The organism is Streptomyces sp. NPDC050988 (assembly GCF_044456225.1).
In the GTDB taxonomy this organism is placed as follows: domain Bacteria; phylum Actinomycetota; class Actinomycetes; order Streptomycetales; family Streptomycetaceae; genus Streptomyces.
The window spans coordinates 1-115343 of sequence record NZ_JBITFQ010000020.1 but is presented as its reverse complement, the minus strand read 5'-3'; the positions used below and the strand labels follow the sequence as shown (position 1 = coordinate 115343).

89 protein-coding genes and 2 pseudogenes (1 of these 91 running past the window's edge) are annotated in these 115343 nt (G+C 70.1%); 45 read left to right on the top strand and 46 right to left on the bottom strand.

What is annotated here, in order from left to right; genetic code table 11:
- A protein-coding gene (locus tag ACIBEI_RS33105; RefSeq protein ID WP_398893882.1) for an MFS transporter crosses the window boundary here: on the top strand, window positions 1–181 show its 3' end. Its footprint begins 1364 nt before the window's first position; 181 of the gene's 1545 nt are visible here — the last part of the coding sequence; its start codon lies beyond the left edge, outside the window; the stop codon is at window positions 179–181.
- Between the two features lie 93 nt (window positions 182–274).
- Here ACIBEI_RS33105 and ACIBEI_RS33100 read toward each other — a convergent pair whose 3' ends face one another.
- Window positions 275–1972: a hypothetical protein gene (locus tag ACIBEI_RS33100; protein WP_398893930.1), complete on the bottom strand. Its 1698-nt coding sequence runs from the start codon at window positions 1970–1972 to the stop codon at window positions 275–277.
- 181 nt (window positions 1973–2153) lie between these two features.
- Entirely contained in the window at window positions 2154–6314 is a 4161-nt protein-coding gene (locus ACIBEI_RS33095; RefSeq protein WP_398893928.1) for a molybdopterin-dependent oxidoreductase, read from the bottom strand.
- Between the two features lie 374 nt (window positions 6315–6688).
- Here ACIBEI_RS33095 and ACIBEI_RS33090 point away from each other — a divergent pair, with 374 nt between their 5' ends.
- From ACIBEI_RS33090 to ACIBEI_RS33075, 4 genes are all read left to right on the top strand, one after another.
- Window positions 6689–7078 (top strand): cell division protein SepF, encoded by a 390-nt coding sequence (locus ACIBEI_RS33090; RefSeq protein ID WP_398893881.1) that lies wholly within the window; start codon window positions 6689–6691, stop codon window positions 7076–7078.
- A gap of 271 nt (window positions 7079–7349) precedes the next feature.
- The gene (locus ACIBEI_RS33085; protein ID WP_398893880.1) at window positions 7350–8570 is read left to right on the top strand and encodes an ATP-binding protein; all 1221 of its coding nucleotides are present in this window, start codon (window positions 7350–7352) and stop codon (window positions 8568–8570) included.
- On the top strand, window positions 8567–8899 hold the full coding sequence (locus ACIBEI_RS33080; protein WP_398893879.1) for a nucleotide pyrophosphohydrolase: 333 nt from the start codon (window positions 8567–8569) through the stop codon (window positions 8897–8899). Before ACIBEI_RS33085 ends, ACIBEI_RS33080 begins: the two co-directional genes overlap by 4 nt.
- Before the next feature lie 226 nt (window positions 8900–9125).
- Window positions 9126–9587 (top strand): DUF6099 family protein, encoded by a 462-nt coding sequence (locus ACIBEI_RS33075; RefSeq protein WP_398893878.1) that lies wholly within the window; start codon window positions 9126–9128, stop codon window positions 9585–9587.
- A 259-nt stretch (window positions 9588–9846) separates the two neighbouring features.
- Here ACIBEI_RS33075 and ACIBEI_RS33070 read toward each other — a convergent pair whose 3' ends face one another.
- Window positions 9847–10035: a hypothetical protein gene (locus ACIBEI_RS33070; RefSeq protein WP_398893877.1), complete on the bottom strand. Its 189-nt coding sequence runs from the start codon at window positions 10033–10035 to the stop codon at window positions 9847–9849.
- A 237-nt stretch (window positions 10036–10272) separates the two neighbouring features.
- Between ACIBEI_RS33070 and ACIBEI_RS33065 the strand changes: the two genes are divergently transcribed.
- On the top strand, window positions 10273–11196 hold the full coding sequence (locus ACIBEI_RS33065) for an LLM class F420-dependent oxidoreductase (RefSeq protein ID WP_398893876.1): 924 nt from the start codon (window positions 10273–10275) through the stop codon (window positions 11194–11196).
- Between the two features lie 302 nt (window positions 11197–11498).
- On the opposite strand, the gene ACIBEI_RS33060 is transcribed toward ACIBEI_RS33065, so the two are convergent.
- The 3 genes from ACIBEI_RS33060 to ACIBEI_RS33050 all read right to left on the bottom strand — a co-directional run bounded on the left by ACIBEI_RS33060 (window position 11499) and on the right by ACIBEI_RS33050 (window position 15053).
- The gene (locus ACIBEI_RS33060) at window positions 11499–12152 is read right to left on the bottom strand and encodes a response regulator (RefSeq protein WP_398893875.1); all 654 of its coding nucleotides are present in this window, start codon (window positions 12150–12152) and stop codon (window positions 11499–11501) included.
- Between the two features lie 4 nt (window positions 12153–12156).
- The gene (locus ACIBEI_RS33055) at window positions 12157–13656 is read right to left on the bottom strand and encodes a sensor histidine kinase (RefSeq protein WP_398893874.1); all 1500 of its coding nucleotides are present in this window, start codon (window positions 13654–13656) and stop codon (window positions 12157–12159) included.
- A gap of 110 nt (window positions 13657–13766) precedes the next feature.
- On the bottom strand, window positions 13767–15053 hold the full coding sequence (locus ACIBEI_RS33050; RefSeq protein WP_398893873.1) for a Clp protease N-terminal domain-containing protein: 1287 nt from the start codon (window positions 15051–15053) through the stop codon (window positions 13767–13769).
- 282 nt (window positions 15054–15335) lie between these two features.
- On the opposite strand from ACIBEI_RS33050, the gene ACIBEI_RS33045 reads away from it, so the two are divergent.
- Window positions 15336–15677 carry a hypothetical protein gene (locus ACIBEI_RS33045; RefSeq protein ID WP_398893872.1) on the top strand — a complete coding sequence of 114 codons (342 nt, stop codon included), beginning with the start codon at window positions 15336–15338 and terminating at the stop codon, window positions 15675–15677.
- Window positions 15678–15750: 73 nt separating this feature from the next.
- Here ACIBEI_RS33045 and ACIBEI_RS33040 read toward each other — a convergent pair whose 3' ends face one another.
- Both ACIBEI_RS33040 and ACIBEI_RS33035 read right to left on the bottom strand, forming a co-directional pair.
- Window positions 15751–16188: a cytidine deaminase gene (locus ACIBEI_RS33040; protein ID WP_398893871.1), complete on the bottom strand. Its 438-nt coding sequence runs from the start codon at window positions 16186–16188 to the stop codon at window positions 15751–15753.
- A 21-nt stretch (window positions 16189–16209) separates the two neighbouring features.
- Window positions 16210–16557 carry a hypothetical protein gene (locus tag ACIBEI_RS33035; protein WP_398893870.1) on the bottom strand — a complete coding sequence of 116 codons (348 nt, stop codon included), beginning with the start codon at window positions 16555–16557 and terminating at the stop codon, window positions 16210–16212.
- A gap of 26 nt (window positions 16558–16583) precedes the next feature.
- Between ACIBEI_RS33035 and ACIBEI_RS33030 the strand changes: the two genes are divergently transcribed.
- The 3 genes from ACIBEI_RS33030 to ACIBEI_RS33020 all read left to right on the top strand — a co-directional run bounded on the left by ACIBEI_RS33030 (window position 16584) and on the right by ACIBEI_RS33020 (window position 21627).
- Window positions 16584–16976 (top strand): DUF6083 domain-containing protein, encoded by a 393-nt coding sequence (locus ACIBEI_RS33030; protein WP_398893869.1) that lies wholly within the window; start codon window positions 16584–16586, stop codon window positions 16974–16976.
- Between the two features lie 629 nt (window positions 16977–17605).
- A complete protein-coding gene (locus ACIBEI_RS33025; RefSeq protein ID WP_398893868.1) occupies window positions 17606–19087 on the top strand; it encodes a 3' terminal RNA ribose 2'-O-methyltransferase Hen1 in 1482 nt (493 codons plus the stop codon).
- Window positions 19084–21627, top strand: coding sequence for a polynucleotide kinase-phosphatase (locus tag ACIBEI_RS33020; protein ID WP_398893867.1), 2544 nt, complete (start codon window positions 19084–19086; stop codon window positions 21625–21627). The genes ACIBEI_RS33025 and ACIBEI_RS33020 overlap by 4 nt, the downstream gene beginning before the upstream one ends.
- Before the next feature lie 145 nt (window positions 21628–21772).
- On the opposite strand, the gene ACIBEI_RS33015 is transcribed toward ACIBEI_RS33020, so the two are convergent.
- Window positions 21773–22666 (bottom strand): hypothetical protein, encoded by an 894-nt coding sequence (locus tag ACIBEI_RS33015; RefSeq protein WP_398893866.1) that lies wholly within the window; start codon window positions 22664–22666, stop codon window positions 21773–21775.
- A complete protein-coding gene (locus tag ACIBEI_RS33010; RefSeq protein ID WP_398893865.1) occupies window positions 22663–23799 on the bottom strand; it encodes an SPFH domain-containing protein in 1137 nt (378 codons plus the stop codon). Before ACIBEI_RS33010 ends, ACIBEI_RS33015 begins: the two co-directional genes overlap by 4 nt.
- Before the next feature lie 140 nt (window positions 23800–23939).
- Between ACIBEI_RS33010 and ACIBEI_RS33005 the strand changes: the two genes are divergently transcribed.
- Both ACIBEI_RS33005 and argF read left to right on the top strand, forming a co-directional pair.
- Window positions 23940–25166: an arginine deiminase gene (locus tag ACIBEI_RS33005; RefSeq protein WP_189841214.1), complete on the top strand. Its 1227-nt coding sequence runs from the start codon at window positions 23940–23942 to the stop codon at window positions 25164–25166.
- A 169-nt stretch (window positions 25167–25335) separates the two neighbouring features.
- Entirely contained in the window at window positions 25336–26343 is a 1008-nt protein-coding gene (gene argF, locus ACIBEI_RS33000; RefSeq protein WP_398893864.1) for an ornithine carbamoyltransferase, read from the top strand.
- Window positions 26344–26385: 42 nt separating this feature from the next.
- On the opposite strand, the gene ACIBEI_RS32995 is transcribed toward argF, so the two are convergent.
- The 10 genes and pseudogenes from ACIBEI_RS32995 to ACIBEI_RS32950 form a co-directional block, all read right to left on the bottom strand.
- Window positions 26386–26838 carry an ATP-binding protein gene (locus ACIBEI_RS32995; protein ID WP_398893863.1) on the bottom strand — a complete coding sequence of 151 codons (453 nt, stop codon included), beginning with the start codon at window positions 26836–26838 and terminating at the stop codon, window positions 26386–26388.
- 296 nt (window positions 26839–27134) lie between these two features.
- Window positions 27135–28400 (bottom strand): sulfate adenylyltransferase subunit 1, encoded by a 1266-nt coding sequence (locus tag ACIBEI_RS32990; RefSeq protein WP_398893862.1) that lies wholly within the window; start codon window positions 28398–28400, stop codon window positions 27135–27137.
- Window positions 28401–28402: 2 nt separating this feature from the next.
- Entirely contained in the window at window positions 28403–29350 is a 948-nt protein-coding gene (gene cysD, locus ACIBEI_RS32985; protein ID WP_398893927.1) for a sulfate adenylyltransferase subunit CysD, read from the bottom strand.
- A gap of 35 nt (window positions 29351–29385) precedes the next feature.
- Window positions 29386–29958, bottom strand: coding sequence for an adenylyl-sulfate kinase (cysC, locus tag ACIBEI_RS32980; RefSeq protein ID WP_398893861.1), 573 nt, complete (start codon window positions 29956–29958; stop codon window positions 29386–29388).
- Window positions 29955–31229, bottom strand: a complete 1275-nt coding sequence (locus ACIBEI_RS32975) for a glycosyltransferase family 4 protein (protein ID WP_398893860.1) — start codon at window positions 31227–31229, stop codon at window positions 29955–29957. Before ACIBEI_RS32975 ends, cysC begins: the two co-directional genes overlap by 4 nt.
- Window positions 31226–31657, bottom strand: a complete 432-nt coding sequence (locus ACIBEI_RS32970; protein WP_398893859.1) for a hypothetical protein — start codon at window positions 31655–31657, stop codon at window positions 31226–31228. Before ACIBEI_RS32970 ends, ACIBEI_RS32975 begins: the two co-directional genes overlap by 4 nt.
- Complete coding sequence (locus tag ACIBEI_RS32965; protein WP_398893858.1) at window positions 31654–32547, bottom strand: sulfotransferase family protein; 894 nt, start codon at window positions 32545–32547, stop codon at window positions 31654–31656. The genes ACIBEI_RS32970 and ACIBEI_RS32965 overlap by 4 nt, the downstream gene beginning before the upstream one ends.
- A gap of 83 nt (window positions 32548–32630) precedes the next feature.
- Window positions 32631–33473, bottom strand: a complete 843-nt coding sequence (locus ACIBEI_RS32960; protein ID WP_398893857.1) for a PaaX family transcriptional regulator C-terminal domain-containing protein — start codon at window positions 33471–33473, stop codon at window positions 32631–32633.
- A 242-nt stretch (window positions 33474–33715) separates the two neighbouring features.
- Window positions 33716–34138: pseudogene (locus ACIBEI_RS32955) on the bottom strand (AMP-binding protein); the annotation flags it as partial.
- Window positions 34139–34263: 125 nt separating this feature from the next.
- Window positions 34264–34476 carry a DUF5999 family protein gene (locus ACIBEI_RS32950; protein ID WP_398893856.1) on the bottom strand — a complete coding sequence of 71 codons (213 nt, stop codon included), beginning with the start codon at window positions 34474–34476 and terminating at the stop codon, window positions 34264–34266.
- 236 nt (window positions 34477–34712) lie between these two features.
- Between ACIBEI_RS32950 and ACIBEI_RS32945 the strand changes: the two genes are divergently transcribed.
- On the top strand, window positions 34713–35168 hold the full coding sequence (locus ACIBEI_RS32945; RefSeq protein WP_398893855.1) for a DUF6299 family protein: 456 nt from the start codon (window positions 34713–34715) through the stop codon (window positions 35166–35168).
- A 152-nt stretch (window positions 35169–35320) separates the two neighbouring features.
- Here the strand turns inward: ACIBEI_RS32945 and ACIBEI_RS32940 are convergent, their stop codons facing one another.
- The gene (locus tag ACIBEI_RS32940) at window positions 35321–37120 is read right to left on the bottom strand and encodes a hypothetical protein (RefSeq protein WP_398893854.1); all 1800 of its coding nucleotides are present in this window, start codon (window positions 37118–37120) and stop codon (window positions 35321–35323) included.
- Between the two features lie 377 nt (window positions 37121–37497).
- On the opposite strand from ACIBEI_RS32940, the gene ACIBEI_RS32935 reads away from it, so the two are divergent.
- The 7 genes from ACIBEI_RS32935 to ACIBEI_RS32905 all read left to right on the top strand — a co-directional run bounded on the left by ACIBEI_RS32935 (window position 37498) and on the right by ACIBEI_RS32905 (window position 47115).
- Window positions 37498–38586, top strand: a complete 1089-nt coding sequence (locus ACIBEI_RS32935) for a LacI family DNA-binding transcriptional regulator (protein WP_398893925.1) — start codon at window positions 37498–37500, stop codon at window positions 38584–38586.
- A 130-nt stretch (window positions 38587–38716) separates the two neighbouring features.
- The gene (locus ACIBEI_RS32930) at window positions 38717–40054 is read left to right on the top strand and encodes an ABC transporter substrate-binding protein (protein WP_398893853.1); all 1338 of its coding nucleotides are present in this window, start codon (window positions 38717–38719) and stop codon (window positions 40052–40054) included.
- Window positions 40055–40155: 101 nt separating this feature from the next.
- Entirely contained in the window at window positions 40156–41133 is a 978-nt protein-coding gene (locus ACIBEI_RS32925) for a carbohydrate ABC transporter permease (protein ID WP_398893924.1), read from the top strand.
- Window positions 41130–42053, top strand: coding sequence for a carbohydrate ABC transporter permease (locus tag ACIBEI_RS32920; RefSeq protein WP_398893852.1), 924 nt, complete (start codon window positions 41130–41132; stop codon window positions 42051–42053). The genes ACIBEI_RS32925 and ACIBEI_RS32920 overlap by 4 nt, the downstream gene beginning before the upstream one ends.
- A gap of 133 nt (window positions 42054–42186) precedes the next feature.
- The gene (locus ACIBEI_RS32915; protein ID WP_398893851.1) at window positions 42187–43167 is read left to right on the top strand and encodes a hydroxyacid dehydrogenase; all 981 of its coding nucleotides are present in this window, start codon (window positions 42187–42189) and stop codon (window positions 43165–43167) included.
- Window positions 43168–43268: 101 nt separating this feature from the next.
- Window positions 43269–45242, top strand: a complete 1974-nt coding sequence (locus tag ACIBEI_RS32910) for a DUF2264 domain-containing protein (RefSeq protein ID WP_398893850.1) — start codon at window positions 43269–43271, stop codon at window positions 45240–45242.
- A gap of 691 nt (window positions 45243–45933) precedes the next feature.
- The gene (locus ACIBEI_RS32905; RefSeq protein WP_398893849.1) at window positions 45934–47115 is read left to right on the top strand and encodes an aminotransferase class V-fold PLP-dependent enzyme; all 1182 of its coding nucleotides are present in this window, start codon (window positions 45934–45936) and stop codon (window positions 47113–47115) included.
- Here the strand turns inward: ACIBEI_RS32905 and ACIBEI_RS32900 are convergent.
- The 5 genes from ACIBEI_RS32900 to ACIBEI_RS32880 form a co-directional block, all read right to left on the bottom strand.
- Complete coding sequence (locus ACIBEI_RS32900; RefSeq protein ID WP_398893848.1) at window positions 47046–48593, bottom strand: MFS transporter; 1548 nt, start codon at window positions 48591–48593, stop codon at window positions 47046–47048. The two genes, ACIBEI_RS32905 and ACIBEI_RS32900, sit on opposite strands and share 70 nt — an antisense overlap.
- 61 nt (window positions 48594–48654) lie before the next feature.
- Window positions 48655–49200, bottom strand: a complete 546-nt coding sequence (locus ACIBEI_RS32895) for a TetR/AcrR family transcriptional regulator (protein ID WP_398893847.1) — start codon at window positions 49198–49200, stop codon at window positions 48655–48657.
- 125 nt (window positions 49201–49325) lie between these two features.
- A complete protein-coding gene (locus tag ACIBEI_RS32890) occupies window positions 49326–50855 on the bottom strand; it encodes a helix-turn-helix domain-containing protein (RefSeq protein WP_398893846.1) in 1530 nt (509 codons plus the stop codon).
- 64 nt (window positions 50856–50919) lie between these two features.
- The gene (locus ACIBEI_RS32885) at window positions 50920–51123 is read right to left on the bottom strand and encodes a DUF4236 domain-containing protein (RefSeq protein WP_143638373.1); all 204 of its coding nucleotides are present in this window, start codon (window positions 51121–51123) and stop codon (window positions 50920–50922) included.
- A gap of 356 nt (window positions 51124–51479) precedes the next feature.
- Entirely contained in the window at window positions 51480–52241 is a 762-nt protein-coding gene (locus tag ACIBEI_RS32880; RefSeq protein ID WP_398893845.1) for an alpha/beta fold hydrolase, read from the bottom strand.
- A 132-nt stretch (window positions 52242–52373) separates the two neighbouring features.
- Between ACIBEI_RS32880 and ACIBEI_RS32875 the strand changes: the two genes are divergently transcribed.
- Entirely contained in the window at window positions 52374–52775 is a 402-nt protein-coding gene (locus ACIBEI_RS32875; protein ID WP_398893844.1) for a winged helix-turn-helix transcriptional regulator, read from the top strand.
- Between the two features lie 754 nt (window positions 52776–53529).
- Window positions 53530–56247 (top strand): aconitate hydratase AcnA, encoded by a 2718-nt coding sequence (gene acnA / locus ACIBEI_RS32870; RefSeq protein WP_398893843.1) that lies wholly within the window; start codon window positions 53530–53532, stop codon window positions 56245–56247.
- Window positions 56248–56725: 478 nt separating this feature from the next.
- On the opposite strand, the gene ACIBEI_RS32865 is transcribed toward acnA, so the two are convergent.
- The 4 genes and pseudogenes from ACIBEI_RS32865 to ACIBEI_RS32850 all read right to left on the bottom strand — a co-directional run bounded on the left by ACIBEI_RS32865 (window position 56726) and on the right by ACIBEI_RS32850 (window position 59541).
- Window positions 56726–57955, bottom strand: a complete 1230-nt coding sequence (locus ACIBEI_RS32865) for a GNAT family N-acetyltransferase (protein WP_398893842.1) — start codon at window positions 57953–57955, stop codon at window positions 56726–56728.
- A gap of 233 nt (window positions 57956–58188) precedes the next feature.
- A pseudogene (locus ACIBEI_RS32860) lies at window positions 58189–59012 on the bottom strand (helix-turn-helix domain-containing protein); the annotation flags it as partial.
- 161 nt (window positions 59013–59173) lie between these two features.
- A complete protein-coding gene (locus ACIBEI_RS32855; protein WP_398893841.1) occupies window positions 59174–59350 on the bottom strand; it encodes a hypothetical protein in 177 nt (58 codons plus the stop codon).
- Entirely contained in the window at window positions 59347–59541 is a 195-nt protein-coding gene (locus ACIBEI_RS32850) for a hypothetical protein (protein ID WP_398893840.1), read from the bottom strand. Before ACIBEI_RS32850 ends, ACIBEI_RS32855 begins: the two co-directional genes overlap by 4 nt.
- A 329-nt stretch (window positions 59542–59870) precedes the next feature.
- On the opposite strand from ACIBEI_RS32850, the gene ACIBEI_RS32845 reads away from it, so the two are divergent.
- The 5 genes from ACIBEI_RS32845 (at window position 59871) to ACIBEI_RS32825 (ending at window position 68550) form a co-directional block, all read left to right on the top strand.
- The gene (locus ACIBEI_RS32845) at window positions 59871–60320 is read left to right on the top strand and encodes a hypothetical protein (RefSeq protein WP_398893839.1); all 450 of its coding nucleotides are present in this window, start codon (window positions 59871–59873) and stop codon (window positions 60318–60320) included.
- Complete coding sequence (locus ACIBEI_RS32840) at window positions 60317–62023, top strand: sensor histidine kinase (protein WP_398893838.1); 1707 nt, start codon at window positions 60317–60319, stop codon at window positions 62021–62023. The genes ACIBEI_RS32845 and ACIBEI_RS32840 overlap by 4 nt, the downstream gene beginning before the upstream one ends.
- Before the next feature lie 290 nt (window positions 62024–62313).
- On the top strand, window positions 62314–63390 hold the full coding sequence (locus ACIBEI_RS32835) for a lytic polysaccharide monooxygenase (RefSeq protein ID WP_398893837.1): 1077 nt from the start codon (window positions 62314–62316) through the stop codon (window positions 63388–63390).
- Window positions 63391–63753: 363 nt separating this feature from the next.
- On the top strand, window positions 63754–67047 hold the full coding sequence (locus ACIBEI_RS32830; RefSeq protein WP_398893836.1) for a GH92 family glycosyl hydrolase: 3294 nt from the start codon (window positions 63754–63756) through the stop codon (window positions 67045–67047).
- A gap of 138 nt (window positions 67048–67185) precedes the next feature.
- On the top strand, window positions 67186–68550 hold the full coding sequence (locus ACIBEI_RS32825) for a hypothetical protein (protein WP_398893835.1): 1365 nt from the start codon (window positions 67186–67188) through the stop codon (window positions 68548–68550).
- Between the two features lie 46 nt (window positions 68551–68596).
- Here ACIBEI_RS32825 and ACIBEI_RS32820 read toward each other — a convergent pair whose 3' ends face one another.
- Window positions 68597–72436 carry a GH92 family glycosyl hydrolase gene (locus ACIBEI_RS32820; RefSeq protein ID WP_398893834.1) on the bottom strand — a complete coding sequence of 1280 codons (3840 nt, stop codon included), beginning with the start codon at window positions 72434–72436 and terminating at the stop codon, window positions 68597–68599.
- A gap of 515 nt (window positions 72437–72951) precedes the next feature.
- Here ACIBEI_RS32820 and ngcE point away from each other — a divergent pair.
- The 9 genes from ngcE to ACIBEI_RS32775 all read left to right on the top strand — a co-directional run bounded on the left by ngcE (window position 72952) and on the right by ACIBEI_RS32775 (window position 85167).
- Window positions 72952–74397 (top strand): N-acetylglucosamine/diacetylchitobiose ABC transporter substrate-binding protein, encoded by a 1446-nt coding sequence (gene ngcE / locus ACIBEI_RS32815; protein ID WP_398893833.1) that lies wholly within the window; start codon window positions 72952–72954, stop codon window positions 74395–74397.
- Between the two features lie 94 nt (window positions 74398–74491).
- Window positions 74492–75421 (top strand): carbohydrate ABC transporter permease, encoded by a 930-nt coding sequence (locus ACIBEI_RS32810; protein WP_398893832.1) that lies wholly within the window; start codon window positions 74492–74494, stop codon window positions 75419–75421.
- A 37-nt stretch (window positions 75422–75458) separates the two neighbouring features.
- Complete coding sequence (locus ACIBEI_RS32805; protein ID WP_398893831.1) at window positions 75459–76379, top strand: carbohydrate ABC transporter permease; 921 nt, start codon at window positions 75459–75461, stop codon at window positions 76377–76379.
- A gap of 195 nt (window positions 76380–76574) precedes the next feature.
- Window positions 76575–77774 carry an ROK family protein gene (locus ACIBEI_RS32800; RefSeq protein ID WP_398893830.1) on the top strand — a complete coding sequence of 400 codons (1200 nt, stop codon included), beginning with the start codon at window positions 76575–76577 and terminating at the stop codon, window positions 77772–77774.
- A gap of 133 nt (window positions 77775–77907) precedes the next feature.
- Entirely contained in the window at window positions 77908–79011 is a 1104-nt protein-coding gene (locus tag ACIBEI_RS32795) for a sugar ABC transporter substrate-binding protein (RefSeq protein ID WP_398893922.1), read from the top strand.
- A gap of 218 nt (window positions 79012–79229) precedes the next feature.
- Complete coding sequence (locus ACIBEI_RS32790; protein WP_200395366.1) at window positions 79230–80021, top strand: ATP-binding cassette domain-containing protein; 792 nt, start codon at window positions 79230–79232, stop codon at window positions 80019–80021.
- The gene (locus ACIBEI_RS32785) at window positions 80018–81310 is read left to right on the top strand and encodes a sugar ABC transporter permease (protein ID WP_398893829.1); all 1293 of its coding nucleotides are present in this window, start codon (window positions 80018–80020) and stop codon (window positions 81308–81310) included. The genes ACIBEI_RS32790 and ACIBEI_RS32785 overlap by 4 nt, the downstream gene beginning before the upstream one ends.
- A 276-nt stretch (window positions 81311–81586) precedes the next feature.
- Entirely contained in the window at window positions 81587–83506 is a 1920-nt protein-coding gene (gene dxs, locus ACIBEI_RS32780; protein ID WP_398893828.1) for a 1-deoxy-D-xylulose-5-phosphate synthase, read from the top strand.
- A 137-nt stretch (window positions 83507–83643) separates the two neighbouring features.
- Window positions 83644–85167, top strand: a complete 1524-nt coding sequence (locus tag ACIBEI_RS32775) for an amino acid permease (protein ID WP_398893827.1) — start codon at window positions 83644–83646, stop codon at window positions 85165–85167.
- Between the two features lie 501 nt (window positions 85168–85668).
- Here ACIBEI_RS32775 and ACIBEI_RS32770 read toward each other — a convergent pair.
- A complete protein-coding gene (locus ACIBEI_RS32770) occupies window positions 85669–86043 on the bottom strand; it encodes an NTP pyrophosphohydrolase (RefSeq protein ID WP_360764116.1) in 375 nt (124 codons plus the stop codon).
- 69 nt (window positions 86044–86112) lie between these two features.
- On the opposite strand from ACIBEI_RS32770, the gene ACIBEI_RS32765 reads away from it, so the two are divergent.
- Window positions 86113–87132: a hypothetical protein gene (locus ACIBEI_RS32765; protein WP_398893921.1), complete on the top strand. Its 1020-nt coding sequence runs from the start codon at window positions 86113–86115 to the stop codon at window positions 87130–87132.
- A gap of 277 nt (window positions 87133–87409) precedes the next feature.
- Here ACIBEI_RS32765 and ACIBEI_RS32760 read toward each other — a convergent pair whose 3' ends face one another.
- From ACIBEI_RS32760 to ACIBEI_RS32745, 4 genes are all read right to left on the bottom strand, one after another.
- The gene (locus ACIBEI_RS32760) at window positions 87410–89536 is read right to left on the bottom strand and encodes a 3-hydroxyacyl-CoA dehydrogenase NAD-binding domain-containing protein (protein ID WP_398893826.1); all 2127 of its coding nucleotides are present in this window, start codon (window positions 89534–89536) and stop codon (window positions 87410–87412) included.
- On the bottom strand, window positions 89533–90759 hold the full coding sequence (locus tag ACIBEI_RS32755; protein WP_398490706.1) for a thiolase family protein: 1227 nt from the start codon (window positions 90757–90759) through the stop codon (window positions 89533–89535). Before ACIBEI_RS32755 ends, ACIBEI_RS32760 begins: the two co-directional genes overlap by 4 nt.
- A gap of 379 nt (window positions 90760–91138) precedes the next feature.
- The gene (locus ACIBEI_RS32750) at window positions 91139–92170 is read right to left on the bottom strand and encodes a LacI family DNA-binding transcriptional regulator (RefSeq protein WP_398893825.1); all 1032 of its coding nucleotides are present in this window, start codon (window positions 92168–92170) and stop codon (window positions 91139–91141) included.
- Window positions 92167–94596, bottom strand: coding sequence for a glycoside hydrolase family 2 protein (locus ACIBEI_RS32745; RefSeq protein WP_398893824.1), 2430 nt, complete (start codon window positions 94594–94596; stop codon window positions 92167–92169). The genes ACIBEI_RS32750 and ACIBEI_RS32745 overlap by 4 nt, the downstream gene beginning before the upstream one ends.
- 160 nt (window positions 94597–94756) lie before the next feature.
- On the opposite strand from ACIBEI_RS32745, the gene ACIBEI_RS32740 reads away from it, so the two are divergent.
- From ACIBEI_RS32740 to ACIBEI_RS32730, 3 genes are read left to right on the top strand one after another with little or no spacing between them, the layout of a single operon-like run.
- On the top strand, window positions 94757–96073 hold the full coding sequence (locus ACIBEI_RS32740) for an ABC transporter substrate-binding protein (RefSeq protein ID WP_398893823.1): 1317 nt from the start codon (window positions 94757–94759) through the stop codon (window positions 96071–96073).
- Window positions 96073–97023, top strand: a complete 951-nt coding sequence (locus ACIBEI_RS32735; RefSeq protein ID WP_398893822.1) for a carbohydrate ABC transporter permease — start codon at window positions 96073–96075, stop codon at window positions 97021–97023. The genes ACIBEI_RS32740 and ACIBEI_RS32735 overlap by 1 nt, the downstream gene beginning before the upstream one ends.
- On the top strand, window positions 97020–97880 hold the full coding sequence (locus ACIBEI_RS32730; RefSeq protein WP_398893821.1) for a carbohydrate ABC transporter permease: 861 nt from the start codon (window positions 97020–97022) through the stop codon (window positions 97878–97880). The genes ACIBEI_RS32735 and ACIBEI_RS32730 overlap by 4 nt, the downstream gene beginning before the upstream one ends.
- Before the next feature lie 94 nt (window positions 97881–97974).
- Here the strand turns inward: ACIBEI_RS32730 and ACIBEI_RS32725 are convergent, their stop codons facing one another.
- Both ACIBEI_RS32725 and ACIBEI_RS32720 read right to left on the bottom strand, forming a co-directional pair.
- On the bottom strand, window positions 97975–99261 hold the full coding sequence (locus tag ACIBEI_RS32725) for an HRDC domain-containing protein (protein ID WP_398893820.1): 1287 nt from the start codon (window positions 99259–99261) through the stop codon (window positions 97975–97977).
- A 116-nt stretch (window positions 99262–99377) separates the two neighbouring features.
- Complete coding sequence (locus ACIBEI_RS32720) at window positions 99378–100040, bottom strand: response regulator transcription factor (RefSeq protein WP_055616736.1); 663 nt, start codon at window positions 100038–100040, stop codon at window positions 99378–99380.
- Between the two features lie 500 nt (window positions 100041–100540).
- Between ACIBEI_RS32720 and ACIBEI_RS32715 the strand changes: the two genes are divergently transcribed.
- Both ACIBEI_RS32715 and hemE read left to right on the top strand, forming a co-directional pair.
- Window positions 100541–101167 (top strand): DUF3000 domain-containing protein, encoded by a 627-nt coding sequence (locus ACIBEI_RS32715; RefSeq protein WP_398893919.1) that lies wholly within the window; start codon window positions 100541–100543, stop codon window positions 101165–101167.
- A 99-nt stretch (window positions 101168–101266) separates the two neighbouring features.
- Window positions 101267–102334, top strand: a complete 1068-nt coding sequence (gene hemE / locus ACIBEI_RS32710; RefSeq protein ID WP_398893819.1) for a uroporphyrinogen decarboxylase — start codon at window positions 101267–101269, stop codon at window positions 102332–102334.
- A gap of 67 nt (window positions 102335–102401) precedes the next feature.
- Here the strand turns inward: hemE and ACIBEI_RS32705 are convergent, their stop codons facing one another.
- Complete coding sequence (locus ACIBEI_RS32705; protein WP_398893818.1) at window positions 102402–103223, bottom strand: rhomboid family intramembrane serine protease; 822 nt, start codon at window positions 103221–103223, stop codon at window positions 102402–102404.
- 103 nt (window positions 103224–103326) lie between these two features.
- Here ACIBEI_RS32705 and ACIBEI_RS32700 point away from each other — a divergent pair, with 103 nt between their 5' ends.
- On the top strand, window positions 103327–103677 hold the full coding sequence (locus tag ACIBEI_RS32700; protein ID WP_398893817.1) for a hypothetical protein: 351 nt from the start codon (window positions 103327–103329) through the stop codon (window positions 103675–103677).
- Between the two features lie 89 nt (window positions 103678–103766).
- Here ACIBEI_RS32700 and ACIBEI_RS32695 read toward each other — a convergent pair whose 3' ends face one another.
- Both ACIBEI_RS32695 and ACIBEI_RS32690 read right to left on the bottom strand, forming a co-directional pair.
- The gene (locus tag ACIBEI_RS32695; protein ID WP_398893816.1) at window positions 103767–105167 is read right to left on the bottom strand and encodes an FAD-dependent oxidoreductase; all 1401 of its coding nucleotides are present in this window, start codon (window positions 105165–105167) and stop codon (window positions 103767–103769) included.
- 67 nt (window positions 105168–105234) lie between these two features.
- The gene (locus ACIBEI_RS32690; protein ID WP_398893815.1) at window positions 105235–106227 is read right to left on the bottom strand and encodes a DUF4349 domain-containing protein; all 993 of its coding nucleotides are present in this window, start codon (window positions 106225–106227) and stop codon (window positions 105235–105237) included.
- A 183-nt stretch (window positions 106228–106410) separates the two neighbouring features.
- Between ACIBEI_RS32690 and hemG the strand changes: the two genes are divergently transcribed.
- Window positions 106411–107895 (top strand): protoporphyrinogen oxidase, encoded by a 1485-nt coding sequence (gene hemG / locus ACIBEI_RS32685; protein ID WP_398893814.1) that lies wholly within the window; start codon window positions 106411–106413, stop codon window positions 107893–107895.
- Between the two features lie 4 nt (window positions 107896–107899).
- The gene (hemQ, locus tag ACIBEI_RS32680; RefSeq protein WP_398893813.1) at window positions 107900–108631 is read left to right on the top strand and encodes a hydrogen peroxide-dependent heme synthase; all 732 of its coding nucleotides are present in this window, start codon (window positions 107900–107902) and stop codon (window positions 108629–108631) included.
- 98 nt (window positions 108632–108729) lie between these two features.
- Here hemQ and ACIBEI_RS32675 read toward each other — a convergent pair whose 3' ends face one another.
- From ACIBEI_RS32675 to ACIBEI_RS32655, 5 genes are all read right to left on the bottom strand, one after another.
- Window positions 108730–110304: an alpha/beta hydrolase gene (locus ACIBEI_RS32675; RefSeq protein ID WP_398893812.1), complete on the bottom strand. Its 1575-nt coding sequence runs from the start codon at window positions 110302–110304 to the stop codon at window positions 108730–108732.
- Window positions 110305–110433: 129 nt separating this feature from the next.
- Window positions 110434–111210, bottom strand: coding sequence for a TIGR04222 domain-containing membrane protein (locus ACIBEI_RS32670; RefSeq protein ID WP_398893811.1), 777 nt, complete (start codon window positions 111208–111210; stop codon window positions 110434–110436).
- Window positions 111211–111313: 103 nt separating this feature from the next.
- The gene (locus ACIBEI_RS32665; RefSeq protein ID WP_398893810.1) at window positions 111314–112207 is read right to left on the bottom strand and encodes a DUF4142 domain-containing protein; all 894 of its coding nucleotides are present in this window, start codon (window positions 112205–112207) and stop codon (window positions 111314–111316) included.
- Window positions 112208–112651: 444 nt separating this feature from the next.
- Window positions 112652–114067 (bottom strand): DUF692 domain-containing protein, encoded by a 1416-nt coding sequence (locus tag ACIBEI_RS32660; RefSeq protein WP_398893809.1) that lies wholly within the window; start codon window positions 114065–114067, stop codon window positions 112652–112654.
- 173 nt (window positions 114068–114240) lie between these two features.
- Window positions 114241–115050 carry a DUF4142 domain-containing protein gene (locus ACIBEI_RS32655; protein WP_398893808.1) on the bottom strand — a complete coding sequence of 270 codons (810 nt, stop codon included), beginning with the start codon at window positions 115048–115050 and terminating at the stop codon, window positions 114241–114243.
- Window positions 115051–115343 lie beyond the last annotated feature (293 nt).

The following is a 115343-nucleotide window of genomic DNA, read 5'->3' as shown; positions in this document are numbered from 1 at the left end:
CTTCGGCGGGTTCGCCCTGCCGTCCGAGGACGGGTTCCGGGTCGCCATGCTGATCGGCTCCGGTGTGGCCCTCGTGGCCGCGGCCGTCGCCTTCCTCATCCCGGTCCCGAAGGCGGCCACCGAGCCGGAGCCCGGCACGGCACCGGACGCCGCCCCCGAGACGGCCGAGGCCAAGGCCTGACGACGGCCCACGGCGACCTGACGCCGGCGAGCGGATGCGGATGACTCCCGCGGCCAAGTCCTGACTCCCGCGGCCGAGCCCTGACCCCCGCGGTCAGGGCTCGACCCGTACATCCGTGCTCGACAGCGTCATCGGTGCCCCCGTGAAGGCGCGCAACCGGATCCGTACGCCGTGTCGGGGAAGCTCGAACTCGCCAGTGGTCGGCAGTAGTTGGTACGTGGCCGACGTGCGGCGGGCGAGGACGGCCGGGCCCCGTGCCACCGACCAGTAACGGGACATGCCCTGGCCCGTGGTCACGGTGAAGTGCGGCCGAAGGTCGTCGCCGCCGAGGTTGGTGACGCGCACGGTGAGGTCGGCCAGGGCCGCGCGGCCGGCGGGGCGCTCATCCAGCACGGTCATGCGGAGGGGCGGCGCGCTCGTCGCCGCGACGGTCACGCCGATCGCCGCCGGTGCCAGGAGGAGGGCGCTCAGCACGGCACGGGCGCGCCGCCCGAGCCCGAGCCGCGGCTGCCACGCCGTCGCGAACGACGCGGGCGGCGCGGTGACGGCCGCCGCCACCCACAGCGGCGTCATCAGCAGGTAGTAGCCGTCCTGGGAACGGGTCGCCAGATAGAACGCGCACCAGGGCAGGACGGCCGCCGCCGGACCGAGACGCCGTACGAACAGGGCGAACAGGACGAGCAGGGCCGCGGCCAGCAGCAGGCTCGCGTACGAGTACCAGACGAGGCGGCCGCTGCCGTCGGTGAGGTAGAGCGAGATGCCCACGAGGCCCTGGCCGTGGACGACCGCTCCCTGCGTCAGGGGCAGCGCGATGCCCGAGAGCCAGTCGTGGGGCTGCCGCACGATGAAGTACGTGTTGATCAGCAGCCAGACCGTCGCGGACGCCGCCACGAACCGGCCCACGACACGGGCCGCCTCGCGCGGCCCCAGTTCCCCACGGCGCACGGCGTAGATCCCGGCCAGCAGGAACGGCGCCAGAAACCACGGCAGTTGCTGCGCCGCGCACGCCGCCCCGAGACATGCCGCCCGCGCCAGACCGGCCGGACCGAGCCGGCCGCCCGCTCCCGTCCCCGGCCAGCGCACCACCACCGGCACGAGCAGAGCCAGCGCGACGACCGCCGGATAACCGAGCCGCGCGTAGTCGGGGAGCAGCCCGAAACCGAGGCACACCAGAGTGGCCGCGGACCGCCAGGGAACGGGCAGCAGGCACCACATGACGACCGCGCCGGCCAGCAGAGCACCCGTGCTCACCAGCGTCGCGGCCATCGCCCCGTGCCCCACCCCCACGAACGGCGCCGTGAGCAGCACGGACAGGGGCGGATAGCCGTACGTGAAGTCGTAGCCGCCGGTCGCCGTGGGCGTGAGCGCCACCCCGTGGCCGAAGAGCCGGGGCCACGGCTGCCCGTAGACCGGGAGCCCGTGGGCGAGTTGCCGCGCGGCCTGCGTGGTGAGCAGGGCCTCGTCGCTACCGCCGTGGTCCATGGCGTACGCGCAGAGGGTGAGCGTGACGGCCGTGACGAGGACGCACAGGTCGAGCCGCGCGAGCGAACGGCCGCGGCGTACCACCAGGACCAGGACACCCGTCGTGAGGATCGACGCGTAGCAGACCGAGACGACCGCTGCGACGACCGGGCGGTGGCTCGCGGCCTGCGCCCACACCGGACGCGTACCGATGAAGAGGCCGATGTCGGCGAGCAGGGTCAGGAGCCGGTGCCACTGCGCGGGTGCCTCGTCCGCCGACGGCTCCTTCGACTCCTTCGACTCCTTCGGCCCCTTCGGGGGTGTCCGCAGACCGGCTGCCGCGGGCCTTGTCTCTGTCACGTACACGGCATCGGAAGCTAATGCGCGGTGGTGAGCACCGCGGTGCCGGAGGTGAAGAGCCCGGTGTGAGGCCGGTAAGAGCGACCCGAGGCCGCTCGGCGGGGAGCACCCCCCGCAACAAGCCGTTCCCGAGGTCGCCCCTGACGATCCGTCAGTACACATCCCGGACGTACCGCTTGTCCGCCGCGAGTTGCTTCACGTACGCGGCGGCCTCGGTCTCGCTCAGGCCGCCGTGTGTGACGGCGATGTCGCGCAGGGCCCGGTCGACGTCCTTGGCCATCCGGGAGGCGTCACCGCAGACGTAGAAGCGGGCGCCGCCCTGGAGCCAGGACCACAGTTCCGGCCCGTGCTCGCGCATCCGGTCCTGGACGTAGACCTTGGCGCGCTGGTCGCGGGAGAACGCCGTGTCGAGACGGGTGAGGGTGCCGTCGTCGACGAAGCCCGTCAGCTCGTCCTCGTAGTAGAAGTCGGTGGCCCGGTGCTGCTCGCCGAAGAACAGCCAGTTGGGCGCCCGGTGGCCGAGGGCCCGCCGCTCCTGGAGGAAGCCGACGAACGGCGCGACTCCGGTGCCGGGCCCGACCATCACCATCGGGGTCGCCGGGTCGGCAGGGGGCCTGAAATTCGGGGAGCGCTGTACGAACACCGGTACCGGCGTGTCCGGTTCGGCGTCGGCGAGGAAGGGCGAGCAGACACCGCCCCGGACCTGTCCACCGAGGTTCTCGTACCGCACGACGGACACCGTCAGCGACACGAGGTGCGGGTCGACGAGCGGGCTGGACGATATGGAGTACAGGCGTGGCTGGAGCCGCTTCAGGACCCCGGCCCACTCCTGGGCGCTCGCCCGTACGGGATGCTCGGCGATGACGTCGACGGCCTGCCGCCCCCAACTCCACTTGGCCAGCCCGTCCTTGTTGTCCGGACGCAACAGCCTCTTCAACTCCCGGTTGTCACCGGTCCGTTCGGCCACGAAGCGGAGCAGGTCGGGGGTGATCCTGGTGATGTCGAGATGCCGTTCCAGCGCGTCGGCCAGGGAGGTGCGGCCAACTCCGTTCACATCCACGGAGGTTGAGGCATCCAGCCCGGCCACCTCCAGCCATTCCTCCACCAGGGCGGAGGAGTTGACCGGCCGTACACCGAGCGCGTCCCCGGCCTCGTACGTCAGTGGAGTCTCGCTGTCCCGTGTGTCGAAGGTGAACCCGCGGACCTCCTTGCCCGCGCCGGGCAGGCTGAGCAGCCGGTTGCCGGTGAGCCGGGCGGTGACGGGGGCGGGCTTCCGCGACACCGAGGGCGCACTCGAACCCGTGCTCGGAACTGGTGCAACCGGTGCGGGAGCTGCCTGCTGACCGGGCACGAGCGCGGTGAGCACCTGGTCGAGCCAGGCCTGCGCGGAGGGCTCGTAGTCCGGCTCGCAGTCCGTACGAGGAGCGAGCCGCACCCCTCCCAACTCGTCCAGCCGCCGGTCGAGTCGGCGGCCGTGCCCGCAGAAGTCGTCGTACGAGGAGTCGCCGAGAGCCAGTACGGCATAGCGCACGCCGTCCATGCGCGGTGACTCCGGGGTAGCCAGCGCCGACCAGAAACCGGAGCCGTTGTCGGGCGCGTCGCCGTCGCCGAACGTGCTGGTGATCAGCAGCAGATCCGCCCCGGGCGGCAGCGCACGAGGGTCGGCGTCGTCCATCCCGAGGAGCGTCGCCCGGTGCCCGGTCGCGGTGATCCGGTCGGCCGCCGCGACCGCGAACTCCTCCGCGTTACCGGTCTGCGAGGCCCAGAGCACGACGACTTCGCGCAGAGGGGTGTCCGGGGCCCGCGGGGTCTGAGCCGCTCGCGAGTACATCCCGGCCAGGACGCCGTTCACCCACAGGGCATGGTCGGGACTGAAGGGCGCGTCCGGCGGCAGCACCGGCACACCGGGGGCTCCCGCGGGAAGCCCGGCGAGGAATCCGGTGAGGTACTGGCGTTCCTGGGCGGTGAGGACGGGGGGAGGAGCGGGAGCGAGGCCGAGGGCGCCCGCAAGTCCGGCTCCGGCGCCGGCATCAGCTCCGACCGGGGAATTCCCGACCCCTCCGGAGCCACCGGAAATTTCAGCCCCTCCGGCGCCACCGGTAATCCCAGCCCCTCCGGCGCCACCGGTAGTCCCAGCCCCTCCGGCGTTTGAGGAGCGGGGGTCTGGGGGCAGCGCCCCCAGCGGGGTACGGGGCAGCGCCCCGCTTTCGGGAAGGGGTGGGGCGGGGGAAGAAACCCTCACCACCGAAACCGCACACACCTTCAACTCCGGCTGAAACGACAAAGGATCAACGGCGTCACTGGTGACGGCATTGACGCTCAGATACTCCCCGAACAGGTCGTTCCAGTGGAACGGCGCGAACAGACACCCCACCTGCACCCGGTCCGTCACCACCGCGGGCAGCACGGCCCGTCCCCGCCGCGACGCGACCTCGACCCGGTCACCCCCGGCCACGCCGAGCGCCGCGGCGTCCTCCGGGTGCACCTCCACGAACGGTCCGGGATCGAGCTTGTTGAGCTTGGCCACCCGCCCCGTCTTGGTCAGCGTGTGCCACTGATGCTGAAGCCGCCCGGTGTTCAGCACGAAGGGGAAGTCGTCGTCCGGCATCTCGGCGGCGGGCAGATGCGGCCGGGCATGGAACACGGCCCGCCCACTGGCCGTAGGGAAGACAGGCCCTCCGCCCGCGGACTCCACATACCGGATCGGATTCCGGTCGCCGCCGTCCTCCCGCCCCGCCGGCCACTGCACCGACGTCTCCCGCAGCCGCTCGTACGTCACACCCCGCAGATCCCACCCGGTCTTCGGGTTCCACGCGCGCTTGATCTCCTCGAAGATCTCCTCCGCGCTCTCGTACGAGAACCCCTTCTCGTACCCCATCGCGCAGGCGACCCGCGCGATGAGCTGCCAGTCCGCGAGCGCCTCGCCCGGCGGCTCGACGGCGGCCCGGGCGAGCGTGAGGTTGCGCTCGCTGTTGATGAGGACGCCCTCGGTCTCGGTCCACATCGCGCCGGGGAGCACGACATCGGCGTACGCGTTGGTCTCGGTCTCGGCGAAGACGTCCTGTGTGACGACGAACTCGGCGGCCTCAAGACCCTCGATGACGGTCCGGCGGTTGGCGACCGAGGCGACGGGGTTGGTGCAGATGATCCAGCAGGCCTTGATCTCGCCGTCCGCCATCTTCTGGAACATCTCGACCGTGCCCTTGCCGACCCCGTCCTTGCGGAGGGTGTCGGGCGGCAGCTCCCACAGTTCCTCGACGAAGGCACGCTCGTCGTCGACGAGCACGGACCGCTGCCCCGGCAGACCGGGCCCCATGTACCCCATCTCGCGGCCGCCCATGGCATTGGGCTGCCCGGTGAGCGAGAAGGGCCCGGACCCCGGGCGGCAGATCGCACCGGTGGCGAGATGCAGGTTGACCAGCGCGTTCGTGTTCCAGGTGCCGTGTGTGGACTGGTTGAGCCCCATGGTCCACAGGCTCATCCACTCGCCCGCTTCGCCGATCAGCCGCGCGGCCTCGCGGATGTCGGCCTCCGGGATGCCGGTGGTCTCGGCGACGGCCGCGGGCGGGTAGTCGGCGAGGAAGCCGGGCATGTCCTCCCAGCCCTCGGTGTGGGCCGCGATGAAGTCGGGGTCGGTGTGCCCGTTCTCGTGGAGGAGATACAGCAGCCCGTTCAGGAAGGCCAGATCCGTCCCCGGCCTGATCCGCAGGAACAGATCGGCCTTGTCGGCGGTGGCGGTGCGCCGCGGATCGACGACGATCACCTTCGCGCCCGCCGACTTCACCCGGTCCATCATCCGCAGGAACAGAATCGGGTGGCAGTCCGCCATGTTCGACCCGATGACGAGGAAGACGTCCGCCTTCTCGAAGTCCTGGTACGAGCCGGGCGGCCCGTCGGCCCCGAGCGACAGCTTGTAGCCGGTGCCCGCGCTCGCCATGCACAGCCGTGAGTTCGACTCGATCTGGTTCGTCCGTACGAAGCCCTTGGCCAGCTTGTTCGCCAGGTACTGGGCCTCCAGGCTCATCTGCCCCGAGACGTAGAAGGCGAAGGCGTCGGGACCGTGCTCGTCGATGATCGCGCGCAGCCGCCGCGCGGTCTCGGCGATCGCCGCGTCCACGGGCGCCAGCACCGGCTCCGCCCCGCGGTCGTCCCGTACGAGGGCGGTGGCCAGCCGTCCCGGCGCGGCGAGCATGTCGGCCGTGGTCGCGCCCTTGGTGCAGAGCCGGCCGAAATTCGCGGGGTGCGCCTTGTCCCCGGACGCCTTCAGGACCGTACGCCGTCCGTCGGGGCCCATCCCGATGTCGAGGACCATGCCGCAGCCCACACCGCAGTACGAGCAGACCGTGCGCACCTGCGACGTGGGGGTGGTGGTGCTCACACGCTGCCTTTCTCCGGCCTTTCCGAGCCTCTCCGAGGGGAACCTCGGTCCATCAGCGTACGAATTGCCCGTTACGCCTGTGTCACGTGGCGCGATCATGAGGAGTTACACGCGCCACACAGCCGCCGTCGGCGAGGTGTGAGGGGACCCGGCGGGGCGGCCGGGTGTGAGGGGACGCACAGCCGGGTGTGAGGGGACGCATAGGGGTGCGGTCCGCTGCGGACCGTGTCGCATTGGGCCGAACGGGTGATCATGCGCAAGAATTGCCCGGTGCAGGCAATCAGTGCGAGTCAGGTCGGGGGGAACCGGTGAACAGCCACGACGTCACCGATGAACAGTGGGAAGGACTCGCCCAGGTCGTACCGCTGCGTGGTCGCGACGCCTGGCCCTCGGCGGTCGGCCACCGGGCGATTCCGGAGGCGGAGACCGAGCCGCGACGCCGTTTCGTGGTGCTCCGGGTCAATGTCTTCGGGGACGCCCGCGAGGTCGCCGAGACCCTGATGGCCGGCATCCCGGTCCTCCTGGACCTCACCAGCGCCGAGACGGACGTCGCCAAGCGCGTACTCGACTTCAGTACGGGTGTCGTCTTCGGCCTCGCGAGCGGGATGCACCGGGTCGACCGGAACGTCTTCCTGCTCACGCCGCCGGGAACCGAGGTGCGGGGGCTGATGGAGGGGGCGGGGATTCCCGGGGTGTGACAGGCGGGGTCTGACTTCCGGAGCGCGGCTCCTGGGTGTGAGACTCCTGGGGTGTGACGCGCGGGGTGTTGCGCGCGGGGCGTGATTCGGGGGTGTGCCTCGCGGGGTGTTGCGCGCGGGGCGTGATTCGGGGGTGTGCCTCGCGGGTGTGATTCCGACGGATCGATTCCTGACGGTCGGGGGGTGTCAACCCTCGATCCGGTCCCCCGTTCGTAGGAAGGTTTCGCGGGCGAAACGGTTCCGCCTGGTCGCGGAGCCCTACCGTCCGGATATGACCGTGTCATCTCTCGGATCCCGCGCGGAGGCCGAGGCACGTCCGGACCGGCCGAGCGTCACCGAACTGCGGCTCGCCGCGTTCGCCGCGCACCGCCGCGCCGGATTCCCGCTCGGACCGCTCAGCCTCTTCGCCGGCCCCAGTGGCAGCGGAAAATCCAGTGCCCTGCGGGCGTACGAGGCACTCGCCCGGCTCGGCGGCGGTGCCGAACTGGACGAGGTGTTCCCGGACCCGGTCGCGTGCGTGCCCGAGCGGGCCCGCCCCGACGCCCAGCGGCGGCGGGGCTTCCGGATCGGCTGCACGGCGGACGGTCCCGAGGGTCCCGTACGGCTCGATGTCGCCGTGCAGGCCGAGCCCGAACTGCGCATCGTGGGCGAGCGGTTGACGGCGGGCGGGCTGACCCTGCTGGAGACCGCGCTGCGCGATCCGAGTCGGCGATCCGTGCAGGCGGCCTGGCACACGGCCGGCTCGTCCCCGGTGACCCGGGCGCCACTGCCCGACGACCGTCTCGGCACACCGCTCCTGCCGCTCCGAGTCGCCGGAAAGACGGACGGCCAGCGCCAAGTCCTCGCGGCCGCCGAGCAGATGGTGGTCGCCCTGCGATCGGTCTTCCCCTGCGATCCGCTGCCCCGCTCGATGCGCACGCCGGTGCCGCTCGGCGAGGGACGGCTGCTGCGCGGCTGCGGCAACCTCGCCGAAGTGCTGTGGCGTACGCGGTCGGAGTGTGGGCGTCGGCACGGGCTGCTGGTCGACGCGGTGCGTGCGGGATGCGCGGGGCCGGTCCTCGATCTGTTGGCCGAGCGGCGGCCCGGCGGGATCGGCAGGATCGGGGAGAACGGAGAGATCGGCAGGATCGGCGGGATCGGCGGGACTGGTGGGACGGTCCAGGCGCTGCTGGACCGCGGCGACGGGCTGCGCACACCGCTCGGGCGGCTGGGGGACGGGGAGTTGAGGTACCTCGCGCTGTCCCTGGTGCTGCTCACCGGGCCGGGGGTGCTGGAGGTCGACACGGCGGGCGAGGTGCCCGCGGCGCTGCAGACGCTCACCGTCCTCGCCGACGGCTTCGACCGCGATCTGGACGTACGGCAGCGCGAGGGGCTCGTACGGCTGGCGGCGCGGATGTGCGAGCGCGGGCACATCCGGCTGGTGGGGGCCGTGAGCGACGCGTCCTGGGCGGCGGGGGTGGGCGGGGTGACGGTGGTAGACCTTGAACCGTGACCGAACTTGATGTGGCGATGTTGCAGCGCAGGCTGACCGAGTTCGCGGCGGCGCGGGACTGGCAGCGGTACCACACGCCCAAGAACCTCGTCGCCGCGCTCAGTGTGGAGGCGTCCGAACTCGTCGAGATCTTCCAGTGGTTGACGCCCGAGGAGTCGGCCCGGGTGATGGACGACCCGGAGCGGGCCTCGCGTGTGACGGACGAAGTCGCCGATGTGCTCGCGTACTTGCTGCAGGTGTGCGAGGTGCTCGGTATCGATGTCCTTGAGGCGCTCGATGCGAAGATCGACCGGAATGAACGGAGGTTTCCGGTGGGGGAGGGGTCGTGACCGTCCGTTTCGTATCCGCTTGATGCCCATGAGGCGCCCCCGGAAAGGGACTTGAAGACCCCGCTTGTCACTCTCCGGAGTTATTGATCTGTCCACAATCAATTCCGTGTCCACAGATTTCAGGCTTCCTCTGGCTTTTCGTCCCGAAGCACTTCACTCTGGGTAGTGGACAGGCGGAGTTCGGGCAGGCGTGTGAAGAGCGCGTCGGGACAGACGGGGTCAGCGCATGGACGCGGTGCGGCTCATCGACGCGAGCAGGTGTGCCCTGATGGGGAGCGCGGACGCTCCCGGGATCATGGCGGAGGCCTGGCAGGCGCAGGCCCTCGCCCAGGCGATAGGCAGTCGGCTGGCGGTGTCCGGGCCGCCCGAATTACGGGGCGAGGCGCTGGGGTTGACCGAGTTGGCGGGGCGGGGGTGTGGCGTGCTGGGTGCGCCGGTGCTCGACGTGGGGAGGCTGCGGGCCGCCCAGCTCACCGAGCTCGGCGATGCGCGCGTCGCTCTTCTCGACCTCGGCGGGCTGCTCGGCGAGGTCGGGATAGCCCTCGTGGGGATAGCCTGCGCGGCCAGCGACGAGGGGACGTACTGGCAGTGCATGGAAGCGATCGACGCCGCGGACGAGTCCCGGGACCGGGTGCTGGAGATGCTGCGAAGACTCGCGGTGCGGGATCAGGGGGCGGCGGCGGGGTAGGGGGGTTTCCTCGCCCCCGCCGCCCCTACCCATTCCCGTCACTACTCGGGGGCCAGCCCCCGAACCCCCGCTCCTCAAACGCCGGAGGGGCTGAATACCTCAGGGGCGCCCGGAGGGGCTGAATACCTCAGGGGCGCGGGGAACTGCGCAATCTTTTTGGGGGTTCGGGGGCGGAGCCCCTGAGTCAGGGACGATGGGGGTCCCCCCGCTCGAGCGAAGCCGAGAGTGGGGGAGGGTAGGGGCGGCGGGGGCGAAAAGATCAGGCGTGGTCGGATCCGTCGGCCGGGGCCGGGGCCGGGACCGGGGCCGGGACCGGGGCCGGGCGCTCGGCCGACTGCTGGAAATCCGCGTCGAGTTGCGACAGATCCGCGTTGAGCGCCGCCATCAGCTCCTCCATCTGCTGCAGCAAACCCTTGGGCTGCGACGACGGAACGGCTTCCTGGGACATGACGGCCTCCTCGGCCTTCGCCCTCCCCCACGGGGAGAACCAGCAACGCACCGGCCGACCGCCGGCGACGGGTGCCGGGCGGTCCGGCTCCGCCCGAGCCAACGATCACCGCCCAGACGGGTCACTGGCCCGGTCTTTCCCCAGGCCCACGGTTGACGGATTTTCACCCGACCGGGGACGCGAAGCACCGGCGGGACCGATGAGGTTGACCGACGTTCGACCGTGCAGGATGGAGGCATGGATCTTCGAATCTTCACCGAGCCCCAGCAGGGCGCCACCTACGACACCCTTCTCGCTGTCGCCAAGGCCACCGAAGACCTCGGCTTCGACGCCTTTTTCCGCTCAGATCACTACCTCCGCATGGGTTCCGCGGACGGCCTCCCCGGCCCCACGGACGCCTGGATCACCCTCGCCGGACTCGCCCGCGAGACCAAGCGCATCCGCCTCGGCACGTTGATGACCGCCGGTACGTTCCGTCTGCCCGGCGTCCTGGCGATCCAGGTCGCCCAGGTCGACCAGATGTCCGGCGGCCGCGTCGAACTGGGCCTGGGCGCGGGCTGGTTCGAGGAGGAGCACAAGGCGTACGGCATCCCCTTCCCGAAGGAGAAGTTCGCCCGTCTCGAGGAACAGCTGGCGATCGTCACCGGGCTGTGGGAGACGAAGATCGGCGAGACCTTCAGCTTCGACGGCACGTACTACCAGCTCACCGACTCGCCCGCGCTGCCCAAGCCGGCTCAGCTCAAGGTGCCGGTGCTCATCGGCGGCCACGGTGCCAGCCGTACCCCGCGTCTCGCGGGCCGTTACGCCGACGAGTTCAACATGCCGTTCGCGTCGATCGAGGACAGTGAGCGTCAGTTCAAGCGGGTGCGGGCGGCGGCGGAGGAGACGGGCCGCAAGGGCACCGATCTCGTCTACTCCAACGCGCTCGTCGCCTGCGTCGGCAAGGACGACGCGGAGGTCGCCCGCCGGGCCGCCGCGATCGGCCGCGAGGTGGACGAGCTGAAGGCGAACGGTTTGGCCGGTACCCCGGACGAGGTCGTCGAGAGGATCGGCCGGTACGCGGAGGCCGGTTCCCAGCGGGTCTACCTCCAGATCCTCGACCTCGACGATCTGGACCACCTGGACCTGATCTCCTCCCAGGTGCAGTCCCAGTTGCGGTAACCGGGCGGTCGCCGCGCCGCGGCGATCCGCCGACGGCCACCGTCGCGGACTCGTCGCGGTTCCCGGGCCGGCGGCCGCGGACTCGTCCCGGTCCCGGGCCGACGGGTACTCCTCGGACCGGGACCGGGGTTGGGGCCGGGACGGGGGCCGAAATCCGGAGCCGGGATGCGGGATCGGGGCCGCAAACCGGACCCGTGATGCAGGATCAGGGGCCGAAAACCCGACCCGGGATGCGGGATCGGGGGCTGCACCCACGAGCGTCCGCCACACTCAGGCTCCGCCCGCCCCGCCCCTGCCTCGCCTCAGCAGTCGGCAAGCAACCCCGCATCGTGGGCCAGGACCGCCGCCTGGACGCGGTTGGCGCAGCCGGTGCGGGTCAGGATCCGGCTGATGTGGGCCTTGACCGTGCCGGCGCTCATGTACAGCTGGTCGGCGATCTCCGCGTTGGACAGGCCCGTGCCGAGCAGCCGCAGGACATCCCGTTCGGCCGGGGTCAGCTCCTCGGTCCTGCGCAGGGCGGCCTCGGTGTCACGGCCCGACCGCACGTGCCGTTCGAGCAGTTGGCGCGTGATCCGGGGTGCGAGGACCGGTTCACCCTTCGCCGCGAGCCGCACGGCGCGGATCAGTTCGGCGGGACCGGTGTCCTTGAGGAGGAACCCGCTCGCCCCGGCCCGCAGGGCCCGCGTCACGCTCGCCTCCTCGCCGAACGCCGTCAGCATCACCACACATGTACGGGGCGAGAGCCGGGCGATGTCCTCGGCCGCCGCGATGCCGTCCCGGGTCGGCATCTGGATGTCGAGCAGGGCGACGTCGATGTCGTGGGTGCGACAGGCCGCCGCGGCCTCCAGGCCGTCACCTGCCTCGGCCACGACCTCGATGTCGTCGGCGTTCTCCAGGATCAGCCGGATCCCGACGCGCATCAGCGCTTCGTCGTCGGCGACCAGCACTCGGATCATCAGCTCATCCTAGGGCCGCCATCACCAGCAGGACGATCAGGAAGCCCGCCGTGGGCAGGACCACGAGCACCGCCGTGCAGCCGGCGCCGAGGACGCGCGGCCAGGTCAGGGTCTGCGCCGACAGCGGGGGGTTGACCCCCGGCCGCCAGGTGTCGCCGTCGCCGTCGCCGGCGCCGGAAGGGGGGCGGGGCGCAGGCCGAAGAGCTTCGGCGCCGGCTTTCGAGGGCGCGGGCACCGGCCCGTTCGTCGCGTGGGACCGCTGGGACGGCAGCCACGCCGTCACACGGAAGCCGCCGTCCGGCAGGGCGCCCGCCCCGAAGGTGCCGCCGAGCAAGGAGATCCGCTCCTGAAGTCCGGCCAGCCCGCTGCTCGTTCCCCCCTGGGAGTCGCCCGGCACGCGCGGCGGCCCGTTGGTGACGTACACCTCGATGCCCGCGTCCGTGGCTCTGACCTCCACCAGAGTGGGCGCGCCCGACGCGTGTTTCAGCACGTTCGTCAGCCCTTCACGGACCACCCGGTGGATCGCCTGCCGGACACGGGCGCCCACCTCGACCGTGTCGGGAACCGACCAGACCAGCTCGACCGAGCCGCCACCCGTCTGCCGGGACTGGGTCACCAGAGCGGTGATGTCCTCGTACGTTCCCCGGTCGCCGCCCCCGGTCTCGTCCGACAGGTCCGCGTGCCGCAGGACGCCGAGGATCTCGCGCAGTTCCTCCATGGCCGTCCCCGCGGTCGTACGCAGCAGCTCCACCTGTCCGGCCAGGGGAGGGGCCTGGCGAGCGGCGGCGAGTTCCAGGGCCCCGGCATGCACCGAGATCAGGCTCAGCCGGTGGCCCAGGAGGTCGTGCATCTCCCGTGCGATCCGGGTCCGTTCCTCCATCCGGGCCGCCGCGGCGGTCAGCGTACGGGTCTGTTCCAGATAGGCGTTGCGCTCCCGCAGCAGGTCGACCAGGGGCCGTCGCCGACCCAGCATGGTGCCGGCCAGGGTGGGGAGCAGCAGGAGGAGTACGGCGGAGACGGCGTTCTCCGCCAGCTTCATCGGCAGGGTCTCCCACCGGAACAGGCCCTCGGCGACGGTCAGTCCGCCGAGCGCGGCGCAGGCCACCCCGACGACCCGCCACGCGCGCCGCGGCGGCGCGATACGGCGGGTGGCGGACAGCACGATCAGCGGCACCACCGCCAGCACCCATACGTTGGCACCCATCAGCAGCGGAAAGGCGCCCAGGACCGCAGCGACCGGCCGGCCGCGCCGCGCGGGGACGAGCAGCGTCGCCCACAACGCCTCCAGTACCGCGAGAACCGGCCGGTCCGGCGGGATCAGCAGCAGCGGGATCAGCCCGAAGGCCGCCGCCAGGGCACACAGCAGTGACTCGGCGACGACCGTACGGCGCGGAGCGGCCCGTACCGCGGCCCGGATCTCGGCCGCCTCGCGGCGCAGTCGGCGTGCCGCACCGGTCGGCCCACACCCCGGCCGTCCGGGCAACCACCGTTGTTCTTCCGTCACTTGACTCATGCTCGCCTCTGCCCCCGGCATCGCGGATCCGCGCATCACGGATCCGCCGGAAGGAACGGTATCCACGGCCGGCTGGGGCGCTGCCGGGCGGTCCCCCGATGTCACGCTTCCGACCGCGGGTCCAGCTCCGACCGCGGGCCCAGCTCCGCCCGCAACGCCGCGGTGTCCACCCGCTCGGCGGCCAGCAGCCGTCCGACCGTCCGGCCCTCGTCCCCCGCCTCGGCGTCGACCGCGGGCGCTTCGAGCAGCGCGGCCAGCAGGTGGACCGTACCGACCGTGGGCGAACCCTGCTCGGCGGCGATGAGCTGCGCGGTCGCCCTGGCCTGTTGGGCGGAGTCGGAGAGCTGTGTCTGGTCGAGGCCGCCGACCGGCGCGTCGATGGTCGCCGAACGCGCCAGGGAACCGTGCCGTACGCCGTGCCGGCGCAGGAGTCCGGCGGCCGTGCTGACGGATGCCAGATCCTCGGGCAACGACCGTCCGGCAACGGCCAGGGCCCGGTCCAGGGCCAGGATCCCCAGCAGGAGGTCCACTGGCTCCGTCCTGCCGCGCCCGTACCGCGCCACCTGCCGTGCGGCCTCGACGCTGACCGCGAACATCACCGGTGAGCCGTAGATGGACGACCCGGCGGTCCACGACGTGATCGCTCGGGACAGGCGGTTGCCGCTCCTGCCCAGCGTGCCGGCCCGGCGGAGCAACAGGACGCCACGGGATTCCGGTCCCGCGGTCTCCGCCGAGGCCTTCGCGTCCAGTGTGTCGAGTGCCGTGGCCGCGGCGGCCAGGTCCACCCTCTCCACCAGCAGTGCTTCCCGGGCACGGCTCGTCGGCAGGTTCAGCAGGGCCCGCGCCACGTGCCGGCAGCGCACCGCCACCGTCCCTTCGGCGCGGGCCGACCCCAACGCGAGCAGCAGGCACATCCGCGTCGCGTCGGTCATCCCGGGCAGCGACCGGCCACTCTCGTCGACCGGTTCCTTCGCTTTGCGCGAGCCACGCGATTCGCCGGCCTTGAGCCCGAGCCGCCACTGTGCCTCGCGCCACGCGGCCGTGATCTCGGCGTCGTCCTCGTCGGTGGCGTCCAACGGAGTGCTGCCGTATCCGTCGTCGTTCGCCCAAGCCGCCCCACCGCTCCCGGCCCGTCCCGCGACCAGACCGCTGAGCGAGCCGGCCTTCCGCATCCCGGGCGCTATCGCCGAACCGGCGTCCGTCTCACCCATCACGAGCGCGGACAGCACGTTCTCCGTGCCCACGGCCCGCGACTCGAACCTGACCGCTTCGCGCAGTGCCTCCACGAGCAGTTCCACGACGTCGAGTTCGAACTCCGTGGGCGCTCCGGCCAACGCGGCCGTGGTGGTGGCGTCGGTGTGTGTTCCGGTCGTCGGTCGCTGGTCCATCGAACGTTCCCCTCGGGCTGCTGTTGCCGGACGAGACCGACGCTAGACGGCCACCACACACCACGGCGTCGGCCGACCGGCCAAGCTCGCGGTCCGACCGGCCAGGCTCGCGGTCCGACCGGCCAGGCGTACGGTCCGATCGGCTCGGGCGTGATCCGCGTACGGCTGGGCGTCATTCGCGTACGGGCGGGGCGTCATCCGCCGCGTACGGCCAGGGTGTCGCCCTCGTGCAGTTCGGGAGCCGTTCGCCTGCGATCCGGACGAAGGTGCGAGGATGCGTTCGTGGTGACAGACGCCGAATGGACTCGGATTCGGAGGGGACTGCGCTTCGGTCAGGTTTTCGAGGGCACCGTGGTGAAGGTTCCTCGGCCCGGCGCGATCGGGATCTTCGTGGACATCGGTCTGAGCGTCGGAGGCTTCGTCGACGTCCTGTTGCTTCCGGAACAGAGCGATGACTGGCCGACGGAAGGCACGGTTGCCGATTTCGAGATCTGGTGGGCCGACAGCCGCCGGCAGATCCGGCTGAAGCCGTCCGACATCCGGTATCTGCGGAACGACTTCACAGAATTCGTAAGACGCTTCCGCCCCAATTGGTCGTCCCAGGTCGGTCGGCCCGTTTCGTGATCCGGGGCCTCGACCTCGTGGCGGGAGCCGGTGCCGCATCAGACGCCGTTCGCCCTGTCCGTGTCTGGTGGTGTCAGCTCGTGTGGGGCGGTTCGGTCTGCTCGGTGTCGAGCTGGTGGTCGGCCCAGATGTAGCTTTCGGGAAGCAGGTCGGTGATGGAGACGGTCCGGAGGCGGTCGCCTGCCCCGACGATGACCTTCAGGGCCGGGAAGTAGTCGACCAGGACCTGACGACACCGGCCGCACGGTGGAACGACGCCTCGGTCGCGGTCGCCGACGGCGACGATCGTGTCCAGCTCGTAGGCGCCCTGGGCGGCTGCCGCGCCGAGGAGAACCAGTTCGGCGCAGGGGCCGCCGGTGAAGTGGTAGGCGTTCACCGCGGTGACGATCCGGCCGTCCTGGGCACGGGCTGCGGCCGCCATGGTGTGGTTGTCGCCCCGGCAGCGAGTGCGAGCGACGTGGGCCGCGGCCTGGATGAGTTCATGGTCGACGTGGTGGGCCTGCGTGGTCATCTTCTCCGCCTTCGTGAGGTGTCAGGCGACGTTGATCCGCGTGCCGATGGTGCGCAAGCGAATATCGGCGGTGTGCGCGCTCCGCCGGATGACGCAGCGACGACGCAGCGACGACGCAGCGATGATGCGGCGACGACGCAGCGACGACGCAGCGATGACGCGGCGGCGGATCGTGCCGCCCTGCTCCGTTTCAGGTCGATGCGGGCCTCCCTGTGCCGGGTGCCGTTGCCATGGTGGGTCGTCGTCAACAGCGCCTGTCCGGCCGCCGCTGCTGGTGCGCGCCGGGCATGGGCGGGCCCCGCGAACCTCGTCTGCCGTGGCCTGCCCGCCGGGCCGCAGGATTCCCGTCCGGTAGGCACCCTGCGGCATGAGCGCATGGCGCCCACGCTCCACCTATGGGGGCTGACGAGGTGCCGCGGTTGGGCGGCAGGCAGACGTTCACGTGCCCGTTCTGCGGCCTGCCGCAGGATCGGGTGCCGACACTGGAGCAGGACTGGGTGCTGTTGGAGCCGGGCGTGGATATTCTGGCGCATCTGGTGCCGGCCGAGTACCGGTGGATCGGGCTGTCGGACGGGCGGGTGACGGTGTACGCGGTGTGCCCTCCGGACAGCTCCCAACGGTGCCGGATCGAGCATCGGCTGGCGTGTTCGGAGCAACAACTGCCGGACCTGTGGCCCTGGTTGACGGCGCTGCGCGGGGAGAACGCGCGCCGGGCCGCACGCGAGGCGAACGCCGAGCCGCCTGTGCCGGCGGAGGTGGAGTTGCCGGAGTTGCCGGACGTGGGGTAGCGGCGGTGCTCTGACCGGCTTGCGCGGGGCCGCTCCAGCGACCATCGGGACGCCCTCGCACCGGGCTCCGGTGCGAGGGCGTTTTCGCACATCAGGGCCGACTGCTCCCGGGCGTTGTTGCGCTGCTGTGCGCAGGAGATTCGCCGGAGGAGCATGTGGGGGAGCACGTTCGCATCTGTCTCGCTACTTGGACGCGGCCGTGCTCCGCGAAGCAGCCCGTGCAGGCCATCAAGTGCGGAGAGGCCAAGCGCAGATCCCGTCGATCGCCTGTCGGTGGTCCAGCCAACGGCCACAACACCATTGCATGGCCCAGGACTTGCGGCCGGGCGGAGGCTGCGCTGTGAAACGGCGGAGGCTGCGCCGTGAAAATACATGACTTTGTCCTCGTCCTCCGCTGTACGTTGTGCTGGCGCATCGAAGAAGGGGCGTTGCGCGGGCGGTCCACCCCACCCCGGCGCGGCGTACTCACCGCCACGAGGTCGAGGAAGGGCCAGGAGCAGTGATCGCCGAGGTGCGCTCTCCCACCACTGAGGTTCACGGGTGTCCGGCACGTGTGCACGCGCCGCGCACGCGGGCCCTACCCGCCGATGTGTTTCCGCAGTCAGAAGATTTCTCGAGGTATTCCCACCATGTTCCTGACGATCAGTACCACCGGCACCCCAGAACGCCCCGCGACCGACCTCGGATTCCTGCTGCACAAGCATCCCGACAAGGCGCAGGCGTTCTCCACCTCCTACGGCAAGGCGCATGTCGTCTACCCCGAGGCGAGCGTGGAGCGCTGTACGGCGGCGCTGTTGCTGGAGGTCGACGCGGTGGCGCTGGTCCGGCGCGGCAAGGGCAAGGGCCGTGGCGGAGCCCCGGACGCGGCCCTCGCGCAGTACGTCAACGACCGTCCGTACGCCGCCTCGTCCCTGCTCGCCGTGGCACTGAGCAGCGTGTTCTCCAGCGCGATGAAGGGCGCCTGTCAGGCCAAGCCCGACCTGCCCGCACGCCCGCTGCCCCTGCGCGTCGAGGTGCCCGCACTGCCGGCGCGCGGCGGCCCCGACCTCGTACGGGCGCTGTTCGAGCCGCTCGGCTGGACGGTGAGTGCCGAACCCGTGGCGCTGGACACCGAGTTCCCCGAGTGGGGCGACTCGCGGTACGTGAGCCTCGTACTGGAAGGTGAGCAGCGGCTGGCCGACGCGCTGCGGCATCTGTACGTCCTGCTGCCGGTGCTCGACGACGCCAAGCACTACTGGGTGTCGTCCGACGAGGTCGACAAGCTGCTGCGGGCCGGGGAGGGCTGGCTGCCGGACCACCCGGAGCAGAAGCTGATCACCAGCCGCTATCTGTCCCGCCGTTGGTCGCTGACCCGGGAGGCCATGGAGCGCCTCGAACTCGTACGGCTCGCCGAGACGGACGACAGCGCCGTCGAGGAGATCGACAACGCCGTCGACGAGCAGACGGACACCGAGGAAAAGCCGGTACCGCTCGCCGTCCAGCGACGGGACGCGATCGTCGGCGCGCTGAAGGCCACCGATGCCGCGCGGGTCCTCGATCTGGGCTGTGGGCAGGGTCAGTTGGTGCAGGAGCTGCTCAAGGACACGCGGTTCACCGAGATCGTCGGGGTCGACGTGTCGATGCGGGCGCTCACCATCGCCTCCCGGCGGCTCAAGCTGGACCGGATGGGCGAGCGGAAGGCCGAGCGCGTCAAGCTCGTCCAGGGCTCGCTCGCCTACACCGACAAGCGGCTCAAGGGGTACGACGCCGCCGTGCTGAGCGAGGTCATCGAGCACCTCGACCTGCCGCGGCTGCCCGCCCTGGAGTACGCGGTGTTCGGTTCGGCGCGCCCCACGACCGTGATCGTGACGACGCCGAACGTCGAGTACAACGTCCGCTGGGAGACCCTCCCCGCCGGCCATGTCCGGCACGGCGACCACCGCTTCGAGTGGACGCGCGAGGAGTTCCGCGGCTGGGCGGGGACGGTGGCCGAACGGCACGGATACGGCGTGGAGTTCGTGCCGGTCGGACCGGACGACCCCGAGGTCGGACCGCCCACACAGATGGCCGTGTTCTCCATGGGCGCGGCCACCGTCGACAACCCGAACACGAAGGAGGAGAAGGCCGCATGACCAGCACCGACAACAAGGTTCGTTCCCTGCCCGTCACCGACCTGTCCCTCGTCGTGCTGATCGGCGCGTCCGGATCGGGCAAGTCCACCTTCGCCCGCAAGCACTTCAAGCCGACCGAGGTGATCTCGTCGGACTTCTGCCGCGGCCTCGTCGCCGACGACGAGAACGACCAGAGCGCCAGCGGCGACGCCTTCGACGTCCTGCACTACATCGCGGGCAAGCGGCTCGCGGCGGGCCGGCGCACGGTCGTCGACGCGACCAACGTGCAGCAGGAGAGCCGTAAGCAGCTCATCGAGCTCGCCAGGAAGCACGACGTGCTGCCCATCGCCATCGTGCTCGACGTGCCCGAGGAGGTGTGCGCCGAGCGCAACGCCTCGCGCACCGACCGCGCCGACATGCCGCGCCGCGTCATCCAGCGCCACATCCGTGAACTCCGGCGCTCCCTGCGGCAGTTGGAGCGTGAGGGGTTCCGGAAGGTGCACATCCTGCGGGGTGTGGCGGAGGCCGAGAGCGCCGAGGTCCGCACCGAGAAGCGGTACAACGACCTGACCCACCTCACCGGTCCGTTCGACATCATCGGCGACATCCACGGCTGCGCCTCCGAACTGGAGTCGCTGCTCGGCAAGTTGGGCTATGCGGACGGCGCGCACCCCGAGGGCCGTACGGCCGTCTTCGTCGGCGACCTCGTCGACCGCGGCCCGGACACCCCGGGCGTGCTGCGCCGGGTGATGTCCATGGTCGGCTCGGGCGCCGCGCTGTGCGTGCCGGGCAACCACGAGAACAAGTACGGCCGTTACCTCAAGGGCCGCAAGGTCCAGCACACCCACGGCCTCGCCGAGACCATCGAGCAGATGGAGGGTGAGAGCGACGAATTCAAGCAGCGGGTACGGGAGTTCGTGGACGGGCTCATCAGTCACTACGTCCTTGACGGCGGCCGACTCGTCGTCTGCCACGCCGGACTGCCCGAGAAGTACCACGGGCGTACGTCGGGCCGGGTGCGCTCGCACGCGCTGTACGGCGAAACCACCGGCGAGACAGACGAGTTCGGTCTGCCGGTGCGCTACCCGTGGGCCGAGGACTACCGGGGCCGGGCGGCCGTCGTCTACGGCCACACTCCGGTCCCGGAGGCCACCTGGCTGAACAACACCATCTGCCTGGACACCGGTGCCGTGTTCGGCGGCAAGCTCACCGCGCTGCGCTGGCCGGAACGCGAACTCGTCGACGTACCGGCCGAGCGCGTCTGGTACGAGCCGGTCAAGCCGCTGGCCTCCGAGGCGCCCGGCGGACACGAGGGGCGTCCGCTGGACCTCGCGGACGTGCACGGCCGCCGGGTCGTCGAGACCCGGCACGCCGGACGTGTCTCCGTACGCGAGGAGAACGCGGCCGCGGCGCTTGAGGTCATGAGCCGCTTCGCCGTGGACCCGCGGCTGATGCCGTATCTGCCGCCGACGATGGCGCCCACGGCGACCTCGAAGGTGGAGGGCTATCTGGAGCACCCGGTCGAGGCCTTCGCGCAGTACGAGGCCGACGGCGTCGCGCGGGTCGTGTGCGAGGAGAAGCACATGGGGTCGCGGGCGGTCGCGCTGGTGTGCCGGGACGAGGAGACCGCGCGCGAGCGGTTCGGCGCGACCGGGGTGTCGGGCGCGCTCTACACCCGCACGGGACGCCCCTTCTTCAACGACGACGCCGTCACCGAGGAGATCCTCGGGCGGGTACGGGCCGCCATCACCGAGGCGGGTCTGTGGAAGGAGCTGGAGACGGACTGGGTGCTGCTCGACGCCGAGCTGCTGCCCTGGTCGCTCAAGGCCTCCGGGCTGCTGCGCTCGCAGTACGCCGCGGTGGGCGCGGCGGCCGGAGCCGTCTTCCCGGGAGCGGTCGCGGCGCTCGAAGGGGCGGCGGCGCGTGGCGTCGATGTCCAGGACCTGCTGGCCAAGCAGCGCGAACGGGCCGCCGACGCCGCCTCGTTCACCGACGCGTACCGCCGCTACTGCTGGACCACGTCCGGCCTGGACGGCGTACGCCTCGCTCCCTTCCAGATCCTCGCCGTACGGGGCCGGAGCCTCGCGGCCGTGCCGCACGAGGAGCAGCTCGCCCTGATCGACCGGCTGGTGGCGGACGACCCGTCCGGGCTCCTGCAGACCACCCGGCGCCTCTTCGTCGACACGGGCGACCCCGAGTCGGTGCGGGCCGGCGTCGACTGGTGGCTGGAGATGACCGGCCGCGGCGGCGAGGGCATGGTCGTCAAGCCGGACCGGGCCGTGGTGCGCGGCGGCAACGGCCGACTGGTCCAGCCCGGTATCAAGTGCCGGGGCCGGGAGTACCTGCGGATCATCTACGGCCCGGAGTACACCCGCCCCGAGAACCTCGACCGCCTCCGCGGCCGCTTCCTCAACCACAAGCGCTCGCTTGCCCTGCGTGAGTACGCCCTTGGCCTGGAGGCCCTGGACCGGCTCGCGGAGGGGGAGCCGTTGTGGCGGGTGCATGAGGCGGTGTTCGGGGTGCTGGCGCTTGAGTCGGAGCCGGTGGACCCGCGGTTGTAGGTATCCGGAGACGGTGGGGAGGCGGCGTGGCGGCCTCCCCACCGGAAGTACCGGTTGGCCGTCTCGAAGTCCCCTGGCTGAACGTCAGTTGTCCAGCCGAACGCTCCAGCCGCCGCGCGGCGGGTGAATGTCACGGGTGAGCGTCTCAGCCCACCAACCGCAACCGCTCCCCGCACACCCCCACCCGCACGGTCTGCCCCCAGGTCAACTCCACCGCGTCCCCCTCCATCCCGTCCCCGAACGCGATCAGCCGTTCGGACTCGACGGTGAGGCTGAGGTGGGACGAGGCCGAGAGCTGCCCGGCGACCTGGGACGTGCCGGTCGCCGGGGACGGCCATGCCTCGCGGACGAACCACACCAGACGGTCCTCCGTGGGACGTGGCAGGGGCAGGGAGCTGCCCCGCTCCTGCCACACCGACCGGATCCATCCGGTCGCCCCGGTGCCGGTTCCCACCAGTACCCCGGAGGATGCCTGGGCCTCGACAACACCCCCGTCGCCCGCCAGGTCCAGGCGGTATCTGGCCGTCTGATGTCCGACGGCGCCGAGATAGATCTCGTTGAGCGCGACCAGCCGCTGTGTGTCGTCGGCTACGGCCTCGACCATGGTGAGTTCGTCGACGGTGCTGGTGAGGGCCGCCGGGAGCAGCGTCGGCGCGTCCGCCGGCCGGTGCCGGACCAGGACGCCCGGGTTGCGGCCGGGGTCGGCGTCGATGCCCAACACCGGCTGGCCGGCGAGGTACTTGGCGACGTTCGCCACCAGACCGTCCTGGCCGACCACGACCACCACGTCCTCCGGCGCGAACAGGAAACGGTCCAAGTCCCGCCGTTCGACCAGCGTCTGACGCCAGGTCAGCGGAATCGCCGAGGTCACGTCGGTCAGCGCGCGCCGGGTGCGGCGATGGCGTTCGGCGACCTCCTCGATGTCCCGGCCCCGGGAGGAGAGGAAGAAGGCGGCCTGTCCGTGCGTGCCGTGGTGGGCCACCAACTCGGCGTACTCCGTGGTCCGATGGACCACCACGACCCGGGGTGCGAGACTCACGCTCGCTCTCCGGTCCCGAACCTGGCGAGCAGCCCGGTGAGCACGTCCGGCGACACCGTCACGCTCTCGATGTTCGGCAGGTTCTCCGCGAGCCGCGTCCCGGTGAGGGCGTGCAGGGTCGCCACGTCCACCTCGCCGTGCACCCGAAGCCACGCCGCCTGGGCCTGCGCCCGCGCCTCGCCCACCTCGCGCGCACCCTCGGCCTCCGCACGAGCGAGCCGTACGGACCGGGCGGCCTCGGCGTCGGCCAGTTTCACGGTGCGGGCCGCCTCGGCGTCGGTGAGCTTGACCGACCGCTCCGCTTCCGCCTCCGCCAGCTTGACCGACCGCTCGGCCTCCGCCTGAGCCAGCCGTACCGTCCGGGCGGCCTCCGCGCCCGCCCGTACCGCGTCCGCCGCCGCGTGCTCCTCCGCCTCGCGGCGGGCGTTCGTACCGCGCTGGTCGACCAACTGCTCCTCGCGGCGGGCGAGTTCGATCTGGCTGGCCAGTTCGTTCTCGGCGATGGCCCGCTCCCGCTCGACGGCCACCGCCCGGCGCTCGTACGTGGCCCGGTCGGCCTCCTGCTGGATCAGCTCCCGGGCCGGCGTGCGCAGGGCGCGCTCCACCTCGGGCTCCGGGCGCAGCGCCACCACGCGCACCGCGACCACCTCGATACCGGTGGCCGGCAGGCGGGGCTCCGCGCCCAGGCCGGCGGCGACGCGCTCGCGGACCGCCGCCACCCCGTCGACCAGGGCCGCCGACAGCGTCGTACGGGCGAGCACGTCGAGTGCGTGCTGCTGGGCCGTCTCCGTGAGCAGCGTGCCCAGCTGTTCCAGTGGCGCGCCCCGCCACACTCCGGTGTCCGGGTCGATGGAGAAGTCCAGCCGGGCGGCGGCGAGTGCCGGGTCGATGACCCGGTAGGTGACCGTCGCCTGCACCGCCACGTCCTGGAAGTCGGACGTACGGGCGTGGAAGGTCATCGCCAACTCCCGGTCGTCGACCGGCACTTCGGAGACCGCCGCGGTGAGCGCGCGGAACCAGAAACTGAGTCCCGGCCCGTCGTGCAGCAGCTTGCCGCCCCGGTGGTGCCGGACGTGTGCCGTCGGCGCACCGCGCAGATGGCGCCAGCCCAGGCGCCGGGTGATGTCGGCCATGTGTGTGCGTCCCCCTCATTTATTTTCGTCAATGCGACGATAATCGTCGCCGCCCCTAATCGTCAAGGGGACGAGAACGAGAAATCGCGGAAACGGTCGACCGGGGGGTGAAGACGGTCACCGGTGGTCAGGATGGAGTCATGGGATTCCACGTCGACTCCGAAGCCGGGCGGCTGCGCCGCGTCATCCTGCACCGGCCGGATCTTGAGCTCAAGAGGCTCACCCCCAGCAACAAGGACGCCCTGCTCTTCGACGACGTGCTGTGGGTGCGCAGGGCCCGCGCGGAGCACGACGGTTTCGCCGATGTGCTCCGCGATCGCGGAGTCACCGTCCACCTCTTCGGCGACCTGCTGACCGAGGCCCTGGCGATCCCGGCGGCCAGATCGCTCGTCCTGGACAGGGTGTTCGACGAGAAGGAGTACGGGCCGCTGGCCACCGACCATCTGAGAGCCTCGTTCGAGGCGCTGCCCGCCGGCGAGCTGGCGGAGGCCCTGGTCGGCGGGATGACCAAGCGGGAGTTCCTGGAGGCGCACCCGGAGCCGACCTCCGTGCGCTTCCACGTCATGGAGCTCGACGACTTCCTCCTCGGCCCCCTCCCCAACCACCTCTTCACCCGCGACACCTCCGCCTGGATCTACGACGGCGTCTCCATCAACGCCATGCGCTGGCCCGCCAGGCAGCGCGAGACCGTGCACTTCGAGGCGATCTACCGGCACCATCCGCTGTTCCAGGACGAGGCGTTCCACGTGTGGTCCGAGGGCCAGGCCGACTACCCGTCCACCATCGAGGGCGGGGACGTGCTCGTGATCGGCAACGGCGCCGTGCTGATCGGGATGAGCGAGCGGACCACACCCCAGGCCGTGGAGATGCTCGCCCACAAGCTGTTCGCCACCGGCTCGGCGCAGACGATCGTGGCGCTCGACATGCCCAAGAAGCGCGCCCTCATGCACCTCGACACGGTGATGACGATGGTCGACGGCGACACCTTCACCCAGTACGCGGGGCTCGGCATGCTCCGCTCGTACACCATCGAACCGGGCGTCGGCGACAAGGAGCTGAAGGTCACCGACCATCCGCCGGAGCACATGCACCGCGCGATCGCCGCCGCGCTGGGGCTCGACCGGATCCGGGTACTGACCGCCACCCAGGACGTGCACGCCGCCGAGCGCGAGCAGTGGGACGACGGCTGCAACGTCCTCGCGGTCGAACCGGGCGTCGTCGTCGCGTACGAGCGCAACCAGACCACCAACACGCATCTGCGCAAGCAGGGCATCGAGGTGATCGAGATCCCGGGGAGCGAGCTGGGGCGGGGGAGGGGCGGTCCGCGGTGCATGAGCTGTCCGGTGGTACGGGATCCGGTCGGTTAGCGACAGGACCGGTAGTGGCCGGACTGGTCGCGGTCGGACTGGTAGCGGTCGGGACGGAGGTCGAGGCTTCGAAAGTGAGGCCTACGTCTCGAAAATGAGTCCGTATAGAAATGTGGAGCATCGTATAGAATTCCAAGAGTCCCTGTTTACGTAACCCTGGAGCGCCCCCATGGCGACAGTCCCGTACGCCCTCGCCGGCCGCCACTTCCTGAAGGAGCTGGACTTCACGGAGGAGGAGTTCCGCGGCCTGATCGGGCTCGCCGCAGAGCTGAAGGCGGCGAAGAAGGCCGGGACGGAGACCCAGCACCTGCGGGGCCGGAACATCGCGCTGATCTTCGAGAAGACCTCGACGCGTACCCGCTGCGCGTTCGAGGTCGCGGCCGCGGACCAGGGGGCTTCCACCACCTATCTCGACCCGTCGGGCTCACAGATAGGGCACAAGGAGTCCGTGAAGGACACCGCACGGGTGCTCGGCCGGATGTTCCACGCGATCCAGTACCGCGGGGACAGTCAGGAGGGTGTCGAGGAACTGGCCGCCCACGCGGGCGTGCCTGTCTACAACGGTCTGACGAACGCGTGGCACCCGACCCAGATGCTCGCCGACGTCCTCACGATGACCGAGCACACCACCAAGCCGCTGAACCGGGTCGCCTTCGCCTACCTCGGCGACGCGCGCTTCAACATGGGCAACTCCTACCTGGTCACCGGCGCGCTGCTCGGCATGGACGTACGGATCGTCGCGCCGAAGGCCTACTGGCCCGCCGAGGAGATCGTCGACCGGGCGCGCGAGCTCGCCGTGCGCAGCGGGGCGCGGATCACGCTCACCGAGGACGTCGCGGAGGGGGTCGCGGGCGCCGATTTCGTCGCCACCGACGTCTGGGTGTCCATGGGTGAGCCCAAGGAGGTCTGGGACGAGCGCATCGTCGCCCTCGGCCCGTACGCGGTGACGATGGACGTCCTGCGGGCCACCGGCAACGCGGACGTCAAGTTCCTGCACTGTCTGCCGGCCTTCCACGACCTGGGCACCAAGGTCGGCCGCGACATCCATGAGCGGCACGGCCTGGACTCGCTGGAGGTCACCGACGAGGTCTTCGAGTCGGCCCACTCGGTCGTCTTCGACGAGGCGGAGAACCGGTTGCACACGATCAAGGCGATGCTGGTCGCGACCCTCGCGTGAGGGGCGTCAGGAGCGTGAGGGGCTCGGCGGGTGGCGCCGTCGCTACAGCGGGTTCCGTTGGTGCGGCACCGCCGGCAGCCTGAACCAGACCGCCTTCCCGGAGTCCGTGGGCCGGTGCCCGCACGACGAGCTGAGGGCGCGGATCAGCAGCAGCCCCCGGCCGTGCTCCTGCCAGGGGTCGGGCTCGCCCGACGGGTCGGGGATCGTGAGATCGCCCGGCGGGTGCGGGTCGGGATCGTGCACCTCGACCTGGCATCCGGTCGGCAGCAGCTCCACGACCAGCTCTATGGGCCGGTCGCCCTTGGTGTGCTCCACGGCGTTCGCCACCAGCTCCGCGGTGAGCAGTTCGGCGGTGTCGCTGTCGGCGGCGTGTTCCAGTTCGGCGAGCGCGGTACGGACCAGGGCACGGGCGACGGGCACGGCCGCGGCGGTGTGCGGCAGAGCGATGCGCCAGGAGGCTGGGGCTTGGGGATCGTGCAAGGCGGGTCCGTTCATGGAGCAGGATGTCCTGCTTTCAACTTTAGGAATGGTACGACGCAACCGGACAGAGGCGCTCGGCGGGCTCTATTCGGGACGTTCGGCCCGGTATCGGGCTGCTTACCCAGGTGAACGGTCCGCATCCCGCGTTCTGCGCCTGTCGTTACCGGCCTATCGACGAGTCGTGACTCCGTGACCGTGTTGTCGCGTATCCATGACGGCAGTCATAAACACGAAACAGGGCCGTGGGGGCCAGGCACCGATGTGCCTGGCCCCCACGGCCCTGTTCTCTCCGGGCCCTGTTTTCTCTCGGCTTACGCGCGCGAGCTGGCCTCCTCCAGATCGACCATCCCCGCCGTCAGCGTCGCCCCGTCCGCCGGGTCGACCAGGATGAACGCCCCGGTGCGGCGCGAGTCCGCGTAGTTGTCGAGCGCCAGCGGCTCGGCGGTGCGCAGGGTGATCCGGCCAAGGTCGTTCGCGGTCAGCTCGGCGGCCCCGGCCAGATCCCGCACGATCGCCTTGACCGTACGGGTCGTGTGCCTGACCAGAACCCGGTCGCCGACCCGCAGCGGACGGTCGGCCAGATGGCAGACGGCGGCCCGGACGTCCCGCGTGAGCACCGGCACGTCCGCGCCGGTCGTGATCATGTCGCCGCGCGAGACATCGCGCTGGTCGGCCAGGCGCAGGGTCAGCGACTGAGGGGCGTACGCCTCCCGCGTGTCCTCGCCGAGTACGTCGATGGCGGTGATCGCGGAGGTCTCGCCGGAGGGGTGGACCGTCACCCGGTCCCCGACGCGCAGCGAGCCGGAGACCAACTGGCCCGCGTAGTAACGGATCTCGGCATGCCGGATCACGTACTGCACGGGGAAGCGCGCGGGTTCGCCCGAGCGGTCGCCGCCGACCGGCACGGACTCCAGATGCCGGAGCAGCGCCGGACCCTCGTACCAGTCCATGCGCGTCGAGCGGTCCACCACGTTGTCGCCCGCCAGGGCCGACACGGGGATCGGTGTGAAACCGGGCAGGTCCAACTCGGCCGCGTGGCCCGCGAAGTCCTCGACGATCCGGTCGAACTCCTTCTCCTCGTATCCGACGAGGTCCATCTTGTTCACGGCCAGCACGATGTGCGGGACGCGCAGCAGTGCGGCGATCGCGGCGTGGCGGCGGGTCTGCTCGACGACGCCGTTGCGGGCGTCGACGAGGATGATCGCCAGTTCGGCCGTGGAGGCGCCGGTGACCATGTTGCGGGTGTACTGCACGTGGCCGGGTGTGTCGGCGAGGATGAACCGGCGCCGGGCCGTGGCGAAGTAGCGGTACGCCACGTCGATGGTGATGCCCTGCTCCCGCTCGGCCCGCAGACCGTCCGTGAGCAGTGCCAGGTCCGGCGCGTCCTGGCCACGGCTCTGGGAGACGCGCTCCACGGCCTCCAACTGGTCGGTGAGGACCGACTTGGAGTCGTGCAGCAGCCGGCCGACGAGGGTGGACTTGCCGTCGTCGACGGACCCGGCGGTCGCGAACCGCAGCGTGTCCACGGTGGTGCGGGACATGGCGACGGCAGCGGTGGTGGAGGTGTTGCCGGTCATCTCTAGAAGTACCCCTCGCGCTTGCGGTCTTCCATCGCGGCCTCGGACATCTTGTCGTCGGCGCGGGTGGCGCCCCGCTCGGTGAGCCGGGAGGCGGCGATCTCGGCGATGACCTGCTCGAGGGTCACCGCGTCCGAGTCGACGGCGCCGGTGCAGGACATGTCGCCCACGGTCCGGTAGCGGACTTGCCGCTTCTCGACGGTCTCGCCGTCCTTCGGGCCGCCCCACTCGCCGGCGGTCAGCCACATGCCGGCCCGCTGGAAGACCTCCCGCTCGTGCGCGAAGTAGATCTCGGGGAGTTCGATGCCCTCGCGGGCGATGTACTGCCACACATCCAGCTCGGTCCAGTTGGACAGCGGGAAGACGCGGACATGCTCGCCGGGCGCGTGCCGACCGTTGTAGAGGTTCCACAGTTCCGGCCGCTGGCGGCGCGGGTCCCACTGCGAGAACTCGTCCCGCAGCGAGAACACCCGCTCCTTGGCGCGGGCCTTCTCCTCGTCCCGGCGTCCGCCGCCGAACACCGCGTCGAACCGCTCCGCCTGGATCTTCTCCGTCAGCGGCACCGTCTGCAGCGGGTTACGCGTCCCGTCGGAACGTTCCCTCAGCACACCCCGGTCGATGTAGTCCTGTACGGAGGCCACATGGAGGCGCAGCCCATGTGCGGCCACCACATGGTCCCTGTACTCAAGGACTTCCGGAAAGTTGTGTCCTGTGTCCACATGCAGCAGTGAGAACGGCACCGGAGCGGGCGCGAACGCCTTCAGCGCCAGGTGCAGCATGACGATGGAGTCCTTGCCGCCGGAGAACAGGATCACCGGCCGCTCGAACTCACCCGCCACCTCGCGGAAGATGTGCACCGCCTCGGACTCCAGAGCGTCCAGATGCGACAGCGCGTGCCGGGGGAGCGCGCGCTGCGGAAGCGCCTGCTGTGGAAGCGCCTGCTCCGGCAACGCGTGGGTACGGTCGGCGGTCGTCGGGCCCGGTGTCACACGAGCCCCCTGGCCGCCAGCACCGCGTGCACCGAGTCCGCCGACTCCTCGGGCGTCTGCGACTGCGTCGCCAGGGACAGGGCGGGGTCCAGCGGCGGCTCGTACGGGTCGTCGACCCCCGTGAGGCCGGTCAGCTGTCCCGCCGCCTGCCGCGCGTACAGGCCCTTCACGTCCCGCTCGCTGCACACCTCGACCGGAGTGGCGACATGCACCTCGATGTACGGCGTGCCGCTGGCCTCGTGCCGTTTGCGCACCGCCTCGCGGCTGTCGGCGTACGGGGCGATGACCGGTACCACCGCCAGCACCCCGTTGCGTGCGAGGACTTCGGCGACCAGGCCGATGCGCTGCACGTTGGTGTTGCGGTCCTCGCGGGAGAAGCCGAGGCCGGCGGAGAGGAAGCGCCGGATCTCGTCGCCGTCGAGGACCTCCACACGGTGTCCCTCGGACCGCAGCCGGCCGGCGAGGAAGCGGGCGACGGTCGTCTTGCCCGCGCTCGGCAGCCCGGTGAGCCAGATGGTGGCTCCCTGAGCGGTGGGGGGCTTCTGACGGCCCCTGGCCGTGGTGGTCATGCGCGCTGTCCCTTCGAGGCGCCCGCGACGCGGTGCCGTTGATCGGTGAGGTCATGGAGTTCGTGGAGTTCGCGAACCTCGTGGAGTTCGCGGAAGAGGGCCTCCCAGCGGGGGTGCACGGCGTCCGGCCCGTACGAGGCCGCCGTCAGTACGGCGGCGACGCCCATGTCCGCCCGCAGCGCCCGGTCGCCCATCAGCTTGGCCATGGCGTCGGCGAGCGCGTCGGGGTCCTCCGGCGCGACCAGCAGACCGTCGACCCCGTGGGTGAGCACGTCCGAGGGGCCGGTCGGGCAGTCGAAGCTCACCACCGGGAGCGAGTGGCTCATCGCCTCGATCATCACCATGGGCAGCCCCTCGAAGCGCGAACTGAGCACGTAGAAGGAGGCCTTGGCGAGTTCGTCGTCGAGCCGGTCCGTGTGGCCCATCAGGAACACGTGGTTGTAGAGGTGGTGCTCCTCGATCAGCTCCCGCAGCTCGGCCTTCTTCTCGCCGCTGCCGTAGATCCTCAACTGCCAGTCGGGGTACGTCTCGACGAGCTTCGCCCACGCCGGGATCAGCAGGTCGAAGCCCTTCTGCGGGAAGAGCCGGCCGGCCGCCACCGCGATCTTCGAGCGGTGGTCGGAGGGCACCTGGTCGAGGGAGTGCACGGCGTTGGGGATGCGTACGACCCGGGTGCCGGGCAGCAGTTGCTCGTACTCCTCGCGGTCCCGTTCGGTCAGGACGGCGACCGCGTCGAAGCGCGCGTAGGTCTCCCGGATGCGCTGCCGCACGTCCTGCTTGTGCGTGCCGTGGTTCATGTGCTCCTGCGCGACGCGCACCACACCACCCGTCGCGTGTTCCGCGGCAAGGAAGTTGAGTGCGGGCCTCGTGGTCACCAGGACCCCGTCGCGCAGCGAGGAGAGGTAGGCGATCAGCCGCTGCTCCACGTACCGGTTGAAGTAGCGGTAGCCGAACTCGCCGCACGGGATGTGCCGCGCGGGCTGCTCGGTGAGTCGGCCGCGGCGCCAGTCCTGCCAGCGGCCGAGCATGCCCGTCGGCGGGGTGTGGGCCTCCTCGCGCTGGTCGACGACCGTCGTGACCTCCACGCGCGGGTCGAGCGGGAACTGGAGGTCGTCGCGGCGGCGCAGCGCGCTCACCAGCTCGACCTGCCAGCCCGCCTGTACCAGGGAGTTGGCCTGGTTCATCACCGTGCGGATGGTGCCGCCGCGCCCGTACGCGTGCAGGAGCAGATAGCGGACCTTCGGCCGCCCTCCGATCTGATGGATCGTCATGTTGCGGCTCCCGTACGGCACTCCAGCGAAAGGTTGTCCTTCACCGTGTAGTACGGACGCACACCGATGCCGCGTACCCGTTGCTCGGGAAAGACCATGATCTTCTTCTTGCCGTGGATGTCGTCGAGCCGCCGTCCGGCCCGCAACTCCACCTCGCCGTCGGTGAGATGGATGTCCCACTCCTCGACCCCGGCCTCGATCTCGGCCTCGGCGGTGTCGGTCGCCGCCGCCACGTCCGCGACGGGCAGCTCACTCTCGAAACGGTCGCCCTTCACCTGCGCGGGGTAGTCGAGTCGCTGCTCCGCGTGGCTCCGGCGGGTGAGCAGCAGTCGCCACTCGCCCTCGGCGGGGTGTCCGTGGATGTGTCCGACGAGTCTGACGCGTCCGTCGCGCGGCCAGACCTCGGCTATCTCGGCATGGGGTTTCACGAGGTGTAGCCCCAGGCCTCGCACATCGGTCGCAGGATCTCCGGTATCTCGTCCTCGGCGGGCAGCGCCCGGCCGCTCTGCACCTGGCCGGTGCGGATCTTGTCCCGCCAGTCGCCGAGGCCCTTCACGACCTGTGTGTCGTCCTTTCTGCCGTAGTCGAGCATCGACGGTTCGAAGTCCACGTCCAGGAAGGCGCAGAGCCGGCGCATCTCCTTCTCGGGGCCGGCGGTGATGTCCTCGTAGCGCAGGGTGTGGCCGCCGGTGATCCCCTTGCGGGCGTTGTCGACGGCCTTCATGTAGCGCAGAGCGTCGGCGGCGGCCTCGTCGAAGGTCCGCTTGTCGGGGTCGCCCTCGTGCCAGGACCGGGCGATGGACACCGGGTGGCGGAGCAGGAAGACGAAGCGGGCGTCCGGCCAGCAGTCCCGGATGCGCCGGTAGACGAACGCGTTGCTCGGTGTCTTCTCGACGATGAAGTCCTTGCCGGACCTGACCAGTTCGCGGTGCATGACCCGGTCCCAGAGCAGATGCTCCAGGTCGCCGCGCTCCAGATCGAGGGCGCTCATCGCGCGCTGCGACAGCTTGCTGCCGAAGTCGACCTCGAGGCGGCGGATGTGCAGCTCGTGCGGGGAGTGGAACCGTGAGTGCGCGTTCAGGAGCATCCGCAGCAGGGTCGAGCCGGAGCGCACCGGCGACATGATGAAGACCGGCTCCCGCAGCAGCCGGTCCGTCGCGAGGTCCACGGGCGCGGGACATCGGTACACCGGTGTGGGCCGCTTCCCGGGTTTCGCCGCCGCCTTCTTCGGCCCGGGCGGTGCGACGGCGGCGGCCTTACGCACCTGGAGGCCGGTGGTGGCGGAGAGTGCCCGGTTCAGACTGCGCATCAGACTCATGCGTCACGACGCTAGGTAAGGATTATGAGAAGAGGGACTGAGTAGCCTGAGCGTTGCCTTAGCGGTCCGAAGTGTGTCCGGCGTCACACGCTTTCGGGTTTGGGGCGGTTTTCCGGTACGCCCGCGAAGGCCGCCCCCGTGTCCCGCAGTCGCTCGTGCAGTGCCTGGAAGACGGCCGCCGAGCGGGCGCCCGGCCAGTCCTCGGGCAGCAGCGCGGGAGGCAGTCCGGGATCGGCGTACGGGAGATGGCGCCAGGTGTCCAGGGCGAGCAGGTAGTCGCGGTACGCCTCCTCCTCGGGGGTGTCGTCCCGCGCCTCCCAGTCGTGCAGCACGCGCGCGTGGTGGTCGAGAAACGCCTCGTGCTGCTTGGCGATCGAGGCCAGGTCCCACCAGCGGGCGACCGCGTCGGCCGTCGCCGCGAAGCCCAGGTGCTCGCCGCGGAACAGTTCCACGTACGCGTCGAGACGCAGCCGTTCCAGCGTGTGGCGGGTCTCTTCGTAGAGGCGGGCGGGCGCGAGCCACACCCCGGGTGCGGCCGTCCCGAAACCGAGGCCGGACAGACGGGAGCGCAGTACGTGACGTTTCTGCCGCTCGGACTCCGGCACGGAGAACACGGCGAGCACCCAGCTGTCGTCCTCGGGGGGTGAGGCCGCGTAGACCCGCCGGTCGCCGTCGTCGAGGAGCTGTCGCGCGTCCGGCGACAGTACGTACCCGGCCGCGCCCGACGCCGTACGCGCCGGCACCAGCAGCCCGCGGCGTTTGAGCCGGGACACCGACGAACGCACGGAGGGCGCGTCCACGCCGACCGCGGCGAGAAGCCGGATCAGTTCGGCCACGGGTACCGGACCAGGGGCGAACCGGCCGTACGCGCCGTAGAAGGTGACGATGAGGGACCGGGGAGTGTGCTGCTCGGACACGTTGATCACTCTAGATCGTCACCATCACGCTTGATCGCCTTCCGGGGGCATGGGATGACTTTCCGTTCGTACGGAACCGCCTTCCGTGCGTGCCGGGTTGACGTCCGCGCGCACCCGGAACCACTGCAGCGTGCCCGTCGCCGTCCGCGGCGGCGCGTCAAGGAGGACGATCTCGCGCGGACTACGACCTGGCCGCGCGACGCGTCGGGGCGCCCCACGACGGCCGTCTCGACCACGTCCGGGTGACGCAGCAGCGCATGCCCGGCCGGGGCGATCTCGCGCATCGTGGTCAGCTCGTGGGGGCGCTGCTGGGCGAGAACGGTGACGGCGACCGCGCCCGCCTTCAGGACCGCCGGCCGGCATGCCGCCGGCCAGGGTGTCGTGGGCCCCCGCAGCAGGACGCGGTTGCCGGGCATCACACCGAGTTCGCCGGTCAGGACGTGCGCGACGCGGTCGACGCGGGTGCGGAGTTCGCCGTACGTCCAGGTGTCACCGGAGGCGGTACGGAAGACCGGGCGGTCCGGGGTGGTGTGGGCGAGGAGCTCCGCGGCGCAGTTGAGGCGCTCGGGGAAGCGCGGTTCCGGGAGGTCGAAGCGGAGCTGGGGCCACTGGTCCGGCGGCGGCAGACGGTCGCGCGGGAAGGTGTCGACGTCCCGGGGGTTCCTGGGCTCCATGGCGGTCCGCCCCCTTGTCGTGGTGGGGTCGCACCAGGAGCGTATCGTCTTCATGACGGCAGTCAATGGACCGCGATAGCCGGTCCTTGCCGCCCTGCTGCCAGGGGAGTGTCGGGCCGGGAGTGTCAGGCCGCGATGGTCAGTTGCCCGGCCGGGACGCGGTGCGGGGCCACGACACTGCCGTCGGGCAGCAGCGCGCCGGTGTCGTCGAAGACGATCGCGCCGTCGCACAGCAGGTACCAGCCCTGCTCGGGGTGCGCGGAGACGATGTGCGCGTCGTCGCGGTGGGAGCGCTCGGTGCGGTCGGCGGACGGGCACGAAGACTGGTGGGAACACATGGCGTACCTCCACGTGCGAAGGGTTCGGCGGCGTTGTCGTCGCCTCGTTGTGAATAGACCATCCTCCTGCCGCGAACTCATCGGAACAGCCGGAAGGGAAGCGTGACAACACGCGGACAACACTCGGACGTGCCCAGGACGGATGGTGCGGACTCGCCACCAAAGGGGTGATGATCACGCGCGCGAGCACACCGGGCCGGTACCTGTGGAGACCCCCCACTCCAGGAGGTACTCCAATGCCATTGCGCCAGGTCATGGGCACAGCCACCGGTGCCGCACTGCTGCTGCTCGCCGCCCCGTCGTCCGCGCACGCCGTCGCCGACTCGCTCGAACTGTCCGAACGTTCGGGGCCGTTCGAGACGGTGACGGTCGACCCGACGGGCCGTGTCGCCGCGGACGGCACGGTCACCCTCTCCGGCACCTACCGCTGCACGGGCGGCACCGGACCGGTCTTCGTCAGCTCCTCGCTCGGCCAGGGCGAGGGCAGGTCGCGGAAGGGAGTCGGTGGCACCAGGGCGGTCTGCGACGGCGCCGAGCACCGCTGGACGAACACCGACCGCACCGAGCCGGGACGGTTCAAGCCGGGCGCGGCCCGGGTCGAGGCCACGGTGATGGAACTGCGTTCCGGCGGCGGGCTCCCACTGCCGTACTTCCACGCGCGCCAGCAGCAGGACATCACGCTCGTCGACTGACCGCAGACGAGCACGTACAGGGCCGGGCCCGCCCGCCGAGTCCCAGGAGACCCGGCGGGCGGGCCCGGTCCGGTGTCACCGTCCGCCGTGCCTGACGCGCCTGACGCACCTGCCGTTGCCGCTCCTGCCGGGCGGCGGTCGCCCCTGTCGGGTCACTGCGGTCCCTGCTCGGCGCCGCTCTCGGCCGGCAGGCAACCGTCCTCGTCCGAGGGCCCGTTCACATAGCTGGAGTCCAGCCGGTACAGGCCCGCCCGCCGCACGGTCAGCCGTGTCCAGGGCCCGTCCGGCCGTACGCAGGCCCCGGCGGCCCGCAGCCACGGCGAGTACCGGACCCGGACGGTCACGGCCCCGGGCCTCGGCACCCTCAGCACCACGGCCGCCTCGCCCGCCCGCACCACTCGCGCGGGCGCCGAGACGAGCGGCTCCGCGTCCTGGACGCGGTAGATCCTCCAGTACGCGTCGTGCCACACGGGCTCCAGCCAGTCCTGCCCGGAGGTGACGAGGGCGGCCTCGTGCTCGGCGGGGCCGTCGGGTGTCCCGTCGGGCACGACGACGTATCCCACGGCCCAGTGGCGCAGCCAGGCGTGGTAGCGCGGGGCGTCGAGCGCGCCCTTGTAGAACAGCCGTCCCCGCTCGACGTCCAACTGGCGGTTCCAGCCCCGCATCAGCTGTGCGTGCGGTGCGAAGAGAGCGGCCTCGCGGTGGTTGCGGGCGGGCACCACCTCGACCCGGTCGCGATCGGCGCCGAGCCGGTCCAGCTCGGCGAGCACCCCGGCGGTGTGCGTGGCCCAGGCCGGCACCGACGTGGTGACCCGCAGGTCGTTGGCGGTCGTCGTGGTGGTCCAGGCGACCGACGCGGCGAGGGCGAGAGCGACCGGGGCGACCCAGCGTGGGGAGGTCCGCCACAAGGAGGTCCGGCACAAAGAGGCCCGCCGCCCGGAGGCCCGCCACAAGGAGGCCCGCCGTACGAAGGCCCTCCGCAGGGCGGGCAGGACGTCACCGGACCCGGTCGCGCCCCGCAGGCAGAGGAGCAGCACCGCGGGGGCGAAGAGCGCCGCGAGCCGTTCCACGTTGGTGCCGATCGGCGAGGGGACGAGACAGGTGAGTACGACGCCGACGGCGTACACCGCCGCCCCGCCCCGCAGCACCCGCCACGTGCGGGGAGCCGCCCACACCACGGCGCCGGCCAGCAGCAGGGGCAGCAGTACGCGGACCGCGGGCATGGGCTGCTCGCCCTGGAAGGGAAACAGAAGCGCTGTCGACGCGCAGACGGCGACGGGCGGCACGGAGAGGGCGAGGCACTTGGCGTACCGCCGGTCGAGCAGATACCCGGCACCGGCCACCAGCAGGAAGAGCCCGGCCACCGGACTGGCCAGGGTGGCCAGCAGCGCTCCCAGGGCGCCCGCGGTCAGCCGGCCCCGCCGCGCCGGACGGCCCGCCACGGCCAGGAGCCCGGCGAGTCCGAAGGCCAGCCCGATGGCGAACGTGGTGCGCCCCGAGGCGACGTTGGCCCACAGCCCGAGAGCGCCGAGCAGTGCGGGCCACAGCGGCACCCTGGCGACGGTCCGCTCCAGCAGCGAGCCCAGCAGCCAGGTGGCAGCCACCCCGGCCAGGACAGAGGTGGTCCGTACGCCCAGCATCGCCATCAACGGAGGGGAGAGCACGCTGTAGTTGGCGGCGTGCGTGCCGCCGTACCAGAACAGCCCGTACGCCGAGTCCGGGTTCCGGGCGAAGAAGCCCGCCCAGGCGTACTGGGCCGCGAGATCGCCGCCGCCCGTCGCGAGCAGCGTCGCCCACACCCCGTACAGCGGGAGGACGGCGAGGACCGCGAGCACGGGGACGCGGCCCGCCCACAGCCGGATCGGCCGGTACCCGGACTTCCGGGGGACGTCGAGGACGCCGTCGGGTCCGGAGGGTGCCGGGGCGACCACGGAGAACGGCTGTACGCGCATGAAGGCTGTTCCTGGGGCAGAGCGGGCGGGGCAAGCGGGCGGGGCAGAACGGGTGGGGTGGAAGGGACTGCTGCGAAAGTAGATGCGATTCTCGCCGTTGACGTTCACTGCTCGACGCCCACGGAGGGTGAGAGGGAACAGCCCTACCAGGCCACATCCGGTGATCCGTCCAACGAACCGCGGCAGTGGCCGTCACGTGGCGCGCGGCCGTCCGGCCCATCCGGGCAGACGCTGCCGAAGCGGCGGATGTCGCCGAAGCCACCGCCGTTTTGATCGATTGATCGCTACGATGAGGCCATCGCGCGAAACTCGATCGTGCGAGCCGCCGTGCTGTGGTGGCCGACGGCGCGGCCGACGTGGGCGAGAGCGGTGGGGACATGCGGGAGTCGGCGCGGACGCGGCAGGACCGGATCGCGGAGACGGTGCGGGACAGGGGTGTCGCGCGCATCACCGATCTCGCCGACGAACTCGGCGTCTCCGTGGTGACAGTGCGCCGGGACGTGGAGGACCTGGCCCGGCGTGGGGAGGTGCGCAGGGGGCACGGGGTGGCGCGTTCCCTGCGGCCGGTGCCCGAGGAGGCCCCTGTCGGCGGTGACGCCGTCGCCATGGTCGTACCGGAGAGGAACACCTATCTCACCGAGGCCGTGCAGGGCGCGCGGGAGGCCGCGGCCAAGGCCGGTCTGCGGCTGGCGCTCCACATCACCGCGGGTGACGGCGGGTCGGAGCGCGAGGCCGTGCGTCAGGCCGTGGACGCGGGCGCGCGCGGCCTGCTGCTGTCGCCGCACTGGCGCACACGGGCGGAGGCGGAGGCGGACCACTCGTGGCTGGCCGCCCTGGACGTCCCAGTGGTGCTGGTGGAGCGGCGCCCCGCCCGGGCCGGCGGGATCTACTCGATGGACTGTGTGCGTACGGACCACGCGTACGGCGTGCATCTGGCGCTCGGGCACCTGGTCGGTCTCGGGCACCGGCGGATCGTGCTGGCGGCCCGCGACGACAGCCCCACCGCGCGGGTCATCCGCGCCGAGTTCGCCGAGCAGACCGCCGCCTTGGGGCTCGCGGAGGGATGCCCCACGATTCTCAGTTCGAGCAGCGCCGGTCCCGATCCGCGCGTCGCCGATCCGCGGGCGGCCGACCTGATCGCGGCGGTCGGGGAGAGCGGCGCGACGGCCGTGCTCATCCACAGCGACATGGACGCGCTGATGCTGGTGCAACGCCTGCTGGCGGCGGGGATCGACGTGCCGGGACGCTGCTCGGTGGTCGCGTACAACGACGTGGTCGCCGACATGGGGCCGGTCCCGCTGACGGCCGTTGCCCCACCCAAGGCGGAACTCGGCCGGACCGGGGTCGAGTTGCTGCTGCGACGGCTCGACATGGCGGGCGGCGGGCTGCGGCCCGGGGCCACCCGGCATGTGGAACTGCTGCCGGGGCTCGTGATCCGGGAGTCCACGGCCGCGCCGGCGGTCTGACCTCGTGCGAAGTCGCCAGGCGTTCGGACTTGTTCGTTTGACCGCTTTGGTTTCTTCTGTTCGATGTATTGACGCCTTTTTCGTCTGCCGCTGAGGATGCCCATGACCCAGCAACGACGCGGGAGGGCCCATGCCTGGTCAATGCCCAGCAGTCAGACGCTCAGGTGCGGCCGTGACGGCACTGCTCACGATCTTCGCCATGCTGCTGGTGGCGGGTTGTTCCGGCGCTGGGAAGGCGGACAGTGCCGGAGACGGGCCGGTGCACGTCACCTTCTGGTCGGCGCTGCGCGGCAGCCAGGAGGTCGTGGACGAGTACAACCGCACCCACACCAGGATCAAGGTCGACTTCGAGCAGGTGCCTTCGGGCGACCAGGGCGGCTGGGCCAAACTCAGCAACGCCGCACGGGCGGGCAACGCCCCCGACGTCGCCACCATCGAGTATCCCCAGCTGCCCAGCTACGCCATCGACGGCGTGCCCCGCGACATCACGGACATGCTGCCCGACCCGGTGCGCCGCAAGATCATCCCGCAGGCGATGGACCTGACCACGTTCGAGGGGCGCACCTACGCCCTCCCGGTCGACATCGAACCGATGGTCTTCCTCTACCGCAAGGACCTGTTCACCAAGTACGACATCCCCGTGCCCAAGACCTGGGCGGAGTTCGAGACTTCGGCCCGCGAGCTGAAGAAGGCCAGGCCCGATTCCCGTATCGCCAGTTTCTTCACCACCGGTGGCACGCTCGCCATGGCCGGCCTCGCCTGGCAGGCAGGCGCGCAGTGGTACGACACCTCTGACACGTCCTGGAACGTCTCCATGGACGACGCCCCCACCCGCAGGGTCGCCGCGTACTGGCAGCGCCTGGTCGACGACGACCTGGTGCGGGTCGAGCCCTCGTCCAGCCAGCAGTGGCGGGCACACCTGCAGAGCGGTGAGACGGCCGGCTGGCTCGCGGGCGCCTGGGCGGCGGGCTCGATGATGGCCTCCACTCCGGGCGGCAAGGGCAAATGGGCCATCGCCGCCTCCCCGCAGTGGAACCCGGATAAGCCGTCCCTGGGCACCCAGGGCGGCTCGACCTTCATGGTCACCAAGGACAGCACGCACCCCGAGGAAGCCCTGGAGTTCATCACCTGGATGGTCACCAGCCCGGACGCGCTGCGCGCCAAGCTCTCCAGCGGGGTCAGCAGCGCCTATCCGACCGTGACCGACCTGGTTCCGGTCGCCCGGAAGGAGATGGACACCAGCTACTACTCGGGCCAGGACATCTTCGGTCTCTTCCAGAGGGAGGCCGAGCTGATCTCCACCCGATGGAAGTGGGGGCCGCGCATGGTCTCGACGATCAGCTCCGGCGACGACGGGCTCGCGCGGGCCGGTGTCGGCAGCGGAACCATCCTGGAGGCCCTCCGGGAGGCACAGAGCAAGACCCTGCCCGACCTGAAGAGCCTCGGCCTGTCCGTCACCACCCGCTGACCGGCAGCCGTGCCACACCCCGCCGCGTCACACCACGCCCCCGCACACCACCCCTCCAGAGCCGCACATCAGGTTGGATCCGAGGTGCATCCGTGAGCACAGTGACGACTCCCAGAAAACGGACGACTACCAGAAAACGGAGGGGGACCACACCGCCACCCGCGGACCCCGCCCGCACCCGCAGAGCCGGACGCCGACAGCAGAGGTTCGCCTACGTCACGCTCCTCGCCCCGTTCACGGCACTGCTCGTCGCCGTGTTCCTCGTCCCTGTCGGCTACGCGATCTACCTCAGCTTCTTCTCCGAGGACCACGACGGCCTCGGCTTCGGCGGCGGCCGCACCATCTTCACCGGACTGCGCAGCTACCTCGCCGTGCTGCAGGACCCGAGCTTCGTCTCCGGCTTCGGATCCATCGCCCTGTACTGCGTGATCTTCGTCCCGCTCGTCGTCACCGGCGCCCTGGGCCTCGCCCTGCTGCTCGACTCCGGACTGATCCGGCTGCGGCGCACCGCGCAGATGCTGCTCTACCTGCCGCACGCCGTGCCCGGCATCATCGCGGCGGTCATCTGGCTCTACCTCTACACACCGGGGCTCAGCCCGGTCATCAAGCTCTTCGCCGAGGCCGACATCACCATCGACTTCCTGGGCCTGCACACAGTGCTCCCGTCGATCGTCAACATCGCCCTGTGGAGCGGCCTCGGCTACAACATGGTGATCTTCTACGCCGCCCTCCAGGCGCTGCCGCGCGAGGTGCTGGAAGCGGCCAGGATCGACGGGGCGGGAGGTGTGCGCACCGCGTTCCAGGTCAAGGTCCCCATCATCAGGGGATCCGTCCTCATGGTGTGCATGTTCTCCCTCATCGCCGCGCTGCAGCTGTTCACCGAGCCGATGCTGATGAACCAGGCGACGCCGATGGTCAACTCCCGCTTCACACCGAACATGTACATCTACGACGCGGCCTTCCGCCGCAACAACTACGGACTCGCCTCCGCGGCCTCCGTCATCCTCCTCGTCGTCACCTGCGCCCTGTCGTTCGCGGTGACGCGCTGGGCAGGCCGCCGCGAACGGAGCGCGAAATGACCACGACGACTCCCATCACCACGACAACCCCCACGACCCCGCCCGGAGGGTCACCCACCAGGCCACTCGGCCGACCCTTCGGGAAGTCCGGACTCACCAGCCGCGGCGTCGCCAACGCCGTCGTCCTGATAGCCGCCCTCTACACGATGCTGCCCGCCCTGTGGCTGCTGTTCGCGTCCACCAAGAACGCCGACGCCCTCTTCGGCAGCGACATCTTCTCCCTCGGCGACTTCTCCCTCTCCCGCAACCTCTCCGACCTCTTCGCCATGGACGGCGGCCTCTACGGCGAGTGGTACCTCAACAGCCTGCTGTACGCGGTCGGCGGCGCCCTGATCGGCTCCCTCATCAGCGTCTCGGCTGGGTACGCCTTCGACAAGTACGAGTTCCGGCACAAGGAGAAGCTGTTCGGTCTCGTCCTCACCGGCGTCATGGTCCCGCAGACCGTCCTCGCCCTCCCGCTCTATCTGGTGGCCTCCGAGATCGGCCTGGTCAACACCTTCTGGGCGGTCTTCGTCCCCGTCCTGTTCAACCCCTTCGGCGTCTACCTCGCCCGGCTGCTCAGCAGCGGCTACGTACCCAACGAGGTGCTGGAGGCGTCCCGCGTGGACGGCGCCGGCGAACTGCAGACGTACGTACGCGTCAGTCTGCGCATGCTCGGCCCCGGATTCGTCACCGTCTTCCTCTTCCAGCTCACCGCCATCTGGAACAACTTCTTCCTGCCGATGGTGATGCTCTCCGACCAGCACCTGTATCCGCTGAGCCTCGGGCTCTACACCTGGAACAGCTCCGCCACCGTCTCGCCCGAGTACTACCCGCTCGTCGTCATCGGCTCGCTGCTCGCCGTCGTACCGCTGATCGTCGCGTTCGTCACGCTGCAGCGCTACTGGAAGTCCGGCCTGACCGCCGGAAGCGTCAAGTGATTCGCCGACAAGTGATGTGCCGGCACGTGATGTTCCGTCAAGTGTTGTGCAAGGAGCCCCAGTTGACCCGTAGGAGCGTCAAGTGACCCACCCCGGCCTCCGGCCCCGTCCCCGCCCGCGTGCCGTGCTCGCCATGGCGCGGAGGACCGCGGAGCAGGTCCTCGACCCGGATGTACGGGCCCGGCTGGCCGCACTCACCGACATCGACCCGCACCTCGTACTGGACGATTTCACCACCCCCGCCGCCCACCACGCGCTCGCCGAGGCCGAGTTGCTCGTCACCGGCTGGGGCTGCCCGCCCATCGACGCGGCGGTACTCGACGCCGCGCCCCGGCTGCGCGCCGTCGTGCACACCGCCGGGACCGTACGCCACCACATCACCGCCGCCTGCTGGGAGCGCGGCCTCACCGTGTCCTCCGCCGCCGCGGCCAACGCCGTACCGGTTGCCGAGTACACCCTCGCCATGATCCTGCTCGCCAACAAGCGCGTCCTCGACACCGCCCGGACCTACCGCACCGAGCGCCGGCGCATCGACTGGAACGCACGCCACCCCGAGGCGGGCAACTACCGCAGGACCGTGGGCATCCTGAGCGCCTCGGCCATCGGACGCCGAGTCATCGACCTGCTCCGCCCGCACGATCTGGAGGTGCTGCTCCACGACCCCTTCGTCACGGACACCGAGGCACGCGATCTCGGGGCGGAGCCGGTCTCCCTGCCCGATCTGTTCTCGGTCAGCGACGTCCTCAGCGTGCACACACCGCTGCTGCCCGAGACCCGCGGCCTGGTCGGCCGCGAACTGCTGGGCCGGCTCCGCACGGGCGCCACCCTGATCAACACCGCGCGCGGCGCGGTCATCGACCAGACCGCTCTCACCGGTGAGGTGGTGTCCGGGCGGATCAACGCGATCCTGGACGTCACCGAGCCGGAGGTACTGCCCGCCGACTCACCACTGTGGGACTGCCCGAACGTCCTCGTCACCCCGCACATCGCAGGCTCGAAGGGCGGCGAACTGCGCCGCCTCGCCGACCTGGCACTGTCCGAGATCGAGTCGTACGCCCTCGGCCGCCCCTTCGCCCACCCCGTCCGGCCCGAACATCTGGCCCGCCTCGCCTGACCTGAGCCGACCTGACGACCACCGCAGCCGCTTTCGGAAGCCACCGAAACGGAACGGACCTTCGGAAACCGACGCAACGAACAGGAGACGTGGCCCCTCCCATGCCTGAACACCCGCTGCCCCCGGCCCCCGAGGAAGACCGCACCCTCAGCCCGTACACCGGCTACACCCGTGCCCACTGGGAAGCCACCGGCGACCGGCTGCTGGCCGCCGCCCTCCGCTACGCCACCCCCGGCCACGCCCTGCTCGACCTGCCCGGCCCGCCCTCGCAGTCGGGGGTGCGCTCCGACGGTCTCGAAGGGTTCGCCCGTACGTTCCTGCTCGCCGCGTTCCGCACCGCCGGGGCGTCCGGCAAGGACCCGCACGGATTCCTGGAGCGCTACACCGCCGGTCTCGCGCGCGGCACCCGCATGCCCGGCCGCGACGACGCCGAGTCCTGGCCGGAGATCGGCCACCACGGCATCCAGGGCCAGCCCATGGTGGAGTCGGCCTCCGTGGCACTGGCCCTGCGGCTCACCGCGCCCTGGACCTGGGACACCCTCCCGGCCGCCGACCAGGACCGCGTCGAGCAGTGGCTGCGTGGCGCGCTGCGGCACACGCCCGCTCCCAACAACTGGTACCTCTTCCCGCTGACCGTGGCCGGATTCCTGGAGTCCGTGGGACGGGGCGACGCCGAGACACGCGGGGCGATCGACCGCGCGCTCGGCCTGCTCGACGGCTGGTACCAGGGCCAGGGCTGGTACTCCGACGGCGACGGCCGCTCCTTCGACCACTACAACGGCTGGGCCCTCCACTTCTATCCGCTGCTGCACGCCCACCTCGCCGGGGACCGGGCGCTGCTCGACCGGCTCGGCCCGCGACTGCGGGAGTTCCTGGACGGGTTCGCGCTGCTCTTCGACGCGAACGGTGCGCCCATTCACCACGGGCGCTCGCTGACGTACCGCTTCGCGGCCGTCACCGCCGTGGCGCTCGGCGCCCTCACCGGTGAGACTCCGCTCGACCCGGGCGTCACACGCCGCATCCTCAGCGGGGGGCTGCGCCACTTTGTCGACCGGGGTGCGCCGACCGCGGACGGGCTCCTCGGGCTCGGGTGGTACGGGCCGCACGAGGCGACTCTCCAGCGGTACTCCGGGCCCGGGTCCCCGTACTGGGCCTCCAAGGGGTTCCTCTCGCTGCTGATCCCGGCCGGGGATCCGGTGTGGACGGCCACGGAGGAGCGGGCGCCGGTCGAGGGAGCCGACCGTGTGCTCGCCCTTCCCGCGCCCGGGCTGCTCGTCCAGACCACGGGCGGGGACGGGCTCGCGCGCCTGCACAACCACGGCAGTTACAAACTCGACTCGCGGGCGCCGGAGCCGGAGCCGGAGCCGGAGCCGGAGCGGGCGCCGGGCAACCCGTTGTACGCGCGGCTCGCGTACTCCACCCGTACCGGGCCGACCAGTGCGGCCAACGCCGCCGACAACCATGTCGCGTTGTCGGCCCGTGGCTTGCGGAGTGCGCGTGTACGCATTCATCCGCTGGGTGCCGGGCGGGACTGGCTCGCCTCGTGGCATCGGCCGGTCTTCCCCGCGGGCGGGCCCGTGCTTCCGTCTGCGCGGATCGAGAGCCTGACGCTGGCCCGCGGGCGGCTCGAACTGCGTGTGCACCGCACGGTGGGTGTGCCGGTGGGGACGCCGGTTCATCAGAGCGGTTGGGCTGTTGCGGTGCCTCCGGGGACCGTTCCCGAGGGCGACCAGGGTGCGGAGGTGCGGCTCGACGGGCCGGAGGTGACGAGTCAACTGGTCGGGCTGTACGGGTGGGAGACGTCGTGTGTGGTGAGGACGCCGCAGGGGACGGCGTTCGGGCCTTGGGCCCTGGTTCCCGAACTCACCGGAGTTGTTGGTGCGGGGGAGGAGGGGGCGGTGTTCGTGGGGTTGGCGTCCCTCACGGGGGAAGGCGGTGCGGCGGCGCCGCTTGCCGGGCAGGTCGTCGGTGTCGAGGTGAGTGGGCTTGTTGTTGCTGTTCGTTGGGGTGGTGGGGCGTGTACGGTCGTGGATTTCGGTGGCGAAGGTCTGTCGGTCACCGGGGAGACGGGGTGAAGGGGTGAAGGGGTGAAGGGGGGGCGCGGCGGCGGGGCTTTCGTCTGCGGGTTGGGTGTGGCTGGTCGCGCAGTTCCCCGCGCCCCTGGGGTGTGTGGGGGGTTCGGCTCGTGGGCCAGGTGCGGGGCCGCGTCGGGATGTCCGTCCGCAGCGGAGGACGCACGGCCCGCTGCCACACGGTGACCGCAACCCGCCGTCACCGTAAGCTGCGGCCACACATCCCGCCACGTCCCCTCCGGCCCGTACCCCGCCGGGGGCGCAGACAACAGCGCAAGCCACGAGGACGGACCGCCCCGCGGTATTCCGACCCCGGCACCGGCGTCTTTCAGGGGCGCGGGGAACGGCGCGAGCAACGAAGGTGGACCTTCAGGTGGTGATCCGGCCGGGGCACAGGTGTCTTTTTTTGGGGGCGCGGGGAACGGCGCGAGCGACGAAGGTGGACCTTCAGGTGGTGATCTGGCCTGGGCACACGTGTCTTTCTTGGGGGCGCGGGGAACGGCGCGAGTAACCGAGGACGGCCCGCACGGGATGAACCGGCCTCGGGCATGGGCTTTTAGGGGCGCGGGGAACTGCGCGACCAGCCACGACGCAGCCGCAGCGGAATGAAAAGCCCCGGGCGGAGCCCTGCGTGTCGGGCGGGGGGTCGGGGAAGGGAAGGCAGAGGCGTCCGACCGTAGAGATGGGGCAGGGAATGGACATCGAAGCGATCCGCCGGGACACCCCGGGCACCGCGAACCGGATCCATCTGAACAACGCAGGCGCAGGCCTGCTGTCGCGGCGGACCCTTCGGGACATCACGGCCCATCTGGAGTTGGAGGCCGCCATCGGTGGGTACGAGGCGGCGCACCAGGAACGGGACCGGATCGACGCCACGTATGCCAACATCGCCCGGCTGATCGGCGGCCGGCCGGACGAGGTGGCGCTGTTCGACAACTCCACGCACGCCTGGAACGCCGCCTTCTACTCGATGACGTTCGCACCCGGCGACCGCATCCTCACCGGCCGGGCCGAGTACGGAAGCAACGTCCTCGCCTATCTGCAGATCGCCCGGCGCACCGGCGCCGAGGTCGTCGTCGTCCCCAACGATGAGTCCGGGCAGCTCGACACCGCGGCCCTGGCGGAGCTGATCGACGACCGGACAAGGCTGGTCGGTGTGACCCATGTCCCCACCAGCGGAGGCCTGGTCAACCCCGCGGCAGAGATCGGTCGTATCAGCCGGGCCGCGGGTGTGCCCTTCCTGCTCGACGCCACCCAGTCCGTCGGCCAGTTCCCGGTCGATGTCGCCGAGCTCGGGTGCGACATGCTCACCGCCACGGGCAGGAAGTTCCTGCGCGGCCCGCGCGGTACGGGATTTCTGTGGGTGCGCCGGGAAGCACTGGACCACCTGGATCCGTACGTGAGCGAGATCGCCTCCGCCACCTGGGACGGCAAGCGGGGCTTCACCTGGCGCGACGGTGCCCGGCGTTTCGAGACCTGGGAGGTGAGCTACGCCAACGTGCTCGGTCTGAGCGCCGCCGTCGAGCAGGCTCTGGAGATCGGTATGGAGGGCATCGGCCGGCGTGCCGTCGGGCTCGGGGAGCTGTTGCGCGAGCGGCTTGACGCCGTGCCCGGTGTCACGACGTACGACCTCGGCCGGCAGCGGTGCGCGATCGTGACCGCGAAGGTCGATGGCGTGTCCACCGCGGACGTCGCCGCCGCTCTTGGTGGGCGCGGCGTCAATGTCACCACCACCGTGGCGGCGCACACCCAGTTCGACACCGAGGACCGGGACGTCCATCCGCTGGTGCGGCTGTCGCCGCACTACTACAACACCGAGGCCGAACTCGACCGCGCCGTAGAGGTGTTCGCCGAGTCTGCAGCACGCCCCAGGTAGCGGTGGGCGAAGAGGGAGCCGGCGGCCAGCAGGGCCGTGGCTATGACCAGGGTCGCGTTGTAGCCGTTGTCGAAGGCGGAGGTGGCGGTGTCCAGCAGGGGGCGGCCCTGATCCGCGGGCAGGTGGTCGGCGGTGGCGCGGGCCTCGTCCAGGCTGTCGGCCGCGGTGTCGGGGGAGCCCGCGGGCAGGGTGACCGTGCCGGTGTAGACCGCGGTCAGCACGCTGCCGAGGACGGCGACACCGGTGAGGCTGCCCAGTTCGTACGAGACCTCCTCCACCGAGGAGGCCATACCGGCGCGGTGGGGCGGGGCCCCGCCGATGATCGCGGCGGAGGCGGCGGTCATCGTGGTGCCCAGACCCGCGCCGGCCAGGATCAGACCGGGGACTACCCAGCCGGAGCTGTGCGCGGAGTCCAGGAGGGGGACCGCGCCCGGGGTGAGCAGGAGCGTGAGCAGGATGCCCAGTGCGCTTGTGGCGAGGCCGCCGCCTATCAGCGTGCGCACGCTGACCCGGTGGACCAGACCGCCGACGACGACCCCGGCCACCAGGGCGCCCAGCGCGCACGCGGCCACGAGCAGGCCCGCGCTGAGCGGGGTGTGGCCGACGACCAGCTGGAGGCGCTGGGCCAGCACGAGCTGGATGCCCGCGGTGGCGAACATCGCGAGGCCGGCGCCGAGCACGCCGACGAGCAGGGCCCGATCGCGGAAGAGCGCGAAGTCGATCAGGGGGTAGGGCTGGGTGCGCTGGCGGCGCAGGAAGGCCCGGAAGCCGAGGAAGGACACCAGCAGTGCCCCGACTATGTGCAGGGGTGCGGGATCCGGCCTGGTGGTCTCCTTGATCGCGTAGACCAGGCCGACGAGGCCGGCCATGACGTACACGGAGGCGACCGGGTCCCAGGGCCGGTCGGCGCGGCCGGATCCGCCCGGCGCGAGGAACACCGCCGCGACCAGGGCGAGCAGGACGACGGGCACGTTGACCAGGAACACCGAACCCCACCAGAAGTGCTCCAGCAGGAAGCCGCCGAGGACCGGTCCGAGCGCGGTGCCGACCACCGACGTCGTGCCCCAGATCCCGATCGCCACTCCGCGTTCCCGCTCGTCCTCGAAGGTGAGCCGGATCAGTGCCAGCGTCGAGGGCATCATCGTCGCCGCACCCACCGCGAGGAAGGCGCGAGCGGTGATCAGCATTCCGGGGGAGGGGGCGAAGGCGGCCATCGTCGACGCCGCCCCGAAGATGACAAGGCCGGCAAGGAAGAGCCGCTTGTGCCCCACCCGGTCGCCCAGCGTGCCGGTGCCCAGCAGCAGGCCGGCCGACACCAGCGGATAGGCGTTGATGATCCAGAGCTTCTGCGAGGCGTCGGCGTGCAGGTCGCCGGTCAGGGTGGGCAGGGCGGTGTAGAGCACCGTCATGTCCACCGATATCAGCAACAGCCCCGCCGAGACGGTCAGCAGGACCCACCAGCGTCGTGCCTTGCTCATGCCGTACCTCGGATCTTCTGGATGCGACGGTGCGCCGGAAGGGCGTCGAGCCTGAGGGGCATCACGGTGTGGAGGCCGATTCGGTGAGCGCGGCGATCCGCTGCCGCAGGGCATCCTTCACCGCGGGCGTGAGTTTCGTCCCGGTGGTCGCCTCGAAAAGCCACAGACCGTCAGCGGCCATCCGGGCCAGGAACAGCTCCAGTTGCGCCGGATCGGGCTCGGACGGGACCGGCACCCATCGGTCCACCAGGGCGTTCCACACCTGCGCAAGCTCCGGGTCGGAGGCCGACTCGACCATGAACGCCAGGTCCGCCTTGCGCGGCTCGCTCTCCATGTCCATGAGCGTGTAGGCGATCGCCCGCTCGGCCGTCGTCGCCTCCGCGAAGGCCTTCCCGAGCCGCGCCTCCAACTGCTTCTCCCATCCCTCGGTCAGATACCGCTGGATCGCCAGCAGCAGCTCCTCCCGGGTGCGGAAGTGATACAGCAGTCCCCCCTTGGTCAGTCCGGCCTCCACGGCCACCGACTCCAGGGTCAGGCTCGTGATCCCCTCCTTCTCGGTGACACGGATCGCGGCTTCCAGGATCTGGGTTCTCGAACTCGGTCGCATAGCCGTAACTGTACCATCCGGAAGGTACAGTTACGCAGGTGGGGGAGTTGACGTATTGCTGAGGGCCCTTGCCGACCAGCATTCGTGCTGGTCGGCAAGGGCCCTCAGGTTGGCCGGCCGTCCGGTCAGATGTCCCGGAAGATCTCGATCTGCGCCCCCACCGAGTTGAGCCGCTCGGCCAGGTCCTCGTAGCCGCGGTTGATGACGTACACGTTCCGCAGGACGGACGTGCCCTCGGCCGCCATCATCGCCAGCAGGACGACGACGGCGGGGCGCAGGGCGGGCGGGCACATCATCTCGGCGGCGCGCCAGCGGGTCGGGCCCTCGACCAGGACCCGGTGCGGGTCGAGGAGCTGGAGGCGGCCGCCGAGGCGGTTCAGGTCCGTGAGGTAGATCGCGCGGTTGTCGTAGACCCAGTCGTGGATGAGGGTCTTGCCCTGCGCGGAGGCCGCGATGGCCGCGAAGAACGGGACGTTGTCGATGTTCAGGCCCGGGAACGGCATCGGGTGGATCTTGTCGATCGGCGCCTCCAGCTTGGAGGGCCGGACGGTCAGGTCCACCAGGCGCGTACGGCCGTTGTCCGCGAAGTACTCCGGCGTACGGTCGTGGTCGAGGCCCATCTCCTCCAGGACCGCCAGCTCGATCTCCAGGAACTCGATCGGCACCCGGCGCACGGTCAGCTCGGACTCCGTGACGACCGCCGCGGCCAGCAGGCTCATCGCCTCGACCGGGTCCTCGGAGGGGGAGTAGTCGACGTCCACGTCGATGTTCGGCACGCCGTGCACGGTGAGCGTGGTGGTGCCGATGCCCTCGACGCGTACGCCCAGTGCCTCCAGGAAGAAGCAGAGGTCCTGGACCATGTAGTTGGACGAGGCGTTGCGGATGACGGTCGTGCCGTCGTGGCGCGCGGCCGCGAGGAGGGCGTTCTCGGTCACCGTGTCGCCGCGCTCGGTCAGCACGATGGGGCGGCCCGGGGTCACCTTGCGGTCCACCTGCGCGTGGTAGAGACCCTCGGTGGCCGCGATGTCCAGGCCGAACCGGCGCAGCGCGATCATGTGCGGCTCGATCGTCCGCGTGCCCAGGTCGCAGCCGCCCGCGTACGGCAGCGTGAAGCTGTCCATCCGGTGCAGCAGCGGGCCGAGGAACATGATGATCGAGCGGGTGCGGCGGGCCGCCGCCGCGTCCATCGCCCCCATGTCCAGCTCGGCCGGCGGCACGATCTCCAGGTCGACGCCACCGTTGATCCACCGGGTGCGTACGCCGATGGAGCCGAGCACCTCCAGAAGGCGGTACACCTCCTCGATGCGCGCGACACGGCGCAGCACCGTGCGGCCCCGGTTCAGGAGCGTCGCGCAGAGCAGCGCCACGCACGCGTTCTTGCTGGTCTTCACGTCGATCGAGCCGGAGAGCCGACGGCCACCGACCACGCGCAGATGCATCGGACCCGCGTAGCCGAGCGAGACGATCTCGCTGTCCAGCGCTTCACCGATTCGGGCGATCATCTCAAGGCTGATGTTTTGGTTGCCGCGTTCGATGCGGTTCACCGCACTCTGACTGGTGCCGAGCGCCTCGGCCAGCTGCGCCTGTGTCCAGCCTCGGTGCTGACGGGCGTCACGGATGAGCTTGCCGATGCGTACGAGGTAGTCGTCTGCCATGGCGGCAGGCTATCTCACATATGAGATGGGGCATCTCGGGGGGGTCTGAGAGGGTGACGGACCCTCAGCGACGCTTGGGGCGCTTGGTCGTGGTGCGTCGCCAGCCGAAGGGGCCCGGCAGATCCATCGAGGTGGTCCGGCGGCCCGTGCTGCTGTGTGTGCGCCGCGGCCCGTTCTTGCCGCCGCTGGTGATGGACCACGAGCGACGGTTGATGTTCAGCCGTACCCCCGGCAGGATCCGGAAGCTCTTACGGAATGTGAGGGGCATGTGTGCCTCCTTGTCGTCCGTCGCCGGGTACCCCGGATGCCGGTCGATACGCCGAACGCGCTTGCTCCCGGGCCTGGTTCGGGTCCGGGGCCGTATCCGGGGATCGCCCTGCGGCATGGTTTCGGCCGCTTTGGGGTGTCTCTCGGAGTGGGTCGGCGGGTGCGTCCGTGCAACAGGACACACTGTTCTGTCCTGTCCTGTCCTGTCCTGTCTCTGGGACTGGGGCCATCGGCCAGACGCTCACCTGGGGTTGGACAGATGTGGTGAGACTCCGGTCTTCGGGTTGTCTCACCACTGGTGACCACTGCGGGGCGGCGATGGAAAATCTCACGTATGTGGCCGACCGGACGAACGGTTCACCTTCTGTCAGCGGCCAGGAACGGCAGAACTCGGGGCAGGATCTCGGCGGAGCGAACCCAGCCGCCGTGGTGGTCGGCACCCGGCACGGAGAAGAAGTCGCTGGTGGTGCGTTCGGCGACTTTGCGCATCGGTTCGTGCCAGGGGTCGGCTGTGCCGCAATACATCAGCATGGGGACATCGACGGACACCAGACCGGCGTCGAGGGCGCGGTCACGGGAGAACGCCTCGTAGTTGGCGCGCAGGGCGGAGGGATCGGCTGCGTCGATGACAGCGGCCTGCGAGGGATCGGCATAGGCACCCTGCCGCAGGACGTCGAAGGCGTCAGTCTCGGCGGGCAGGCCGAGCTGTCGAAACGCGTGATCGCGTGCGGAGGCGAAACCGTCCACGGGATCCCAGGAACCGGCGACGACTCGCGCGCATCGTTCCGGCGCGTGCAGGGCCATGCCGAGTGCGGTCAACGCACCCATGGAGTAGCCCCACACGCCGGCCCGGTCGGCACCGATGTCGTCAAGGACGGCGGTGACGCACTCGACACGGCGTTCCAGGGCGTATGCGGCCGGGTCGGTCGGGGCGTCGCTGGCTCCCAGCCCCAGCGGATCGATGGCCACCACTGTGTGGTCGGTGCGCAGCCTCTGGGCGTAGCCGACGGCATTCCAGCTCGCACCGGTCTGGAACATTCCCGGATGCAGGACCAGAACCGGCCCGTCTCCGGACACCTCGTAGAAGATCTTTAATCCGTTGCTGTGCGCCGTCGGCACCTGTTCCTCCTTGTCCGCTGCCTGCGGGGCGCCCTCGTATCACGCCGATTAGCGCCTGCCACCAGGAAAGTTACGACTTGTAACAGGCGTCATCCTGGAGCATGCTCAGGCTCTGCGGAAGGAGGCACTTTCATGTCGCAACGGAACACCGGGGTAACGAACCAGCTCACACCGCCGCCGGACGGCGTCCCGGAGATCCCCGACTGTCCCTTGAGGGAAGTGCTCGCCTTGATCGGCGACAAGTGGAGTGCCCAAGTGCTGGTCGTTCTCGGCGACGGTCCACACCGGTTCACCGAGTTGGAGCGCGCCATCGAAGGCATCAGCCGACGCATGCTGACTTTGAGCCTGCGCAACCTGGAGCGAAACGGGCTGATCACCCGAACCGTCCATCCCGATGCACCACCACGCGTGGAATACGCCACTACTGCCTTGGTCGATGAAATCCGTGAACCACTGGAGGCCCTGGCGGCGTGGGCTGACCGGAACCGACCACTCATCGCAGCCGCACGGCACTCATACGACAGCCGCACCTGAGCCCACAAGGAGACAGCGCACCCTGGTAAGGCGGGAGACGCCCGCGACGGCATCGCCACCGCGCCGTCCCCATATTGCGCGGCCAGGATCCGCTCCGTGCGCCAGCGGAAGTACTCCACCCTCCGCGAGGACCCCTCGATCACTTCCGCCATCGCCTGACGCAACGCGGCCACCACCCGCTGATCGGCCCGCTCCAGCCACGACTCGTAGCCCACATGCGTGCCCGTCGTCGCGGTCCACCACCAACCGGTGAAGTTCTTCTGACCCCGGTAGATCGGAAACGCCCGGGACGGACGGCAGTCCTCGAACCGGACATGCCGGCACTGCGTCAGAGCCGAACGGACGACCCGGCCCACACCGTCGACGTACTCCACCTCAAACGGATCGACCCCGCCAAGCGGGACCGCCACAACCGCCGGATCCGCCATGCCCACCCCCGGCACCGCAACGTACGGACACTCGTGAACGTACGGCGGACAGCGGGGCCTGTGGCCACACAGCCGAGATTTTCACCCGAAGGAGGCCAGGCCAAGTGGGACCTGGCCACCTTCACGGGGACAGGACAACACCCTCCGGGCATGACCGCCCAGCGGTCATGTACTAGAGTTATCTCGACATCGAGATATCTGCCGAGGCGTGCCGCAGCCGCCCGGACCGGTAAGGGTTACCTAACTTAGCCTTACCTTAGCGGATCGGCCAAGAGGGCGTGGCGGCAGGATGCGGTGGTACGCGCACATGAATGAAGGAGACTGTCGTGTCGGCGAACAGCTTCGACGCCCGTAGCACGCTCAGCGTGGGCGACGAGTCGTACGAGATCTTCCGGCTGGACAAGGTGGAAGGCTCGGCCCGCCTTCCGTACAGCCTCAAGGTCCTGCTGGAGAACCTGCTCCGTACCGAGGACGGCGCGAACATCACCGCCGACCACATCCGTGCTCTTGGCGACTGGGACTCGCAGGCCCAGCCCAGCCAGGAGATCCAGTTCACGCCGGCCCGCGTGATCATGCAGGACTTCACCGGTGTGCCCTGTGTCGTGGACCTGGCCACCATGCGTGAGGCCGTGAAGGAGCTGGGCGGCGACGCGGCGAAGATCAACCCGCTGGCCCCCGCCGAGCTGGTCATCGACCACTCCGTCATCGCCGACAAGTTCGGCACCAACGAGGCGTTCGCCCAGAACGTCGAGCTGGAGTACGGCCGCAACCGCGAGCGCTACCAGTTCCTGCGCTGGGGCCAGACCGCGTTCGACGAGTTCAAGGTCGTCCCGCCGGGCACCGGCATCGTCCACCAGGTGAACATCGAGCACCTGGCCCGTACGGTGATGGTGCGCAACGGGCAGGCCTACCCCGACACCCTCGTCGGTACGGACTCGCACACCACCATGGTCAACGGTCTGGGTGTACTGGGCTGGGGCGTCGGCGGTATCGAGGCCGAGGCCGCGATGCTCGGCCAGCCGGTCTCGATGCTCATCCCGCGCGTCGTCGGCTTCAAGCTCACCGGTGAGCTCAAGCCGGGCACCACCGCCACGGACCTCGTGCTCACGATCACCGAGATGCTCCGCAAGCACGGTGTCGTCGGCAAGTTCGTCGAGTTCTACGGCGAGGGTGTGGCGGCCACGAGCCTCGCCAACCGCGCCACCATCGGCAACATGTCGCCGGAGTTCGGCTCCACCGCCGCGATCTTCCCGATCGACGACGAGACCCTGAAGTACCTGCGCCTGACCGGCCGTGACGCCCAGCAGGTCGCGCTCGTCGAGGCGTACGCCAAGGAGCAGGGCCTCTGGCTCGACCCGGCCGCCGAGCCCGACTTCTCCGAGAAGCTGGAGCTGGACCTCTCCACGGTCGTCCCGTCGATCGCCGGCCCGAAGCGCCCGCAGGACCGCATCGTCCTCGCGAACGCCGCCGAGCAGTTCAAGAGCGACGTCCTCAACTACGTCGACACCGCCGACGAGGCCGGCAAGGAGTCCTTCCCGGCCTCCGACGCCCCGGCCAACCACCCCAACGGCGCCCCGTCCAACCCGGTCACCGTGACCGCCGCCGACGGCTCCACGTACGAGATCGACCACGGTGCGGTGACGGTCGCGGCCATCACCTCCTGCACCAACACCTCGAACCCGTACGTCATGGTCGCCGCCGCGCTCGTCGCGAAGAAGGCCGTGGAGAAGGGGCTCACGCGCAAGCCCTGGGTGAAGACCACCCTCGCGCCCGGCTCCAAGGTCGTCACCGACTACTTCGACAAGGCGGGGCTCACCCCCTACCTCGACAAGGTCGGCTTCAACCTTGTCGGCTACGGCTGCACCACCTGCATCGGCAACTCCGGCCCGCTGCCGGAGGAGGTCTCCAAGGCCGTCAACGACCACGATCTGGCCGTGACCTCGGTGCTCTCCGGCAACCGTAACTTCGAGGGCCGGATCAACCCCGACGTCAAGATGAACTACCTGGCCTCCCCGCCGCTGGTCGTCGCGTACGCCCTCGCGGGGTCCATGAAGGTGGACATCACCAAGGACGCGCTGGGCGTCGACCAGGACGGCAAGCCCGTCCACCTGGAAGACATCTGGCCGACCGAGGCCGAGGTCAACGACGTCGTGGCGAACGCCATCGGCGAGGACATGTTCAACAAGTCCTACCAGGACGTCTTCGCGGGCGACGCCCAGTGGCAGGCGCTGCCGATCCCGACCGGCAACACCTTCGAGTGGGACCCGCAGTCCACCTACGTGCGCAAGCCCCCGTACTTCGAGGGCATGACGATGGAGACCACCCCGGTCTCCGACATCACCGGCGCGCGCGTCCTCGCCAAGCTCGGCGACTCGGTGACGACGGACCACATCTCGCCCGCCGGCGCGATCAAGGCCGACACCCCGGCCGGCAAGTACCTCACCGAGCACGGCATCGAGCGGCGTGACTTCAACTCCTACGGCTCGCGCCGGGGCAACCACGAGGTCATGATCCGCGGCACCTTCGCCAACATCCGCCTGCGCAACCAGATCGCGCCGGGCACCGAGGGCGGCTACACCCGCGACTTCACCGTCGACGGCGGTCCGGTCTCCTTCATCTACGACGCCTCGCGCAACTACATCGAGCAGGGCACCCCGCTGGTCATCCTGGCCGGCAAGGAGTACGGCTCCGGCTCGTCCCGCGACTGGGCGGCCAAGGGCACCGCGCTCCTGGGCGTCAAGGCCGTCGTCGCCGAGTCCTACGAGCGCATCCACCGCTCGAACCTCATCGGCATGGGCGTCATCCCGCTGCAGTACCCGGAGGGCCAGTCCGCCGAGAGCCTCGGCCTGACCGGCGAGGAGGCCTTCTCCATCGCCGGCATCACCGAACTGAACGACGGCACCACCCCCCGTACGGTCAAGGTCACCACCGACACCGGTGTGGAGTTCGACGCGGTCGTCCGCATCGACACCCCCGGTGAGGCCGACTACTACCGCAACGGCGGCATCCTGCAGTACGTGCTGCGCAGCCTGATCCGCAAGTAGGCGGGCCACCGCGAGTACGCGGTCCGGTACGGCAGTTGAGGGCCGCACTCCCGGAGACGGGGGTGCGGCCCTTCGCCGTGGTCCACCAGCTCGTCGAAGGCGGAGACCCCCACCGCGGCCCAGGGACTCGTGGCTGGGGTCTGTCGTGCCGTGTCGTACGCCGTGTTCACCATGGCCCGGCACGCTAGTGCTGTGACCACATGGGTTCACCGGCATGGCGTGGCAGCGTGCCCAGTAGGCGATCCGTTCCCGGGCCGCCCGCCCGTGGACGAGGCAGCGGTGGTGGGTCGGTTCCTCGCCGAGCCGACGCAGGGGAGGCGAGGTTGTCCGGCCGTTCGTGACGGTGTGCCCGCTCCAGCCTGGCCGCCCTCGCCCCCGCTCCTGGCTGGACCCACTCGCCACTTCGCCTGTCGGCAGCATCCGCCCCGACGGGTGACTATGGGCCGACGAGACTTGTGCGGGGTCGGCGAGCGCGCGGTCAGAACCAGTGCAGGCAGTGCGGGGGACGGTCGGCGCGGAAGAGGGAGTCAGCGAGGGTGGCCGCGCCTTGGCGGTGGGCTTGGATGTGTCCGGCACGTACGAGCGTGCTCGGGGCGGTGCCGCCGAGGTAGACGGAGCCCAGGTCGCGCACGTCCATGGAGAGGTCGGGCTTCCGGTCCGTGGGGACGCAGTCAGCCTTGCCGTCCCGGACGGTCAGCAGGTAGCGGCCGTGCTCGCCGAAGAACGGGTCGTCGATGTCGAGGACGAGTTCGCCGTCCGTGAACCAGCCGCGCGCGGTCAGAGCACGCGGGACGTCCAGTAGCCGCACCCAGAGCCAGTCCATGTCGCCGCTCACCTCGCCGGCGCGGAAATCCGCGAACTGCCAGCGCAGCGGGTGCCCGGGCGGGACGTGCTTGAACACGACCTGAGAGACCAGATCGTGTCCGAGTACGAACCGGGCCAGGGCCGTGAAGACGGCGTCGTCGGTGGCGATGGTCTCGTCGACCGTCAGGGTGCCGGACTCGACCGAGTAGCCGGCGTACCCGTCCGGGACGCCGTCGGCGTTCCGGTGGACGGCGACGTAGCGCGGCGCCGGCGAGATCGGGGGCTGCCCCGCGCGCAAGGCCCACCAGCGGTGCGGACGGGACAGCGCGCCGGGCTGGGCGCGGCGGTACCGGTCGTAGACCTCTTCCAGAATCTCGCCGCACTCGGCCCGACGCAGCACCTCGACCGAGCCGTTGTCCGAGCCGGTCGCTGGTGCGTCGGCCACTCCGCGTGCCCGGGGAATGGCGAGGGCGGCCTTGTGGCGCGGCACCGTCAGCTGCGCCGTGTAGGTCGCCGGTCCGTAGCCGAATCTGCCGTAGATCGGAGCCTCAGAGGCCAGCAGCACGGAAAGGAACTCCCCGCCGGCCCGCAACTCGGCGAGCTGATGCCGCATCATCGCGCTGAGCACGCCCTGGCGCCGGTGCGAGGGCAGGACGCCGACGGCGGTCACCCCGGCGGCCGAGACGAGGGTCTCACCGGGCAGGGTGAGCTCGAAGGAGTGCGCGGCGGCGGTGCCGACAGGCCGCCCGTCCGCCGTCAGAGCGAGCAGACAGCGGTCCATTTCGAGCGCCGACCACCAGAGCCCGCCGCCCTCGACCGGGGGTTCCGGGAAGAGCCCGAACGCGGCATGGACTGTGTCGACGAAGACGTCGAGGTCCTTGTCGGTCGTGGGACGGATCTCCATTGTTGCCGCTGCCTCCTCGGGATGCCGGCACCACGACTCATGGTGTCTGGCCACAGTGCAGCGTCAACCCGTAGCCAGGGCAAGCGAATTACGGCCGGGCCCGCAGCCGGACACGGCACAGCCCGGTCCAAGCCCGGCCCCGAGGTGCGTCGCGGTGATAGGGCTCGGCGGCGGTCGTGAGCCAGGCGTCAGGCCGTGACGGGCAGTGGGCGTCCGCCCCAGCGGATGCCCTAAGGGTTGGCCCAGGAGGCGTTGGTCGGGTGAAGCACAGCTCGACCTTGTTCTTCTGCGCCCACCGGCGGATCTTCGTGCCCTTGTGTGCGGAGAGGTTGTCCAGGATCACGTAGATCGGGGCGCCGTCCGGGCGGGAGGCCCGGACGGACTTGAGCGCGGCCAGGCTGTTGGCCGCTCCCTTGCGACTGGCCGCTCCCTTGCGACGGCGGTTGACGCCCCACAAGGTGTCGTCGCCGATCGAGTAGCAGCCGTGGAAGTAGATGACGCCGTGGGTGCGGTGGCAGGTGGTCGGGGAAGTTCTCCAGCAGGTACTCGATCCGGTCGAGCTTGGCGTCGCGCTCGGGATCGGTGGACTCCTTCCAGGTCTTGGTCCGCTGGAAGGTCACGCCGCGGCGGGCGAGCAGGCGCCGCAGGGCCTCGCGGCCGATCCGGATCACCCGGCCGAGGACTTTGCGCAGGTAGGCGACGAGCTTGCGTAACGACCAGCGGGTGAAGGGCTGGCCGAGCCTGGCCGGACGGATGGTGGCCGTCGCCACGACGAATTCTTCGTCGTCAGGGCTGAGCAGGCGGGGGCGGCCTCCCGCCCACTGAGGGTCCAGGCAGGCCAGCCCGCTCTCGTTGAACCGCTGGATCACATCGCGCACCGTGTCCTCGTCGGCCTGGACCAGCTGGGCGATCACCGGCACGCGGTGCCCGCCGGCCGAGGCCAGCGGCATCATCGCGCGCCGGTAGCGCACCGATTGGTGTTGCCCCGCCGCATGATCTGCTGCAGACGCTGCCCCTCCTGGTCGGTCAGTCTGCGCACACGGACAGGCTCAGCCACCGCGCCTCCAGCGACCGGATCGGATGTCACCGCACATCCAATCGCCACGACCACCAGACGGCGAACCTATGCGGTCACAGCGCTAGAGGATCTCTGTTGAGGCTGACACACCTTGCCGGGCGGGCGCCTGCTCCGGACCGACGCCATGGGCCAGCGGGCGGCTACTTCAGGCCGAAGGCCCGCACCACGGTCTGGTCGATCCCGTGGCCGTCGTGGTCGGCGGCCCGTACGCGCAGCGACACCGACTCGGCGCCCTTCGCCGACTTGAACCGCGCCGCGCCGTTCTTGGCGATGAGCGGGGTGGTGCCGGTGGTGGCGTCGGCGCACCCCTGCTTCACCAGCTGGGTGATGTTGAACAGGGGCGGGGGGCGAGGTGGCCCGCCTGGAGCAGCGGTACGGCGTCCGCGGGGATGATGCTGATCTCGCCCTCGCCCTCGCCCTCGCTGGACAGGAAGGTGGCGTCCTCACGGCCCTTGCCGCGTCGGACGCCGCCGGCGTTCGTGCCGTCCGCTCCCGCGGTGAGCGACACGGTGCCGCCGTGAGAAGGGTGACGGTCCGAGTGGTTCCGGCGCCGGTCGTGGCGTCGGTCCTCGTGGTCGTGGCGTCGCTTGTGGCGGCGCTCGCTGACAACGCTTCCTGCCTGGTGGGCGGAAGCCAGGGATCAGAGTGGGCGCCGCGCGGCAGAGGGCTCAAGGGATTCGTGTGGCTGAGGAATGCCAATGTCCCTTTTGGCCAAGGGAGTTGACGGGTGCGCTACGCCCGGGTGCGGGCCGCCGTCTGCCCGGGCCCACCGGGTCGCACGGCTGCGGCTCAGGCGGAACACAGGGTTCTGCCAGCCAACCGGGACAGGATCGAGACATGTCTGGCATCCGAAGGGAGCACGTCCGAGTGCTGAACGTCGACGACGAAACCGGCCACATGGAACCGCGCTCCGCGGTCGGCACGGGGTCCGTCACCGCGACCGGTGGGCGGTCGTGCCGGGTGGCGGACGGTGCGTCCGTGCCGCGTGTTGCGCGCAGCGGCCGCGCGCACCGCCGCAGCGCGCACAGCCGCAGCGCGCGCGGCGGCATCGCGTACATCGGCGGCGCGCACATCGGTATCGCCCGCAACAGCGGCGCGTACAGCCGCATCGCCCGCGGCGGCGTCCCGCATGCCGACGTCCTCGACGGATCGCGACACGACACAGCTGGGCCGGAGCACCGCACGGCTGGGCCGGAACCCCGCACGGACGGACTCACCTCGGCGCCGACGACCCGCTCCGGGCGAGCTGCCGCCCATGACGGCAGACCGACGGAGGCCGGGAGATGAGTTCGCGGCAGCGGCAGCGGCAGCGGCCGTGGCTGCGGCTCCGGCCTCATGGGCGGTCGCAGCAGGACCGGACCCCGCGCGGGCGCTCCCTGCGGTCCCGCCTCCCGCTGTTCGTCGGAGTCACCCTCGTCGCCGTGTGCGCGGTGACGGCGCTCACCGTCTTCTTCGTCCAACGCGCCTATCTGCTCGGCGATTTGGACCAGCGCGTCACCAACACCGCCGAGCGCGTCCAAGGCGGGACCCGGGGCGCGACCGAGGCCGGGCCGACCGCCGACCCGGACCTGACGTTCCCCGACCAGCGGGGTCAGGCCGTCGGCACGATCGCGGGCACGCTCGACGTCGACGGGTACGTATCGGCCGCCCGGGTCGTCCCCCAGGACGGTGACCCGCGAAATCTCAGCGCCGCCCAACGCGCCGCACTCGACGGCATCGAGGCCGACGGCTCCCTGCACACCCGGACCGTGCCCGGCCTCGGCACCTACCGGGTCACCGCCCTCGCCGACAGCGGGCACGCCGTCCTCACCGGCCTGCCGATGGACGGCGTACGGGACATGATCCGGAGCCTGGTCGTGACCGAGGCCGTGGTCGCCGTCGTCGCACTCGCCGCCGCGGGCTGCGTCTGCGCCGTCGTCATCCGGCGTCAGTTGCGGCCGCTGGGACGGGTCGCCGCCACCGCTGTCGAGGTCTCCCGCTCGCCGCTGGACCGGGGCGAGGTCACCGGCCCGGCCCCCGCATCCGGCCTCACCCGCGTGTCCGAACGGGACACCGACCCCGGCAGCGAGGCGGGCCAGGTCGGCGCCGCGCTCAACCGCATGATCGACCACGTGGAGTCCTCGTTCGCGGAGCGGCAACGCGGCGAGGAGGAGGCCCGTCGCAGCGAGGAACGCGTACGCCGCCTCCTCGCCGACGCCAGCCATGAACTCCGTACGCCACTCGCGGCCATCGCCGGATACGCGGAACTGATGAACCGCGGCGCGGGCATGATCGAGCCCACGCTGGCCTGGCGGAGGGTCTCCGCCGAGTCGGCCCGCATGACCGGCCTCGTCGAGGACCTGCTGCTGCTCGCCCGGCTCGACGAGGGACGCCCGCCGTACGCGGCCGAGGCGGACCTCGCGGCCCTGGTCGCCGAGGCGGTGTGGGACGCGCGGGCCGCCGGGGGCGACCACGACTGGCAGCTCGGGTTGGTCCTCGACACCCCGGCGCTCGTCGTCGGCGACGAGGCCCGACTGCACCAGGTGGTGGCCAATCTGTTGGCCAACGCGCGTATGCACACACCTGTGGGCACGACCGTCGTCACGTCGGTCGAGGCCACGGACGAGCGCCGCGTCATCCGGGTACGCGACAACGGCCCCGGCATCCCGCCCAACCTGCTCCCCAGGGTCTTCGAACGCTTCACCCGCGCCGATGCCTCGCGCTCCCGCCCGGACGCCAGGTCCGGCGGCTCCGGTCTCGGCCTCGCCATCGCGGCGGCGATCACCCAGGCACACGGAGGCCGGATCGGAGTGGAGAGCGAACCGGGGCGCACGGAGTTCACCATCGAGTTGCCCGCCATCGGGATGCCCCGGCTGCTCCCCGTGGACACGGTCTCGGCTCCCTCGACGCCGACGCCCACACAAGCACAGGCACAGGCACCGACGCCCACACCGCCCCCCACCCCGGCCCCGACGCGAGCCCCCGACACCGCCTCCTCGTCCATGAGCTGACAGCGACCTGTTTCCCAACCGTCGCGAGGGCCGCACACACCCGGGTGCAGCCCCCTTGCGCCAGGCGTTTACAGGTGCAGAGGTCCGCGCTAGCGTCAAAACCACGTGGGGTGGGAGCGCTCCCACATCGGTGGACCGGAACCCGCCCAGGGTTCGCTCCCATCCCGCGCATCCGCACACGGACGCACGGACGCATGGACACCATCCGCACACGGACGCCCATGTACACCCCACGGCCCATGAACGAAGGGACGGACAGATCTGTCATGATCCTGACAACTCCATCGCCCATGTCCACCCCACGCCCCCCACGGCGATTACCGCTCCCCGCCCGCGGCAGAGCCCTCCTGCTCATCCTGCTGGCCCTGGTCGTCACCATCCCGGCGCTCGGTCTGGTCGTCTCGGCCGGCGGCGAGGCGAAGGCCCACGGCACCCCCATGAAGCCCGGCAGCCGCACCTTCCTGTGCTGGCAGGACGGGCTCACCTCCACCGGTGAGATCAAGCCGATCAATCCGGCCTGCAAGAAGGCACAGCAGGTCAGCGGCACGACCCCGTTCTACAACTGGTTCTCGGTGCTCCGCTCCGACGGCGCGGGCCGCACCCGCGGCTTCGTGCCGGACGGCGAGCTGTGCAGCGGCGGCAACACCAACTTCACGGGCTTCAACTCGCCCAGCGCCGACTGGCCGTTGACCCATCTGACCTCGGGCGCGACCGTCGACTTCTCCTACAACGCCTGGGCCGCGCACCCGGGTTGGTTCTACGTCTACATCTCCAAGGACGGCTTCGACCCGACCAGGTCGCTCACCTGGAACGACATGGAGGCACAGCCGTTCCTGAGCGTCGACCACCCGCAGCTCAACGGCTCCCCGGGCACGGTCGAGGCGAACTACTCCTGGTCCGGCCGGCTCCCCTTGGGCAAGTCGGGCCGCCATCTGATCTACATGGTCTGGCAGCGCTCGGACAGCGCGGAGACCTTCTACTCCTGTTCCGACGTCGTCTTCGACGGCGGCAACGGAGAGGTGACGGGCATCCACGACCCGGGTGACCCGACCGAGCCCCCGCCCGGCGCCTGCTCCGCCACCCGCCGTACGACGGGCAGTTGGTCCGGCGGCTACCAGTCCCAGGTCACCGTCACCAACACCGGTGAGGTGCCGATGCTCGGCTGGATGGTCGACTGGACACTGCCCGGCGGCCAGTCCGTCGCCAGCCTCTGGAGCGGCAACGCCACGTACAGCGGCCAGAACGTGATGGTCCACAACGCCGACTGGAACGGGTCGCTCGATCCCGGCGAGAGCGCCTCGTTCGGGTACGTCGTCCAGGGGTCCGGGGGTGATGCGGCGACCGCCCTCGCCTGCCGACCGGGCTGAGCCGGGTCGGGTCGGCGAACCTGTGACTCCGCCCGCCCGGGCACCAGCTGCTCGGGGCGGACCCGGTGGCCGTAATCCACCGGGTCCGCGAGCCGGGCAGGCTCGGGGGAAGGTCTGCCCGGATGGAAAATGGCTTGTGCGGACCAGAGGACGCGACAACGTTGTCGAATGGTCTGGCCGAGACTCTACTCCTCCAACGGACAACGCTGTCAAACCTGTTGGGCCTTGAGCCGTCCGAGTGTCGGCCGCGCGCGTCCCTGGGAGGACGGGCGCTCTTCCGTGGTACAGGTGCGGCACGCTACTGTCCCTGCGGCTTGTGCGACCCGTGGTGCGCGACCCGTCCGAAGGAGGAGGGGCCGCGTCATGCGTTTCCGTCCGTCATCCGTGCTTCTCGCCGTTGCTCTTGCCGCCGCCATGGCCGTCGGCGCCGGAGCCACGCCCGCCCTGGCCGCACCCCCACCGGGAGCGGCACTCGTCCAGGACCCCACCCAGTACGTCGACCCGCTCATCGGCACCAGGAACGGCGGCAATGTCTTCCCGGGCGCCGTCGTGCCCTTCGGCATGCTCTCCTGGAGCCCCGAGAACACCCGGGGCGACGCCACCCGCACGGCCGCGCCCGGCGGCTACCAGTACGACGCGACCCGTATCCGCGGCTTCAGCCTCACGCACATGTCCGGCACGGGCTGCGCGGGCGGCAGCGGCGACATCCCGTTCTTCCCGTACGCGGGCGAGGTGACCTCGTCCCCGGCGAGCGACACCAAGGACGAGGTGTACGCGGCGGACTTCAAGCACGCCGACGAGACCGCCGAACCCGGCCACTACAAGGTCGGTCTCTCCTCCGGTGTCACCGCGGACCTCACGGCGACCGCACGCACGGGCTCGGGCCGCTTCACCTACCCCGCCGACAAGCCGGCCTCGCTGCTGATCCGTACCGCCAACTCCGAGGTGGGCTCGACGACTTCGGACGTCCGCATCGACCCCGAGACGCGCACAGTCTCCGGTTCCGTCACGTCCGGCAACTTCTGCGGCTACCTCGACCCCGAGGGCCAACGCAGCTACTACACCCTCCACTTCACCGCCCGCTTCGACCGCGCCTTCAAGGCCACCGGCACCTGGCAGGACGACAAGCTGAACCCCGGCGCCACCGAAGTGAGCGGCGGCACCGGCGGGTTCGGTGCGAGCGGCCGGCCGGTCGCGGGCAAGGGCGCGGGCGGATACGTGGAGTTCGAGCCCGGCACCGGCCCGGTGAACGTCAAGGTCGGCATCTCGTACGTCAGCCGGGCCGGCGCCGAGGCCAACCTCGCCGCCGAGAACCCGCCCCGCCGCTCCTTCGACGACGTCCAGGACGCCGCGCGCAAGGCCTGGCGCGACCGCCTGTCCACCGTCAAGGTCGGCGGCGGCACGGACGACGGGCGCACCACCTTCTACACCGCGCTCTACCACTCCCTCCTCCACCCGAACGTCATCAGTGACGCCGACCGCAGATACAGAGGCGCCGACGGAAAGGTGCACCGGGTGGGCACGGGCCACCGGGCCCAGTACGGCACCTACTCCGGCTGGGACGTCTACCGTTCCCAGGTCCAGCTGCTCACCCTGCTCGACCCGCGCACCGGTTCCGACATCGCGCAGTCGCTGCTCGAACTGGCCCGCCAGAACGGCGGCGTGTGGGACCGCTGGCTGCACGGCGCGAGCGGCACCCACGTCATGAACGGGGACCCGGCACCGGCGACCCTGGCGGGCATCAGGGCCTTCGGCGGCCGGGACTTCGACCTGCGCGGCGCGCTCGACTCGCTCGTGAAGGCCGCCACCGTACCGACCGATCTCGACCTGAGCCCGGCCGGGAAACCCATCATGTCCGTCGGCCAACGCCCCTCCCTGGACAAGTACTTGGCGAAGCACTACATGCCGTCCGTGTCCAACGCCTGGGGCGGTGCCGCCGAGACCCTGGAGATGTCCGGCGCCGACTTCGCCCTCGCCCAACTCGCCACCGCGGCAGGGGAGAAGAAGACCGCCGAGACCTTCACCCGTCGCTCCCAGTGGTGGCAGAACAACTTCAACATCGCGGCCGACCCCACCGGCGGCTACATCGCCAACCGCAAGGCGGACGGCAGCTGGGTCACGGGCTTCACCCCGGCCACCGGCAACGGGTTCGTCGAGGGCACGGCCGCCCAGTACACCTGGATGGTCCAGCACAACCCGGCGGGCCTCTTCGCCGCAATGGGCGGGCAGGACAAGGCGGTTGAGCGTCTGGACTCGTTCTTCCACAACGCCGACGGCAGCTGGGCCTTCACCGGCAGCGGCGGCGACAAGTCCGAGTTGGACAACGAGCCGTCCATCAACGTCCCCTACCTGTACGCGTACGCGGGCGCGCCCTACAAGACCCAGGAGACCGTACGGGCCGCGATGGACAAGCTCTGGTCCACCCAGCCCGGCGGCATCCCCGGCAACGACGACCTCGGCGCGATGTCGTCCTGGTACGTCTTCTCCGCGCTCGGCATGTATCCGCAGGTGCCGTCGCGGGCCGAACTCGTCCTGGGCTCACCGGTGTTCCCGAGGGCCCACATCTCCCGCCCGAACGGCAACGACATCGACATCAAGGCGGCGGGCGCGGCGGCTGACTCGCCGTACGTCCAGTCGCTGAAGGTCAACGGCCGTACCAGTGACCGGCCTTGGCTGCCCGCCTCCTTCGTTCGTGACGGCGGCACGCTCGACTACACCCTCGCCGGAACCCCGAACCGCGCTTGGGGGAGCGGCGCCGAGGACGCCCCGCCGTCCTTCCGCGACGGCGAGCAGCCGTACCAGATCGGTGTCGGCCCGACCACGGCGACGGTCGCTCCCGGTGGCAGCACGAAGCTCGACATCCGCGCGCTCGCGCTGAGCGGCGGTACGGGGCCCGAGGTGCGCTTCCGTGTCGAGACCCCCGAGGGCGTCGTGGCGACCCCCGCCGAGGGCACGGTCACGGACGGGGCCCAGGAGATCACGCTGGCCGCGGACGAGGGCGCCGAGCAGGGCTTCTACGACGTCGAGGTCAGCGTGACGTCTGGCGACAGCGACACCTCGTACGACCAGCCCGTCGCCCTCACCGTCGCGGCGCCCGGCTCCCTGCTCGCCGCGTACAACAACACCGGGACCACGGACGACACCGGTGATCACGCCGAGGGCGACTACGACGGTGGCGGTTGGAGCTACTCCCGTCAGGCCCTCGCCGCCGCCGGTCTCACCCCGGGCGGGCAGGGTTCGGTGAACGGTCTCGCGTACACCTGGCCGAACTCCCCGTCGGGCCGCCCGGACAACGCCTCGGCGACCGGCCAGAGCATCGAACTCCCCACACCCGCAGCCAAGTTGAGCTTCCTCGGCAGCGCGGTCAACGGCAACCAGCAGACGCGGGCCACCGTCACGTACGACGACGGCACCACCGACTCCATCGACCTCTCCTTCACCGACTGGACCGTCGGCGGCGGAGGCGGCACCGTCCAGTACGGCAACGAGGTCGTCGCCCGGACCGCGTACCGGAACGTCGCCGGCGCCGACAAGGACCCGGTCGCCACATACGTCTTCGCCACGAAGCCGTACGAGGCGCCGGCGGGCAGAACGATCAAGAGCGTGAAGCTGCCCGACAACGCCGACCTGCACGTGTTCACCGTCGCGGTGAACTGAACTCCCTTTCCCAGCAAGGCAATTCGCTTCCCGGCAAGGCAAGGCCGTTTCCCTGCCGGGCAATCCGCCTCCGTCGGTGATCCAACCGGCGGAGGCGGTAGCGTGTGCGATTCCGACGAACGCCCCGGGGGACGAGCCATGCGCACGCGAGAGACAGTGCTGCGGCCCGCGGCCGTCTGCCTGGCACTGGTGCTGCCGCTGGGCGGACTCGCCGGGTGCGGCTCAGGCGTCGGCGGTGCCAAGAAGTCGTGGATCGCGGTGCCGGAGCAGTTCTATCTCCGGCCGCCCGGGGACAAGGCCGGTCCGACGAAGAAGGTGCCCTTCCACGTCCAGGCCGAGGACGTGAAGGCCAGGAGCCGCGTCGGAGCGCAGGACCACCGGCTCACGGTGGACGTCACCGGGTCCGAGCGGGCCGTACGGCTCAAGATCTCGGACATCCGCAAGAAGAACCCCAGGTGCGCCGGGACCGAGACGCGGGTCGTCTGCCGGGTGGGCGGCTCCTACGACAGCTGGTCCGACATCGACCGCGTCTATCCGTACGCCGCCCCGGGCAGCAGGCCGGGCGACAGCGGAACGGCCCGCTTCAGCTTCACCACCAAGGAGGGGAAGAAGCTCAGCGCCCGCACCCGGGTCGTCGTCGGCGAGCCCGTGGTGAAGGTGCGGACGACGAAGGTGTTCAAGGACGTCGGGCCCGGCTCCGTCCTCAGTACGCCCGTGGTGGTCCGCAACACCGGGGAGGTGCCCGTGCGCGGAGTCGGCCTGCAACTCTCCGTCGGCACGGGCCTGCGCTTCAAGCAGCGGTACGGCAACTGCCGTTACCCGGAACCGCAGAAGGGCTCCCTCGCGATGTGCGAGTTCCCCGACGTGCGCATACCGCCCGGGCAGGCGGTCGTCCTCCGCCCGGCCCTGGCACTGGACGTCGCCACGACGGAGATGTACTCCTCGTTCCGCCAGCAAGCGTGGGCCCTCGACATGGGCCCCGCCAAGTACAGCGTGGTGCCCGAGGGCGGCGACCGTGGCGACGGCCCCCGGCTCACGACTGTGACCGCGCAGGGCTCCGACCTGAAGGGGACGTTCGCCGGCGGCGACGTGTGGAGTGACGTGCAGGTGGACACGTACGCCGACTTCGAGGTGTTCGCCGTCGAGGTGAGCGGCGAGCGCGGCAGCGAGCACACCGTGCGCCTGAAGGTCCGCAACAACGGGCCCGCCAACCCCGGGAGCACGACACTGCTGTTCACCCCGCCGGAGAGCGCCACCGTGGTGAAGCAGCCCATGGAGGCCATCGACGAGGGCGTGTACGAGCCCTACTGCGACCTCGACAAGGGCACGTACTCATGCTTCGTGGGAAGCGGGCTCGAAGCGGGCAGGACGCGCACCTTCGACTTCAGGCTCCGCCTCGGCGGACCGGGCGAGGGCAGCGTGCGGGTGACGGACGCCCGCGATTCCGACCGCCGGGACCCTGACCCCGCCAACGACACGGCACCGGTTACCGTTCTGCCGTAACCGGTGCCGTGTACGCCGTGCGTGTGCTGTCGAGCCGTGCCGTGCGTCAGCTCAGCAGTTCCACCTCCGACAGTGTCGCCTCACCGTCGAGGACCAGTCGGTACTTGGTGTACGACCCGGGCGCCGAGACCGAGAACGCCCGTGTCTGCCGGTCCCAGGTGAAGGACTGACCGGACCGCTTGTCGAGGTCCTTCCACGTGGTCCCGTCGGACGAGCCCTGGAGGACCCAGCCCTGCGGAGCCTTGGAGCGCTCGGCCGAAGTCAGCGTGTACTGAACGGCCTTGGCCCGGTCGGCGGTCGGCAGATCGACGGACTCGACGGTCGCGTTCGTCGCCGAGGTGTTGTCGAACAACTTGCCCTCGCCCTTGATGACATCGCTGCGGGGCGACGGCACCTTGTCGTCCTGGGTGATCGAGACGGGCGCCGCGTTCTTCCCGGTGCCCCACGAGGACGGCTTCGACCCCATGTCGAACTCCAGCACGCCACCACGGGAGATGATCGAGTGGGGGAGCGAAGTCTTCGTCCAGGCCTTGCCGTTGACCTTCAGGCCCTGCACGTAGACGTTCTTCGCGCTGTTCTTCGGGGCCTTCACGACCAGCTCCCGGCCGTTCTCGAGGTGCACGGTCGCCTTGGTGAACAGCGGTGAGCCGACGGCGTATTCGCCGCTTCCCATCACCAGCGGGTAGAAGCCGAGCGAGGAGAAGAGGAACCAGGCCGACTGCTCGCCGTTGTCCTCGTCGCCGTGGTAGCCCTGCCCGATCTCGCTGCCGGTGTAGAGCCGGGACAGCACCTCACGGACGTTCTTCTGCGTCTTCCAGGGCTGACTCGCCGCGTTGTACATGTAGTTGACATGGTGGGCGACCTGGTTGGAGTGCCCGTACATGCCCATCCGTACATCACGCGCCTCGGTCATCTCGTGGATGACGCCCCCGTACGAGCCGACGAACTCGGGAGAGGCGGTCTCGGGGGTCGCGAAGTACGTGTCGAGCTTCTCCGCGAGCCCGGAACGGCCGCCGTAGAGGTTGGCGAGGCCGCGGGAGTCCTGGGGTGCGGTGAAGGCGTAGCCCCAGCCGTTCGTCTCGGTGTAGTCGTAACCCCACACCCTCGGGTCGTACTTGGACGACTCGACCCGCCAGTCGCCCTTCTCGTCACGGCCCTGGAAGAAGCCCGCCTTGTCGTCGAACAACTTCACATATTCCTGGGCGCGGTTGAGGAAGTACTCGGCCTCCTCCTTGTAGCGCTTCTCGCCCGTCTTCTTGTAGAGGGTCTGGCCCATCTTCGCGATGCCGTAGTCGTTGAGGTAGCCCTCAAGTGCCCACGAGAGGCCCTCGTGCGTGTCGGTGCTCGTGTAGCCGAGGAACGGCGAGGTCGCCATGCCCTTGCGGCCCACGCCCGAGGAGGGCGGCACGACGGTGGCGTTCTTGACCGCCGCGTCATACGCCGACTTCGCGTCGAAGTCGACCCCCTTCACGTACGCGTCCGCGAACGCCACGTCCGAGGAGGTGCCGGTCATCAGGTCCGCGTAACCGGGCGAGGACCAGCGCGAGGTCCAGCCGCCGTCCTTGTACTGCTGCACGAACCCGTCGACCATCTCACCCGCCTGACCGGGCGTCAGAAGCGAGTAGGCCGGCCAGGTCGTCCGATACGTGTCCCAGAAGCCGTTGTTGACGTACACCTTGCCGTCGACGATCTTCGCGCCGGTGTGCGTCGGGGTGTCCGGTCCTGGCATCGGCGAGAACGGCGAGGCGTACTGGTACTTCCCACCGACCTTCTCGAAGCCGGAGTTGGGGTACAGGTACAGCCGGTAGAGGCTGGAGTACAGGGTCGTCAGCTGGTCCGGTGTCGCGCCCTCGACCTCGACCTTGCCGAGGATCTTGTCCCACTGCTTCTGGGCGCGCGACTTGACCGCGTCGAAGGACGTGCCGTCCGGGATCTCCTGACGAAGGTTGTCCTTGGCCTGGTCGATGCTGATCAGGGACGTGGCCAGGCGGAGCGTGACCGTGCGGTCCTCGCCCGCCTTGAACTTCAGATAGCCCTTCACACCGGAGGAGTCGCCCTCGGCGACCTCCGCGTCGAAGACCCCGTACACGAAGAGGCGGGTGGCGCCCGTCGACAGGCCGGACTTCACGTCCGAGTAGCCCGTGAAGGTCCCGTTCTCCTTGTTGAGCGTCAGGCCCGCCTGGTCCGTGACGTTGTCGAAGATGACGCTCGCGTCGTCGCCGGGGTAGGTGAAGCGCATCGCCGCCGCGTGGTCCGTCGGCGCCATCTCCGTCTTCAGGCCGTTCTCGAACCGCACCCCGTAGTAGTACGGGCGTGCCGTCTCGTTCTCGTGCTTGAAGGGCAGCGCGCGGGCGGTGCGGCCCGTCTCCGGGGTGCCGGACGCGGCCGACGGCATCACCTGGAAGGTCTGCCGGTCACCCATCCACGGGCTCGGCTCATGACTCGCGCTGAACGCCTGTATGGTCGGCAGGTTGTCCGCGTTGTTCGCGCGGGCGTAGTCGTAGAGCCAGCTGAGCGACCCCGCGTTCGTCACCGGCGTCCAGAAGTTGAAGCCGTGCGGCACGGCCGTCGCCGGGAAGTTGTTGCCGCGCGAGAAGCCGCCGCTGGAGTTGGTGCCGCGCGTGGTGGACGCGTAGTCCGAGAGATGCGCCTTCGGCTTCTCGGGCTTCTGCACGCTCAGCTTCACGTCGTCCAGCCAGCCGCGGAACTTCGCGGGCCCCTTCGGGGAGTCGTACGCGACCAGGATCCGGTCGACCGTCCGGCCGGCCGCGACCGAGCCGATCCGCGAGACGACGTTGTTCCACTGGTTGACGTACAGCACCTTCGACGCGCCCTGCCCCTGCGGAGTCAGCGCGAACCCATGCTGGTCCTGGGCCCGCAGGTCGCTCAGATAGGTGCCGTCCGTGAACGCCAGGTCCACCGACACGTTCGTGGCGTCGTAGTCCCGGTCGCCGTCCGCCATCGACGGGAATACCCGGTACGCCAGCTCGGTGTCGCGGCCCACGGCCACGTTCACGTCGAAGATTTTGTTGTACGAGTAGGCGCGGCCGTCCGCCTTGTGCGTGCCCGCGTACCGGAGGGCCTTCTTGCCCGTGAAGCCCGCGCCGGACTTCGCGGTCGGGGAGCCGCTCGGGCCGCGGTCCACCAGCGAGAGCATGTCCTTGGGCGTCGGCTCCGCGCCGCCGCCCGTGGAGAACTGCACGTCGGCGAGTTGCAGGGCGTCCGAAGCACCGTTGTTCTTGGTGACGTCGAGCCGGAAGTGCTGGTACTCCGCGGGCTCGGCGAGGTCGTACGACTTCGTCTGGAAGCGCTCGCCGAAGGACTCGCCCGTGCGGGTGTCGAGGGTCTTCCAGTCCTTGCCGTCCGTGGAGCCCTGGAGGGTCCAGTCGACCGGGTCGCGCTCGTCGTGGTCGTTGGCCGACGTGAGCGCGTACGTCACCAGCTTGACCGGGGCGTCCAGCTCGAACTCCACCCAGCCGGTGGGCGCGAAGGTCAGCCATTTGGTGCCGGGCTCGACATCGACGAGGTTCTCCTTCACCTCGCCCGAGCCCGAGTTCTCGCCGCTCGCGCGGACGTCCGTGACACGTTCGGTCACATTGCCGGGAATGCCGGTGCTGAAGCCGCCGTCGACACCCGACGAACGCTTCGAACCATCGGCCGCGGTGTCGACCGTATTCAGCCAGTCGGGTGCTGGTTCACCCGCCTCGAAGGAGGAGCCGAACTCCCGGTCCGCGGCGGCGGCTTCGGCCGGACGGGCGATCGCGGCGCCCTGCGAGGCCACCACCAGCGCGAGGGCGGTCGCTCCGAGGACCGCCGTGGAACCCCATCCGTGCCGTGCCCTGATCCGAGATCTGTGCGGAGATCCTTGCCGAGATCTGTGGTGCATGCGCCAGCACCCTCCCTGTCACGTGCGCCTGGACAACGTTGTCATATTTGCTGCGCAGGTCCAGTAGGGAGTCAAGTGGTCAGGGATGTCAAGGGTGTTGGACGTGGCGTATGGGGGTATTGGTCATGCCTGCCCCAATGGTCCGCCGGCGGGCCCACCTGTCGGCTTCCTGTTCGGCGGCTGATCGTCACCTGATCGCTCGCTGTAGCGGCGGACCTGCGGGCAGCTGATATTTCCGCGAGGTCTCACTTCGGGAAAGAGTGTCGGCCAACCGTGCATTCGATCTTGCTCAGCTGGCGGGAAGTGGACTATACCTGTCGGCGTCCGCCCAGTCGTTCGACGGGCCGCGGACAGATGAATGGCCACGGGGAAGAGGGGGCGCGGCGCATGCCGGGCGTCGTGTATTCCCGCTGATCCCGGTGCTTGACAAGTGCACGACCCCAGCTTCAACAACCCGCGGTGCCGGGGAGGGTCCGGTTCACCGCCTGAGTCCTGATGAAGGCGAGGACTTGAGCATGGGATCCACTTCCGCCAACAACCGTGAGGGTATCGGCCGCCGCGATCTGATCAAGCGGTCCGCTGCGCTCGGCCTGATTTCCGTACCCACGATGAGTTTCCTGTCGGCGTGTGCCAGCAGTGACAGTGGTAGCGACGAAAAGGTCGACAAGGGCAAGAAGACCAAGGAGAATCCGCTCGCCGTCAATGAGACCGCCCCGTTGGAGATCGTCATCTTCGACGGCGGTTTCGGCACGAAATACGCCGAGGACGCCAAGGCGGTCTACGAGAAGAACTTCCCGAAGGCGAAGGTGAAGTTCTCCTCGACCCAGAAGATCCAGTCGGTCCTGCAGCCGCGCTTCAACCAGGGAACCCCGCCGGACCTGATCGACAACTCGGGCGCCGAGCAGATGGACATGGGCGTCCTCGTGGGCAAGAAGCAGCTCGCGGACCTCACGCCCCTGCTGGACGCGGCCTCCGTCGACGACCCGAGCAAGAAGGTCCGCGACACGCTGCGCCCCGGCATCGTCGAGATGGGCCAGTTCGACGGCGATCCGGTCTGGATCATGTACTACGCGTACACCGTCTACGGCGTGTGGTACTCCCAGAAGGCGCTGGACTCCCTCGACGCCACGTACCCGGAGACCTGGGACGAGATGCTCGCGGTCTGCGAGAAGGCGAAGAAGAAGGGCATGGCGGGCTGGACGTACGCGGGCAAGCACCCGTACTACCTCCCCTTCTCGCTCTACCCGATGATCGCCAAGGTCGGCGGCACCGAGGTCCTCGACGCCATCGACAACCTCGAGCCGAACGCCTGGAAGAACCCCGCGGTCAAGACGTGCTTCGAGGCGTACTACGAGCTCTTCAAGAAGGGCTACATCCTCAAGGGCACGCCGGGCCTGGACCACATCCAGTCCCAGACCGCCTGGACCGAGGGCAAGGCGCTCTTCATCCCGAACGGTTCCTGGGTGGAGAACGAGGCGGCGAAGACCATGCCGAAGGACTTCAACCTCGCGGTGTCCGCGCCCACCGGCATCGACAGCTCGGACAAGATGCCCTTCGGCACCATCTGGGCGTCCGGCGGTGAGCCCTTCATCGTCCCCGCCAAGGCCAAGAACACCGACGGCGGTATGGAGCAGCTGCGCATCATGCTCAGCGAAGCCTCGTCGAAGAACTTCACCGAGTCCGTCAAGTCGCTGACCGCGTTCAACGGCGGCACCGACGGCATCGACCTGACCCCGGGCCTCAAGTCCGGTGTCGCGGCCCTGGAGAAGGCCGGCGACAACGTGGTCAACCCGCGCATCCAGGACTGGTACGTGGCGCTGCAGAAGGAGAAGATCGGCGTCGGCGGCCTCGGCGAGATGATGGCGGGGCGGCTCACCCCGGCCGAGGCCATCAAGAAGATCCAGGGCTACGCCGATGAAGCGGCCAAGGACGACTCCATCCAGCACTACAAGCACCAGTGAGCTCGGCCGGGGACCCCGGGTGGTGACCGGGGTCCCCGGCTCTCGATGCGCGGCATCGGCGGCGGTTCCCGCGGGAAGATCGGGTCGGTAGGAAATGCAACACGGTAAATACCGTTTCATCGTGGGGTTCTTGGCGGCCCCCCTGGGCATCTACGCCCTGTTCGTGATCTGGCCCTTCATCCAGTCCATCTACTATTCGTTCACGGACTGGAGCGGTCTGAGTCCTGACTTCAAGATGGTGGGCTTCAAGAACTACACCAGAATCCTCGACGACGAGGTTTTCTGGAAGTCGTTCCAGCACAGCGTGACGTTCGTCCTGCTGCTGCCGTTGGTGACGCTCACCCTGGCGCTGTTCTTCGCCTTCATGCTCAATGTCGGCGGACGGCGCCGGAAGAACGCGGCGATCGCGGGCGTCCGTGGTTCCTCGTTCTACAAGGTCGTCTATTTCTTTCCGCAGGTGCTGTCGATCGCGATCGTCGCCCTGCTGTTCCAGTTCGCCTACAACCCCAACAGCGGCGCACTCAACTCCGCTTTGAAGGCGGTGGGTCTGGACAACGTCCAGCCCGACTGGCTCGGCGATCCCGACCTCGCCCTGTGGTGCGTTTTCGCAGTTCTCGTCTGGTCCACCGTCGGCTTCTTCGTGGTGCTGTTCTCCGCCGGAATGGCCTCCATTCCCAAGGACTACTACGAGGCCGCACTGCTGGACGGCGCCAACCGCATCACGACGTTCTTCAGGATCACCCTGCCGCTGCTCTGGGACACCGTGCAGTCCGGCTGGGCCTATATGGGCATTCTGGCGCTCGGCGCCGAGTCCTTCGCGGTCGTGCAGATCATGACTGTGGGGCCGAACGGCGGAGGCCCCGACTATTCGACGACCGTCCTGCCGCTGTACGTCTACCAGAAGGCGTTCCGTGACGGCCAGGCGGCCTACGCGACGACGATCGGTGTCGCCCTGCTCCTCCTGACGCTGCTCTTCGTGGCCGTCGTGATGAGGCTCGGCCGACGTGAGCGGCTGGAGTACTGATGCGGACCGAGCTGACCGAGCCGCGAGGAGGACACGAGTGAAGACGACCGAGACGCCTCCCGTCGACACCGCCGGGGAGCGACCGCCCGTCACCAAGGTGACGGTCGCACCCGCGCCGCCGGCGAAGGCCACCGAGGGCAGGGTCCTCAACTTCTTCTCGCACGGCATGCTCATCCTCTGGGCGTTCATGGTCGTCATGCCGCTGCTGTGGGCGGTGATGACCTCGTTCAAGACGGACCGGGACATCTTCAGCTCGCCCTGGGCGCTGCCCGACCGGCTGCACTTCGAGAACTGGTCGCGCGCCTGGACGTCGGCGAACATGAGCGACTACTTCCTCAACACCGTGATCGTGGTGGGCTTCTCGCTCCTCGGCACCATGCTGCTGGGCTCCATGGCGGCATACGTCCTCGCGCGCTTCGACTTCCCCGGGAACCGCTTCATCTACTTCCTCTTCATCGGAGGAATGAGCTTCCCGATCATCCTGGCGCTGGTCCCGCTGTTCTACGTCATGCAGAACCTCTCGCTGCTGAACACGCTGCCCGGACTGATCCTGGTCTACATCGCGTACTCGCTGCCGTTCACCGTGTTCTTCATGACGGCCTTCTTCCGAACGCTGCCGAGTTCGGTGGCCGAGGCGGCCTTCGTGGACGGCGCCTCGCACACCAGGACGTTCTTCCAGGTGATGCTGCCGATGGCCAAGCCCGGTCTGATCAGCATCAGCATCTTCAACTTCCTGGGGCAGTGGAACCAGTACATGCTGCCGACGGTGCTCAACACCGAACCGGACCGGAAGGTGCTCACCCAGGGCCTCGTCCAGCTGGCCGTCAGCCAGGGCTACAAGGGCGACTGGTCCGGCCTCTTCGCCGGCCTCGTGATGGCGATGCTGCCGGTGCTCGCCGCGTACATCGTCTTCCAGCGCCAGGTCGTCCAGGGACTCACCGCGGGCGCGCTCAAGTAACGGTTCGGCCGTCGGTTCGGTTTGCGAGGGTGGTCCCGGATTGGAGCCGGGGCCACCCTGGTGTGTGCGGGCGCGTGCGCGCCCCTCTCTTGCTCAACCTCTTGACGGGAGGCAACCCCAACGGCTCAGCTTAGAGTTCACTAGTTGGACATAGACGGGGTCTCACTGAGGCGACCCCGTACGCAGGAGGTCGTCGTGGAGACTCCGGGGTCGCAGTCGTCGCTGCACCGAGCCAATCTCGAACGGGTCGTACGTGCGGTGCGCCTGGCCGGGTCGCTCACGCAGGCCGAGATCGCGAGGACGACGGGCCTGTCCGCGGCCACGGTCTCCAATATCGTTCGAGAGCTGAAGGACGGCGGAACGGTCGAGGTCACCCCCACCTCGGCGGGCGGCCGAAGGGCTCGCAGCGTCAGTCTCAGCGGTGATGCCGGCATCGTGATCGGGGTCGACTTCGGGCACACCCATCTGCGCGTCGCGGTCGGCAACCTCGCCCATCAGGTGCTCGCCGAGGAGTCCGAGCCGCTCGATGTGGACGCCTCCGCCGCGCAGGGCTTCGACCGGGCGGAACAGCTGGTCAACCGCCTGATCGCGGCCACCGGCGTGGACCGTACGAAGATCGCGGGCGTCGGGCTCGGCGTGCCGGGACCGATCGACGTGGAGTCCGGGTCGCTCGGCTCCACCGCGATCCTGCCGGGCTGGACCGGCACCAAACCCGCCGAGGAGCTGGGCGGACGGCTCGGCGTGCCCGTGCACGTCGACAACGACGCCAACCTGGGAGCCCTCGGCGAACTCGTCTGGGGCAGCGGGCGGGGCGTCCGGGACCTGGCCTACATCAAGGTCGCGAGCGGTGTGGGCGCCGGACTCGTGATCAGCGGCAAGATCTACCGTGGCCCGGGTGGCACAGCGGGAGAAATCGGGCATATTACTCTTGACGAGTCCGGCCCGGTCTGTCGCTGCGGCAACCGGGGCTGCCTGGAGACCTTCGCGGCGGCGCGCTATGTGCTGCCGCTCCTGCAGTCCAGCCACGGCACGGACCTGACCATGGAAGGTGTCGTACGGCTGGCGAGGGACGGAGACCCTGGCTGTCGTCGGGTGATCGCCGACGTCGGCCGACACATCGGCAGTGGAGTCGCCAATCTCTGCAACTTGCTCAACCCGAGCCGGGTGGTTCTCGGTGGTGATCTCGCCGAGGCCGGAGAACTCGTGCTCGGGCCCATAAGGGAGTCCGTCGGCCGCTATGCGATCCCCAGTGCGGCACGTCAACTATCCGTTCTGCCAGGGGCACTTGGCGGCCGGGCGGAGGTCCTCGGGGCACTCGCTCTCGCGCTCAGCGAGATGGGCGATTCGACCCTTTTGGACGGCTCGCTCACCACGGCCACGCCTGCCTTCACTTAGAGAACGGATGGCACCGTTGCCATCTCGTTAAGGATTTACTTCTTGACGTCGCACTTGTGGCCGAGTTGACTTCCAGCCACCTCGGCCGCAACGTCGCGGCCTCGTCAGGGAGGTTTCTGAAGTGAATACGCGTATGCGTCGCGCCGCCTTTGCCGTTGCCGCAGGTGCGATGGCTGTCTCGCTGGCTGCCTGTGGCAGTGCCGACGAGGCCGGCGACAGTGACAGCACGAAGTCCGCGGCCAAGGGCGACGCCATCAAGGTCGGCCTCCTCCTTCCGGAGAACCAGACCGCGCGGTACGAGAAGTTCGACAAGCCCTTGATCGAGAAGAAGGTCAAGGAGCTCACGAACAACAAGGGCGAGATCGTCTACGCCAACGCCAAGCAGGACGCCACCACGCAGTCCCAGCAGGTCGACACGATGATCACCAACAAGGTGGACGTGCTGATCGTGGACGCCGTGGACTCCAAGGCCATCGCCAACGGCGTGAAGAAGGCCAAGGAAGCCGGCATCCCCGTCGTCGCGTACGACCGCCTGGCCGAGGGCCCGATCGACGCCTACACCTCCTTCGACAACGAAGAGGTCGGCCGCGTCCAGGGCAAGGCGCTTCTGACGGCTCTGGGCGACAAGGCGAAGCCCACCGCGAAGATCGTCATGATGAACGGCGCGGTCACCGACCCGAACGCCGCCCTCTTCAAGAAGGGCGCGCTGTCCGAGCTCGACGGCAAGGTCGACATCGCGAAGTCGTACGACACCAAGGAGTGGAAGCCGGAGAACGCCAACGCCAACATGGAAGGCGCGATCTCCGCGATCGGCAAGAACAACATCGTCGGCGTCTACTCCGCCAACGACGGCATGGCGGGCGGCATCATCACCGCCCTGAAGGCCGCGGGCGTCACCCCGCTCCCGCCGGTCACCGGCCAGGACGCCGAGCTGGCGGGTGTGCAGCGCATCGTCTCCGGTGAGCAGTACATGAGCGTCTACAAGCCCTACCCGCAGGAGGCGGACGTCGCCGCGGAGATGGCCGTCGCCCTCGCCAAGGGCGAGAAGCTCGACTCCATCGCCAAGGACTCGGTCGACAGCCCGACCACCAAGGGCGTCCCGTCGGTGCTCGTCCCCGTCGTGTCGCTGACCAAGGACAACATCAACGACACCGTCATCAAGGACGGCATCTACACCCTCGACGAGATCTGCACGGCGAAGTTCAAGTCCGCCTGCACCAAGATCGGTCTCGAGTAGTCACACGCAAGTCCCTCACCCCGTACGGGAATTCGCCAACGGATTCCCGTACGAGGCTTGATTCCCGCAAGGAATCGATTCCGGGACTCGCGCACCAGAAGCTCCTCCGGCGCCCCGCAACCACCAGCCCCGCAAGCTAGGGCGGGGCGCCGGACGGAATCCTTCCTCCCTCCCCAATTCTTCTGCACAACCTCCCGCCGGGTCAGGCGGCGAAGGAGATGGTTAACGTGTCCGCTACGCCTGTCCTGGCGTTGCGCGGGGTCTCGAAGCGGTTCGGTGCCGTCCAGGCGCTCACCGACGTAGAGCTCGAGGTCCACGCCGGCGAGGTGGTCGCCCTGGTCGGCGACAACGGCGCCGGAAAATCCACGCTGGTGAAGACGATCGCCGGCGTGCACCCCATCGATGAGGGCGTCATCGAATGGGACGGCAAGACCGTCCAGATCAACAAGCCGCACGACGCCCAGCACCTGGGCATCGCGACCGTCTACCAGGACCTCGCGCTGTGCGACAACATCGACGTCGTCGGCAACCTCTACCTGGGCCGTGAGCTGAAGAAGCGCGGCATCCTGGACGAGGTCGAGATGGAGCGCCGCTCCCGCGAACTGCTCCAGACGCTGTCGATCCGCATCCCCAGCGTGCGCATCCCGATCGCCTCGCTCTCCGGCGGTCAGCGCCAGACGGTGGCCATCGCCCGCTCCATGCTCGGCGCGCCCAAGCTGGTCATCCTCGACGAGCCCACCGCGGCCCTCGGTGTCGAGCAGACCGCCCAGGTCCTCGACCTGGTCGAGAGGCTGCGCGAGCGCGGCCACGCGGTCCTGCTCATCAGCCACAACATGGCCGACGTCAAGGCCGTCGCCGACAAGGTGGCCGTGCTCCGGCTCGGCCGCAACAACGGCGTGTTCGAGGTCAAGACCACCTCGCAGGAAGAGATCATCTCCGCCATCACCGGTGCCACGGACAACGCCGTGACCCGTCGTGCGGCGCGCAGCAACGGGGAGGCTCAGAAGTGAGCATCGACAAGACCTCCGCCACTCCCGAGGACCACGTCGTCGAGAACCCCGAGGCCGCCGCGGGCGCCGATGTCGCCGTCGACCCCCGGCTGCTGGTGCGCGAGCGGGGCTTCGCGGGCTACCTCGACGAGTTCAAGCGCAAGATGCGCGCCGGTGACCTGGGCTCGATCCCGGTCGTCGTCGGTCTGATCGTCATCTGCGTCATCTTCCAGAGCCTCAACTCGGCCTTCCTCTCGGCCGAGAACCTCAACAACATCGCCGTCGCGATGGTCGCCACCGGCATGATGTCCGTCGGCATCATCTTCGTGCTGCTGCTCGGCGAGATCGACCTGTCGGTCGGCTCGGTCAGCGGTGTGGCGGGCGCCATCACCGCCGTGCTCAGTGTCACGAACGGCGTGAACGAGTGGCTGTCGGTCCTCATCGCCCTCGCGAGCGGTGCGGCCATCGGCGCGATCCACGGCTTCTTCTTCGCCAGGATCGGCGCGCCCGCCTTCGCGGTCACACTGGCCGGTCTGCTGTTCTGGCTCGGCTTCATGCTCCAGATCCTGGGCGAGAACGGCACGATCAACCTCGACGGCGACGGCGTGGTCGGCAAGCTGACCACGTACTACTTCTCGGATGTCGCGGCCGCCTACGGGCTCGCGGTGGTCGCGGTGGCGCTCTTCTTCGTCACCTCGTTCCTGGACAGCCGCCGTCGTGAGGCGGCGGGCATCCCGGCCCGGCCGCTCGTCGACATCGTGGTGCGCACCGCGATCCTCGCGGTCGTCGCCTTCGCCGCGGCGATCATGTTCAACCAGTACAAGGGTCTGCCCCTGGCGCTGCTGCTCTTCGTCCTGGTCCTGGTGATCACGGACTTCGTACTGCGCCGCACGACCTACGGCCGCAAGATCTTCGCGCTCGGCGGCAGCGTCGAGGCGTCCCGCCGTGCCGGTATCAACGTCACGGCGGTACGGATCTCGGTCTTCGCCATCGCGGGTTTCTTCGCCGCGGTGGGCGGTCTGTTCTGGGCCTCGAAGATCGCGGCGGCCAACCAGAGCGCCGGTGCGGGTGACCTTCTGATGAACGTCATCGCGGCGGCGGTCATCGGTGGCACCAGCCTCTTCGGTGGGCGGGGGCGCACGTGGAACGCGCTGCTCGGTGTCATGGTGATCACGTCGATCCAGTACGGGCTGGCCCTTGAGGGCATCGCCACGCCGGTTCAGTACATGATCACTGGTGGTGTGCTTCTTGCCACGGTCGTCATCGACTCGATCACGCGCAAGACCCAGAAGACCGCGGGCCGCGCGTAGCGGTTCATGGCCTGACGTTTGTGGAGAACTGCGGGCCGGCTGTGGCTGGTCGCGCAGTTCCCCGCGCCCCTCAGGGGGCACAAGTGCCCGACACCAATGGCGGTGTCGGGCACTTTCGTTTGTCCTTGTGCGTTTGGTGGCGGGGGCCGTGGGCGAGATGTTTTACGGCCGAACGCGTGACGTACGACGCACAGCCCGGCCGCCGCCGTGAAAGGCGGAACATTAGACTCGACAGACCCGGCATAGCTCGATCAGCTCTACTGCAAGGAGGCACGGGTGCCGCTGCTGACCCGCATCAGGGGACCGCGCGATCTGGACCGGCTCAGCCTGGAGCAGCTGGACCAGCTGGCAGGCGAGATCCGGACCTTCCTCGTCGAAGAGGTCTCCAAGACCGGCGGCCACCTCGGCCCGAACCTCGGTGTCGTGGAGCTCACCATCGCGCTGCACCGCGTCTTCGAGTCCCCGAAGGACAGAATCCTCTGGGACACGGGGCACCAGTCCTATGTGCACAAACTGCTCACGGGCCGCCAGGACTTCTCGAAGCTGAAGATGAAGGGCGGCCTGTCCGGCTACCCCTCGCAGGCGGAGTCCGAGCACGACGTCATCGAGAACTCGCACGCCTCCACCGTCCTCGGCTGGGCCGACGGCCTCGCGAAAGCCAACGAGGTCCTCCGGAAAGAGGACCACGTCGTCGCCGTCATCGGCGACGGAGCCCTCACCGGCGGCATGGCCTGGGAGGCGCTCAACAACATCGCCGACGCCAAGGACCGCCCCCTCGTCATCGTCGTCAACGACAACGAGCGGTCGTACGCCCCCACCATCGGCGGCCTCGCCAACCATCTGGCGACCCTGCGCACCACCGACGGCTACGAGCGGTTCCTGGCCCGGGGCAAGGACATCCTGGAGCGCACGCCCGTCGTCGGCAGGCCGCTCTACGAGACCCTGCACGGCGCCAAGAAGGGCCTCAAGGACTTCATCGCCCCCCAGGGCATGTTCGAGGACCTGGGCCTGAAGTACGTCGGCCCCATCGACGGCCACGACATCGAGGCCCTGGAGTCCGCGCTCGTCCGCGCCAAGCGCTTCGGCGGCCCCGTCATCGTGCACTGCCTCACCGAGAAGGGCCGCGGCTACCAGCCCGCCCTCCAGGACGAGGCGGACCGCTTCCACGCCGTCGGCAAGATCCACCCCGACACGGGCCTGCCGATCGCCTCCTCCGGCGCCGACTGGACGTCCGTCTTCGGCGAGGAGATGGTCAAGCTCGGCAAGGAGCGCGAGGACGTCGTCGCCATCACCGCCGCCATGCTCCAGCCGGTCGGCCTCGACAAGTTCGCCAAGGCATTCCCGGACCGGGTGTACGACGTCGGCATCGCCGAGCAGCACGCGGCTGTCTCGGCGGCAGGACTCGCCACCGGCGGGCTGCACCCCGTCTTCGCCGTGTACGCGACCTTCCTCAACCGTGCCTTCGACCAGGTCCTGATGGACGTGGCGCTGCACAAGTGCGGTGTCACCTTCGTCCTCGACCGGGCCGGCATCACCGGCACCGACGGCGCCTCCCACAACGGCATGTGGGACATGTCGATCCTCCAGGTCGTCCCCGGGCTGCGGCTGGCCGCCCCGCGCGACGCCGACCAGGTCCGCGCCCAGCTCCGCGAGGCCGTCGAGGTCACCGACGCGCCGACCGTGGTCCGCTTCTCCAAGGGCGCGGTCGGTCCCGCCGTGCCCGCCGTGGGCCGGATCGGCGGCATGGACGTCCTGCGCGCGCCGGGCACCGACGTCCCGGACGTGCTGCTCGTCTCCGTCGGCGCCCTCGCTCCGATGTGCCTGGAGATCGCCGGTCTCCTCGACAAGCAGGGCATCTCCACCACCGTCGTCGACCCGCGCTGGGTCAAGCCCGTCGACGAGGCCATGGCCCCGCTCGCCGAGCAGCACCGCGTGGTCGTCACCGTCGAGGACAACTCCCGCGTCGGCGGTGTCGGTTCGGCCGTCGCCCAGGCCCTGCGCGACGCGGGCGTGGACGTACCGCTGCGCGACTTCGGCATTCCGCCCCGCTTCCTCGACCACGCCTCCCGCAAGGAGGTGCTGGCCGAGATCGGACTGACCGCACCGGACATCGCCCGGCAGGTCACCGGCCTCGTCTCCAAGCTCGACGGCCGGTTCGACCAGGCCCACGCCACGGTGGAGTCTGCCCGCGACTGAACAGGGCTCAATGGGCCGGTTTCCACACCCTTTACGGTGGTGAAACCGGCCCATTAGCGTGAAACCTGCCGCGCCGGGGCATACGGACCACGCCCCCTCTCGATCATGTCGAGGACGACAAGCGTGGGAGGTACGCCGTGAGCAGCACCCTCTTCAGGACGAAGAAGGTCGAACAGTCCATCCTCGATACCGAGGAGCCAGAGCACGCGCTCAAGAAATCCCTGTCCGCGCTGGATCTGACCGTCTTCGGCGTCGGTGTCATCATCGGCACCGGCATCTTCGTCCTGACCGGCACGGTCGCCAAGAACAACGCCGGTCCCGCCGTAGCCCTGGCCTTCGTCGTCGCCGGGGTCGTCTGCGCGCTCGCCGCGCTCTGCTACGCCGAGTTCGCCTCCACCGTCCCGGTGGCAGGCTCGGCGTACACGTTCTCGTACGCCTCGCTCGGGGAGCTGCCCGCCTGGATCATCGGCTGGGACCTCGTGCTGGAGTTCGCGCTCGGCACGGCGGTGGTCGCCGTCGGCTGGTCGGGCTACATCGCCTCGCTGCTGGACAACGCGGGCTGGCAGCTGCCGGCGGCGCTCAGCGGGAGAGAGGGGGCCGACGGCTTCGGCTTCGACATCCTCGCCGCCGCCCTCGTGCTCGTGCTCACCGGCATCCTCGTGATCGGCATGAAGCTCTCCGCCCGGATCACCGCGCTCGTCGTCGCCATCAAGGTCACCGTCGTCCTGGTCGTCATCATCGCCGGCGCCTTCTTCATCAACGGCGACAACTACGACCCGTTCATCCCGAAGGCGCAGGAGGTGCCGGCGGGCGGCGACCTCCAATCCCCGCTCATCCAGCTGATGTTCGGCTGGGCGCCCTCCAACTTCGGCGTGATGGGCATCTTCACCGCCGCCTCCGTCGTCTTCTTCGCCTTCATCGGCTTCGACGTCGTGGCCACGGCCGCCGAGGAGACCCGCAACCCGCAGCGGGACATGCCGCGCGGCATCCTCGGCTCCCTGATCATCTGCACCACGCTGTACGTCGCGGTGGCGATCGTCGTGACCGGTATGCAGCACTACACCGAGCTGTCCGTGGACGCCCCGCTCGCCGACGCGTTCAAGGCCACCGGGCACCCCTGGTTCGCGGGCTTCATCAGCTTCGGCGCCGCCGTCGGCCTCACGACGGTCTGCATGATCCTGCTCCTCGGCCAGACCCGGGTCTTCTTCGCGATGAGCCGCGACGGACTGCTGCCGCGCTTCTTCTCGCGCGTCCACCCGCGCTTCAAGACCCCGCACCGGCCGACGATTCTGCTCGGCGTGATCATCGCGATCCTCGCGGGCTTCACCAGCCTCAGTGAGCTGGCCGAACTGGTCAACATCGGCACGCTGTTCGCGTTCGTCGTCGTCGCGATCGGCGTGATCATCCTCCGCCGCACCCGCCCCGAACTGCACCGCTCCTTCCGTACCCCGCTGGTGCCGTTCCTGCCGATCGTCTCCGTCCTGGCCTCGCTGTGGCTGATGCTCAACCTGCCCGCCGAGACCTGGCTGCGGTTCGGCATCTGGATGGCGCTCGGCTTCCTCGTGTACTTCCTGTACGGCCGCTCCCACAGCCGTCTCGGACGCGGCGAGGAGGCCACGGTCGGCGACGTCATCAAGCCGCAGCGCGGAGACACCCAGTAACACCGGCCCCAGCCACCGACTCTCGCGATGAACCGGCCCCGTACGTCCCGCTTCACGCGGAGACCGCGGGGCCGGTCCGCGTCAGCCGGCGCCCGACCGCCGTCCCCACGGCGGCTCCTGACGGCCCGGTACGAGTCTGTGGGCACGGTTGGGCAGGACGGTGCCGTACGCGCGTGTGAGGCGGCTCCCAGGGGCTGGGACGAGGGTGCGGGCGCGGCGGGTGAGAGCGAGCGGGTGCGGTTGTACGTGTCCGCGAGGTGTGGTGCTAGGGGGCTTCTGATGGATCTCCGTGGGAGAAGGAGCGGCGTCGTGGGGGCACCTCCCGGTCGAGCGGAGCCGAGACTGGGGGAGCGTGCTCTCGGCGTGCCGGGCGGAAGCCCTCGTACTGGATGTACTTGGGCTTTCGCCCGGTGCGGCGAGTGGGGGCACCTCCCACGCCCTTGAGGCAGTGGGGGAGGCGTGCCGGGCGTCGCGACGCCGCGGAGATCCATCAGAAGCCCCCTAGGGGCGGACCGTGCGTGGGCCCGTGACCTCCGCGCCCAACTCGGTCACCCGGCGGCGCAGTTCACGGTCGGCCGTGACCACCAGGCGTGGGCGGTCCGCGGCCTCGGCGGTCACTTCCACGATGCGGTCGTCGCCGCTGCCGGGCGCCTCGTCGACCCGTACGCCCGGGACGGAGGCGATGCCGCGAGCGCCTCCCTCGACCACGAGGACCAGCTCCAGGGGGCCCGGGTGCCCCGGCAGCCCGTCGGTGGCGTACGGGACGAGCAGGTCCCGCAGGCGTTCCGCGGCGCCCCGCCGGTCGCGCCACCAGCCGTCGGGCACGGACCCGACCACATTGGCGGCGTCGACGATCACGAGCAGCGGGGCGTCCATGTGGCCAGGGTCCCACGGAGGGGGATCACACGACCCGATTAGAGTGGGGGAGTGTCAATGGTCCGTACAGTGAACGGTGACTGGCTCATACGCGGCCGGGACGGCAGACTCGGCGCCTACGCTCCGCGTGAGGAAGCGGTGTGGTGCTGGGCCGAGCAGCACCCGGGCGGCGCCTGGTCGGCGCCCCGTACGGTCGGCGGCGACCAGCGTGTCCACCCCGCGCTCGCCGTGGGGCAGGGAACCGACGGTTACGCCCATCTGGTGTCCTGGCGTCCCACCGGCGGGCAGGAGTCGGGGCTCGTCCACGCCACGCACTTCCGGCCCCATCTCGCGGCCCTCGACTGGAATCCCCTCGGGCATCCCAACAAGAAGGGCGAGGCGACCGGCGTACCGGCCGTCACGGTCGACGCGCAGGGCCGCGCCCATGTCTTCGTACCCAACAGGGGCGGCGGCGTCAGTATGCGCGGCCAGAAGGAACGCGGCGGGTGGGGTCCGTGGCGCGACCTCAAGGGCCGTGAGGTCGAGGGCGAACTGGCCGCCGTGACCCGGGCGTCCGGGCTCGTCGAGCTGTACGCGGCCTCGCCCGCGGGCATCCTGCGCTGGACCCAGCTGGGCCCCGGCCACATCCCCGCGCTCGACGAGGAGCCGCTCAAGGTGGCGGCGCGGCCCGGCACGTTGCGGGCGCTCACCACCTCCGAAGAGCACGTGACCCTCTTCTTCACGGACGAGACGGACACGGTGTGCGCGTGGCGGGCCGGCAGTGAGCCCGTGGCGCTCCTCACCTGTGCCGGGCCGGGGCCGGTGTCCGCGATCCGCTGCACGCTCGACGGGGTCGACTGCACGTTGCTCGCCCAGCGGTCGCTGAGCGGTCGGATCGCCTTCGCCGCCTATCCGACCGAGCAGGAGTCGGCGGGGGCCTGGTGGACCGAGTCGGGGCCTCAGCTGCCCGCGGACGTCCAGCTGTCGCTGGCCCATGACCACGAGGGTCGCGTCACGGCCGCCACCCTCCAGCCGTCCACCGGCCGGCTCCTGCTGACCCGCCGCAAGGAGGAGCCGGGTTTGGCCCTGGAGGCCTGGCACACCATTTGATCGCCCCCGCCGCCCCTACCCATTCCCGTCCCCTGGGGCTCTGCCCCAGACCCCGTGGGGTTTGTTGTCGGGTGCGGGCCGGTGGGGGCTTGTCGCGCAGTTCCCCGCGCCCCTAAAGACCCTAGGGGCGCGGGGAACTGCGCAATCTTTTACGGGGGTTCGGGGGCGGGGCCCCTGAGTCAGTGACGGGAATGGGTAGGGGCGGCGGGGGCGAAGAACGTCAGGTGCCCCGCACGCCGGGCAGGCGTACGGGGCACCGACAAGCGCAGCGCAGCGGCTACGCAGGGACGCTCGCCACACCCCGCGCCAGGAACGGCTTGCCGTTGACCCGCTCGGAGACACCCTCACGGTCCAGGTAGGGCGTGATCCCACCCAGGTGGAAGGGCCAGCCGGCGCCCGTGATGAGGCACAGGTCGACATCCTGGGCCTCGGCCACGACACCCTCGTCGAGCATGAGCCCGATCTCCTGGGCAACGGCGTCGAGGACGCGCTCGCGCACCTGCTCCTCGGTCAGCACCACATCGCCCTGCTTCAGCAGAGCGGCGACCTCCGGGTCCAGCTCCGGCTTTCCGGAGTCGTACACGTAGAAGCCACGCTTGCCCGCCTTGACGACGGCCGCGAGGTTCGAGGAGACGGTGAACCGCTCGGGGAAGGCCCGGTTCAGCGTCTCCGAGACGTGCAGACCGATCGCCGGACCGACCAGCTCCAGGAGTACGAGCGGAGACATCGGCAGACCCAGCGGCTCCACCGCCTTCTCCGCGACCGCGACCGGCGTGCCCTCGTCAATGACGTTCTGGATCTCGCCCATGAAGCGCGTGAGGATGCGGTTCACGACGAACGCCGGGGCGTCCTTCACCAGAACCGCGGTCTTCTTCAGCTTCTTGGCGACGGCGAAGGCCGTGGCCAGGGAGGCGTCGTCCGTCGCCTCGCCCCGCACGATCTCCAGGAGCGGCAGGATCGCGACCGGGTTGAAGAAGTGGAAGCCGACGACCCGCTCGGGGTTCTTCAGCTTCGACGCCATCTCGGAGACGGACAGCGAGGACGTGTTGGTGGCGAGGATCGCGTGCGCCGGGGCGACCGCCTCGACCTCCGCGAACACCTGCTGCTTGACGCCGATCTCCTCGAAGACGGCCTCGATGATGAAGTCGGCGTCGGAGAAGCCCTCCGCCTTGTCCAGCACACCGGTGACCAGGGCCTTGAGGCGGTTGGCCTTGTCCTGGTTGATACGGGACTTCAGCAGCAGCTTGTCGATCTCGGCGTGGACGTAGCCCACACCCTTGTCTACGCGCTCCTGGTCGATGTCGGTCAGCACGACCGGCACCTCCAGGCGCCGCAGGAAGAGCAGGGCGAGCTGCGAGGCCATCAGACCGGCGCCCACGACGCCCACCTTGGTGACCGGACGGGCGAGGTTCTTGTCCGGGGCACCCGCGGGACGCTTGCCGCGCTTCTGCACGAGGTTGAACGCGTAGATGCCGGCGCGCAGTTCGCCACCCATGATCAGGTCGGCGAGGGCCACGTCCTCGGCGTCATAACCCTGCTGCAGGTCACCGTTCTTTGCCGCGGCGATGATGTCCAGCGCGCGGTACGCGGCCGGGGCAGCCCCGTGCACCTTGCTGTCCGCGACGAAGCGGCCCTTGGCGACGGCCTGGTCCCAGGCCTCGCCGCGGTCGACGGCCGGACGCTCGACCTTGACGTCACCCTTGAGGACCTGAGCCGTCCAGATCAGCGACTGCTCCAGGAAGTCCGCACCCTCGAAGAGGGCATCGGCGATTCCGAGGTCGAAGACCTGCTGGCCCTTGAGCTGCTTGTTCTGGTTGAGCGAGTTCTCGATGATCACGCTCACCGCACGCTCGGCGCCGATGAGGTTCGGGAGCAGCGTGCAGCCGCCCCAGCCCGGGACCAGGCCCAGGAACACCTCGGGGAGCGAGAAGGCCGGCAGGGCCTTCGAGACGGTCCGGTAGGTGCAGTGCAGACCGACCTCGACACCGCCGCCCATGGCCGCGCCGTTGTAGTACGCGAAGGTCGGGACCGAGAGGGCCGCGAGACGCTTGAAGACCTCGTGGCCGCCCTTGCCGATGGCCAGCGCGTCCTTGTGGTCCTTCAGGAGCTCGACGCCCTTGAGGTCCGCGCCGACCGCGAAGATGAACGGCTTGCCGGTGACACCGACGCCGATGATCTCGCCGGCCGCTGCCTCCTTCTCGACCTGGTCGATCGCGGCGTCGAGGTTCGCCAGCGAGGCCGGGCCGAAAGTGGTCGGCTTGGTGTGGTCGAGGCCGTTGTCGAGCGTGATGAGCGCGAAGCGCCCGGCGCCGAACGGCAGGTCGAGGTGGCGTACGTGCGCCGACGTCACGACCTCGTCGGGGAACAGCTCGGCCGCGCCCTTCAGGAGTTCAGTGGTGCTCACTTGTCGCCTCCGGCGTCCTTGTGGTGCGGGTTCTCCCAGATCACCGTGGCGCCCATGCCGAAGCCGACGCACATGGTGGTGAGGCCGTAACGGACCTCCGGCTGCTCCTCGAACTGGCGGGCCAGCTGCGTCATCAGCCGGACGCCGGAGGAGGCCAGCGGGTGGCCGTACGCGATGGCGCCGCCGTACTGGTTGACGCGCGCGTCGTCGTCGGCGATGCCGTAGTGGTCGAGGAACGCGAGGACCTGGATGGCGAAGGCCTCGTTGATCTCGAAGAGGTTGATGTCCTCGATGGAGAGACCGGCCTTGGCGAGGGCCTTCTCCGTGGCCGGGATCGGGCCGTAGCCCATCACCTCGGGCTCGACGCCCACGAAGGCGTACGAGACCAGGCGCATCTTGACCGGCAGGTCGTGCTCGCGGGCGAAGTCCTCGGACGCGATGATCGACGCGGTGGCGCCGTCGTTCAGACCGGCCGCGTTACCGGCGGTGACCCGCCCGTGCACACGGAACGGCGTCTTCAGACCGGCCAGGTTCTCCAGCGTCGTGCCCGGACGCATCGGCTCGTCGGCGGTGACCAGGCCCCAGCCCGTCTCACCGGCCTCCGCGTTCGTACGGCGTACGGAGATCGGGACCAGGTCGGCCTGGATCTTGCCGTTCGCGTAGGCCTTGGCCGCCTTCTCCTGCGAGCGCACGGCGTACTCGTCGGTGCGCTGCTTGGTGATGTGCGGGTAGCGGTCGTGCAGGTTCTCGGCGGTCATGCCCATGAACAGGGCGGACTCGTCCACCAGCTTCTCGCTGACGAACCGCGGGTTCGGGTCCACGCCCTCGCCCATGGGGTGGCGGCCCATGTGCTCGACACCACCGGCGATGACGGCGTCGTACGCGCCGAACGCGATGGAGCCGGCGGTCGAGGTGACCGCCGTCAGCGCACCGGCACACATGCGGTCGATCGAGTAGCCGGGCACGGACTGCGGCAGCCCGGCCAGGATTCCGGCCGTGCGGCCCAGCGTCAGGCCCTGGTCGCCGATCTGCGTGGTCGCGGCGATGGCGACCTCGTCGATCTTCTTCGGGTCGAGACCGGGGTTGCGGCGCAGCAGCTCCCGGATCGCCTTCACGACGAGGTCGTCGGCACGGGTCTCGTGGTAGATGCCCTTCGGGCCCGCCTTGCCGAACGGGGTGCGGACGCCGTCGACGAAGACGACGTCCCTGACGGTACGAGGCACGATGGCTCTCCTCCAGATGCGGGATTGCACTACTGCGCGACACACACGCCCTGAGCGCGCGCTCACCTCCCATGCTACTTGCGGGTAACCACCCTGCCCAGCCCCACGGCGGGGAGCGGCGAAGGTCACATGTCTTTCCGTGTCCTCGGGGGCTGGTTGCGTGACATCTGCGGGTGCGTCGTGGCTTGTCGCGCAGTTCCCCGCGCCCCTAAAAGCGGGGCTGCGCCCCTGCTTTTGTCTTTGGGGGCGCGAGGAACTGCGCGCTCGACCACAGGCGACCCGCACCCGACCGATCACGCCGACCCTCACCCACCCAGGGGCGCGGGGAACTGCGCGACCAGCCACGACGCACCCGCACTCGCCCCGCGTACGGGGACCGCTACCGCGGCGGCGCCGTGGACCCCCGAGGGGTCAGCACGGGTGTAGGCACCGGATGCGACCCCCCACCCTCCGCCCCCGTGACGACGTCGAACAACGTCCGAGCCACCTCCGCCCCGAATCCATGCACGTCATGGCTCATGGCAGACAACGTGGGATGCGTCAGCCGGCACAGCTGGGAGTCGTCCCAGGCGAGCAGCGAGACATCACCAGGCACGCTCAGCCCCATCTCCGCAGCCACCGACAACCCCGCCACCGCCATGATGTCGTTGTCGTACACGATCGCCGTAGGCCGGTCGCCAACCGCGGCGGTCAGCAGCGACCGGGTCGCCCTCGCCCCCGCGTCCCCCGAGAAATCCGTGGCCACCTGCTGGGCCCCGGCCAGCTCAAGGACCCGCGCCGCCTCGTCGAACGCCGCCGTACGGATCGCGGTGTGCCCGAGCGCGGCCGCGCCGCCGACCCGGGCGACCCGCCGATGCCCGAGCGCCGCGAGATACCGCACGGCCTCGGTGACGGCGGTCGCGTCGTCGGTCCACACGGAGGTGAGGCCGCCGGTGAGCGAGGGATGACCGACGGCCACGACGGGCATGCCGAGCCGCTCGACGGCGGGCACACGCGGATCGTCGGCCCGGAAGTCGACCAGGATCGACCCGCTGATCTGCTTGCCCCGCCACCAGGAGTCTTGAAGCCCGACCTCCTCCTCCACCGTGCGCACGAGCCGCAGCAGCAGGGAGCAGGAGTGCTCGGTCAGCACGCTCTCCACGCCCGAGATGAACTCCATGTAGAACGGTTCGAGCCCGAGCAGCTTCGCCGGCCGGCAGATGGCGAGGCCGATCACGTCGACCCGCCGCTTGGAGAGCGACCGGGCGGCGAGGTTCGGCGCCCAGCCCAGTTCGCGCGCCGCCTCGAAGATCCGGTCCCGGGTCGCGTCGGACAGCCCCGGCTTCTGGTTGAAGGCGAGCGACACGGCCCCCTTGGACACGCCGGCACGGGCCGCGACGTCCTTGATCGTGACGCGGGGTGGTGTCGTCATCGTGCGGGCTCCACGCAGTACAGGGCGGATCGTGCGGTCTCCGCGTCCAGATCGTCCAGAGTCTCCCAGCCGCGCACACCGATGGTCACCCGTTCCCCGGGGAGCAGGGTCACCAGTCCCCGGTCGGCCAATGCGCGTGGGTCCAGCCGGTCGGCCTGCAGCAGCAGATCCCGTACGAGCGTATGGGCCGTGACGGTCACCTGGCCGCTGCCCGGAGAGACCGAGACGTCGAACCGCGGCCGGGGGTACGGGATTTCACGGTCCGGCACCGGAAAGTACAGCGCCCGCAGCGCGCCCCCGCCTTCATCTCCATCCGGGCCCAGGTCCGCGTCCGCCACCAGGAACTCCTTGGGCCCGGCGGGCTCCAGCTCCCTCGGTACACGCACATCGATGACGGCGCGCGCCCCGGCGCCGAACCCCACACTCACCTCGGCCACGACACCGCCCTCCACCGACATCCGACGCAACGTCAGACGGCCCTTCCAGGGCTCGGCGGCCTGGTTGATCACCGCCAACACCAGCCGCTCACCCCGTGGTTGGAGTGTGAGCAGCCGATCCGCGTACAGCCTCTTGAGCTCGTGGTAGAGCGGTTTCTCGCGGCCGTCGCCGTCGATCGCCGCCCAGGAGGTCACCGGCCAGCAGTCGTTGAGCTGCCAGACGATCGTGCCCGCGCACACCGGCCAGTGGGAGCGCCAGTGCTCGATCCCGGCGGCGACGGCACGTGCCTGGTTGACCTGGGTGAGGTAGTGCCACCGGTCGAATTCGCCCTCGGAGAAGCCCTGTTCGGGCACGGGGAAGTGCCGGGCGAGCCCGCGCAACAGCTTTCCGTTGCCGTCGTCGGCCTTCTGGTGGTGCAGCATGCCGGGGGAGTCGGGCGCGAGTTCCTCGTCGGGCAGGGCGCGCCGAAGCGTGGCGTACGCGGGCGGTGCCTGCCAGCCGAACTCGGCCACGAAACGCGGGACATGGAGCCGGTAGTCCGCGTAGTCCTCCCGGTTCCACACCTCCCACGAGTGGTGCGTGCCGTGCGCCGGGTCGTTCGGGTGGCGGTCCCAGGAACCGGACCAGGGGCTGCCCGGCGTGTACGGCCGCGTCGGGTCCAACTCGGCGACGACACGCGGCAGTAGACCGAGGTAGTAGCCCTCGCCCCACGAGTCCCCGGCCAGCCGCCGCTCCCAGCCCCAGTCCTTGAAGCCCCACAGGTTCTCGTTGTTGCCGTTCCACAGCACGAGCGAGGGGTGCGGCATCAGCCGTACGACGTTCTCGCGCGCCTCGGCCTCCACCTCGCCCCGCAGCGGCTGTTCCTCGGGATAGGCGGCGCAGGCGAACGGGAAGTCCTGCCAGACCAGCAGGCCCAACTCGTCGCAGGCGTCGTAGAAGTCCTCGCTCTCGTAGATGCCGCCGCCCCAGACGCGTACGAGATCCACGCCCGCGTCGGCCGCCTGGGTCAGCCGGGTGCGGTACCGCTCGCGGGTGATCCGGGACGGGAGGACGTCGTCCGGGATCCAGTTGACGCCCCGGGCGAAGAGCCGCTCGCCGTTCACGACGAGGGTGAAGCCCGACCCGTGCTCGTCGGCCCCACGGTCCAGCTCGACACTCCTGAAGCCGATCCGGCGCCGCCAGATGTCCAGCAGCCCCTCGTGGCTGAGCCACAACTCGACGTCGTACAGGGGCTGTTCGCCGTATCCGCGCGGCCACCACAGGTCGACGTCCGGCACTTCGAGGCGTACGACCCCGCTGGTGCCGTCGATCGTCGCCTCCGCCCGGACGCCGCCGATCCTCGCGCCCAGGGTGAGCCCCGCCTCGACCCTGGTCCGTTCGACATCGACGTACAACTCGACGCGCCCCACGCCCTGTTCGACCGTCACGACCGGGCGCACCCGGGCGATCCGTGCCGTCGACCAGTGCTCCAGACGGACCCGCTTCCAGATGCCGGCCGTCACCAGTGTCGGCCCCCAGTCCCAGCCGAAGGAGCAGGCCATCTTGCGGATGTACTGGAACGGCTCGGGATAGGCGTTCGGCCGCTCGCCGAGCCGTCCGCGCACCGCCTCCGCCTCGCCGTAGGCCGAGCGGAAGTTCACCGAGAGCCGGCCGCCGAGCCCCGTGATGTCGAAGCGGTGCGAGCGGTGCATGTTCCGTACGGAGCCCAGGAGTCGGCCGTCGAGCCGGATCTCCGCCGCGGTGTCGAGGCCGTCGAAGACGAGGTCCGTCTGCTCGTGCCCGCCCGGGATCGGGGTGAGCGTCGTCTCGTACGTCCAGTCGCGCCGCCCCACCCACGCCACGTCGGTCTCGTTCCGCCCCAGGAACGGGTCCGGGATGATCCCCGCCGCCAGCAGATCCGTGTGCACACAGCCCGGCACCGTGGCGGGGAGCGCGGCCCCGTCGTGCCGCAGGATCCATCCCTCGTCGATCGGTGTGACGTCCAGCATGCGCACTCCTAAACCGGTATAGGCCATTGCTGACCAGGTCTGGTACACACTCGTGAATCGTTGGCCGAAATAGGGACTTTACCGGTTTAGTGACGGCTGCCAGAGTGCGGAACCAGCCATCCCACTCGTGCTCATCCGTCCCTGAACGGAGCTGGTGCAAATGAACCGCCGCACGAAACTCGCCGGAAGTGTCCTCGCCGCCGCACTGCTGGCCGCGGGCTGTACCGGAAGCGGAGGCACGTCGAAGGGCGCGGACGCCAAGGCCCCCGTCGACCCGGACAAGGTGACCGGAACGATCACGGTCCTCACGCACCGGACCGACCTGGTGCAGGACGGCACGATGAAGAAGTACGCCGCCGAGTTCAACAAGACCTATCCGAAGGTCGAGGTCGAGTTCGACGCCCTCACGGACTACGAGGGCGAGGTCAAGATCCGGATGAACACCGAGAACTACGGCGATGTGCTGATGATCCCCGCCGTGATCAAGAAGAACGACTACCCCAGGTTCTTCGCCTCCCTCGGCACCGAGACCGAGCGCGCGAAGAAGTACCTGTTCACCGACTTCACCACGGTCGACGGCAAGGTCTACGGGCAGAGCCCGATGGGAGCGCTCCCCGGCTTCCTCTACAACAAGCGGGTCTGGAAGGAGGCCGGGATCACCGACTGGCCCACCACACCGGCCCAGTTCGTCGACGGACTTAAGGCGGTCAAGGCCAAGACCGACGCGATCCCGTACTACACGAACTTCAAGGACATGTGGCCGCTGACGCAGTGGACGTACGTCGACGGCGCGGTCAGCTGTGACCCGCAGGCGACGTCCAGGCTCGCCGCGGGCGACCCGTGGGCCGAGGGCGAGGACCTGCGTATCGGCGACACCATGCTGTACGACATCGTGCGCGGCGGACTGATCGAGAAGGACCCGACGACCACCAACTGGGAAGCGTCCAAGCCCAAGTTGGCCAAGGGCGACATCGCCACGATGTGGCTCGGCTCCTGGGCGATCACCCAGTTCCAGGCGGCCGCGAAGCAGGCCGGCGCGAACCCGGACGACATCGGCTTCATGCCCTTCCCCGCCCAGAAGGACGGGAAGTACTGCGCCACCATGTCGCCGGACTACAACCAGGCCGTCAACGTCAACTCGGACCACAAGGAGGCGGCCCGCGCCTGGATCGACTGGTTCACCGACAGGTCCGGCTACGCGGCCGACAACCTGACCCTCTCCCCGGTCAAGGGCGCCCCGCTGCCCGAGGTGCTGCAGCCGTACGAGGACGCGGGCGTGAAGCTCATCGAGCTGGACGACGCCAAGGGCGCGGCGGTCAAGGAGATCGACAACCAGTCCGAGGTCGGCATCTACAAGCCCGACTACCGCCAGGACCTCGTCGACCTGGCCCGCGGCGCCAGGAAGGGGAGCCTCGGCGACTTCCTGGGCGACCTGGGCAGGCGCTGGGAAGAGGCTCGGAAGTCCTCGGGGTCCTGATGACGGACACCACCGAGAAGGCGGCGCGGCCGAAGGAGGCCGCGTCCGCAGCCCGCACGGCACCCGCCCAGGCCCCACGCCGTCTGCGCCTGAGGCGCGGTCTCACCCCGTGGCTCTTCCTCGCCGCCCCGCTGGTCCTGCTGATCACGTTCACGTACGCGCCGGTCGCCAACATGGTCGCGTACAGCTTCACCGACTGGGACGGAGTCAGCCCCGAACTCAGCTACACGGGCGCCGACAACTACGTCGAACTCTTCACCCGTCCCGAGCTGTTCGAGGTCTTCTTCGTCAGCGGCTACTACCTGGCCGCGTCCGTGATCCAGATAGTGGCCGCGCTCTACTTCGCGACGGTCCTCAGCTTCAACGTGCGCTTCCGGAACTTCTTCAAGGGCATCCTCTTCTTCCCGTACCTGATCAACGGGGTCGCGATCGGGTTCGTCTTCCTCTACTTCTTCCAGGACGGCGGCACGCTCGACTCGGTGCTGAGCCTCTTCGGTGTCCACTCCGACCGCGCCTGGCTGGGCACCCCGGTCTCCGCGAACGTCTCGCTGGCAGGCGTCTCCGTCTGGCGCTACATGGGCCTGAACTTCGTCCTGTTCCTCGGCGCCATCCAGTCCATCCCGGGAGAGCTGTACGAGGCCGCCGAACTGGACGGGGCGAACCGCTGGCACCAGTTCCGGTACATCATCGCGCCCGGCATCAGGCCCGTACTCAGCCTGACCGTCATCCTCTCCATCTCCGGCTCGCTGTCGGCCTTCGAGGTGCCGTTCATCATGACCGGCGGCGCGACCGGCACCGAGACCTTCGTGATCCAGACGGTGAAGCTGGCCTTCCAGTTCAACAAGACGGGGCTCGCCTCGGCGGCCGCGGTCGTGCTGCTGCTGATCATCCTGGCGGTGACCTGGGTGCAGCGACGCCTGGTCCCGGACGACAAGGTGGACCTCGTATGAGCCGCGGAGGAATGACCCGCAGAGGCGTGACCCGCGGGGGTGTGGCCCGGACTCTCACCTACCTGTCACTGGCCGTCGCGAGCGTGGTCGTCCTGCTCCCGCTCCTCGTCGTCCTCCTCACCTCCCTCAAGTCCGAGAAGGAGATGGCGAACGACAGCGGGGCGCTCCAACTCCCGGACGACCTGCTGAACTTCGACAACTACGTGACGGCGTTCCAGGACGGCCGGATGCTCTCCGCGTTCGGGAACACCGCGTTCATCCTGCTGTTCTCCGTCACCGGCACGGTGATCATCGGGTCGATGGCGGCGTACGCGATCGACCGCTACACCTTCCGCTTCAGAAAGCTGGTCGTCGCGCTCTTCCTGGTCGCCACGCTCGTACCCGGCGTGACCACCCAGGTGGCGACCTTCCAGATCGTCGACAGCTTCGGGATGTTCGACAGCCGCTGGGCACCGATCGTGCTCTACATGGGCACGGACATCGTCTCGATCTACATCTTCCTGCAGTTCGTCCGGTCGATCCCGGTCTCCCTCGACGAGTCCGCCCGGCTCGACGGCGCGAGCGCCTTCACGATCTACCGGAAGATCATCCTGCCGCTGCTGAAGCCCGCGATCGCGACGGTGGTCATCGTCAAGGGGATCACCGTCTACAACGACTTCTACATCCCGTTCCTCTACATGCCGTCCGAGGATCTTGGCGTGATCTCAACGTCCCTGTTCCGCTTCAAGGGCCCCTTTGGAGCCCACTGGGAGACGATCGCGGCAGGAGCGATCCTCGTGATCCTGCCGACCCTGATCGTCTTCCTGTTCCTGCAGCGCTACATCTACAACGGCTTCACGAGGGGTGCGACGAAGTAGCCCCGAAAGGGGCGCGGGGAACTGCGCGACCAGCCACAACGGGCCCGCAGCCGCCATGAGTCCGAACCACTCACGGCGACCGGGCGACCCTCGTTCATTCCTGGGACTTGGCCTTGGCAGCCAGCGCGGCAACCAACACCGGCGTGACCTGCTCCACCTGCCAGGGCCGAGCCCCATACCCGGCAAGCGCGGCCGCAACCGACTCCGCGTCCGCGGAAGCCGGCGGCTCCCAGCAGACCCGCCGAACCGTGTCCGGAGTGATCAGGTTCTCCTGAGGCATGTTCAGCGTCTCCGCCAGCGCGGAGACGGCGGCCCGCGCCGCGGACAGCCGGGCCGCGGCCACCGGGTCCTTCTCCGCCCAGGCCCGCGGCGGCGGAGGCCCGGTCACCGGCTGCCCGGGCTGCGGCAGCTCGGCATCCGGCAGTTCCTTCGCGCGGTCGACGGCGGCCTGCCACTGCTCCAGCTGACGCCGTCCCATCCGGTGCCCGAAACCGTTCAGCGCGGCCAGCGCGTGCACGTTGGCCGGAAGTGAGAGGGCGGCTTCCACGATGGCCGCGTCCCCGAGCACCTTGCCGGGCGAGATGTCCCGGCGCTGAGCGACCCGGTCCCGGGTCTCCCACAGCTCCCGTACGACCGCCATCTGCCGACGGCGGCGCACCTTGTGCATGCCGGACGTACGGCGCCACGGGTCCTTGCGGGGCTCCGGCGGGGGCGCCGAGGCGATCGCGTCGAACTCCTGGCGGGCCCACTCCAGCTTGCCCTGCCGGTCGAGTTCCTTCTCCAGCGCGTCCCGCAGGTCCACGAGCAGCTCCACGTCGAGCGCGGCATAGCGCAGCCACGGCTCGGGCAGCGGACGCGTCGACCAGTCGACCGCGGAGTGCCCCTTCTCCAGTACGAAGCCCAGGACGCCCTCGACCATCGCGCCGAGGCCGACCCGCGGGAACCCGGCGAGCCGTCCGGCCAGCTCGGTGTCGAACAGGAGGCTGGGGACCATGCCTATCTCGCGCAGACACGGCAGATCCTGGGTGGCCGCGTGCAGCACCCACTCCACACCGGAGAGCGCCTCGCCGAGGCCCGACAGGTCGGGGCAGGCGACGGGATCGATCAGTGCGGTGCCCGCGCCCTCGCGGCGCAGCTGCACCAGATACGCGCGCTGGCCGTAGCGATAGCCGGACGCCCGCTCGGCGTCCACGGCCACGGGGCCGCTGCCGGCCTCGAACGCGGCGATCACCTCGGCGAGCGAGGCCTCGTCGGCGATGACGGGCGGAATTCCGTCGCGGGGCTCCAGCAAGGGGATCGGCGCCGGTTCGACGTCGTCCGGAGGAGCGCCTCCGGTGGTTCGCAGTGAACTGTCTGCTGCGGTCTCTTGGGCGTCGGTCACCTGTCAAGGGTATCCGTGTATGGACGACGCCCGTCGACGGAACGTTCCGTCGACGGGCGTCTGAGGGTCGTAAACCAGTCAGGTCAGTGAATCCTGAATCATCAGGGAATCCGGAATCAGTGGATGATCCCCGTCCGCAGCGCCACCGCGACCATTCCGGCACGGTCGCCCGTGCCGAGCTTGCGGGCGATACGGGCGAGGTGGCTCTTCACGGTCAGCGCGGACAGACCCATCGAGACGCCGATGGCCTTGTTCGACTGGCCCTCCGCCACCAGCCGGAGCACCTCGACCTCACGGCCGGACAGCTCGCGGTAACCGCCCGGGTGGCTCGGGGAGCCCGGGGGACGGCGGTGCATACGGGCGGCGGCCGAGCCGATCGGGGCGGCGCCCGGCCGGGTGGGAAGCCCGAGGTTCGTACGGGTGCCGGTGACCACGTAGCCCTTGACGCCGCCCGCGAGGGCGTTGCGTACGGCGCCGATGTCGTCGGCGGCGGACAGGGCCAGGCCGTTCGGCCAGCCGGCGGCCCGGGTTTCGGACAGGAGGGTGAGGCCGGAGCCGTCGGGGAGATGGACGTCTGCGACACAGATGTCGCGGGGGTTGCCGATGCGGGGACGAGCCTCCGCGACGGACGAGGCCTCGATCACGTCGCGAACACCGAGCGCCCACAGGTGGCGGGTGACGGTGGAGCGCACACGGGGATCGGCCACGACCACCATCGCGGTCGGCTTGTTCGGGCGGTAGGCGACCAGGCTTGCGGGCTGCTCGAGGAGAACGGACACCAGGCCTCCTGGGGTGCGGGACGGGGGACCGGCTGTGGGGATGAAGCCGGGACGAACCGTGCTTTCAAGGTCACAGAGGTCTTCGGCACCAAACCCGTCCGCCTTTAGAGAATGATCACGATTTGGTGAGTAACAATGCGTGCAATTCGGACGGGCGATCGATCATCCGAAGATCGAAACGAGTTCGCTCCGCTTCGTTACGCGGCTGAAAGTGGCCGTATCGACAAAAGGTCAGAAGCGTTCGCGCACCGGTCCGGAGGCTTTCGCGTACCGGTCCGGGGGCTTTCGCGTACCGGCTCGGAGGCTCCGGAGACGGCCCGAGCCCGCAAAACCCCAAGAAGCCAGAGCCCCAAACCCCAGGAAAAAGTGCCGTGTTCGCGCGATGTGATCCGGACAGTGGTCCCACGCACGGGTGTCTCTCCCTGCGCGAAGGCTCTGTTCCCCTTAATCTTCCCCGCATGGCTGCGGCTCAGGGACGACTGTCGGACGGCGCTGGCGGAATGGACGACCCGAAGGAGGGGGAGCGGGATGCGATGGAGGCGGCTCCGCTGCCTTTCCGGGCCGCTGTCGACGCGTTGAGGTCCGCGCGGCTGCGGCCGCAGATCGAGATCGACCCGACGAAACCGCCGCAGCGGCTCGCCCCCTTCACCTACGCGCTGGAGGCCACGGTCGTCGACGGCGACGAGGATCTGGCGGACGGCCGGCTCGTCCTGCTCCACGACCCGGCGGGACACGACGCCTGGCAGGGCTCGTTCCGCCTGGTGACCCTGGTCCGCGCGGAGCTGGAGGCCGAGATGGCCGGCGACCCGCTGCTCCCCGAGGTCTGCTGGTCCTGGCTGACCGGCGCGCTCCAGGCCCGCGGCCTCTCCTACGGCGAACCCAGCGGCACGGTCACCCGGGCCGGCTCCCACTACTTCGGCGGGCTCGCGGACCGGCCGGCCAACTCCCAGATCGAGATCCGCGCCTCCTGGACACCCCGCGAAGGCCTCGGCGGTGTGCCCGACACGGCCTCCCATCTGGCGTCCTGGTGCGACCTCCTCGCCCAGATCGCCGGCCTCCCCCCGGCCGCCCCGGGCGACGCCTCCATCGTCAGCCTCCCGCAGCGCCGGGGCCCCCAGTCCCGCTGACCCGGACCGCCGCGCCCCGCTCGCCCCTCCCACGTGCGGGTCCCGGGCGAGGCCGTACCCGGGACCGGGGGCCGCGCCGACCGTGGGAGACTTTTCGGCGTGAGCGCCATTGACCGCCCCAAGGGCCAGCAGCCGACAGCGACGTACGACTCCACCTTCCTCAAGGCGTGCCGACGCGAGCCCGTGCCGCACACGCCCGTGTGGTTCATGCGGCAGGCGGGGCGGTCACTGCCCGAGTACCTGAAGGTGCGCGAGGGCATCCCCATGCTGGAGTCCTGCATGCGGCCCGAGCTGGTCACCGAGATCACGCTCCAGCCGGTACGGCGGCACAACGTGGACGCGGCGATCTACTTCAGCGACATCGTCGTACCCCTGAAGGCCATCGGTATCGACCTCGACATCAAGCCCGGTGTGGGTCCGGTCGTCGAGAAGCCGATCCGCTCCCGCGCCGACCTCGCCCAGCTGCGCGACCTGACGCCCGACGACGTCTCGTACGTCACCGAGGCGATCGGCATGCTCACGAGCGAACTCGGCCCGAAGCCTCTCATCGGTTTCGCCGGTGCGCCCTTCACGCTCGCCAGCTACCTCGTGGAGGGCGGGCCGTCCCGCAACCACGAGCACACCAAGGCGCTCATGTACGGCGACCCGCAGCTCTGGGCCGACCTGCTCGACCGGCTCGCGGACATCACGGCGGCCTTCCTCCGGGTGCAGATCGAGGCGGGGGCCAGCGCCGTCCAGCTCTTCGACTCCTGGGTCGGCGCGCTCGCACCCGCCGACTACCGGCGCTCCGTGATGCCCGCTTCGACGAAGGTGTTCAAGGCCGTCGAGGAGTACGGCGTCCCGCGCATCCACTTCGGTGTCGGTACGGGTGAGCTGCTCGGGCTCATGGGGGAGGCGGGCGCTGACGTCGTCGGCGTCGACTGGCGTGTGCCGCTCGACGAGGCCGCCCGGCGCGTCGGCCCAGGCAAGGCGCTCCAGGGCAACCTCGACCCCGCGGTCCTCTTCGCCCCGACCGAGGCCGTGGAGGAGAAGACCCAGGAGGTTCTCGACGCGGCGGCCGGTCTGGAGGGGCACGTGTTCAACCTCGGGCACGGTGTGCTGCCGTCGATGGATCCGGATGCGTTGACTCGGCTTGTGGAGTACGTGCACACGCGCACCGCGCGATGACGCTCCGCTGGTAGCGGGTGGTTCGTCTGCGGGTCGGTGGGGGCTGGTCGCGCAGTTCCCCGCGCCCCTATGGGGCGCGGGGGTGTGCTCGTCTTCCCCACAGCAGGCCTCGGGGCTCGGGTGGGGGTGTCGTTCCGGGGCGCAGGGGCCAGGCCAGGAGCATGCCTGCCAGGAAGCCGACCACGTGGGCCACGTACGCCACGGTGCCTGCCTCCGAGACGCCGGTGCCGGACGAGTACACCGCCTGGAGGACGAACCAGGAGCCCAGCACGATCCACGCGGGCAGGCGCAGCGGCAGGAAGATCAGGAACGGGACGAGGACCCAGACCCTGGCCTTCGGGTAGAGCACCAGATACGCGCCCAGGACGCCGGCGATCGCACCCGACGCGCCGATCAGCGGGTCGGCGGAGTCGGCGTTGACGAGGGCGAAGCCGTACGCCGCCGCGTAGCCGCAGACCACGTAGAACAGCACGTAGCGGATGTGGCCGAGGCGGTCCTCTATGTTGTTGCCGAAGATCATCAGGAACAGCATGTTGCCGAGCAGGTGCAGCCAGCTGCTGTGCAGGAACATCGCCGTCAGGACCGACACCGCGGGCGACTTGTCGTAGCCGGGCGGGCCGACGAGGCAGCCCGCGCCCTGCGGTCCCACGCCCACGTCACCCGTGGGCACGGTCGTCGGCGTCTGGCCGTGGATCAGCTCCCGGGGCACCGCCGCCCACTGGTCCAGGAACGCCTGGAGGTGGCACAGCTGGGCCAGACCGCTCTCGCCGGTGATCGAGCTCGCCACACCCGGAGTGGCCAGGAACACCACGAAGTTGGCGGCGATCAGCGCGTACGTCACATACGGCGTGCGACGGACCGGGTTCACGTCATGGACGGGGATGACCACGGGGAAATCCTGCCCGCGTTCGGGGGACTCTGAACGGGACCGCGGGCGTGTGCGTATGTCTCGGCAACCGTCGTGATCCAAGCAACACGTGAGGAACAGGTCAATGAACGACCGAGTCACTCAGCCCCTGATCGCCACGCCGGACGGAGAGGCGGAGCTTGCCCTCGTGGTCAGGCTGTCGTGGGAGGACGTGGCCGCGCTCGGCCAGGAGGCCGGTCGGTTGTCCGCCAGTATGCAGCGGCCCGTGACGTTGGACGAGGCGGTGAGCCATCGGCTGCGGAGCCGGCAGGCGGGGTCGCATGCGCGGCCTCAGCAGGCGCCGCCGATGCCGCCTTCGGCGGTGGCTTCTGCGCCCGCGGTGTCGACGGTGTCGTCGTTGCCCCGGTCGCCCGGTGAGCAGGCTCGGCAGGCCATAGAGAAGATCAACGGGAACGGGTCGGCTCAAGGGGCTTGAGCGGGGTTTTTTGCTGCGGGTTCGTCGTGGCTGGTCGCGCAGTTCCCCGCGCCCCTGAAGGGGCGCCCCCCGGCAGCCAAGACGTGCGGCTAAGCCGTCCTTCCTCGTACCGCGATTGTCGCCTTGCGGGCCGCTACCAGGATGGGGTCCCAGACCGGGGAGAACGGTGGGGCGTAGCCGAGGTCCAGGGCTGTCATCTGTTCGACCGTCATGCAGGCGGTGAGGGCGACCGCGGCGATGTCGACGCGTTTGGCGGCGCCTTCCTGGCCGACGATCTGGACGCCGAGGAGGCGGCCGGTGCGGCGTTCGGCGAGCATCTTGACCGTCATGGGGTCGGCGCCCGGGTAGTAGCCCGCACGGCTCGTCGACTCGATGGTGACCGTCTCGAACCGGAGGCCCGCCCGGCGGGCGTCCTTCTCGCGCAGGCCGGTCCGGGCGATCTCCAGATCGCAGACCTTGCTGACCGCCGTGCCGACGACGCCGGGGAACGTGGCGTAGCCGCCGCCGACGTTCGCGCCGATCACCTGGCCGTGCTTGTTGGCGTGTGTCCCGAGCGCGATGTGGCGTTCGCGGCCCGAGACCAGGTCCAGGACCTCGACGCAGTCGCCGCCCGCCCAGATGTTCTCGTGCCCGCGCACCCGCATCGCCAGATCGGTCAGCAGCCCCTTGTGGTCGCCGAGCGGCAGCCCCGCGGCCTCGGCGAGCGCGGTCTCGGGACGTACGCCGATGCCGAGGACCACCACGTCCGCCGGGTACTCGGCGTCCTCCGTGGCCACCGCGCGGACTCGGCCGTCCTCACCGGTGAGGATCTTGGTGACCTCGGCCTCGTTCACCATCGTGATGCCCAGGCCCTCCATGGCCTCGTGCACCAGACGGCCCATGTCCGGGTCGAGCGTCGACATGGGCTCCTGGCCGCGGTTGACGACCGTCACCTCGTAGCCTCGGTTGATCAGCGCCTCGGCCATCTCCACGCCGATGTAGCCCGCGCCGATCACCACCGCGCGGCGGCCCACCGTTCGGGCCAGTGTGTCGAGGAGGGCCTGCCCGTCGTCGAGTGTCTGCACGCCGTGCACGCCCGGCGCGTCGATGCCGGGCAGTGACGGCCGCATCGGATGGGCGCCCGTCGCGAGCACGAGCTTGTCGTACGACGTCCACGCCTCGGCCCCGGACTCCAGGTCCCGGGAGCGTACGCGGCCGCCCGCGACGTCGAGTTCCGTGACCTCCGTACGCATCCGAAGGTCGATCCCGCGCGCCCGGTGCTCCTCCGGGGAGCGCGCGATCAACTCGTCCCGGTCCTCGACGTCACCGCCCACCCAGTAGGGGATGCCGCACGCCGAGTAGGAGGTGAAGTGGCCCCGCTCGAACGCCACGATCTCCAGCTCGTCGGGGCCCTTCAGACGGCGTGCCTGGGACGCGGCGGACATGCCCGCCGCGTCCCCTCCGACGACCACCAGGCGCTCTTGGGAACGGCTCGCACGGCTCATGCTCATACGAACACGCTACGGGGGTCCCGCATTTCGGTCCTGCTCAGGATCGCGCCGAATCGGTCGGATCCGCTCAGTCCTTGTCGTCGCCCTCTCCCCGGACCGGCGGCGCGACCGGCAGCGAACCCGTGCCCGCGCCGCCCGGCGCCGCCGCGACCGGCCGGGCAGGCGTCCGGCCACGCAGGAAACGCACCCACAGGAACAGCAGCAGAGCCGCACCCACCAGGAAGGGCAGGACCGCCCCGAGCGCCAGCGCGATCCAGCGGAACATCGTGACGAACGCGTCCCAGCCGCCCCCGAGCGCGTCCGCGAACCCCGGGTCGTCGTCCTCGGCGACCTTCTTCACCGGCGTCTCGGACAGCGACAGCGTGATCGTCGCCAGGCTCGTACGGTCCTTCAGGGACGCCTGCTGGGCCAGCAGCGATTCAAGGTCGGCCTGACGAGTGCTCAACTCGCCCTCAAGGGTGACCACATCGCTCAGCTTGGTCGCCTGGTCCATCAGCTCGCGGATCCGCACCACGCTGGCGCGCTGCGACTTGATACGGCTCTCCACGTCGACGACCTGCTCCGTGACGTCCTCGGCCTTGGCCCTGCGGTCGATGAGCTTGCCCGAGCCCTCCAGCTCCGTGAGGACCTCCTCGTACTTGTCCGAGGGCACCCGCAGGACGACACGGGAGCGTTCGCGGCCCTTGGAGTCGCGGTCCGTGGTCTCGTTGCCGACCATGCCGCCCGCGTTCTCGACGACCGTGCTGGCCTCGTCGAGGGACTTCGGTACGTCCTTGACCTGCACGGTCAGGGACGCGGTGTGGATGATGTGGGCGGTCAGCCTCGGTGCGGCGGCCTGCTCCTTCTTGCCGCTGCCCGCGTCGCTGTCGGCCGCGCCCGCGCCCGCCTCGTTCGCGCCCGGGGCGCCGGCGGCCTTGTCGGAATCCGAGCTTGCGCCCCCGCTGTCGTCCGCGCCCGTGCATCCCGTCAGGGCGAGGGCCGCGGCGAGGCACAGCGCCGAAAGGATCTGGACAGGTCGTACGGATCGATACCTGGTCGTGCCACTGCCACGCGTCTGCATATCGGCTTACCCCCGAGGGTGTCGTGATGACTGACGCTCCTACGACGCAGAGCCCCTGTGAGACGTTGGCCGAATCCGGTCCCGAAGCGGTCACGGTCCGGACTCGTCATGGACACCCTCACCGGAACGTTCACCGGCACCGGGGCCCGCGGGACTGTCGGTGGGGTCTGGGACAGTGGAGACATGCACGCAGACACACGTACGGGCACGGGTCATGTCGTCGTCATCGGGGGCGGTATCGCCGGTCTGGCAGCCGCCCACAGGCTGCTGGACGGCGGGGCACGCGTGACCGTCCTTGAGGCCTCGGACCGGCTCGGCGGCAAGCTGCTGCCCGGGGAGATCGCCGGCGTCCGGGTCGACCTCGGCGCCGAGTCGATGCTCGCCCGGCGGCCCGAGGCGGTGGCGCTCGCCCGCGAGGTGGGTCTCGCCGACCGGCTGCGGCCGCCCGCGACGGCGAGCGCCTCGATCTGGACGCGCGGGGCACTGCGGCCCATGCCCAAGGGGCACGTCATGGGCGTCCCCGGCGACGCGGCCGCCCTCTCCGGAGTCCTCTCGGAGGAGGGCCTGCGCCGGATCGAGCGCGACCGCGACCTGCCGCGCACGGAGGTCGGGGACGACGTGGCGGTGGGGGAGTTCGTCGCGGAGCGCCTCGGCCGCGAGGTCGTCGACCGCCTCATCGAGCCTCTCCTCGGCGGTGTCTACGCGGGCGACGCGTACCGCATCTCGATGCGCTCGGCCGTCCCCCAGCTCTTCGAAGCGGCCCGCACTCACACGTCATTGACGGAGGCCGTCCGCGAGATCCAGGCGAGGGCGGCGAAGCACCAGCAGACGGGGCCGGTCTTCACCGGCATCGAGGGCGGCGTCGGCGGGCTCCCGCTCGCCGTCGCGGAGTCGGTGCGCGCCCGGGGCGGCGAGATCGTCACAGGGGCACCGGTGACGGAGCTGCGGCGGGTCGAGGGCGGGGCGGACGGGGCGGCCGGCGGCGGGCGCTGGCGTGTCGTCGCCGGTGGTGATGTCCTCCATGCCGACGCCGTCGTGGTGGCGGTGCCCGCCGGTGCCGCGGCCGGGCTGCTAGGCACCGAGGCCCCGGCCGCCGCGGCCGAGCTCGCGACCGTCGAGTACGCCTCCATGGCACTGATCACCCTCGCCTACCGCCGCGACGAGATCGCCCTCCCCGAAGGGAGCGGTTTTCTGGTGCCGCCTGTTGACGGGCACACCATCAAGGCTTCGACGTTCGCCTCCCAGAAGTGGGGGTGGATCGCGGAGGAGGACCCGGACGTGGTGGTCCTGCGCACGTCCGTCGGGCGCTACGGAGAGACGGAGATCCTCGGCCGGGACGATGCCGGTCTCGTCGACGTGTCGCGGCACGACCTGCGCGAGGCCACCGGCCTGGACGCCGAGCCCGTCGAGACCCGGGTGACCCGCTGGACCGACGGACTGCCCCAGTACCCGGTCGGGCACCACGCGCGCGTGGCCCGCATCCGCGAGCACGTCGGCAAGCTGCCGGGCCTCGCCGTCTGCGGAGCGGCGTACGACGGCGTCGGCATTCCGGCCTGTATCGCCAGCGCGAACGCGGCCGTGGACAAGCTGACCGGCGACCGCGCCGGACTGACGGACGCGCTGATCACGAACCCGGTGCAGAGCCTGCACGGCGGAGCGGGAGAATAGCCCCATGAGTGACGACGCCCCCACCACCGGCCAGGCCAGGATCCCGAACGCCGGCAAGAAGGCCAAGGACCTCAACGAGGTCATCCGCTACACCCTCTGGTCCGTGTTCAAACTGCGCGACGTCCTGCCTGTGGACCGTGCCGGGTACGCGGACGAGGTTCAGGAACTCTTCGATCAGCTCGAAGCCAAGGACGTCACGATCCGCGGCACGTACGACGTGTCGGGGCTGCGCGCCGACGCCGACCTCATGATTTGGTGGCACGCCGAGACGTCCGACCAGCTCCAGGAGGCGTACAACCTCTTCCGCCGTACGAAGCTGGGCCGCGCGCTGGAGCCGGTCTGGTCGAACATGGCGCTGCACCGGCCGGCGGAGTTCAACCGCTCGCACATCCCGGCGTTCCTCGCCGACGAGACGCCGCGCAACTACATCAGCGTGTACCCCTTCGTGCGCTCCTACGACTGGTACCTGCTGCCGGACGAGGACCGTCGCCGGATGCTCGCCGACCACGGCAAGATGGCCCGTGGGTACCCGGACGTGCGCGCCAACACGGTCGCCTCGTTCTCGCTCGGTGACTACGAGTGGATGCTCGCGTTCGAGGCGGACGAGCTGTATCGCATTGTGGATCTCATGCGGCATCTGCGGGCGTCCGAGGCGCGGATGCATGTCCGGGAAGAGGTGCCGTTCTATACCGGGCGGCGGAAGTCTGTTGCTGAGCTGGTTGCCGGGCTCGCGTAGTCGCTCCGCGGGCGGGCTCGTACGTCGGGTGCGGGTGTGTGGGGGCTGGTCGCGCAGTTCCCCGCGCCCCTGAAGGGCGCCGCCCTGAAGGGCGCCCCCTAAAGGGGCGGTACCGGCGTTGGCTCCTTGTGTGGTGCGCAGGTCGCGCGGCGCACCGGGAGCTTGCCCTCCAGCAAGTACGCGTCCAGGTAGGCGTTGACGCAGTCGTTGGAGCCGCCGCCGATGCCGTGCGTGCCCGATGCCAGCTCTGTGACCAGTACTGAACCCGACAGGCGGCGGTGCAGCTCCAGGGCGCCGGCGTACGGCGTCGCCGCGTCCCGTTCCGCCGCCAGGATCAGTGTCGGCGGCAGTTCGCCGGGTGATGTCCCGACGTCGATCGGCCGTTGACGCGGCAGGGGCCAGTAGGCGCAGGGCAGGTTCATCCAGACGTTGTCCCAGGTCTCGAACGGGGCCACGCGTGCGAGCCGGGTGTTGTCGCGGTCCCAGGTGCGCCAGGCCCGGGGCCAGGGCGCGTCGTTGCACTCGGTGGCGATGTAGACCGCCTTGCTGTTCTCCTGCTCCTCCACCGCGTCCGGGTTCGGCCCCGCCTGCCGGATCAGCGGCTCCGGATCGCCCTTCAGATAGGCGGAGAGCGCCAGCGCGCGCTGCGGCCAGTAGTCGTCGTAGTACCCGGCCTGCAGGAACGTGCTCTGGAGCTGACCCGGGCCGACCTTGCCGCCCGCGGGTTCGGCGGCGAGCCGCGCCCGGGCCTTCTCGTAACTGCGCAGCACCTCCTCAGGCGTGCGGCCCAGCCCGTACACCTTGTGGTGCTTGGCGATCCAGGTGCGGAAGTCGGCCCAGCGGCCCTCGAAGGCGACCGACTGGTCGAGGTTGTTCCGGTACCAGACCTTCTCCGGGTCCGGGTTCACGGCCGAGTCGAAGACCATCCGGCGTACGTGCGAGGGGAACAGCGTCGCGTACAGCGACGCGAAGTACGTGCCGTACGAGGCCCCCATGAAGGTCAGCTGCCGTTCGCCGAGGGCGGCGCGCAGGACGTCCAGGTCGCGGGCGTTGTTGAGCGAGGAGAAGTGCCGGATCTCGCGCCCCGACCGCTCGACGCAGCCGCGCGCGAACGCCTTGGCCCGCGCGACGCGCTCCTTCTTGTACGACTCCGAGGGGTACGTCGGCGACTGCGTGGGGCCCTTCAGGAGCCGCTTCGGGTCCTGGCAGGAGAGGGGCGCCGAGCGGCCGACCCCGCGCGGGGCGTAGCCGACGAGGTCGTACGCCCCGGCGATGCGCTTCCACTCGGGGATCATGCCGATCAGCGGGAAGTACATGCCGGAGGCGCCGGGACCGCCGGGGTTGAAGACCAGCGCGCCCTGCCGGGCCACCGGCCGCCTGCCGTCCTTGCCGGTGGCCTTCACCCGGCTGACGGTCAGCTTGATCTTCCTGCCCTCGGGGTGCGCGTAGTCGAGCGGCACCTCCACCGTGCCGCACTGCAGGCTGCCCGGGGTGTCCTGCTCCTGAGAGCAGTTGCCGAACCGGATGCCCTCGGCGGCGGCGCGCTGGGCGGCGACCGCCGTGCCGTGCAGTTCGGGCCAGCCGAGGGGGGTCTGGGCGCTGCCCGCGGGGGCGGCGACGACGGCGGTCAGAACCAGGGACCCGGCCGTTCCGTAGAGGGCGGCAGCTCGCATCGCGTTCCCTTCAGTGCACGGCAGCAACAAAAGGGATATTTCGTTTGGTACTTGGCGAAGTAAAGCACCGGCCCGCCGGTGTCGGCCCAATGACCCCGATGCGCGTCCGGCGTGCGTCCCCGGCGCGCTCTAGGCGTGCGGTTCGCGGTGCGCGAAGGCCGCCCGCAGTTCCGGTTCGCCGATCGCCCGGATGCCGCGTACGGCCACGGTGGTGAGGTACGTACGGTCGTCGCTGCCGGTGTCCGCGCGGCGGGCCAGGGCGCTGAGCAGGTGCTGGCCCGCCGGGGACGCCCAGCGCGTGTAGGGGTGGACCTCGATCCGGGCTATGGCGAGGCAGCTCAGGGTGAGGATGAGCGGAAGCGTGAACCAGATGGCCACCAGGGCCCGGTTCTCCTGCGCCTGAGACGGCATCAACAGGGCGACCGCGCCCAGCACCAGCACGGCCGCCGCCGCGGCCCGCACCTGGCGGACGGCGCCCGCGACGGTGGTGCGGGCGCCGTCCGGCACGGCGAGGCCCGCCGCGACGAGGCGGTCGGCGAGGACACGTACGGACTCCGCGGCGGCCGCGGTCGTACGGACCGGCGCGATCCGCGACTGACCGTACGGGCCTATCGCGCCCAGCACCGAGCGTTCCATCTCGTCCCGGCCGCGCGGGTCCACGACGGTCGCCCAGCCCGTGTGGGCGAGCAGCAGGCGGCGCTGGCGGGCCATCGACACCAGTGTCAGCTCGGCGACCCGCGCCGGGCCGCCCGACAGGAACGCCGCCTCGTAGAGCGTGAGGCCGCGGCCCTGGAACCGGTCCGTCTCGTCGACGACGGCGGCGGCGCGGACGGAGGCCAGGCACAGACGCGTGCACGTGGTGCCGGCCGCGACCCAGGCCAGGAGCAGGAGGAGGACCCAGAACATGCGGGATTTCTATGCGAAGGAGGCCCGGGCGCGCCACGCCTTGTTCACAATTTGGACGGAGCGTCGTCACAGTGTGACGTTTCGCTTCGCTGCGTTCCGGTTGTCAGGGCTTCTTGTCCTCGGACTTGTCCCCGCCGTTGTCCCCGTCCTTGTCCCCGCCCTTCGCGGCCTCGGACTTCTTGGGCTCCTTGGTTTCTGTGGATTCCTTCGGCTCGTCGTCCTCCGGCGGGCGGCTCGTCGCGGGCGGCGGCAGGGTGTACGTCGGTGAAGAGGAGGGCCCGGCTGGGGACGGGGAGACCGGGACCGGCGCGCTCGGGGAGTCCGTCGGGCCGGGCGGGGCCGGGGAGCTGGTGAGCGGCGGCGGGCTCGCGGTGGCCGCGTCCCGGGCCAGGGCGTCGAAGTCGACGAGACCGGTGGCCTCCAGGACCGTGATGTGGTCCAGGACCGTGGTGTTCGCGTCGTCGGCGAGGCCGCGGACGAGCGAGTTGCGGGTGCTCGCGCGGACCTGGGCGACCAGGCCGAAGACCTTGCCGTGCGCCTTGCGCAGGATGTTCGCGAACTGGACGTCGTATTCCTCGCCCCGCGCCGCGCTCAGCGTGCCGAGCCAGGCCTGCTGCTGCTCGTTGGGCTGGTTGGGCAGCTGCAGCCCGAGCCGCGAGGCCACTTCGCGCACACGCTCGTCCAGGAACGTGTGGCCCTCCACGAGGTGCTGGCCCGCCGTCTTGACCGCCTGCGTCGTGCCGCGTTCCCCGGCCTGCTGGCCGGCGGGCAGCTCCCACAGGCCCGCGAGCCGCACCTTGGTGACGAAGTCCCGGTCCAGCGCGGACAGCGGGCCGTACCTCGTCGACATGGTCTGGGCGTTCAGTGTGTCCACACCGGTGCCCGACCGGTCCGAGTACGACCAGACCGGGAAGATCAGCGCCACGAGGGTCGCCGCCAGGCCCGCGACGATGAGCCCGGTGCCGCTGAACAGTCCGCGGCTGTTGATGGATCGCATGGTGCCTCCTGTTGCGGCACCGCACGTTAGTGCGCTTCGGGTCGGAGCTGGAATATTACTGCGCGGTGTACGTCAACTGAGGTACGGGTTCGGACGGTTGCCGTATGAATCCGGACAGATGGCCGCAGGCAGGGTGTTTCCGCAGGTGGCGGGCGGTGCGGCAGCGCGCGTCCGACGGCGGGCGGGCTTTCGTGCACCACGCGCACGCGCGGGGTGCGCCCGGCGCCGGCCGGATGCGAGCCCGCGCGCCCGGCCGTCGGCGCAGCGGCACTGAGCAGGCAAGGGGCCCGCTGCTCTGTACAGATCCGGCGCCCGTGTCGCCCGGTGAGCGATGTCACGCGGTGACGAAGGCCTCTACGCCCGGCGTCGACTTGTTCTCAACACCCCGGCGGCATCCGGCGTCGCCTCGGTGGAACCCGCCTCAACACCTCGGCGGAACCCGCCTCATCGCCTCAGCAGTACCCGTCGCGTGGCACGCGCCAGCCGGGCCGCCGGATGCTGCGACAGCGGCGCGGGGCCCGAGCGCTCCAGCCACCATTCGCTCACCCGCCGCCGTACGTCCGGGTCCTCCAGCCGGCCGTCCAGCAGCAGATGCTCGGCGAAGTCCAGCGCGTCCCGCCGGTAGCCGCCGGTCATCGGGTGGCCGTGCGCATACGCGACGAACGACTTGCGGTACGCCTCCGCCAGGATCTCCGGCAGCTCGGGCGCGACCTTGGCCACGACATCGGCCCGCTTGCCCGCCAGTGCCCGGGCCTGCACGGACAGCCGGGTCCTGTCGAAGCCCTCCGGCACGGGCGTCCCGGCGACCAGCGCGGACAACAGGGCCGCCTGCGCGAGGGCGAGCCGCTGGCGGGAGGGGTCGGTGGAGGGCGACACCTTGTGCGCGTCACCGGATGCCCGCTCGGCGGCGGGGCTCGCGGCGGTCTCGTCCGGGACCTCCGTCGGCTCCGATGCTTTCGATGCCTCCGGAACAACGGCGTCCGGTACGGTCGGGGCCGCTGCCACCGGGGCCGATGCCTCCGGAACCACCGAGCGAGCCCCCTTCTCCACCGTCTCCCGGATCGCCGTCAGCTCTCGCTCCAGCTCGGCCGGTGCGGGGAAGTTCTCGTCGCGCTCCAGGAGTACGCCCGGCGGGCGGACCCGGGAGGACAGGTCGGCGAGGATCGCGAGGACGGCGGGCGGCACGGCGTGGGCGTGGCTGTCGTGCCAGACCCCGTCGCGTTCGAAGCCGCCGGCGACATGGACGTACGCGATCGCCTCGACGGGCAGTTCGTCCAGGGCCTTGGCGGGGTCCTCGCCGCGGTTGACGTGGTTGGTGTGGAGGTTGGCCACGTCGATGAGGAGGCGTACGCCGGTGCGGTCGGCCAGGTCGTACAGGAACTGCCCCTCGGTCATCTCCTCGCCCGGCCAGGAGATCAGCGCCGCGATGTTCTCGACCGCGAGCGGCACGGGCAGCGCGTCCTGGGCGATGCGGATGTTCTCGCAGAGGACGTCGAGGGCGTCCTTGGTGCGGGGGACGGGCAGCAGGTGCCCGGCCTCCAGGAGGGGCGAGGCGGTGAGGGCCCCGCCCGCGCGGACGAACGCGATGTGCTCGGTGACCAGAGGGGAGCCGAGCGCCTCGGCGGCCGCCGCGAGATCGGCGAGCTTTCCCTCGTCGGGGCGGTCCGCGCCGCCGAGGCCGAGCGACACCCCGTGCGGAACAACCGTGACGCCGCGCTCGCGCAGCCGCACCAGCGACTCGGGGAGGTGCCCCGGGCACACGTTCTCCGCGACGGCCTCGACCCAGTCGATGCCGGGCATGCCCTCCACGGCCGCCGCGATCTCCGGCCGCCACCCGATTCCCGTACCCAAGTGCTTCATCTCGTCCCCCTCCTTCACCACGGCTTCACCAGGACCTGTGCGTCGTCTCCTTCGACGGACCTGTTGTTCCGGCGTGACGGGGTCATGGCCCCGGGAAGCGGGGCCGAACCCATCGGCGGGGACGTTCAGAGCAACATTTGAGCTTCGGAACCCGGGCGGCGGTCACCGCCCCGCTACGGCGCGGACGAGGATTCCGTCGAGACCGGGGTGTCCGGGTCCTCGGCCTCCGGCCGGTTCGTGTTGACCGTGCCCGGCGCACCCGGTGAAGGCCGCGAGGTGGTCTGGATGTCGCCTGTGGCCTCCGCGGGCGGCGCCGCGGGCGGAGCCACGCCCGAGACCGGCGCCGGCGGACCACTCGGGCTGGCCGTCGATCCGGCCACCGAGTCGTTGGCGATCGCTTCGAAGTCGATCGCGCCGGTCTTCTCGAGGACCGTGATGTGGTCCAGCACGGTCTGGTTGGTGTCCGAGGCCAGCTGACGCACCAGCGTGTTGCGCGTCTGGTTCCGGACCGTGCCGATCACCGGAAAGATCTTGCCGTGCGCGGACCGGAGAAGGTTCGCCCACACCTTCACGTAGTCCTCGTCCGACGCCGCGGACATCTGGTTCAGCCAGCCCTGCTGCTGCTCGTTGGGCTGGTTCGGCAGTTCGACACCGAGATCCCGGGCGACGCTGCGTGCGCGCTTGTCGAGGTCGGTGTGACCGACGATGAGGTGGTCGGCCGCCTCCCGTACCGGACCGTTCGGGAAGCGCTCGGCGGCCTGCTGCCCCGCCGGCAGCTCCCACAGACCCGCCAGCCGCACGCGGACGATCAGGTCGCGGTCGTTGGCGGTCAGCGGCCCCCAGCGCGTCGGTACGGTTCCGGAGGCGAGGTTTGCCTGCCCCGTGCCGGCGCGGTCGGCGTACGACCACACCGGGAACGCGAGCGCGCCGAGTGTGCCGACGAGTGCCACGATGACGAGGGCCGTGCCGTTGATACGCCGCAAAGGTGCCTCCCGGGATATGCCAACTGGTCGTTGGGAATCTGTACTTGGCCAGCGCAGGGAGATACGTGCGGGGCGGTCGGTCTGTTCAACAGCTGATGTTTGGTGAGTCACTTTTGTTGTTCGGGCGTGGGGGGGGGGGGGGGGGGGGGGGGCGGCCCCCCCCCCCCCCCCCCCCGCGCCCCCCCCCCCCCCCCCCCACACCCCCCCCCCCCCCCCGCAGCCCCCCCCCCCGCCCCCCCACACGCCCCACCGCCGGGAGCCCCACCCGCCGCCGGCCCCCCTCGGGAAGCCCC

Coding starts and splice junctions, on each gene's coding strand:
- ACIBEI_RS33095 (WP_398893928.1), bottom strand. CDS start 6,314: ATGGTCCTCGACATCGGGATGGGCCCCGACGGACGGCGTACGGTCCTG.
- ACIBEI_RS33085 (WP_398893880.1), top strand. CDS start 7,350: ATGACCGTGTCATCTCTCGGATCCCGCGCGGAGGCCGAGGCACGTCCG.
- ACIBEI_RS33075 (WP_398893878.1), top strand. CDS start 9,126: ATGGACGCGGTGCGGCTCATCGACGCGAGCAGGTGTGCCCTGATGGGG.
- ACIBEI_RS33070 (WP_398893877.1), bottom strand. CDS start 10,035: ATGTCCCAGGAAGCCGTTCCGTCGTCGCAGCCCAAGGGTTTGCTGCAG.
- ACIBEI_RS33065 (WP_398893876.1), top strand. CDS start 10,273: ATGGATCTTCGAATCTTCACCGAGCCCCAGCAGGGCGCCACCTACGAC.
- ACIBEI_RS33060 (WP_398893875.1), bottom strand. CDS start 12,152: ATGATCCGAGTGCTGGTCGCCGACGACGAAGCGCTGATGCGCGTCGGG.
- ACIBEI_RS33050 (WP_398893873.1), bottom strand. CDS start 15,053: ATGGACCAGCGACCGACGACCGGAACACACACCGACGCCACCACCACG.
- ACIBEI_RS33040 (WP_398893871.1), bottom strand. CDS start 16,188: ATGACCACGCAGGCCCACCACGTCGACCATGAACTCATCCAGGCCGCG.
- ACIBEI_RS33035 (WP_398893870.1), bottom strand. CDS start 16,557: ATGCCGCAGGGTGCCTACCGGACGGGAATCCTGCGGCCCGGCGGGCAG.
- ACIBEI_RS33030 (WP_398893869.1), top strand. CDS start 16,584: ATGGGGGCTGACGAGGTGCCGCGGTTGGGCGGCAGGCAGACGTTCACG.
- ACIBEI_RS33025 (WP_398893868.1), top strand. CDS start 17,606: ATGTTCCTGACGATCAGTACCACCGGCACCCCAGAACGCCCCGCGACC.
- ACIBEI_RS33020 (WP_398893867.1), top strand. CDS start 19,084: ATGACCAGCACCGACAACAAGGTTCGTTCCCTGCCCGTCACCGACCTG.
- ACIBEI_RS33010 (WP_398893865.1), bottom strand. CDS start 23,799: ATGGCCGACATCACCCGGCGCCTGGGCTGGCGCCATCTGCGCGGTGCG.
- ACIBEI_RS33005 (WP_189841214.1), top strand. CDS start 23,940: ATGGGATTCCACGTCGACTCCGAAGCCGGGCGGCTGCGCCGCGTCATC.
- argF (WP_398893864.1), top strand. CDS start 25,336: ATGGCGACAGTCCCGTACGCCCTCGCCGGCCGCCACTTCCTGAAGGAG.
- ACIBEI_RS32995 (WP_398893863.1), bottom strand. CDS start 26,838: ATGAACGGACCCGCCTTGCACGATCCCCAAGCCCCAGCCTCCTGGCGC.
- ACIBEI_RS32990 (WP_398893862.1), bottom strand. CDS start 28,400: ATGACCGGCAACACCTCCACCACCGCTGCCGTCGCCATGTCCCGCACC.
- cysC (WP_398893861.1), bottom strand. CDS start 29,958: ATGACCACCACGGCCAGGGGCCGTCAGAAGCCCCCCACCGCTCAGGGA.
- ACIBEI_RS32975 (WP_398893860.1), bottom strand. CDS start 31,229: ATGACGATCCATCAGATCGGAGGGCGGCCGAAGGTCCGCTATCTGCTC.
- ACIBEI_RS32965 (WP_398893858.1), bottom strand. CDS start 32,547: ATGAGTCTGATGCGCAGTCTGAACCGGGCACTCTCCGCCACCACCGGC.
- ACIBEI_RS32950 (WP_398893856.1), bottom strand. CDS start 34,476: ATGTGTTCCCACCAGTCTTCGTGCCCGTCCGCCGACCGCACCGAGCGC.
- ACIBEI_RS32945 (WP_398893855.1), top strand. CDS start 34,713: ATGCCATTGCGCCAGGTCATGGGCACAGCCACCGGTGCCGCACTGCTG.
- ACIBEI_RS32940 (WP_398893854.1), bottom strand. CDS start 37,120: ATGCGCGTACAGCCGTTCTCCGTGGTCGCCCCGGCACCCTCCGGACCC.
- ACIBEI_RS32935 (WP_398893925.1), top strand. CDS start 37,498: ATGCGGGAGTCGGCGCGGACGCGGCAGGACCGGATCGCGGAGACGGTG.
- ACIBEI_RS32930 (WP_398893853.1), top strand. CDS start 38,717: ATGCCTGGTCAATGCCCAGCAGTCAGACGCTCAGGTGCGGCCGTGACG.
- ACIBEI_RS32920 (WP_398893852.1), top strand. CDS start 41,130: ATGACCACGACGACTCCCATCACCACGACAACCCCCACGACCCCGCCC.
- ACIBEI_RS32915 (WP_398893851.1), top strand. CDS start 42,187: ATGGCGCGGAGGACCGCGGAGCAGGTCCTCGACCCGGATGTACGGGCC.
- ACIBEI_RS32910 (WP_398893850.1), top strand. CDS start 43,269: ATGCCTGAACACCCGCTGCCCCCGGCCCCCGAGGAAGACCGCACCCTC.
- ACIBEI_RS32905 (WP_398893849.1), top strand. CDS start 45,934: ATGGACATCGAAGCGATCCGCCGGGACACCCCGGGCACCGCGAACCGG.
- ACIBEI_RS32900 (WP_398893848.1), bottom strand. CDS start 48,593: ATGAGCAAGGCACGACGCTGGTGGGTCCTGCTGACCGTCTCGGCGGGG.
- ACIBEI_RS32895 (WP_398893847.1), bottom strand. CDS start 49,200: ATGCGACCGAGTTCGAGAACCCAGATCCTGGAAGCCGCGATCCGTGTC.
- ACIBEI_RS32890 (WP_398893846.1), bottom strand. CDS start 50,855: ATGGCAGACGACTACCTCGTACGCATCGGCAAGCTCATCCGTGACGCC.
- ACIBEI_RS32885 (WP_143638373.1), bottom strand. CDS start 51,123: ATGCCCCTCACATTCCGTAAGAGCTTCCGGATCCTGCCGGGGGTACGG.
- ACIBEI_RS32875 (WP_398893844.1), top strand. CDS start 52,374: ATGTCGCAACGGAACACCGGGGTAACGAACCAGCTCACACCGCCGCCG.
- ACIBEI_RS32865 (WP_398893842.1), bottom strand. CDS start 57,955: ATGGAGATCCGTCCCACGACCGACAAGGACCTCGACGTCTTCGTCGAC.
- ACIBEI_RS32845 (WP_398893839.1), top strand. CDS start 59,871: ATGTCTGGCATCCGAAGGGAGCACGTCCGAGTGCTGAACGTCGACGAC.
- ACIBEI_RS32840 (WP_398893838.1), top strand. CDS start 60,317: ATGAGTTCGCGGCAGCGGCAGCGGCAGCGGCCGTGGCTGCGGCTCCGG.
- ACIBEI_RS32835 (WP_398893837.1), top strand. CDS start 62,314: ATGTCCACCCCACGCCCCCCACGGCGATTACCGCTCCCCGCCCGCGGC.
- ACIBEI_RS32830 (WP_398893836.1), top strand. CDS start 63,754: ATGCGTTTCCGTCCGTCATCCGTGCTTCTCGCCGTTGCTCTTGCCGCC.
- ACIBEI_RS32825 (WP_398893835.1), top strand. CDS start 67,186: ATGCGCACGCGAGAGACAGTGCTGCGGCCCGCGGCCGTCTGCCTGGCA.
- ACIBEI_RS32820 (WP_398893834.1), bottom strand. CDS start 72,436: ATGCACCACAGATCTCGGCAAGGATCTCCGCACAGATCTCGGATCAGG.
- ngcE (WP_398893833.1), top strand. CDS start 72,952: ATGGGATCCACTTCCGCCAACAACCGTGAGGGTATCGGCCGCCGCGAT.
- ACIBEI_RS32810 (WP_398893832.1), top strand. CDS start 74,492: ATGCAACACGGTAAATACCGTTTCATCGTGGGGTTCTTGGCGGCCCCC.
- ACIBEI_RS32795 (WP_398893922.1), top strand. CDS start 77,908: ATGCGTCGCGCCGCCTTTGCCGTTGCCGCAGGTGCGATGGCTGTCTCG.
- ACIBEI_RS32790 (WP_200395366.1), top strand. CDS start 79,230: ATGGTTAACGTGTCCGCTACGCCTGTCCTGGCGTTGCGCGGGGTCTCG.
- ACIBEI_RS32770 (WP_360764116.1), bottom strand. CDS start 86,043: ATGGACGCCCCGCTGCTCGTGATCGTCGACGCCGCCAATGTGGTCGGG.
- ACIBEI_RS32750 (WP_398893825.1), bottom strand. CDS start 92,170: ATGACGACACCACCCCGCGTCACGATCAAGGACGTCGCGGCCCGTGCC.
- ACIBEI_RS32745 (WP_398893824.1), bottom strand. CDS start 94,596: ATGCTGGACGTCACACCGATCGACGAGGGATGGATCCTGCGGCACGAC.
- ACIBEI_RS32740 (WP_398893823.1), top strand. CDS start 94,757: ATGAACCGCCGCACGAAACTCGCCGGAAGTGTCCTCGCCGCCGCACTG.
- ACIBEI_RS32735 (WP_398893822.1), top strand. CDS start 96,073: ATGACGGACACCACCGAGAAGGCGGCGCGGCCGAAGGAGGCCGCGTCC.
- ACIBEI_RS32730 (WP_398893821.1), top strand. CDS start 97,020: ATGAGCCGCGGAGGAATGACCCGCAGAGGCGTGACCCGCGGGGGTGTG.
- ACIBEI_RS32715 (WP_398893919.1), top strand. CDS start 100,541: ATGGACGACCCGAAGGAGGGGGAGCGGGATGCGATGGAGGCGGCTCCG.
- ACIBEI_RS32700 (WP_398893817.1), top strand. CDS start 103,327: ATGAACGACCGAGTCACTCAGCCCCTGATCGCCACGCCGGACGGAGAG.
- ACIBEI_RS32695 (WP_398893816.1), bottom strand. CDS start 105,167: ATGAGCATGAGCCGTGCGAGCCGTTCCCAAGAGCGCCTGGTGGTCGTC.
- ACIBEI_RS32690 (WP_398893815.1), bottom strand. CDS start 106,227: ATGCAGACGCGTGGCAGTGGCACGACCAGGTATCGATCCGTACGACCT.
- hemG (WP_398893814.1), top strand. CDS start 106,411: ATGCACGCAGACACACGTACGGGCACGGGTCATGTCGTCGTCATCGGG.
- hemQ (WP_398893813.1), top strand. CDS start 107,900: ATGAGTGACGACGCCCCCACCACCGGCCAGGCCAGGATCCCGAACGCC.
- ACIBEI_RS32675 (WP_398893812.1), bottom strand. CDS start 110,304: ATGCGAGCTGCCGCCCTCTACGGAACGGCCGGGTCCCTGGTTCTGACC.
- ACIBEI_RS32670 (WP_398893811.1), bottom strand. CDS start 111,210: ATGTTCTGGGTCCTCCTCCTGCTCCTGGCCTGGGTCGCGGCCGGCACC.
- ACIBEI_RS32665 (WP_398893810.1), bottom strand. CDS start 112,207: ATGCGATCCATCAACAGCCGCGGACTGTTCAGCGGCACCGGGCTCATC.
- ACIBEI_RS32660 (WP_398893809.1), bottom strand. CDS start 114,067: ATGAAGCACTTGGGTACGGGAATCGGGTGGCGGCCGGAGATCGCGGCG.